Below are 97,446 nucleotides of genomic sequence, written 5' to 3'. Positions count from 1 at the left end.
TGCAATGGCAATGCGGCTGGATGTTCTTGTCAGTCCCCCAAACATCTCCATGTCCTTCCCCCGTTTCTTGGCCGTTCCGCATGACACGTGAAAATAGCGAGTCGCGGAAATCTCCCCGCCTTTATACGTCGTGAGGCCGCGACGATAAATCGCGAAACAGCCAGTTCGGGCCGATTTTGAATCTCTTGTGACATTTTAGTCCCGGTCTTACCAAGTCTCGGCTCGCGCGCGCGCGTCTCCTATCGGCCGCTTAGGAAAGCCTTAACCCTAATGCCCTGAAAAATAACGGCTTGGGCGCTCGAAAGCCCGTGGTGGATTGGGGGGACGATATGGCAATCAAGCTATCCGAAATTGGCAGATCACAGGGAGAACAGGCAAATTTGCCTGCCAAGGAGCCCGGTGTCGCCAATGTCTGCGGGCACGCCGCCGAGCACATGGCCAAGGCCCGCATGGCCCTGGATGGCGAGTCGTTCGACGCGGGCCGCGCCCTCGAACATCTCGACGAAGCCATTTCCTGTCTGCAGGGGCTCTCGCGCCGGGGAAAGGCGCCAAAAGCCAAGGACGGCAACACCGTCGTGGCCTTCCAGCCCGCCAAGGACCGGCGCTCGGCTTAAGCCCGTTCGCCCCAGAATGCCGGCTCGGCCTGGGACAGCCGGCCGCCAAGGCGCACTGGCGCGATGGCCCGGGCAAGCCCTGTCGCGTCATCCACATCGATCGCGACGCCGCAGACCGTGGCGTCGCCCTTGGACGGCGCAAAACGGCGCGAGGGTATTTTGCTCAGGAAGCGGCTGATCGGCTCGTCCTTGTCCATGCCGAGCACCGAGTCGAAATCCCCGCACATACCGGCATCGCTCATATAAGCGGTCCCGCCCGACAGAATCTGATGGTCCGCCGTCGGGACATGGGTGTGCGTGCCGACGACGGCCGTCGCCCGGCCATCCACGAAATGCCCGAGCGCCTCCTTCTCGGATGTGGCCTCCGCGTGAAAATCGATGAAGATCACATCGGCGCCCGTCTTGAGCGGGCAGGCCGCGAGCTGGTCGTCGATGGCGCGGAACGGGTCGTCCAGGTCGCCCATGAACACGCGGCCCATGGCGTTGACCACCAGGACATCGGCGCCGTTGGCGGCCTTGAAGAGGCCCGCGCCCTTACCGGGCGTGCCGGCCGGGAAGTTGAGCGGGCGCAGCAGGCGGTCGTACCGCTCGATGAACACGAGCGCCTCGCGCTGGTCCCAGACATGGTTGCCGGTGGTGACCACATCGGCCCCGGCATCCAGCAACTCGTTGAGGATCGTCTCCGAAATACCGAACCCGCCGGCTGAGTTCTCGCCATTGACGACGACGAAGTCCGCGGCGTAGCGCTCGCGCAATTTCGGCAGGGTCTCGAGGACCGCCACACGCCCGGCACGGCCGACGACATCGCCTAGAAAGAGAAAACGCATGAAGACGGGCGCATCCGAGCTGATTTCATCCTGCGGGGGTCAATACAGAATTGTCGTGCGGGCCGCCACCCCGAGGAAGCAAAACCCTCCCGGTCGAGGGAGGGCAGCGCCAGCGGGAAGTCCCGCCAGTGGTTGCGGGCGGGCCGATCGGGAAATGGGGGCCGCGGTGGCCGTCGGAGCGAAGATCCCGGGTGTCCCTACTTAAGTAGGTGGGCGCCGAGTGACAGAGACCACGATCTCCGTCAGGGTCAACTCCCATGGAATCTTATAGGGCCCTGGAATAAATGCTCCTAACGCGCCCCGCAGCCCGGACCCATTATAATAGGGAGTGCAACGGCCTGGGAACAGGTGTCGGATAGACGCTGTCTCACCAAGCCCCACCGGCCACAGAGAACTAGCCCCGGGACCTAGTGTCCGCCGCCGGGATTTTCCGTGAGCCGTGAATTGAGGCCCTCGAGCCGCACGGCCGCTTCGCCGATCTTGGCGAAGAGCTGGGACTCGATCGACCGGGCGTTCTCATCCGATTCCGACTTGTCGCGCCGCGCCTCGGCGAGCTGCGCGCGCAAGTTCTCCACATCGGCCCGCAGCGCCCACAGCTCGTCCGTGACGACGAGGGCAGCCATGAGAATGAGACGGTCGTCGCCCACTTGGCCGAAATTCCGCCGCATCTCCTCCACATGTGCACCGATATACTCGGCAAGTTCCGCAAGGTGGCCTTCTTCGCCCTCGTTGCATTCCAGCCGGTAGGTCCGGCTGTTCAACGTCACAACGACTTGCCCCATATGCTGCTCCTAGCCTCCTGCCAGCCCGTCGCGGACCTACCCCTGCATCGCAGGGGCCATGTCCTTCAAAGCGCCCACGACAGCGTCGAGCCGGTCGGACACTTCCTGGTTCGCCGCCTTGAGGCGCCGCACGCGGGTGCGCTCGACCTCCAGATCGGCCAGAAGCTGGTCGCGCTCGTCGGTCAAAAACTTGACCTGTTCGCGCAGTTCCAGGATCTCCGCCGACTGGACCTGGCCCTGGTCGTCCGCAAGAACGCGGGCCAGATTTCCCTCAAGCGCGTCCAGCGCTGCATCAAAACGCGCGAGGGGGTCGCTTGGGTCCAATTTCATCATGGTTTGCGCCATCACGTTCGCCCTCCCAGCCAAGCGCCGTCGATTCTCGCGAAAGCCAGCTGTCTTAAAAGCCATGTTCTGCATATGGAACAGTCGGCTGGCGAAATAAGTGGTGACGCCATGTTCAATCGGAAACGGCGCGCCGACAAGCCTCTTCTCACGCAACCCTGTGCAAAGTTTGACAGTCCGGCGAGGCCTATGATTTGAGACAAGCCTCGCGACCCTTCTCCCCGCAACAATCGACACCCCTGCGCAGACGCCGATCATGTCCAAATTGAAGCCCCGATGCCGCCTTTACCTTCAGGTTGCAGCACCGTTCACAGCCAGGCAGAGCGAGCAACTTTCCCAGGCTTTATCGGAGCTTTCGCCCGCTTGCGTTCTGATCTGCGGCAGCGGCGAACCGCTTGACCCGGCCGTCCTCGACGGGCTGATCGACAAGATCCAAGGGGCCGGCGCCGCCTGCCTGATCGAAAGCAGCATCACCGCGGCCGAGGACCTTGGAGCGGACGGCGTCCACATCGCCGCGGACGAAGAAATTTATGCCGAAGCCCGCAAGACCCTGGGTGAAAGCGCCAATATCGGCGTGGCATGCGGCCTTGGCCGGCACGAGGCCATGGCCCTGGCCGAATCGGGCGCGGACTATGTGGCCTTCGCCGCCCCGGACGCGGACGACTTCGACGCGCTGTCGGACACGGTCGCGTGGTGGTCGGAAATATTCGTGGTGCCGTGCGTCGCCTGGGACATTGCGGATGTGCGCGAGGCCGTGGCTCTGACCGAGCGCGGCGTCGACTTCATCGCGCCCCCGTCCTCGATCTGGGACGGCGACGATCCCCTCGCGGTCTTGCGCGAGATCGACGCAGCCATTGGCAGTATTCGGAGAGAGGCATGAGGAAATTCCGTACCGGACTGGTCGCGCTGACGCTCGCTGCCATGGCCCTTACCGGCCTGGCGGTCACGGCCCACGCCGAAGAGAGCGCGGCCTATGTGGCCTTCGCCGCCGGCAAGTATCAGAAGGCCCTCGAGCTTGCGAAGAAGGAGGCCGAAGCAGGCTCCAAGGAAGCCTACACGCTGATGGGCGAGATGTACGCGGGCGGGCTCGGTGTCCCTCAAGACTACACTGAGGCCGCGAACGCCTATGCCCAGGGCGCCGATCTCGGCGACACCAACGCACAGCTTTCGCTCGGCCTCCTGACGGCCAAGGGGCTCGGCACGCCGAAAAACGCCCGTATCGCGGCCAACCTCTTCGAACAAGCGGCCAACAGCGGCAACCCCGCCGCCCAGTACAATCTCGCGCTGATGTACCTGCAAGGCGAGGGCCGCGAGGCCAGCGAGGCCAAGGCCGCGGAGTGGATGGAGAAGGCGGCCGAGAGCGGCAACGCCCAGGCCCAGTACGATCTTGGCGCCTTCTACCAATTCGGCCGCGGGGTCCCGCTCGACGAGAAGAAGGCCGCCGAGTGGACCGGCAAGGCTGCCGACGCCGGGCTGTCCCCGGCCCAGGTGGAATACGCCACGATGCTGTTCAAAGGCCGGGGCGTGGAGAAGGACGAGGAGAAGGGAGCCGCCCTGTTCTCTCTCGCGGCCAAACAGGGCAACCCCGTCGCCCAGAATCGCCTGGCGCGCTTTATGCCAACGGCCTCGTCTTCCCGCTCGACCTGGTGGAGGCGGCCAAGTGGCATCTGATCGCACGTGACGCCGGCGCAGTGACTTCACCCTCGACATCATGCTGACCAAGCTGACCCCGGAGCAGCGGGCCCAAGCCGACCGTTTCGTCGACGCCTATGAGGGCGCCACGGTCAGCGAAGTGAAACCGCTCGGCGAGCCGCAGCCTGCCGCCGCCCTTGACAGCGGCCAGGAGCAAAGTCTTAAACCCAGTCCAAGTTCACAGACGGTGAGCCCCCAGAACGCGGCCCCGGAGGGCGCGGCCGGCACGACACAGCCCAAATCGCAGACCACGACACACCCGAAAGGGACCCAATAGGCACACCATGAAGATCAACGGCAACGAGATCAGGCCCGGCAACGTCATCACGCACAAGAACGGCCTGTGGGTCGCGGTGAAGACCCAGGCTGTCAAACCCGGCAAGGGTCCCGCCTACGCGCAGGTCGAACTCAAGAACTTGATCGACGGCTCCAAGCTCAACGAACGCTTCCGCGCCTCCGAAACGGTGGAGCGGGTCCGCCTTGAGCAGAAGGACCACCAGTTCCTCTTTGCCGAGGGCGACATGCTGACCTTCATGGACCTTGAATCCTACGATCAGATTCAGATCGCCCGGGACCTTCTCGAGGACCGCGCCGCCTTTTTGCAGGACGGCATGACGGTGATGGTGGAAAGCCATGAAGGACGCCCCATCGGCGTCGCGCTTCCCGACCAGGTCACGCTTGAAATCGTCGAAGCGGACCCGGTCGTGAAGGGGCAGACCGCGGCCTCGTCCTACAAGCCGGCCATGCTCGAAAACGGCGTCCGCGTGATGGTGCCGCCGTTCATCGAGGCGGGCGAGAAAATCGTGGTCGATACGAACGAAGTCGCCTACGTCCGACGCGCCGACGCGTAAACACGCAGGCCCCGCCCGGTAATCGGGCCAACATCGCACGCTCAATAAGAGGCTTAAGGAGCCCCATGCCCGCATCCGCGTTGATGAACGTCATGACCGGCGCTGCCCGCAAGGCAGGCCGCAGCCTCGCCCGCGACTTCGGCGAGGTGGAGCATTTGCAGGTCTCCGTGAAAGGACCGGCGAATTTCGTTACCGCCGCGGATCTGCGCGCCGAGGAGATCATCTTCGCCGAACTCTCCCGCGCCCGGCCCGGTTACGGCTTTCTGATGGAAGAGCGCGGCGAGATCAAAGGGCCCGACGGCACTCACCGCTGGATCGTCGACCCGCTCGACGGCACCACCAACTTTCTGCATTCCATCCCGATCTTCGCCATTTCCATCGCCCTCGAACGCGACGGCGAGCTCGTCGCCGGGCTGATCTATAACCCGGTCATGAACGAGACCTTCACCGCCGAGAAGGGCCAAGGCGCCTTTCTCAACGACAAGCGCATTCGCGTGGCCGCACGTTCCGAACTCGCCACCTCGGTGATCGGCACGGGCATTCCCCATAGCGGACGCCCCGGGCACGAGCGCTTCCTTGGCGAAGTCGAGACGGTCATGGGAACGAGTGCCGGCGTCCGCCGCACGGGCTCGGCGGCCCTCGACCTCGCCTGGACCGCCGCAGGGAGGTTCGACGGGTTCTGGGAGAACAACCTGCACGCTTGGGACATGGCGGCCGGCATCGTCATGGTGAAAGAGGCCGGCGGCTACGTCACCGACACGAACGGCAAGGACAAGATCTTCGAAACCGGCGGCGTCGTCGCGGGCAATGAGACGATCCACATGAAGCTCCTGAAGCTTCTGAAGGCCGCGAATGCCAAGGCCCCCTCGCCTGCGAAAGCCGGCTAGCGCGGCTTCAAGCCTGCCGGCATGTAGAATTGCTAGGTCTGCCGGGCGGAACTCCGCCTTTAGCTTGCCGTTTTGCCTGTCAAACTAATCGGGTACTCTCGGTTTTGAGTGAAACTTGCGCGAATCGCGCGAGCCCTTCGAGCACAGGATGCATGGCTGGACGCCATACAAGGACCCCAGCAAAGACCAATGGCACGCAAGACCTATCGGACTAAGCTCTCGCGCCCGCAGATCTTTCTATGGCGTATGTCGCTGTTTCTGGTTCTCGCCGTCCTGCTCGCGATCATCCTCGATGGTCAGACCGGCCAGCTCCGGATCAGCTTCATGGCCAATCCGGGCCTGAACGGGCTCATCATCGGCGTGCTGATCGTCGGCTGCGTCTATGCCTTCCGCCAGGTGCTGCGGCTCTATCGGGAAATCAACTGGGTCAATAATTTCAGCATCACGGATGCGAGCACGACCAAGACCAATCCGCCCGTGCTGCTCCTGCCCATGGCGACCATGCTGCGCGACACGACGGGGAATCTGAGCCTCGAAACCGGATCGGCACGGACATTGCTGGATTCGGTCGCCTCGCGCCTGGACGAACAGCGCGAGACCACGCGCTACCTCGTCGGGCTCCTCGTGTTTCTCGGACTGCTCGGCACGTTCTGGGGCCTTTTGACCACCGTCAGTTCCGTGGGCAATACGATCGGCGCGCTGGATACCAGCGGCGGCGAAAGCGTGATGCTGTTCGATCAGTTGAAAGAAGGCCTCGCCGGACCCCTCTCCGGCATGGGCATCGCCTTCTCGTCCTCACTGTTCGGCCTCGCCGGCTCGCTCATTCTCGGCTTCCTCGACCTGCAGGCCGGCCATGCCCAGAGCCGCTTCTACAACGAACTCGAAGACTGGCTCGCCAACGTCACCGAGCTCCAGACCACAGATCCCGGCGACAGTGTGCCGCCGCAGTTGCGCTACGCGCTGATGGATATGCAGCGCTCGATTTCGGACCTCGGCGACCGCGTCGGCCAGGGAGGCCAGACCGAAGCCGCCGTACACGACCTCGCCCAAGGGGTCGACAAGCTGATCCGCCAGATGCGCGCCGAGCAGAAGGTCGTGCGCGAATGGGCCGACGAGCAGGCCCAGCAGCAGCAGGAGATCGCCACCGTCCTGCGCCAGGTCGCGGCCAAGCCCAAGGCGCCTACCGGCCAATGAGCGCGACGGGGCAGATCATGCACGCGAGGAAACGATAGATGGCTCTCGCCCGCGGCCGCCGCAGCCAATATCAGACCAATCTCTGGCCGGGCTTCGTGGACATGCTCTCCACGCTGCTGCTCGTGGTGATCTTCCTGATGTCGCTCTTCATGGTGACGAACTACATCATCACCCAGGCGTCGAGCGGCAAGGACACGATGCTGTCGCGTCTCAACCGTCAGCTTGCCGAATTGACCGAGCTTCTCGCCCTTGAGCGGTCGCAAAAGGATTCCGCCGAAGACAATCTCGCCGCGCTGCAGGCGACGCTCCTCGATACCCAGGCCCAGAACAAGCGCCTGACCGGCCTGCTCGGCGATGCGAGCGGCGCCTCGGACGATGCGGAAGGACGCATCGCCGCGCTCGGGACGCAGCTCGACGAGCAGCGCAACATCACAAATGACGCGCTCGCCAAGGTGGAACTGCTCAATCAGCAACTGGCCGCCTTGCGCCTCCAGCTCGCCGCGCTGAACGAGGCGCTTGAAGCCTCCGAAGCCAAGGATCAGGAGAGCCAGGAGACGATCGCCAATCTTGGCGAACGCCTCAACGTGGCGCTCGCCAGGAAGGCGCGCGAACTGGCGCAATACCGTTCGAACTTCTTCGGCGAGTTGCGCAAGACGCTGGGACAGCGCAAGGACTTCAGGATCGTCGGCGACCGCTTCGTGTTCCCCTCGGACGTACTGTTCGATCCAGGCTCGGCGACGCTGAAAACGAGCGCCTACGGCCAGCTCAATAACCTCGCCACGGCATTGAAAGAGATCGAGGGCAACATTCCCACCAACATCCCCTGGGTCATGCGCGTGGACGGACATACGGACATCACGCCGATCTCCTCGTCCACCTTCCCTTCGAACTGGGAACTGTCGGCGGCGCGCGCCATCTCGGTGGTGCGCTATCTCATGGCGCGCGGTATCGCACCCGAGCATCTCGTCGCGGCCGGCTTCGGCGAATTTCAGCCCATCGACAGCGGCAACAGCCCGACGGCGCTGGCCCGCAACCGCCGCATCGAGCTCAAGCTGACGGAACGGTAGGCCCTACTCGGCTGCGTCGGGTGCGAATTGCAGCGAGGCGAGCCGCGCATACAGCCCGCTCTTCGCGATCAGCTGCTGATGCGTGCCCTCTTCCACGAGTTCGCCCCGGTCGAAGACCAGAATGCGATCCGCATTCACCACCGTGGAAAGACGGTGGGCGATAACGAGCGTCGTGCGTCCGTCCATCACCTTGTCCAGCGCCTTCTGCACCAGGGTCTCGTTGGTGGTATCGAGCGCGCTCGTGGCCTCGTCCAGCAGGAGGATCGGCGCATCGCGCAGCACCGCCCGCGCAATGGCGATGCGCTGACGCTGGCCGCCCGATAGCGTGACGCCGCCCTCCCCGAGCTGCGTCTGGTAGCCTTCCGGCAATTCGGCGATGAAGCCGTGCGCGAACGCGGCCCTAGCCGCCGCCTCGATCTGGGCCCGTGTCGCCGTCTCCGCCCCATAGGCGATATTGGCGGCGACCGTGTCGGCGAAGAGCGCCGTCTCCTGCGGCACCATGGCGAAGCGCGACCGCAGATCGTGCAAATCCGCCATGTCCACCGGCACGTCGTCCACGCGGACCGTGCCCGATTTCGGATCGTAGAAGCGCAAGAGCAGCGCGAAGATGGTGGTCTTGCCCGCGCCTGACGGTCCGACGAGAGCGACGCGCTCGCCTGGCCTTACCGTGAAGCTCACCCCGTCCAAGGCTGCAATGTCGGGCCGCAGCGGATAGGCGAAAGACACGTCGTCAAATGCGATCTCACCGCGCCCTGGTTCGGGCATCGGCGTCGGATGGGGCGGCGACTGGATCTCGGATTCCGCCTCGAGCAACTCGCCGAGCCGTTCGGCGGCGCCCGCGGCTTGCGCGACTTCGCCCCAGACGTCGCTGAGCCCGCCGACAGCGGCGGCGGCGAAGACCGCATACAGCACGAATTGGCCGAGCGTGCCCCCGGACATCGAGCCGGACAGCACGTCCTGCGCGCCGTACCACAGAACGCCCACGACGGACAGAAAGACCAAGAACATGGCGATCGCCGTCAACCCGGCCCGGGCCTTGGCCCGGTCGTTGGCGGCCTCGAAGGCCCGGTCCATGGCGCGGCGGAAGCGGCTCGTGGCGGCGCGCTCATTGGTGAAGGCCTGCAGCACTTTCACTTGGCCGAGGCTTTCGCTGGCATAGGCCGAGGCCTCAGCCAAAGTGTCCTGGGCGTAGCGCGAGCGGGCCCGCACGGACCGGCCATAAGCGACGAGGGGCAAAACGATCAGCGGAATGGCGATGAGAACCGCCAGCGACAGTTTGGGGCTCGTCACGATCATCATCGCGACGGATCCGACGACCAGCAGCAGGTTCCGCATCGCCTGGGACACGGCGGTCCCGGCGGCAGCTTTGACCTGGGTCGTGTCCGCCGTCAGCCGCGACATCACTTCGCCGGAGTGGGACACTTCATAGAAGGCGGGGCTGAGGCCCGTGAGATGCTTGAAGACATCGGTGCGGATGTCCGCCACCACCCGCTCGCCGAGCCAGTTCACGCAGTAGAACCGTGCCGCGCTTGCGATCGCGAGCAGCGCGCCGACGCCGACAAGCGTGCCGAAATAGACATCCACCAGCTCGGGCTCGATGCCCGAAAAGCCGAGGTCGATCATCCGGCGCAGCGCGAGCGGCAGCGCCAGCATCGCCCCCGCCGCCACGACCAGGGAGACGAGCGCGGCCAAGAGCATGCCTTTGTGGCGCAGGAGATAAGGCTTGAGCTGCCCTAGAGGCCGCAGGGACACGCGCTTTGGTTTCCCGGTCTCTTCAGGCTCCAAGGCGGCTTCCGCGGACGTCGGGGCGGAGGATGGCGCGGGCGTCCCCGCAGGCTTCAACGGAACAGGTTGCAACAGAAATACCCAGCAGAACTTTGGTCCGGCGTCCGAAATGGCGCCAGTTCGGGGCGACTTTAAGCGGCTTGTCACCGCGCGCAAAGCCCCAGATACACCCCAAATCTCCGGGACATAAGCGCAAAGTTAAGCTGCGCGCGGCGGCTGAGCAGTCAAACCGGCGGCGAAACCGCGCCTAGTCGGCGGCTGGCGCTGCAAAAACCACGTCCTGATCGGCATTGTCGATCAGGTCGATCGTCGCGGACGCGGCCCCCTTCGGCAGGCGGATTTCCGTCTTGGAACCGAGCCGCAGCCGCAGCACGCCGTCGGTCAGGACGCCGGACCGGGACCAGGGCTCGTAATAGCTCTTGAGGACGCCGATCTCCTCCGCGCTCTGGGTTACCGTCTCCCCGCTGTCGAGCTTGAAGGTGATGCTGCGCACATAGGCGCCGTTGGTCGAGGCGCCCGCGTTCACGTAGAGAATGGCCGCGTCCGGCTGCGGCGCCGGTTCCGCCACGATGCGGTAGGCCTCGACGCCGGTGCGCCGCTCCAGATGGGCGATCCCGAAATAGTAGTCGTAGAACCCGACCGTGAAGATCACGGACGCCACCGTCAGCGCGATGGCCACGCCCTTGGTGAAGACGCCCCGGAGCGGATCGATGCCGACCACGTTGTCGAGGGAGTAGAGGCCGGGCCCGTAGAGCATGACGCTGACCGAGATCGCGAAGCCCAGCGCCGCCATGGTCCATTCGTCGAGGCATTCGAAACCCTGCCAGCCGAAAATGAGCATGAGCGCGATATTCAGAAGGGCCGCACCGACCGCCGACAGGCGCGTCAGGAAGCCGAAAATGAGCCCCAGTCCCGCGAGCGCCTCGCCGATGGTCATGGCGTAGGTGGCGAACTCGGCCAGCCCCGGCCGCGCCAGCACGAAATGGACCAACCCCTCGATCGGCGAGCCCGGCGCCGCCGCCACGAGCTTGTTCGCCACGTCCTTGGCACTGTCGATGTCGAGCTTGGCGGGGACGTTGTAGAAGCGCCGCCAGGCGGCGGAAAGGAAGACAAACCCCATGGAAATCGCGGAGGCCCGCAAGGCGAGCTGCTTCACATCCGCGAAACGATCATCCGTCTGGTCCATCCTTGTCCCTCTGGTTCCCAAGTGCATCCCGGCAATTCGGTACTAGAGCCCGGTTTTCCCGAATTCCAGTCACGAACGCGCGATCTTCGACGATGCCGCAGATGCTTGCTCTACCGGCGGTTCCGCGCTATAGGCTGCGGCCAATTCCGCTAGGACAACGATGATGCGACGCGGAGCCGCCCGGCAAGCCGGGGTGGCCCGAACAGACAAGGTTTTGAGCCATGAAGAAGGATATTCACCCCGATTACCACCAGATCAAGGTGGTCATGACGGACGGCACGGAGTTCCTCACCTACTCGACCTATGGCGCCGAGGGTGACACGCTGAAGCTGGACATCGATCCCAAGACCCACCCGGCCTGGACCGGCGGCGGTCAGCACCTGATCGACCGTGGCGGCCGCCTCTCGCGCTTCAAGAAGAAGTACGAAGGCTTCATCAAGTAGGATCTGGGACCCAAATCCCACGAAGAAAAAGCCGGCCTCTCAAGGCCGGCTTTTTTGTTGCCTGCGCCCCGGCAGGTGCCGGCTGTTCGCCGCCGTCTCCCAAAATTCCGAGGTTTGCGCGCCACACTAGGTTGGCACGATCCGCGTAGAGTGTCGCGTTGTTCACCGCTATGGTTCGCTAAGTCCGCATGGTCCCTTAGAACAGGCCAAACACGGGAGGTATCAATGTTGAAGCGACTGGCAATCAGCATGGCTGTGGCCGCTCTGGCGTCGGCAAACGCGATGGCAGAAGAAACCATCGACACCCGAGTCGGACCGCTGACCTTCACCCACGACTTCGAGAACGGTTATCCGTCCAAGGAAACACAGCAGAAGCTGTTCGATGAGATGGATTTCCAGCGGGCGACCCAAGCCTATATCTGGGCCATCCCGATCGTCAGCTTCGCGCAGTGGCAGAAAGCACATGAGGAGACCTTCGGCGCGAGTTCGGGCGACATCGTCCTCTACCGCGACACGCAGGACAAATACGGACTTCTGACCGCCAACACGACGACTCCGTATGCGCTGAGCTTCATCAACCTCGAAGAGACCGGCCCGATCGTCATCGATATGCCCGACGCGGACGTCCGCGGGGCCACGCACTCCATGTGGCAGATCGGAATCACGCAGATGACGGAGCCGGGGCGCTATGTCTTTTATGCGCCCGGAACGGAAGCCCCGAAGGTCGAGGGCGCCAAGGTCTTTGAAACTCCCACGAACAGCATCTTTTTCGGTATCCGCCTTCTCGCCAAGGACAAGGATCAGCAGGCGAAGGACCTTGCCGGGATTCAGATCTACCCGCTCTCCGAAATCGACGACGAGCACGAGACCAAGGTCACCGAAGTCAATCACAAGAAATGGCAGGGCTGGCAGCCGCGCGGGATCGGCTATTTCGAAGTGCTAGCAGACATCCTTGGACGCGAGCCGGTGGCGGAGCGGGACCGCTTCTTCATGGCCATGCTGAAGCCGCTTGGCCTCGAAAAGGGCAAGCCATTCGCGCCCGACGAACGTCAAAAGAAAATTCTGACCGAGGCGGTTCTCGTCGGAGAGGCAATGGCCAAGGCCAATGACTTCTTCAATCCCCGGCTGGAGCAGTCGCACTATGCCGACGGGTCTGCTTGGGAGATCGCAACGACGTCGCCGGTGGACCAGCGCTGGGAGAACTACGACGCACTCGATGGGCGCGCCGCTTGGTTCTACGAGGCCGTGACCAACGACACGGCCATGCAGTCGAAGACGCCGGGCCAGGGGCAAATCTATCTCGGGACGTATCGCGACTCAGATGGGGAGTGGTTGGACGGCGGCGAGAACTACACGTTGACCGTTCCCGCCGACGTGCCGGCGGCCGAGTTCTGGTCTCTCACGGTCTACGACGTGTCGACGCGCGCGCGATCGTCAACGAGCAGGTCGTCGCCGACAAGTCGTCGCGCATGGATCTCGACGTGAACGACGACGGCTCGGTAACGCTCTACATGGGGCCGGATGAACCCGAGGCGGGCACGACGAATTGGATTCCCACCGTGCCGGGCAAGGCGTGGTTCCCGTACTTCCGCTTCTACTCGCCGACCGAAGCCTATTTCGACCGGTCGTGGTTGCTGCCCGACATCGAAAAAGTAGGTTAAGGGCACAGACACAGTCGTCAGCTGGCGTCCGCTTCAAGAAGAAGTACGAAGGCTTCATCCAGTAGGATCTGGGACCCGAATCCCACGCAAAAAGCCAGCCCTTCGGGAGCCGGCTTTTTTGTTGTCTGCGCTCGAGCGCCCCAGGAGCGGCGACACCCCGCTTCCCCCGATGAGACGCAAGCTGTTACGGGATCCGGCTGCCGCGCTCCGTCTTGATAGAAATTTCCGTCTGTAATTTGCGCGCCCACGGTGGTGTCCTTTTCACCAGACTGGCGGGCCCTATCCGACCTGATCCCTTCAAGAACCCGCTGCGCCGGTCATGGGAGGAAAGTGATGAGGCACTTCACGGCAATCGTGGGTCTGCTCGTGGCGACGTTCGCTGCGCCGGGAATAGCGTGGGCGCAGGACACGGAAGCGGCGAGCAAGAAACCCAATATTCTAGTGATTTGGGGAGACGACATCGGCTGGCAGAACGTGAGCGCCTACGGCATGGGCACCATGGGCTACACGACGCCGAACATCGACAGCATCGGCAACGAAGGCATCAAGTTCACCGACCACTACGCTCAGCCCTCCTGCACCGCCGGCCGCGCGGCGTTCATCACCGGTCAGTATCCAATTCGCTCCGGCATGACGACGGTGGGGCAACCCGGCGATGCGCTTGGCTTGCAAGCGGCTTCTCCCAGTCTCGCCGAGGTCCTCAAGTCGGCGGGCTACCGGACCGGCCATTTCGGCAAGAACCATCTCGGTGATCGCAACGAGCACCTGCCGACGGTCCACGGATTCGATGAGTTCTTCGGCAACCTCTACCACCTCAACACCCAGGAAGAGTCCGAGCAGCGCGACTACCAGCGTTTCGGTGAGGCCTATGCCGGCAGTCTCGAAGATTACGAGAAGAAATTCGGCACCCGCGGCGTCATCCACTCGTTTGCGAGCGACACGGACGACCCGACGGAAGATCCCCGCTTCGGCCGCGTTGGCAAACAGACCATCGAAGACACCGGACCTCTAACCCAGGAGCGCATGAAGAATTTCGACGAAGGGGAAGTCATTCCCAAGGCGCTCGACTTCATGACGAGTTCGAAAGAGGAAGGGAAACCGTTCTTCATCTGGCTGAACACAAGCCGGATGCATCTCTACACGCGGCTGAACGACAAATGGCGCTACGCGGCCGAGGAGTACACGAGCGAAGCCGACTATCACGGCAGCGGAATGCTCCAGCACGACCACGACATAGGCCTGGTGCTCGACTTCCTCAAGCAGCAGGGTCTCGATGACAACACCATCGTCTGGTACTCGACCGACAACGGCCCGGAACATTCCTCATGGCCGCACGGCGCGACAACGCCCTTCCGCGGCGAGAAGATGACGACCTACGAAGGCGGCGTCCGCGTGATCTCAATGCTGCGTTGGCCTGGCACCATCGCGCCCGGGCAGGTGCTCAATGGCATCCAGAGTCACCAGGACATGTTCACGAGCTTCGCGGCAGCCGCAGGGGTGCCCGACATCGTGGAGCAAATGGAAACGGAGAAGAAGCAATACATCGACGGGGTCGACAATCTCTCCTACTGGACAGGCAAGTCGCCCAAATCCGCGCGGACACATATCTTCTATTATTACGAGAGCAAGCTGATGGCCGTTCGCATGGGGCCGTGGAAGTTTCACTTCTCGACGAAGGAGGACTACTACGCAAACGTCATCCCTCGAACGGTTCCGCTTGTTTTCAACATCCGCATGGACCCGTTCGAATCCTATTTCAGTAAGGACTCCTACGGACACCTCATGCAGAAGGTCTCGTGGCTAATCCAGCCGATGGGCGAACTGATGGCCCAGCATCTGCAGACCCTTGCGGAATACCCGCCCGTGCAAGGCGGCAAATCCTTCGACATGTCGAATGTGGTGGAGGAGTTCGTCAACAAGGCTAAGCAATAGACGAGACGATGCGTCCACCTCGACGACTGGGTTTCGGCGCCCTGAGACGCGCTGCCCTGATCAATTTAGGCGTCCGAGGCAAGCCCGTGGACACTGCCACGCGATCAATCCTCGTCGTTGTCGGCCCCGTGGTGCTTTTCGCTGAGGATAAAAGCCAACTCATCGCGCATGATGCGATTCAGCTCGTCGATATGCTTGGCTGCTCTGGCAAGGACGTCCCGAGCCTCCTCGTTGGAGGGAACGCGATCCGGCGATGCCAACAGCTCCGTATACCGCCTATGAAGCGCGCTATTCACCATCATCATTTTGGCCAGCAATGTGGCCTGCAAGGTCACAAGCTCTTCGAAGCTCAGCATGTCGGGAGAGGAATGGGCGAGACGTTCGTCTCGAAGTAGATGTGTCCACCAGTTCAACTCGACTCTCCTTCAGAACGGCGCCATCGCGCATTTCGAGGCGATGTGGAGATGCGGTACGCGTTTGAGCCGCCTGCCGACACTTTACCAAGTGTGGAGCGTGAAGGCCCGGTTCCTCTGTAAACCGGGCCTTCCGCTTGCGTCAGCGCCGTCCGCCCCTCGCCCATTCCAGCATCGAGCCACGTGAAGCGTCCGGACCGAAAACGGCCCGCGGGACGCTTGGCAGGACAGGTCTTATGTTATAACGTCACGCACTATTGTTATGATATAACACAAAAATGCGTGGGGGCAGTTATGGTTCAGGGGCCAAACAGGGGCATCGCGCTCCTGTGCGTATTTCCGTGTGGATTGGCAGTCGGTATGGGCGCGGCCACCGCGCAAGAAGCCGGGGAGGTTCAAGATGTCTATGAACTCCCCGCGATCGAAATCACGACGGCGAGTCCGGTAGAGAAGCCGAAAAAAGCTTCGAGCGGCGCCTCGGGCGCCTCTAGAGCGCCAAGCCCTGCGCGCAGAAGCACGCGGCCCGCCAGCCCTTCGAGACCCAGCACGCAAACGTCGAGCCGTTCGCGCACACCGGCGCAGCCCGCGCCCGTACAGACCGACGAAGTCTCGACATCGATATCCCGGCCGGCATTTCGATCGTGAGCGGGGCGGACAGCTTCGTTCCCGTGACGGTCGCGACCGAGAGGGAGATCCTTGCGAACCCCGGCGCGACGATCACCGACAGCTTGCAGAACAAGCCCGGCATCTCCGGCACGACCTTTGCGCCGGGCGCCAACAGGCCCATCATCCGCGGCCTCGACAGCTATCGCGTCCGCATCCAGGAGAACGGCATCGGAAGCCACGACGTATCGGCCATCTCCGAAGATCACGCGATCCCGATCGACCCCTCGGACGCCGACAAGATCGAAGTCGTCCGCGGTCCCTCGACCTTGCGCTACGGCTCCCAAGCGATCGGCGGCGTGGTGTCCGTCGAGAACCAGCGCATTCCGACGTACCTTCCCGAACATGGCTTCTCGGGCATGATCAAGGGCGGCGGCAACACCGTGGACGCGGGCGGCGACGGCGCCTTCAGCGTGACCGGCGGCTCAAATGGCATCGTGCTTCATGCCGACGGCTTCATTCGCGACTACGAAGACTACGAGACGCCGCTCGGCGAAGAGCTGAACAGCTTCGTGAACAGCAAGGGCGGCTCGGCGGGTATCTCCCACGTCTGGGACGACGGCTTCATCGGCGTGTCCTACGCGCGCTTCGAGAGCCTGTACGGCATTCCCGGCGAAGAGGCGGAGGAAGGCTTCTTGCCGCGGATCGATCTCGTGCAGGACAAGGTTCTCGTGAAAGGCGAGTGGCGGCCGGAATCGTCCGGCATCGAGGCCGTCCGCTTCTGGTTCGGCGCGTCCGACTACGCTCATGACGAGCTCGAGCGGCATAGCGCGGCCGGTCACGATCACGAGGAGGAAGAGCACGGTCACGACGAACATGAAGAACACGAGGAGCACGAGGAAGAAGAGGCTGGCGATTTCGAGATCGGCTCGGTCTTCACCAACGAGCAGCAGGAAGCCCGCATGGAGATCCAGCATTCGCCCGTGATGAGCCGCTACGGCGAGGTGCGCGGGGCGGTCGGCGTTCATTGGGATCATGCCGATACGGCAGGCTTGAGCTACGAAGGCGATTCACTCCTCGAGCCTGCGGACACCGAGAGCATCGCCGGGTTCTGGTTCGAAGAACTCGAAGCGTCCGACCGGTGGCGTTTCCAAACCGCGCTGCGGGTCGAGAGTGCCAGCGTCGACGGCTTCGGCTATTCCAGCATCGCCGATCCCGAAGCACCCGTGACCTACAGAGGCGATCGCACGTTCGTACCCGTGAGCGGCGGACTTGGCGCGCTGTACGACCTTGGCAACAACACGGTCTTGCGGCTGAACGGTCAAGCCGTCGAGCGCGCACCGGCAGCGGCGGAGCTCTTTTCGAAAGGCGCGCACCACGCAAGCAACACGTTCGAGATCGGCAATCCCTTCCTCAACGAGGAAAAGGCCCAAACGATCGAGCTGGGCTTGAAGCGGCCGGTCGGCAAGTTCCGCTACGACGCCAGCGGCTACTACACCAACTACGATGGCTTCATTTACCGGGAGCTCACGGGCCTTACCTGTGGCGTCGATCTCGATTCATGCGAACGGGAAGATCACGACGAACACCACGAAGACGGCCACGAGGAAGAAGGCCACGGCCACAGCTTCGACCAAGTGCTGTTCAAACAGCGCAACGCCGTGTTCTACGGCGTCGAGCTGCTCGGCGAGTACGATGTCGGGTCGGTTTGGCGCGGTGTCTGGGGCATCGACGGTCAATACGACTTCGTTCATGCCCGGTTCGACGACGGCGAATATGTGCCGCGCATGCCGCCGCACCGCCTTGGGGGCGGCATCTACTATCGGGACAGCAACTGGTTCGCACGCGTCGGCCTGCTGCACGCCTTCGAGCAGAACCAAGTCGCCCCGGAAGAGCCGACGACCCCCGGCTACACGCTGCTCAACGCCGAATTGAGCTATGTGGTCGCGAGCGCAGGGCCGGGCGTTCTTGCCCCAACGATGCGGATCGGCGTGAAAGGCGATAACCTCCTGGACGAGAAGGTGCTGAACTCTGCCTCCTTCAAGCGGCGTGAGAACGTGCTGGAACCAGGCGCGAATGTCCGCTTTTTTGGAAGCATGCGGTTCTGACACTTCGGGAGGATCAGGAGGAACAATGTCATGACCGAGACCAATGTCGAAGCGCACAAGGACCATCTGCGCTACGAGCAGGACCATCTGAAATGGTCGGCGGACCACATGCGTGCGCTGGCAATTCTCAAGCGCGTGGAGGCTCACATCTTCACCCATGAGGCCGAAATCGCTGCGCACCGCGCGGAAATCGCATCCCACGAAGAGACCATCGAGCATGGCGATGCTCACGCGCCGACACCCTCGGAAGGGAAGCACAGGAAGATGGGCCATACCCACGCGGCGTCCGGTCAGAACCACGACCGCCTCCTGACCGCGATCGCCGACCTCGAAAAGTTTCTTTGAGGGCGCGAAGGCTTCATCGCGTAGAATTTGGGGCAACGTCCCAGGCAAAAAGCCGGCTCTTCGGGAGCCGGCTTTTTTGTTGGTGGCAACGCCAACGACTATGCTTGCCATGATCCCACCGAAGGATGATTCGACGGCGCGGCTCGTGGCCGCCCTCACAACGAGAGGAGGCCTCCGATGCGCCTGAAGAAAGTGCCGAACTTCGGCGTCTTGCTACTCATTTTGTGCCTCTTGATCGTCGTTGCGCCGATCGCCACGAGTCCCGCCACGGCCTTCGGCATCGAGCTGCTTTTCAATGTCGTCTTCATTGCCGGCGCCTATTGGTTGGCACGGGGAGACAGCACGCGGTGGGTCTATCTCTGCTTGACGCTGGCGGCTCTCATCACACGTTGGGGAGCCCTTCTGACAGGGGCCCAATGGCTGCAAGTGACGTCGGCCACGGTCACCCTGGCCTGGTTCGCTCTCAGCATCGCGCTGATCTTTGGCGAACTGGCCCGGCGGCGTGACGTCGACGCCAACACGATCATGGGTGCCGTTGTCGCGTATCTGCTCCTGGCCGTCGCGTTCGCGTATCTGTACGGCATCATCGAACACATCCAGCCCGGATCGTTCGCCGGGCTTCCGGCGAACACCGATCGCGCGCACTTGGGCGACGCGCTCATCTATTTCAGCCTCGTGACCCTGACCACCGTGGGATGTGGGGACATCGTGGCCGTGTCGGGCCCTGCCCGGCCGCTGGCGGGATTGGAAGCAGCCTGCGGGACGCTTTACGTCGCCGTCATGATCGCTCGGCTCGTCGCGATCGAGGTTGCCGCCAGGATTCGCGGCGAAGACGGGCGCTGAACAGGCGATACTGCGCCTGGACGAGGCCCTCTGGTGGCACCGTTGCCATACGTAGGACAAGCCCGCAGTGCTCACATGGCGCGCCGGCCAATTCCTTGACCGAAGGTCGCCAGCGGGAAACTTTGCATTGCATGGCGGCGCGAACGGACCAAGTACGTTAGACTAGCGTGCCACTGCATCGGCACGTTCCTCCAATTGGAAGAAAATCATGCGCCTGCGACTGGGTTGCCGCCTCAGCTACCGGCTAACTGCGCCTACCCCGATGATCCTGCTCTTGTGCGTGCACTACTCACGCACGAGCGACCTTGAGCGGCCTGATCTGCTGACCACCAGCCCCGCGGTGCCCATCGAAAGCTATCGGGACGGCTTCGGCAACTGGTGCAATCGGCTGACCGCGTCCGCAGGCGAATTCTGTGTGTCGACCGACGGCATTATTCGCGATGCGGGCCTGCCTGACGAAAAGGACCCAACCGCCGAGCAGCACGCTGTCGAGCGGTTGCCGAGTGAGGTGCTGACCTTCCTCCTCGCGAGCCGCTATTGTGAGACTGATATTCTGTCTGACTTCGCGTGGCAGCAATTTGGGCAGGAGCCTCTCGGCTGGATGCGAGTACAGGCGGTCTGCGACTTCGTGCACAACCGTATCCGGTTTGGGTACGAGTTTTCCCGAGCCACGCGCACCGCGGTGGAAACACTGAACGAAGGAGTCGGCGTCTGCCGCGACTTCACCCATCTGGCGATCACGCTTTGCCGCTGCCTCAATATACCGGCGCGATACTGCACTGGATATGTCAGCGATGCCGGACAACCGCCGCCCTATCCGCCGATGGACTTTGCGGCCTGGATGGAGGTCTACCTCGCGGGACGGTGGTGGGTATTCGACCCGCGCAATAACGACGTTCGCTTGGGCCGAGTCCTCATCGCAAGAGGCCGTGACGCGGCCGATGTGCCGTTGACACACAGCTTCGGCCAGCACGAGCTGGTTGACTTCAACGTCTGGATTGATCACGCAGACGGCAGTGCGATTTAGTAAGATCCGCCAATTTCAAGACAAAGCAGCCGTTGCCCGAGGCAGCCCCGCGCACGACATCTTGTGGTTTTCGCCAAATGCGCCTATATAAGGCGATCGACATTTGGCCGGACAATTGGCCGTAGCGCTCAGGCGCACGTTTCAGACCCTCCCAAACATCGACAATCTCGCTTCGAGACGCGCCTTTGCGCGTCTTCAGGCACGACTGCATACACTTGGACGAAAGGAACCCCGATGAATACGGGAACCGTTAAGTTTTACAACGCCACTCGTGGCTTCGGCTTTATCGCGCCCGCCGATGGCGGCAATGACGTGTTCGTACACGCCACTGCGCTGGAGCGCGCCGGCATCACGCACCTGACCGAAGGTCAGAGCGTCACATTCGACACTGAGGTCGATCGCCGCAGCGGTAAGACCGCTGTGAGCACCATTGAGGCCGCATAGTCTTTTCAGACTAACGCCTTAGTGAATTAGAGCCGTCCCTTCGGGGGCGGCTCGTTAGCTTTGCCCGAACCTGTCCATTGGACTCCGAACCGACACAAAGGTCCGATATGAGAACGTCACTGACCACGCGCATGACAGCTGCCAAGCGTAGTGCCGAGTTCGTTCGCAGCCAAAGCCAACAGCGCCATGACAACTTGATGCGCGATCAGGAACGGGAACGCGAAGCGACCGCCAATAAGACCGCCCGCCTGCGCGAGCTTCGACTAGCGAAGGAAGCTTCCGAGAAGGAAGAGGCGGCTCTGAAGCCTGCGCCGGCCAAGCGCCCCAGACCGCGCCGATCGAAGCAAACGTGATCGAGATTCAATAAAGACGCCGAGGTGCAGATGGCTAAGCCAAACTACAATTTTCAGAAAGCAGAGCGAGAGCGAGCGAAGACTCGGAAGAAGCAGGAAAAGCTCAAGCGGCTTGAGGAAGAGACGGCCAAGCGCCAAGCGGAGCGCGTCGGTGAGACCGATCCGGATACCTCTACCGATGCAGGTGAACCCTAACCCGAAACGGCAGGCCATCGCGTTTGTCCCAGCCTGAAAGGCGCCCAACGCTTCCTTTCGCCCTGGCAGCACAGTCCGTGAATGGCCGTTGCAGTTTCGATTCCAGTCTTGGAGGAACCGTGGAACACCCTGGCTTTTTTGACCGCGGGAACCCCGTCTCACTCAGATGCGTCGCCGACGCGGTCGGCGGTGAGTTGAATAGTGCCGACGATGGCCTAGCTGAAGTCGATGACTTGCGCGCCTTGAACGACGCGTCCGCCACGCACCTCACATTTTGTACCGGTCCCAAATACGCCAAGGATCTCTTCGCCACCAAGGCGCGGGCCTGTCTCATCAAACCCTCCGACGTCAGCCTCGTTCCCGCAGACGTCGTCCCGATTATCACCGACGCCCCCCATCGCGCCTTTGCCATGGCGATAGGGCTTCTCTATCCCTCGTCGCTCCACCCCGAGGAGGACTCGCCGCACGCGACCATCGGCGGCCCGCTGGTGCACCCGACCGCCAAGATTGGCGAGGGTGTCACGATCGGGCCCGGGGCCGTTATCGGGCGCGAGGCGAAAATCGGTGCCGGCACCACGATTGCAGCGGGGGCCGTGGTTGGCTACCGCGTGTTCATTGGAGCCGACTGCTTTGTGGGTCCTGGTGCGTCCGTAACACATGCCTTGGTCGGCAATAGAGTCACGCTTCATGCCGGTTCTCGCGTCGGCCAGGACGGTTTTGGCTACGTCATGAGCCCGGAAGGGCATTTCAAGATCCCGCAAATTGGACGGGTCGTCATTGGCGATGGCGTCGACCTTGGCGCCAACTCGACAGTCGATCGGGGCTTCCTCACGGACACGAAGATCGGTGAAGGAACCAAGATCGATAACCTCGTTCAGATCGCCCACAACGTGGTGATAGGACGCCACTGCATCATCATCTCCCAAACGGGAATTGCGGGATCGGCCCAACTTGGCGACTTCGTGATCCTGGGAGCCCAGTCCGGCGTGGTGGAACACGTCAAGATCGGCGATGGCGCGCTGATTGCCGGCATGGCCCATGTGAAGGACGATGTGCCGAGTGGGGCCCGGATGGGTGGAACGCCGGCCCGTCCGTTCAACGAATGGGCACGCGAGATTGCCGCCGTGAGACGGCTGGGCAAGAAGCGCCAACAGTTGGACGGATCGAGCCCCCTGTAGAGTGGGAGTGCGCTCACAGGTCGATTAGGTTTTGCGGGTGCCCGTCCGGCCAAAATCCCACAGACCCGCCGCGACGTCTCCGAGCGCACGGCCCCCAAAAGGCGGGCCGGCAGCAAGCACTCGCTCCCCCTGACAACTCAAGCTGGCATACTCGGAAGAGCCGATCGTTGTCATAGCTCTGTCATAAGCTTGTGAGTCCGCCGGAAACTTCTTATGACCTCGCTTAGGAAAGCGGGGGCACGCACCTTATGCCAGTGCAGAACGGCGATGAATCAGCGGTCGGCTTGGGCAGCACCAAGAAGCCTTCTCTCGACAAAGACCTCCAGAAAATCGAGCAGTTGGAAGAAGCGACCCGGGCGGTATCCCGCGCTTGGCCTTCCGTTGGAATTGCTGTCCTTTTTCTCGGTATTGCGGGCATTTTTGCCAGTTTCCAGGCAGGGGCCGCGCATAGCAGCGTACTGATTATCGCCGCCGCGATCATCGGTGGTTATATGGCGCTGACAATTGGCGCCAACGATGTCGCCAACAATGTCGGCCCGGCAGTGGGGGCGCGCGCCCTCACCATGACCGGAGCGCTTGTCATTGCTGCGATCTTTGAATTTGCAGGCGCCATGATCGCCGGCGGCAGCGTTGTCCAGACCATTTCCAAAGGCATCATCGATCCGAATCTCGTTCCGAGCGGCGAAGTGTTCGTATGGATCATGATGTCCGCCCTGTTGGCATCGGCGCTTTGGGTCCATCTCGCCACCTATCTTGGCGCCCCGGTATCGACGACGCATTCAATCGTCGGCGGTGTCCTCGGCGCGGGGTTAGCGGCCGTGGGCGCAGAGGCCGTCGACTGGTTCGTGATGGCGTCCATTGCCCTCAGCTGGCTCACCTCGCCCTTGATCGGCGGCGTGATCGCCGCCGCGTTCCTCGCCTTCATCAAAATCAACTTGATCTACCAAGAGGACAAAATCACTGCTGCGCGGCGATGGGTGCCGGTCCTGGTCGGGATCATGTCGGCGGTGTTTGGGGCCTATCTGGTCATCAAGGGTCTGAAGCACGTCTGGAAACCGGGCCTGCCGGCGATCACGGCTATCGCGATCCTCATCTACGCCGCGGCCTATCTCGCGGCCAGGCCCTGGGTCCGCAGACAGTCGGAGGGCATGGAGAACCGCAACCAGAGCCTGCGGAAACTCTTTCACCTGCCGCTGATCTGCTCCGCGGCGCTTCTGTCATTCGCACACGGCTCCAACGACGTCGCCAACGCCGTCGGCCCCTTGGCGGCGATCGTCAGCAGCGCCACGACGGGAACGCTGGTGAGCGCCGTCGGGGTACCCTTATGGGTCATGGTGATCGGCGGGGCTGGTATCAGTCTCGGCCTGTTCCTGTTCGGTCCCCGCATCGTCCGCATTGTGGGCGATCAGATCACCAAGATGAATCCGATGCGCGCGTTCTGCGTCGCGCTCTCGGCGGCCCTCACGGTGCTGGTCGCCTCGCAGCTCGGCCTGCCGGTATCGACCACGCACATCGTTGTCGGCGCCGTGTTCGGTGTCGGTTTCTTTCGCGAGCACTACACGGCGCGCAGCCGGCGACGGCGGAACTATGTGAGGACGCATCGAAGGCACGCCAAGGGCCGGAGCCGCGCCTTGCTGCCGGATGAATTGAAGCACCGAAAGCTAGTGCGGCGGTCCCACTTCTTTGGCATCGTCGCCGCCTGGGTCATTACCGTCCCGTCGGCCGCGGCGCTTGCCGCCGTAACCTTCCTCTGCGCCGATTGGCTGCGCTAGGCGACGGACGCGCCATAGAGGCAAGCAGACACTTGATAGGTGCTGGCGACGGCCCTATTCGCCGTCCCGGCCGAAAGCGGCCTGGAGCCGCGAGAAATGCGCGCCGACAGGATGATGGGCATCGGCATCCGGCTGCTTGAAATCCATCATCTGGTCGAGCCGGACCACCTGTTCCTGCAGCTTCACGCTCTCTTCGATGAGGGCGCGCAGCCGCTGCGGCAGCGATTCGAGGTCGCGCACGGGGCGTGAATCTTCCACTGGGAGCTTGATTTTGCGCTGTTCCTCGAGCGCCTGCTCGGGGGTCAGCTCGCCCTCGGTCACGGCCCGGCGGATCAGGAGCCAGGAGGCGAGCTGCATCAGCCGCGTGGTGAGACGCATGCTCTCCGTGGCATAGGCTAAGGAGTGCGGCGGCTTGAGCTGGCGCGCCTCTTTGCGGCCGTCGCCGTCGAGATAGGCCGCGGCCGCCTCGACCAGCGCCATGCCCTCGCGGAAGACGCTCTTGAATTGATCGGAGCGCGCGAATTTCGCGCCAAATGAGACGGTTACGCCGTCACCATAGCTCGTATTTTCGGTCTTCCCCGCCATGTCCCCCGGTACTCCATCGCCCCTCTTATTGAGCGGCATACTATGCCATGGGCCAGCGCTGTCGTTACCTTCCGTTAGGAAAGGTTAAAACGCAAGCTGTGGCGAGCGGAGGGCAAAAAAAAGGAGCCGCCGAAACGGCGGCTCAGGAAGTTAACAGGGAGGCGTCAAACAGAGTGGAACAGGCCACTCAGATCCAGAGGACTGGATAACGATGACTTTACGGGTGAGTCCCTAACAACCGGTTAAGACTAAGGCCCTCTTTACCTAAAGAAACTCTGTCCGGGCCGGTCTAGCTCTTGAACGCGGCCTCCGCGGCGCTGCGCGAGGATTGCTTCTCGGCGAGCAAGGCCTCGACGCGCGCGATCTCGCCTTGCAGCGTTTCGATCAGCGCCAGCAATTCGCCCTCCGACAGCGTGGATAGTCCTGGCCGATCTCGTGGCCCTTCGGCTTTTTCGGTGTGAGGTCGTTGAGGTCCATGGTCGAAATCTCCGCATCTCGCGCCGGTCGTCCCACTTGTGCGACAGCGCTCATCCTAGCATCGCGCAGCCGTCTTCTCTAAGAGTGAAGAAGCAACGCAGAATGGGGACGAGAATGCTGCCAGAGACCATGACCGTGATCGAAGTCCGCGAGCCGGGCGGCCGGAACAATTGACGCCGGGAACGCGGCCCATGCCGAAGCCTGCCGCGGACGAAGTCCTCATCGCTGTTGCCGCCGCGGGCATCAACCGGCCGGACGTGCTGCAGCGCCAAGGTCTCTATCCCGCGCCCAAAGGCGCCTCCGAACTCTTGGGGCTCGAAGTCTCGGGGCCGGTCGTCGCCATCGGCGAGAACGTGACCCGTTTCAAGCCCGGCGATTTCGTCTGCGCGCTGGTCAATGGCGGGGGTTATGCGGAATACGCCGTCGCGCCGGAAGCAACGACACTGCCCGCTCCGCACGGCCTGAGCACCGTGGAGACGGCTGCGCTGCCCGAGACCATTTTCACGGTCTGGCACAACGTTTTCGAACGTGGCTGCCTCAAAGAAGGCGACTGGCTGCTGGTCCATGGCGGGGCGAGCGGCATCGGCACCACGGCCATCCAGCTCGCAACAGCGTTCGGCGCAAGGATCGTCACGGTGGGTGACGATGCCAAGGCCAAGGCCTGCGAAGACCTGGGCGCCGTCCGCGCCATCAACTATCGCAAGGAAAACTTCGTCGACGTCGTGAAAGAGGTGACGAACAAGCACGGTGCCGACGTGATTCTCGACATGGTCGGCGGTGACTATGTCGAGAAGAACATCTATGCCGCCGCTCTCGAAGGTCACATCGTGCAGATTGCATTCCTGAAGGGATCGAAGGTCGAAGTGGATCTCATGCGGCTGATGATGCGCCGGCTGACGTTGACCGGCTCGACCCTGCGGGCTCAGAGCGATGCGGCCAAGGCGAAGATGGCGCAGGTAATTGAAGAGAAAATCTGGCCCTTGATCGCCGCCGGCAAATACAAGCCGGTGATCGACACCGTGTTTCACTTGTCCGAGGCGGTGGGCGCGCACAAGCGCATCGACGACCCATCCCATGTGGGCAAGATCGTCATGATCACCGCCTAGAGGCCACGCGTCACGCCAAGGTCGCGGATGAACGCATCGATCATACGGTCGTGCCACGCCTCGCGCTCGCCGCTCTCGTGAAAGCCGAGATGCCCGCCGCTCCGGGCAAGGCGTATCTCGACATTCGGATTGCCGCGGTCCCCAGCATGGAGATAGGGCTCGGCCGGGATCCACGGATCGTTCGCCGCGTGGATCATCAGGGTCGGAATCGCGATGTCCGGCACAAACTGCGCACCGGCCGTGCGCGTATAGTAATCCTCCGCGCCCGCGAACCCGTTGCGGGGCGCCACCCAGCGGTCGTCGAATTCGAAGACGGTATGGGTATCCGCGATGGTTCGGCGTTCTTCAGGCGATAGCGCGCACGAGGCCAGCACATCGCGCTTCATCCGCTGAATGAGGAAGTGATGATAGAGCGCGTTGCGGGGCTGCAGGATCCGTTCGCAGGCCTGCGCCGGCTCGATCGGCGCCGACACGGTGGCGGCACCGGTCACGAAGGGCGGGGCGTCCGCACGACCCAGCCAGTTCAGCAGGACGTTCCCCCCGAGCGAGTAGCCGATCAGGACAACGCCGTTTCCGGTTAGCGACGGATCGAGCCCCTCGAGCACGCTCTGAACGTCCGGCGCGGAGCCCGCATGGTAGAAGTTATTGGAGAGCGCCTGTCCGGGGCCGGCCCCGCGCAGGTTGAGCCGCAGAACGATGCGCCCGCGGGTCAGATGGAACCGCGCGGAGGCCCGCATGTAGTCGCTGTCTTCGCACCCGGTGAGACCGTGGATGAGCACGACGAGCGGGCTTTGCGTGTCCGGCGCCTCGGGCTCGGAAAGCGTGCCCTTGAGCCGGTCGCCGCTTCCGTCCCGCATCTCGAACTCGACGGACTTGGCCCGGCCCGGGAGCGGCTCCGTCCGCCGCATGACAATATTGCGCAACGTCTGAAGATCGCCGCCCCACCAGGGCGCACGGTCCTCGAATGCGCCGCCCTGCGCGGCATGTCTGATCGGTTCGTCCAGCACAACACAGCAGGTCGTGACCAGCGCGCCCGATTCAAGACCTTCTGCCTGCACGGCCTTTCGACGCGCCCAGCTCGGCCATGCGGCGAGGGGCGAACCGCCACCGGTCGATTGCAGAGTGTTCAATGCCGGCTGCGCCCAGTCTTCCTTGGCCGTAAGTAACTATTTCCCAGACATAATTGGCCAATCATGCCCGATGCTCTTGTGTTATACGGAGCAAGAGTCGACAAAAATTCAGGTGCAACCTCACGAATATTTTGAATGGGGAAATAATAAAGCACCTACAGCGCAGATCAGGCTGCCACCGACCTGTGCTGACATAACAGAACGGGGAGGCAACGCATGCCAAGGATTGCGACGATATTTGTCTGCGCGGCGGCCCTGCTGCTGTCGGGCTGCAACGATTCCCAAGCGCCGAAGGGCGACCCTGGCCCTCAGGGCGAGCAGGGCGCGGCCGGTCCCAAAGGCGACGCCGGACCGAAGGGCGAGTCGGGACCAGCGGGACCAAAGGGCGAGCCTGGACCGAAGGGTGAGCCAGGGCCTAAGGGCGACGCCGGGGAAGCCAACATTCGCGTGGTCGTGGCCGACGGCCCAGGCCAATTCGCCAAATGCGGCGCCGAAGAAGTCCTGATCGCGGCTTGGTGCCAGGGCGGCAGCGAGCCGAGCGCGGCGCTGGTCAGCGGTTCGAGCCAAGCCTGGTGCAGCACCGCTGCCGGTGGAAGCGCGGCCGTGTCCTGCCTGGCGAAGTGAGCACGCCGTAAACGCAAGCTAGCGGACACGAAATTCCGCGCGTCCCGGCCTCCGGGGCGCCCGCGCGCCGTCGTCTGGAACCGATTGCCTATTTGGGCCCGTGCGCCTATATAGAATGCATTCCCCTCACATTGGGACGTTTGGCTCTTTCGCTGAAAAACGCGAGGGACGCGACGAAACCCCTTTAAGCAAGGTTTGAATGTCACTATGAACCGCACCCCATTGATGCCGAAGGCGACGGCCGTCTGGCTTGTCGACAACACGTCGCTGACCTTCGAGCAGATCGCCGAGTTCTGCCAGCTGCACGTGCTGGAAGTGAAGGGCATCGCCGACGGCGACGTGGCGCAGGGCATCAAGGGCATGGACCCGATCTCGTCCAGCCAGCTCTCCCGCGAAGAGATCCACATCGCCGAGGAGGATCCCAAGCATCGCCTGAAGCTCTTGGAGCCCAAGGTCGAGGTGCCCGAAGTCAAGACGAAGCGCGGACCCCGCTATACGCCGGTGTCGCGCCGTCAGGATCGGCCCAACGCCATTCTATGGCTTCTGAAAAGCCATCCGGAGCTGAAGGACAGCCAGATCATGCGTCTCGTGGGCACCACGAAGCCGACGATCCAGGCCATCAAGGAACGCACCCACTGGAATTCGCCGAACCTCGTCGCGCAGGACCCGGTCACGCTCGGTCTGTGCTCGCAGATCGATCTCGACGCCGCCGTGAAGCGGGCTGCGGCGCGGCTTGAGCGCGAGCAGAAGAAGGCCGGAAAGGCGCCTGAGAAGGCCGGCTCCCTGATCCCGACCGAGGAGACGATCGGTCTGACGGACACCCAAGGCGCGAGACCGGCGGAAGCGAGGGCCCCAACCCGTTCGCTCCGCCCCAGCCGTCGGAGGACGACATGGCCTCTTCGCTGGCACAAGAGGCCCGTGACGCCATGGCGGCACCCGAGCAGGTCGAGGAGACGCCGGACGCGGAATCGGTCTTCGCCAAGCTCAAGGACCTGAAGGTCGAAGGCGAGAGCACCGAAGCCGAGAGCACGGAAGCCGAGAGCACCGAGGGTGAGACCACGGAAGCTGAGGGCACGGAGGACAAGGACTCGTCCGACGGCTGATTGCAACGATCCGGGCGGGCAGCGCGAACGCACAAGCCCGTCCGCCGTCTGACTGTCTGCGCGCTCCCGACCCAGGCTTGATCTCCCTCAAGGCCGCGATACCACTCTGACGCGAGCATGCCCTTCGTCGCTCTTGATGAAAGGGAGGTCTTCATGAGCCCGACCGAAATGGGCGTTCTGGCCCTGATCATCGTTGCGTTCTGCGCATTCGGGATCACGCTCGCCATCTACTCGCACCGCTCCAGCTAGCGCTGAGGCTACCGGGCTGCACCGCGTGGACCTCGCCGTCCACGGAGCGCATTTTTTTGCCGGCGGCCCATAACGAGGAATTGATTCATCCGGTCCCCGTGGCTAGGGTGCGGCAACCAAACGCACCCAATCCACGATGACCATGACAAATCCGTATGACGCCGGGCTCGGCAAGACGCCCGCGAACTATCAGCCGCTGACGCCGCTCGTATTCCTGGAGCGGGCCGCCGCCGTTTATCCCGACCATACCGCCATCATTCATGGCGACGCACACATCTCCTACGAGACCTTTTACGCCCGCGCGCGCCAGCTCGCCTCCGCGCTCGCGACGCGCGGCATCGGCGTTGGCGACACCGTCTCTGTGATGCTGTCCAACACGCCCTCGATGCTCGAAGCGCACTACGGCGTGCCGATGACGGGCGCAGTCCTGCACTCGGTCAACACACGGCTGGATGCGGCCAACATCGCCTTCATGCTCGATCACGCCGAGGCCAAGGTCATCATCTGCGACACGGAGTTCGGGGCCGTGATGAAAGAGGCCCTCAGTCTCGCAAAGGTAAAGCCGCTCCTGATCGACTACGAGGACAAGGAACTCGGCGAACCGGGAACGCGGCTCGGCGATCTCGACTACGAGGATTTCGTCTCGGAGGGCGATACCCACTACGCTTGGGCCATGCCGTCGGACGAGTGGAACGCCATCTCGCTGAACTATACCAGCGGCACCACCGGTAACCCGAAAGGCGTCGTCTATCATCATCGCGGCGCGGCCATGATGTGCTACGGCAACACCATCGCCACGGGCATGGGTCAGCACCCGGTCTATCTGTGGACATTGCCGATGTTCCACTGCAACGGCTGGTGCTTCCCCTGGTCGCTCAGCATGGTGGCGGGCACCCATGTGTGCCTGCGCGCGGTCCGGGCCAAGCCTATGTACGACGCCATCGCCGACCACAAGGTCACCCACCTGTCGGGCGCGCCTTTTGTCATGTCGGTTCTGCTGAATGCGACCGACGACGAGAGGCGCGACTTCGACCACCAGGTCGCCTTCAACCACGCCGCCGCGCCGCCGCCGGCCGCCGTCATGGCCGCCATGGAAGAGGCGGGCTTCGCCCTCACCCATCTCTATGGTCTGACGGAGACCTATGGCCCGGCCACGCTCAATGCCTGGCGCCCGGCCTGGGATGACTTGTCCTTCGATGACCGCTCCAAGAAGCGCATCCGCCAGGGCGTGCGTTATCACACGCTCGAGGATCTGACCGTGATGGACCCGGACACGATGGAGAAGACGCCTGCGGACGCCGAGACAATCGGCGAGGTCATGTTCCGCGGCAATATCGTCATGAAGGGCTATCTCAAGAACGAGCAGGCCACCAAGGAAGCCTTCGCCGGCGGCTGGTTCCATTCCGGCGACCTCGGCGTCATGCACCCGGACGGATACATCCAGCTGAAGGATCGCTCCAAGGACATCATCATCTCGGGCGGCGAGAACATCTCGTCCATCGAGGTCGAGGACACGCTCTACAAGCACCCCGACGTGGCAAGCGCCGCCGTGGTGGCCAAGCCCGATCCGAAATGGGGTGAGACGCCGTGCGCCTTCGTGGAACTCCGCGAGGGCTCGAAGGCGGAAGCCAAGGACATCGTCGACTGGTGCCGCGAGCATCTGGCCCACTTCAAATGCCCGCGCTACGTCGTCTTCGTGGACCTGCCCAAAACGTCCACCGGCAAGATCCAGAAATTCAAGCTGCGCGAACTCGCCAAGGACGTTTGACGCCATGCCCCTCCTCCGCTTTGACCTCATCGAGGCCGCACCGACGACGAAATCCAGACGCTGCTCGACGCGGCGCACCGGGCGATGCTGGCCGCCTTCAAGGTGCCGGAGCGCGACCGCTATCAGATCGTCCAGGAGCACAAGCGCGGCCGCATGATCGTCGAGGACACGGGCCTCGACATCGAGCGCACCGACAAGGTGGTCATGGTGCAGGTCATCTCCCGCCCGAGGACGCGCGAGAAGAAGGAAGCCTTCTACCGGCTCCTGTGCGAGGAGCTGGAGCGCTCTTGCGGCATTGCTCCCTCCGACGTGATGGTCTCGATCGTCGAGAACACGGACGAGGACTGGTCCTTCGGCCTCGGCCGCGCCCAGTTCCTGACCGGGGAGCTTTAGTCTCCCTCGTTGCTCCCCGCGCTGTAAGACGCAGCCCGAATCGGCTTAGTCTCCGTTGGAGACGGACCGGGAGGGCGCCATCATTCCGCTCGAGGAAAGCTTCAACGCAATCGCGAATTACGTGGCGCTCGGCGTCGAGTTCGGCGCGGTGTTCGTCGTGGCATTCGGATCGGCGCAAGCGGTCATCGGCCTGTTCCGGGCGATCGTCTCCGGCACGGCGGATAGCCTTCGCGGCCGGGAAATCTGGCTGAAGTTCGCCACCTGGATCCTGCTCGCGCTCGAATTCGCCCTCGCCGCTGACATCGTCCGCACGGCTGTCGCCCCCACCTGGGACGATATCTGGAAGCTTGCCGTGATCGCCGTGGTCCGGACCATGCTGAACTACTTTCTGGCCAAGGACATCGCCGCCTTTACCAAGCTGGAACGGGACCCGCAGGACAATTCGCCCCAGAATCAGACCCCTGGCCCCGCTTCCCCCTAATCCGTTGGACCACCGGGCCAATTTATGTTTGAGTGGCAGGGATTTTATCGCACCGCACGGTGATTGCGGCGTGCGGCTGCCCGATTGGCCAAATTTCGGGCGGAATTGGGGGATAGACGCGTCACAAGGCCAGGGCGCGAATTTCCGAAGTTGCCCAAAGACTTGAGTTCCCCGGTGCTTGGGGGACGGCGCTTCACGGGATTGAGGGATGACAGACTCAACACGGATGAGCAACGGCCGGCGTTTCCAATTCATCCTGATCAAACCGTCTCATTACGATGAGGACGGGTATGTGGTGCAGTGGCTCAAGTCCACGATGCCGTCCAACTCCCTTGCCGCCGTCTACAGCCTGGCTCAAGAAGCCGCCGAACGCGGTGTGCTCGGCCCCGATCTCCCCATTGACGTCACGGCCATCGACGAGACCAACAAGCGCGTCAGGTTCGACGAGCTCATCAAGTTGATCAAGGACAACGGCGGCGAAGGTCTTGTGGGCATCGTCGGCGTCCAGTCGAACGAATTCCCGCGCTCTGTCGACATCGCCCGGCCGTTCCTGGCCGAAGGCATTCAAGTCATGATCGGCGGCTTCCACGTTTCGGGCTGCCTCTCGATGCTGCCGGAACTGCCCGACGACATCAAAGCCGCGCAGGAGCTCGGCGTGTCCATCTTTGCCGGCGAAGCCGAAGAGCACATGGACACGGTGATCCGTGACGCGGCCGCACACAATCTGCAGCCCATCTACAACCACATGACCGAGGAATTGCCGTGCCTGGCCAACGTGCCGGCGCCGCCCTTTCTTCCTTACGAATTCGTGGAGCGTACGGTCGGGAACTTCACGAGCTTCGATGCTGGCCGGGGCTGCCCCTTCCAGTGCTCCTTCTGCACGATCATTAATGTGCAGGGACGCAAGTCACGCTACCGCACACCCGATTCTATCGAGAAGATTCTGCGCCTCAATTACGAGCAGGGCGTGAACCGGTTCTTCATCACCGACGATAATTTCGCGCGCAACAAGGACTGGGAAGCGATCTACGACCGCATCATCAAGCTGCGCGAAGAGGACGGCATGGACGTCCGCTTCATGATCCAGGTCGACACGCTGTGCCACAAGATTCCGAACTTCATCGAGAAGTCAAAGCGTGCCGGCGTAACCCGCGTCTTCATCGGGCTTGAGAACATCAACCCGGCAAACCTGCTGGCCGCCAAGAAGCGCCAGAACAAGATCACCGAGTACCGGAAGATGCTGCTCGACTGGAAGCGCGTCGGCATCATGACCTTCGCCGGCTATATTCTGGCTTCCCGAACGACACGCCGGAATCGATCAAGCAGGATCTGGAGATCATCAAGCAGGAGCTGCCGCTCGACATGCTGGAGTTCTTCATTCTGACGCCCCTGCCCGGCTCCGAAGACCACAAGGTGCTGACCGAAAAGGGGGTCTGGATGGACCCCGACATGAACAAGTACGAGCTGGAGCACGTGGTCACGGGTCACGAGAGGATGACGAAGGAGGAATGGCAGGGCGCTTACGAATCCGCGTGGCGGATTTTCTACGCCAACGATCACCTCGAGACGGTCCTGCGGCGCGCCTATGCCAGTGGCGTCAATATCCGTTCGTTGATGCCGGTGCTGTTCTGGTTCAAAAACTCCGTCCCAGTCGAGGGCTTGCACCCGCTGCAATGGGGCGTCTTCCGCATCAAGCACCGGAAGCATCGGCGCTCCGGCCTGCCGATCGAGAACCCGATTACGTTCTACGCCAAATACGGGGCCGAGATCGCCCGCAAAGCGACCATGCTCGGCAAGAGCTGGTGGGACCTGAAACGCATCGTCAAGATGATCGAGGCGGACCCGCATGCCGCGGACTATAAGGATCAGGCCCTGACGGCGGTCGCCGAAGAGGACTCCGAGCATATGGGCCTCTACAACCAGAACGAGGCCGCGCGGGTCGCGGTGGAACGCGAATTGCGCGTCGCCAACAAGGCCAGCGTCCAGGCCAACGGCGCCGCGAAGGGCAACGGTACCGCGAAGGCCAACGGCAAGGGTCAGCCGAAACTGACCATGAAGCAGAACGCGAGCTTCGCCGCGCCGGATGCGGCCAACGAGAGCAGCTCGGCAGGCGAGAAAGCGCCGGCGGCTTAAAGGTAGCCGGATGATCGGATGAGCGCGTCCGAAGGCTTCCAGGAATTCCTCAAGGATCAGCTCGCGGGCTTCGGACCCGTCGCCATTCGCCGCATGTTCGGCGGGGCCGGCGTGTATGCGGACAACGTGATGTTCGGACTCATCGCCGACGACACGCTCTATCTGAAAGCCGACGATACGACAGCACCCGCCTTCGAGGCCGAGGGCATGCAAGCCTTCACCTATACGGCCAAGGGCGGAAAACCGATCTCCATGTCCTATTGGGAGGTGCCGCCGCGCCTGCTGGAAGACCCGGACGAACTCACCACGTGGGCCCGCGCGGCTCATGCGATTGCCTGCGCGGCGAAGAAGCCCGCGCGCAAGAAGACAGCCCGGAAACGAGCGACATGACTCATCGGACAATGCCCCACCGGACCGAGACCGCCCATGGCTGAGACAAACGACGCCGAAAGTTCGTCTGTCCGGCGCATCGTGACGGGCGAGGGCCAAAACGGTGAGCCGGTGTTCGCGAGCGACGGCGATGTCCCCGCGATCGAGACGCCGCTCATGCCGGGCGCGAAGTTCTTCAGCCTGTGGGGCGCGGATGTGCTCCCCGCGCTTCCCGACAACGGAGACGAGCCGCCCTTCCGCACCTGGTTTCCGCCCGCCGGCGGCTTCCGCTTCGAGCTCATCGAACTACCGCCGGAGAATGAGAACGCAGCGCCGCCTCCGGATATGAAGCAGGCTCTGAAAGAGACCGAAACCCGCCTGCCCGGCCTCATCCAAACCATGGACCCGAAGAAACCCGGCATGCACCGGACGACACGATCGATCTGATCTATGTGACGGAAGGCGCGTGCCTGCTCACGCTCGATGGGGGCGAACCCGTCGCGGTCGGCACCGGCGACAGCGTGGTGCTCAACGGGCAGCGCCACGCATGGCGCAACCCGCATGCATCCCCATGCCGGTTGCTGACCGTCTCACTCGGCGTAAAGCGCGAAGCTAGATCAGTTGCCGAAGGCGCGGTTGATGATGTCCGCAAAGCCGCCGCGGCCGAGGGGACGGCGCGTCTGTTGCTGCGGTTGCTCCTCGTAGTAGCCGCCCGCCTGACCATATTGCTGCGGACCCGCAGACGGGCCCAGCGCGTAGGCCTGGATCCAGCCCTTGGCGTTGCTGTTGGGATCGGTCACCTCGACCCATTCCCCGTTGCGGGAAACAACCTTCAAGTCACGCCCATAGGGAAAAGCGAACAGCACGGGCGAGTCCTCGGATGCCGTCAGGCGCATGCCCGAACCCGACACGATGATCTTCGCCCACTCCTCTTGCGGCTGACCGTAGGGGCCCCCGCCGTAGCCAGGCTGCTGACCCTGTTGCGGGTTCTGGCCTTGAGGATACTGACCCTGAGGAGACTGCCCTTGGGGATACTGACCCTGAGGGTACTGGCCTTGCTGGTACTGCCCCGGCGGGATCTGACCTTGAGGGTACTGTCCTTGCGGGTACTGCCCTTGTTGCGGGTACTGGCCCTGCGGAGGCTGACCCTGTTGCGGGTACTGACCCTGAGGATATTGGGCCTGGGGATACTGGCCTTGGGCGCCCGGCTGAGCCTGCCCCGGATAGGCCGGATAAGCCTGCTGCTGGCCGCCGGATCCATAAGGGTCTTGCCCGCCATTCATATTGGGGTTGACCGATGCTGTCCGGTCATAGGGCTGGCCCTGACCATAGGGCTGCTCTTGCTGACCGTAGGGCTGGCTCTGACCGGAAGGCTGGTTCTGGCCGTAAGCCTGGCCCTGAGCATTGGGATCCTGTTGCGGCGCGTTGAAGAAATCCTGCGGCGGACCGTTGGGCCCGGCTCCGGGTCCCGGTGCCTCGACGACGCTTTCGCCTTGTTCGGTCAGCCAGGGCAATTGCTGCGGCGCAGGCTGATCCTGACCCGGCTGCGGCACGGCCGCGGCCTGCTGGTCGGGCGCCGGCGCATTTCCGCCGGTGTCCTTGGGCGCGGCGGCCTTCTTGGCGGCCCCATCGGACTTGGCGGCGTCTTTGGCCTTGGGCTGCGATTTGGTCTTGGAGGCCTCGGCCTCCTCTTCGATCTTGGCCGCGAGCGCCTGCTCATAGGCCAGCGCCCGCTTCTTGGGCGGGGGCGCCTTCGTCATCGTGTCGGCGATCGGCTCGTTGAACAGCATCATCCAAACCGCGCCGAGCGCGATGATGCTCATGCTAGCCGTGAAGAACAGTAGCTTCTTGATGGTCGTAACTCCCCTCTTCAACCGCATTTGGCTGAGAAAAGGCGGCAATTGCGTGTCTTAGGCCAGTATTCTGCCTTCGTTAACCCTAAAATTCCGTGAAGCGGCACGGGGCCGCAGCACCTACTTCTGGATAGTGTCCGAGCGGTTCTTGCATCGAAAACCGACCCGCCGGCGCTATAGTCTTACTTGCGATGACGTCCATGCCCGTTCCAACGCCCCTCACGCTCTCACGATCCATGACAGGCGACCGTTCCGTCTTTTGACGATCCGTCATTTTGACCAATCCGTCTTGGCAACTGCCGCCAATCGAGAGGTACACTCCGTAGATGTTGTCATATGTCGAACATGACAATGCCCAGGCCGTCGAAATCCACATCGGCGGCAAGGTGTCGACCGAGGAGTTCGACCGCGTCGCGGACAAGCTGGAAGCCTTCATTGCGCGCCATGGTCAGGTCCGCGTCTTGGAACAGATCTCCGACTTCGAGGGCATGGATGCCGCCGCGTTATGGCACGACGTGAAGTTCAGCCTCCGCCACCTCAAGGATTTCAACCGCATCGCCATCGTCTGCGACCCGCATATCCGCAATCTGTGGTCCAGCTTCGTAGCGCCCTTCATCACCTGCGAGGTCGAGCATTTCGCCCCGGACCAAATCGCCGAAGCCCGCGACTGGCTGATGTGGCCGGAAGGCGCCGCCGACATCTGAGCGCAGCATCCGCCCGCTGCGGGTCGGCTCGTATCTACCCTTGCGCGTCCGCCGGCTCCGGTGTGGACGGCACCGCGTCCGGCGTGATCTGGATGGACTGCAGATAGGCGATGATCGCATCCACCTCGTCGGGCTGGAAGACGAAGACGGGCATGTCCGGATGCCCGGACATGATGCCTTCGGCCAGCGATTCGGCCAGATCGTCGACGGGATAGTTTTCGGAAAGAACGCGGAACGGCGGCGCTTCCTTGTTGGGGCTCTCGCCTGTCACCCCGATCGCATGGCAGCGGCCGCAATGCTCGCTCACGATCGCCTCGCCCTTGGCCATCGCCTCGCCCTTGGCCGTCGGGTCTTCGTCGGCGCCGAGCGCTGGCAGAGTTGTGAAAACCAGCAGCGCCGTCAGCACGCCGCGTTCGAAAAAGCCGCCCAGTCCCAGCCGCATGGCCTCCGCCTCAAGTTTGATTCGAGCCCGGCATAGCTATAGCGCAGATTGCGCGGGCACCAGTGAGATACGTCAAGACGGGCCCGCGGTTCCACCCGCCAGACAATAAAAGGGGCCCGGACAATAAAAAACCACGCCGTAGCGCGGGGCTAGAGGGGCGTGGCAACAACAACTCCCAACCGTGCGGAGCACTGCGAGTTTTCCACAGGCCGGGCACGGCAATAATGCAATTCTCTCGATCAGGCCTCCGGGGACGGAGGCCGATGGCCTTGGGGCTGAAAAGCCTCGAGACCTCGTGAGGCTAACTGTGTCTCAGGCGTTCCATCTCGTCTTTGAGGTAGAGCTTCCGGCGCTTCAGTTCGGCGATTTTGAAGGCGTCCGCCGTGGGCCTTCCTTGTTCTTCATCGATCTTGCGATCCAAAGCGCGGTGTTTCTCTGCCAATTCATCGAGATGCGCTTCTAACGCCATACCGGACCTCCGAATTGAATTGTCGATGTAACTATTCTGACAAAGAGACCGGGCCTTGTCTAATCACGGCTGATTGGGCGGTCGTTTCGACGCAACCCTTAAGAATTGGACCGTCGGGACCTGCGATCCGGCGGACGGGCTCTTGCGCCAATTAAGGTTCGGAAAGATACTCCCGGCCACATGAACAAGGAGCGCCCGATGGAGAGCGAGGAGATCCGCGAGCTTCGGGCTGTACTGGGGAAGCTCAAACAAGAGCACCGCGACCTGGACAGTGCGATCAACGCGCTGGAGGAGTCGGGCCGCGCGGACGCATTGCAGCTCAAGCGACTAAAAAAGAAGAAGCTCTTTCTGAAAGACGAGATCATCCGGATCGAAGACGAACTGCTTCCCGATATTATCGCTTGAGCTTTCGGTCGGCCGCCGCCAGGACGGCAAGGCCCAGCAGCCCCGCAAAAATCTCGATACCCAGATAGATCAGCAGCAACAGGCTCGGCCGTCCATCGATCGCGAGGCTAATGAGCCGCCCGGCCGCGATGGACCAGGCGAAGCCGATCACCGTGATCACGGCGACGCGCTGCCATTCGGGCTTGAAGGCCGAGACGGCCCAAAACAGCCCCACGCCAAGATAGAGGCACATGACGCCCCGGTAGATATGGGTCTGATCCGTCCCGAGCTCCGGCATGGTCAGAAACATCGGCAGCGTCTTCGCCGGCGCGAGCCCGTAATTGAGCGCGATCGGCACGATCAGAAGCGCCGACCCACGCAGGAACAGCCGCATCAGCTTGTCTACTTTGGGCACAACAACGGGTTCGGACATTCGGCTCTCTCGCTCCGGATCGGAATCGCAGATCCCAATCATGCCGCCTTTTCCGGCGCTTGGCTTGTTTGTTTCTGCCTAGGCAAACATGGCGGGCTCGAAAAGCTTAAGCCTGATGCCAGAACCAGCCGAAACCCGCCTTGCCAACCCCCCTGGCCCGCCTATAATCGCGCGCTTTCCGCGATCCGCCTTCGGGCGGTTTTTTTGATGGGCGAAAGCATGAGCGAGGCGACCCCCTCCGTCGGCATCATCATGGGAAGCCGGTCGGACTGGCCCACCCTGAAAGCAGCCGCAAAAATCCTGGACGCGCTCAAGGTGCCGTACGAGACGAAAGTCGTCTCGGCCCACCGCACCCCGCAGCGGCTCTACGACTACGCCACGGGCGCGCGCGGCCGGGGCCTCAAAGTCATCATCGCCGGCGCCGGCGGCGCCGCGCATCTACCCGGCATGGCCGCCTCCATGACGACCCTGCCTGTGCTTGGTGTGCCGGTCGAAAGCAAATCCCTGAAAGGGCTAGACAGCCTCCTGTCCATCGCGCAAATGCCAGGCGGGGTCCCGGTCGGCACGCTTGCCATCGGCAAGGCTGGCGCCACCAATGCGGGACTTCTGGCCGCCAGCATCCTGGCCGTGTCGGACGCCCGCTTGGCGTCGCGACTGGAGGCGTGGCGCAGCGCCCAGTCCGACGCGGTCGCCGAGACCGTCGAGGATAATGACTGACGCGCCGCTGCCGCCCGGCAGCACCATCGGCATTCTGGGCGGCGGCCAGCTCGGCCGCATGCTGTCCGCTGCCGCCAGCCGGCTCGGCCTGAAGACACATATCTACAACGACACCCCGGACGCCCCCGCCTTCCACGTCGCAGCGAAGGGAAGCGTCGGACATTATGACGATCTGGACGCGGTCGCCCGGTTCGCCGGACAAGTGGACGTGGTGACGTGCGAGTTCGAGAACGTGCCCGCGGCCGCCTTGGAGGCGCCGGCGCGGCCACGCCCGGTCTTTCCGCCCGTGAAATCCTTCGAGGTCGCCCAGGACCGGCTGGCCGAAAAGGACTTCGTGAGCGGCCTCGGCATCGCCGTTGCACCCTATGCCGCCATCGACACGCTTGCGGACCTGAAGGAGTCGATCCTGCTTGTACCGCCGGCGGCCCTGCTCAAGACCCGCCGCTTCGGCTATGACGGCAAGGGACAGGCTTGGATCCATACGCTCTGCGAGGCCGAAAGTGCCTGGGAGTCCATCGGCGAGGCCCCGGCGATCCTGGAGGGCATGGTCCCGTTCGAGCGCGAGCTCTCGGTCGTGACGGTGCGCGGACGGGACGGAGCCTTGCGCTTCTACGATGTGGTCGAGAACGTCCACAAGGACGGCATCCTCGACACCAGCACGGTCCCGGCGAACATCCCGGCCGCGCTCGAGACGGAGGCGCAAGCAATCGCCGGCAAGATCGCCGAGGCGCTCGGCCATGTGGGCGTCCTTACCGTGGAGATGTTCCAGACCGGCGGCGAGAGCCCTGCCCTTGCCGTGAACGAGATCGCCCCCCGCGTCCATAATTCGGGGCACTGGACCCAGGATGCCTGCCTCGTCAGCCAGTTCGAGAACCACGTCCGGGCCATTTGCGGCTGGCCCCTTGGCGACGTGGCCCGCCACAGCGACGCCGTGATGACCAATCTGATCGGCAGCGACGCGGACAACTGGCGCCAATACGCCGCCGAACCCGGCACCGCAGTGCATCTCTACGGCAAGGCGGAACCCCGGCCGGGCGCAAGATGGGCCATATCAACCGAATTTCCCCTAAAACATAGACGCCGATGACACTCTCGCGGTCTGGACAACCCGCCGCAGGTTTGCTAGAGCACCCCCTGGATGCGTGATTCAGGCGATCCGCAAATGGGTTGCTGTGGCTTCGCTCCAATCCCAAAATCAACGCTAATTCGGAGATTAGAGACGCGTGCAAGTCGTCGTTCGCGATAACAATGTCGATCAGGCCCTCCGGGCGCTGAAGAAGAAAATGCAGCGCGAAGGCATCTTCCGCGAGATGAAGCTCCGTAACTATTACGAGAAGCCCTCCGAGAAGCGTGCCCGCGAGAAGGCCGAGGCCATCCGCCGGGCGCGGAAGCTGGCCCGTAAGAAGGCCCAGCGTGAGTCTGGCGTTGGCGGACGCCCCCGCGGCCGCCGCTAAGACCACTCTTCAGAAGTACAGCGCTGCCAAGAGCCGGGAAGATCCTTCCCGGCTTTGTCGTGTCTGCGCGCCTTGAGTTGCACGATACCGCCGAAGAACACGCGCTCAAGTAGCGCGAAGCGCGGTAGCGCCAAGAAAATGTCCCGAACCTAAACCGGCAGGCCATTTGCATCTGTCCCGCCTGGGCGCTGTTTGCGTCGGAAAACCAACAAACCGGGACACCACCATGACGACGATTGATCAAACGCCTTATGGCCGTTTGGAGAACGAGGGCCGCCTCTTCAATGCGGTCTTGAAAGCCCCCACCACCGACGGGGACCGCTTCGCCTATCGCGGCGATTTCGCTCTGAAGTTTCAGGAAAAACTCGCCGACGAGGCGCGGCCGCCGGAGTTCTGCATGGAGCAGATCCTGACCCTCTCCAACAAGGGCGATGAGCACATACCGGTCATGGCGGGTTACCTCCACAACTTCGAATATCTGCAGGACGTGGTCGACGTCATGGGCGACCTCCTGGGCCCCGACGGCAAGTACTTCATGTTCTGCAACAACGTGGACCTCAGCAAGACGTTCTCAGTCACCGTGGACGGCAAGAGCTTCTACGTCTTCCCGTGCGATGAATCGTCGGTTTGGAAGGAAATGCTCGAACTGCTCAGAATCGAAAAGAACGACGTGAAGAAGATGAGCACCGTGGACAAGACGGCCTATGTCTTGGACGCCGCCCTCAAATTCGACGACACGTTCGAGGAAATCAGCTTCGAAAAGGGCGTCGAGGAGATGGAGCCGGTCAAGAACCGCAACGAGAACCGCCCCGTCTAGCACCAGGCAGTCTCTGCCGGGTCCCCTAGACGCCTGCGTCCTCGCAGAGTGACACCTCGTCGTCTTCGTCGATGTCATCGCCGGCCAGTTCGACGCCGACGATGCACACATCGTCATCGAGCACGACGAGGTTCACCGGCTTCAGCGACTGCCCCACACAAGGACCGTCGATGCACTCGCCAGTGCCGGGGTTGAACAACGCGCCATGCTTGCCGCACATGAGGAGGCTGCCGTTGTCGTTGACGAAGCGCTCACCGCCGAAATCGAAGCCGACGCCCTCATGGGGACACTGGTTTTCGTAGCCGTAGACCTGCTGGCCCAGGCGGTAGATGACGATCGACCAGTGCTTCACCTCACCGTTTTCGATACGGCCCAGCCGAAAGTCCTTGGCGCGCTTGCTCGGGATCTCGTTGAGCCCGCATACGACATAGGGAACGAGCGGTTGGGTCGGCGCTATCTCGGTCATCGCGAAATCCTCATTTCTGACGGCTGTTGCGTGCTTCATCGCTGAGCCTTGCAAATTGGACGCCAGACGTCCCTCAGGTGGCGCGGTCCTCGGCCGGAAACCCGCGCACAAAAATGGCCGGCGCGGAGGTCCGTGCCGGCCATGGAGCCCACGAGGGATGATGAGAACCGAGCGCTAGCGCTCCGCTGCGGCGGCGGCCGGAATCTCCACCGGCCGGCCGGCGCGGGCCGCGTTTTGGGTTTCGACCGCGGGCACCGCTTCGGCGCCGAGACCGGCCAGGAAGTCGCGGACCCGTGCCCAAGCCCCCTGCTCGAACAGATCGTTGTGTCCGGCGCGCGGCACGACCGTGAGGGTCTTCGGATCGCTGGCCGCATGGAACACGCGGCGCGCCATATCGAGCGGGATAACCGCATCGCGGCCGCCATGGACGATGAAGAGCGGCACGTCCACGGAGCCGATGCGGTCGATGGTGCGATACTGATCGACCATGATCTGCTGCAGCGGCAGAAGCGGCCAGGCCAGCTTGCCCACGTCGACGACAGAGGTGAACGGCGATTCCAGCACCAGGGCCTCGGCCTCACGCTGCTGACAGACCTGGGTCGCGACGCCGGTGCCGAGCGACTCGCCGTAGAGCACGATGTCACGGGGCGGCACGCCGAGCCCGCGCAAGGCGTCGTAGGCGCTGACAGCGTCCCTCACGATACGTTTCTCCGAGGGACGGCCGGACGACCCGCCAAAGCCGCGATAGTTGACGATGAAGACGCCGTAGCCGTCTGCGGCGATGGCTTTGATCTTCCCCGCCCGGGCAGCGACGTTGCCGCTGTTGCCGGGGAAGTACAGGAGCGTGCGCTTACCCTGCGCAGCCGGGCGGTACCAGGCGATCAGCTTCTTGCCGTCGCCAGACTTGAAGACGATCTCGTCGACGCCCGTCAGGCCGGCTTCGCGCGGGTTGATGCGCGTGCGGTCCGGCACATAGAGGAAATAGCGATGAAGCAGCCGTGCCACGATGCAAAACAGCGCGAAAATCACGAAAAGAGCTAGAATAAGGTTCAACATGACCCTGTCTGCGCCTCTCTTATCTTTATTATTGGTCGGCCCGCAAAATACGGACCATGTATGAATGGCGCCTGAACGGGTCATTCATCCGATGGAACTCTCCAATGAGTTCCCAATACCAGAGTTTATGCTTGCCTAATGGCGTCTTTCGATCTCGGAGCTCCGCTTAACCTTTGGATAAGGGGCGCCTCGATCTCATGCTAGATGGTCCGGACGGTGGGGGAATCAATGGACGAAAGTCACACGCCGCACCGCACAGCCGCCAAGGCGCAGGTGGGTAAGGGACGATTGAAGCCGCAAAATGGGCGAATCCCGGCCGCACCTTGGCAGTTCTTCGTTGAATCCGAGACGGTTAACCGTATCGCACGGTCAAGGCAGAGCGGCCGCTGAGCGTTGGACTGCCGCGCTGTGACGGAATGCACAGCGCCTTTTCGCGCCATCACCTATCTTGTTGTCACTGACCAAGAGAGACGACCGGCGGCCTTCTGACCCTCTCCGCCCCCCGAGGTGGGCAGCAGCCGCCAAAAGCACTCGAACGGCCCCCGCGCTTAATCCCCCCGTAGCGCAAAGCCGTTTCGTCAGCAAAGGCCCGGAGTTTCCCCTCCGGGCCTTTGTCCTGTCCGGCCTCCAGAGTGGACCGCAACGCGGCCCCTGTTATCATCCGAATTCATGGGCGACATCGGCGACATAGAGCTCTTCGCCTCGCTCGGCGAGGAAAACGCCAAGCGCTTCGCCCCGGCGGTCACTTGGCGCACCTACCCGGCGAACGAACTGGTCATCGACATGGACGATGCGTCGAACGACGTGCTTTTCGTCGTCAGCGGCTCGGTGCGGGTCATCCACCGCGCCGACGACGGCAAGCAGGTCATTCTCGGCGAACTGGGAACCGGCTCCATGTTCGGGGAAATGGCGGCCATCGACGGTATCCCCCGCTCCGCAAGCGTCACCACGATGCAGACATCCCTTATCGGCTCCATGAAGGCGGCGGCATTCATGGACGTTTTGGCGCACGAACCGGAGGTGTGCCGCACGGTGCTCAACATGCTGGTGGGGCGCATCCGCTCCCTCAACCTGCAGCTTTACGAGCACGCCTACCTGACGGCCTCCGAGCGGCTCTACGCCGAGCTGTTGCGCCTGTCGCGCCCGCGCCCGGGCCATGATGGCCAGCGGAGCATCTCGCCCCCGCCGAACCAGCAGGACCTCGCCGAACGTATCGGCTCGCGCCGTGAGGTGGTCTCCCGCGCCCTGCGCGCGCTGGAGAAGGACGAACTCGTGGAAAAGACACGTGGGGCGCTGGTGTTGACCGATCCCGGCGCACTCAACCGGCGCATCTCCCTCGAGGCCTGTGGGTCAAATTCGACCAATAAGGCGCCGATGGCCGCGCGGCCATCGGCCTAGATCGCCTTGTTAGATCGCCTTGGCGATCTCTTCGGTCATCTTCTTGGCGTCGCCCAGCACCATCATCGTGTTGTCTTTGTAGAAGACCGGGTTGTCGATGCCGGCATATCCGGATGCGAGCGAGCGCTTGTTGAAGAGCACGGTCCCGGACTTCCAGACCTGCAGCACGGGCATGCCGTAGATCGGGGATGTGGGATCGTCTTCCGCGGCCGGATTGACCACGTCGTTGGCGCCGATGATATAGACCACGTCGGTCTGCGCGAACTCCGAGTTGATGTCCTCGAGTTCGAACACCTCGTCGTAGGGCACGTTTGCCTCGGCCAGCAGCACGTTCATGTGCCCCGGCATGCGACCGGCGACCGGGTGAATGGCGAACTTGACCTCCACCCCGGCCTCTTTGAGTTCGTCGGTCATTTCCCGCAAGGCATGCTGTGCCTGAGCGACGGCCATGCCGTAACCGGGGACGATGATGACCTTCTCCGCGTTCTTCATCAGGAAGGCCGCATCCTCGGCCGAGCCGAGCTTGACCGGCTTCTGCTCGCCGTCGCCGGCGGGGCCCGCGGTCTCGCCGCCGAAGCCGCCGAGAATGACGCTGATGAAGGAGCGGTTCATGCCCTTACACATGATGTAGGACAGGATCGCGCCCGAGGAGCCGACCAGCGCGCCTGTGACGATCAGCGCCGTGTTGCCCAGCGTGAAGCCGATGCCGGCGGCCGCCCAGCCCGAGTACGAGTTCAGCATCGAGATAACGACCGGCATGTCGGCACCGCCGATCGGGACGATGATGAGGATGCCAAGGAGCAGCGAGAGCGCCACGATCGCCCAGAAGAAGAGCGGCGTCTGCTGCTGGCAGAACAGCACGATGCAAGCGATCAGCGCGATCCCGAGCGCGATGTTGATGAGATGGCGGCGCGGCAGAATGATCGGCGCACCCGACATGCGGCCCGAGAGCTTGGCAAAAGCGATAACCGATCCGGTGAAGGTGACCGCGCCGATGGCCGCGCCCAGGGACATCTCCGACAAGCTCGCTACGCGAATACTGCCGGGCGACCCGATGCCGAAGGCTTCCGGTGCGTAATAGGCGGCAGCGGCGACGAGCACGGCGGCCATACCCACCAGTGAATGGAAGGCGGCGACGAGTTCGGGCATGGCCGTCATGGGAATGCGGCGCGCGATAACGGCGCCGATGGTCCCGCCGATGGCGATACCGGCGATGATCATGCCCCAGGACAGACCCGAGTCCGGGCGCGCCACGGCCAGCGTGGTGGCCACGGCGATGGCCATACCGGCCATGCCCATGTAGTTGCCCTGGCGCGAGGTCTCCGGCGACGACAGTCCCCGCAACGCGAGGATGAAGAGGACGCCCGAGACGAGATAGAGCAGTGCGACGAGTTCGGAGGACATGTTCTCAGATCCCCCCCTAGCGGTCTTTACGCCGGTACATGGCGAGCATGCGTTGCGTCACCAGGAACCCGCCGAAGATATTGACCGAGGCCAGGATCAGGCGGCGAAGCCCAGGATCTTCGCCAGCCAATGACCGGAGGACACGACCGCGTCTCCCGCTTCGACCGCGACCGCGAGCAGCGCGCCCACCACGATCACGGAGGACACCGCGTTGGTCACCGACATCAGCGGCGTATGCAGCGCCGGTGTCACGCTCCAGACCACGTAGTAGCCGACGAACACCGCCAGCACGAAAATCGAGAATTGCGACATGAAGTCGTGGCCGCCGCCTTCCGCGGCGTCCGCCGCGTAGGCCACGCCCGCCAGAAACGCATCGGAGGCAAGCGCCGCTACGGCAACGATGATCCCCGTTAGAAGGGTCTTTTTCGTCATGATGTCTTCCCTCCGGCAACCCGCTCGTTGACGATCGCACCGTCACGGGCAATCGCCGTACCGATGGCCAGTTCGTCTTCCCAATCGATGGCGAGCTCTTTGGTTTCCTTGTCGATGAACGGCTCGATGAAAGCCTGAAGGTTCCGCGCATAGAGGCTGGACGCGTTGACCGGCACCTGACCGGGCAGGTTCAACTGGCCGAAAATGCGCACGCCCTTGTGTTCGGCGGTCTCGCCGGGCTTGGTCAGCTCCGCGTTCCCGCCCCGCTCCGCCGCAAGATCCACGATGATGGAGCCCGGCTTCATGCTTTCGATCATCGCTTTCGAGATCAGCTTCGGCGCCGGGCGCCCCGGGATAAGCGCGGTGGTGATGACGATGTCCTGGTTCTTGACATGCTCGGCGACGAGCTCGGCCTGCTTCTTCTTGTAGTCGTCGGACATTTCCTTGGCATAGCCGCCGGACGTCTCGGCCTGTTTGAATTCCTCGTCTTCGACGGCAATGAATTTCGCGCCGAGCGAAGCCACCTGCTCCTTCACAGCGGGCCGCACATCGGTCGCGGTCACGATAGCGCCGAGGCGGCGCGCGGTGGCGATCGCCTGGAGCCCGGCCACGCCGACACCCATGACGAAGACGCGTGCGGCCGGCACCGTACCCGCCGCGGTCATCATCATCGGCAGCGCCCGCTCGAATGCGGCGGATGCATTGACCACCGCCTTGTAGCCCGCGAGGTTCGATTGCGAGGACAGGACGTCCATGCTTTGAGCGCGCGTGATGCGCGGCATCAACTCCATGGAGAAGAGCGACACGCCGGTCTTGGCAAGGGCCTCGAGACCGGCCCTGTCCGAGAACGGATCCAGCATGCCGATCAGGGCCGCGCCCTTCTTCATCGCCTTGGCAAGGTCGACGGACGGTCGCCGGACGGTGAACACCACGTCCGCATCGGAAACCGCGTCCTCGTCGGACTTGGCGATGGACGCGCCGGCCTCTTTGTAGTCGTCGTCGCTGAAATGGGATCGAAGACCCGCGCCAGACCGCACCGTGACCTTGGCGCCGGCTTTCACCAGCTTCTTGACGGTCTCGGGGGTAAGGCCGATCCGAGGCTCCTCGGAGCCTTCCGCGGGTACGCCAATTGCAATCATCTTGGCTCCCTTTGCTACGGGCGCACCCATCCACTATTGACGGTGCGCCGAGCGCTGTCGGGTTCTAGAAGAGCGGGAGGCCAGGCGCCTCCCATCCGTGGTTGGCCTTAAGCCTAGGTGAGGAAGAGGCCCATGGCCGCAACGATTGCCACACAGGCAAGCGTGCCCCAAAGGAACAGCCCACAGAAGAGCTTGTACGTGCCGAGATGCTCGGCGTAATCCATTTCCGGGTGGCCCTCTTTGGGATCAATGTGCATTCGGCTATCCCCCTAGATCTTTATCTTTGCTTGGCGACTGTTTCGCGCCACGTCGCGACATCGTCGCATCACCGGGAAATAGCAGACTAGAGGGCCTGCCGCAATAATCCTCAGGTGAGCAGGGCCCCTCGGGAACTAGTCCAATAGTACGATCATGTGCCCGTCCGGATCCCGGACGGCGGCCCCGTTTCCACCATCCGCGAGCCTGACGAGACCGTACGAAGAGGGTACACCGGTCGATTTCAGGGCCTGTACGAGCGCGTCCAGCCCCTCCACCCGGTGGACCTGCCGGACCGAGGCCACGTCATTCGCTTGCGGCGGCGGCAGGGGCGCGGGCCCCGGCGGCTCCCGGTAATGCAGCAGCTCCACATGGGGCGTCGGCTGATCTTGGGGCTGGAGCGCCACCACATCGACAAGGCAACCGGGAAGACCGTCGAGGAGATCCTGCCCTGCCCCCTGATTCAAGGAATGCCCCCCGATCCGCATCCCGAGCAGCCCGGTGTAGAATGCGAGGCTACGGTCGAGGTCGGTCACGACGATAGCGGTGTGGTCGAAGCCGCGAATGCGGGCGCGCCCGTCTGCCAGCGGGCATCGCCGACCCCATCCGGAAACGAGATCAACTCAAGCGGATGTCCCTCCGGATCGCGGAACTTGAACGCGGTCACGCTGCCGGTATTGGGCGGCAACAGCACGGGGGCACCCGCCGTCACGACTTCCGGCTTTAGATTCTCGAGCCGCGACCACACGGCCTGAATATCGCCCGCGACCAGGGCTACGTGCTCGAACCACGGATCTTCGACGCGCGCGGGGCCGGATACGGCGCCCCGGGCGGATCGAACGCCGCGAGCCTCAGCGTTTCCCGGTCGAAGCAGATATCGGCTGTCCGCATATGGGTACCGGCCTTGAGTCCCAGGAGCGCATTCCACCGCGCGTCCTGAGAGCTTTGGACGGGACCTGCGTCGAGCCCGAGCCCATCGCGAAAGAAGCCTATCGCCCGGTCGAGATCGGCAACCGTGATGTCGACATGGACAAGCTGCGTGACAGGCATGCGGCAACGTCCTTATCCAAAAATTCCCGGCCGGGCCGCCACGAAACGGGGGTCGTCCAACTGCACGAGCATGAGCGTCGCGGGCTCCTTGCCCACGGTGCCCGACTTGTGACCGTAATGCCCTTCCGCATCGGGCTTGGTGTGCTGATCGGCGCCGAAGGAAATCTCGCCCGGCCCCATCTCGACCCGCGTGCCGTCCGTAGTTTCCACGTACCAAGTCCCCGACAGCGGAATGATCCATTGCGGTTTGGGGTTCTCGTGCCAATCGCCCACCCACCCGACCGGCAGCACGCACACCATCACGTTCGCCTTCGACTCGCAGACCTCCGCGTTCCATTGCGGCGCGGCGTTCCCGCCCATGCTCTGCATCGCGAAATTCGTGAGCGCGCATCGGGTCTGCCGGGTCGTCCCATCGTCGCCCGTCCAAACATGCCAATACGAGAGGGTCGGTGCCGTCATGGAGTCAACGGCCCTCCGGCGCTCCGGCAACGGTCAAAACCTCCGGTGTCAGCATCGTCACCTCCTCGATCTCCTTTTCCGCGCTCTGGAAGAACCCGCTCGCGAGCATCACGAAGATCAGTCCGCCGACGAGACCGAAATTCTTGAAGAAGTCCCAGACATGCGGATTGCCCTCGCTGTCGGACGACCAGAACCGCGGATAGCTCCAGAAGTTGTGGAACAGGAGCGCGGTGATGGCGCAGTAGCCGGCAAGGACGAATGCGGCGATGCCGTCGTAGAAGCCGAACACGATCATCGGCGGCGTCAGCAATTCGACGGCCATAGCCGGATAAAGCAGCGCCGCGCCGCCCGGAAGCCAGCTCGAGGACGCCTGCTTCACCGCCGCCTCGTGATTGATGATCTTGTCGATAAAGCTGAACGGAAAAATCCAGACAATGAAGATGCGCGCCAGCACCGGCAGCGCATCGTTGATCAGCCACTCCATCGCCAGCCCCTCCTTCCGATGAATATCGGTTCCGGTGAATGTCGGGTCGTTGGCGAATCCTCGGGCATGTGGCGTGCGATCACAACCCTTGTCGCGTATTTGTCAGGAAACTGTCTCAGACGCATCGGCGCCGGGAAGCGGCACGCCCGCCAACGAGAAGGCCTCCGACTGGCGCTGCGTAACGGTACCCACATCGACGCCCGCGATGGCTTCGTCGAAGAGGTCGTGGAAATTCAGCGCCGCATTCAGATGCAGGAACACGCCGCCGAGTCCGATCGCGGCACGATCCATGAACACGAATTCGCGGGGTATGGTGACGGGCCCCTTGTCGCGTAGGGCCTGATGTACCTGAAAGGCTTCTCTTCGCCCGTACATACCCGGATCCACGTCGTCCGCGATCGTGCGCACACGATCGTCCAGCATCGGGCCATAGATAAATCGGGCCCAGATGTTCAGTATGTCGATGAGCTCGTTCGACAGGCCGGCGAAGCCCCATGTCTCGTAGGCATGCACGACCAAGGCCCGGTCTTCGCGCAGCAGCCCGTTGTACAGGTCGATCACACCCTGGATGAACTTGGGCGCGAACGTCCGCATACAGCCGTAGTCGAGCAGGTTGATCCCGGCAGCCCTGCCACCACCGTCCTCGAACACCGTGTAATTGCCGAGATGCGGATCGCCGTGAATGACCCCGTAATGGCTGAACGGATACCACCAGGCGCGGAACATGGCCTGCGCGATCGCATTGCGGTCTTCGAGCGGGCTGTCTTTGTAGTCGAGGAGCTTTCCCCCCTCGAGCCACGTCATCGTCAGCACACGGTCCGTTGATAGCGCCGGCAGCACCTCCGGCACCCGCACCGCGGCGTCGCTCGCGAAGATCTCGCCATAGAGGCGGGTCATCCCGGCCTCGCGCCGATAATCGAGCTCCTCGCGCAACCGATCCGACAGTTCCTTTAGCACTTCGGACGTCTCGACCGCGGGCCGCATGCGCCTGTGCACCGAGAACAGCATGCCGAGTTGCACCAGGTCCGCCTCGACGGCCGAGCGCATGTCCGGATATTGCAGCTTGACCGCCAGGTCCCGTCCGTCGTGAGCCACCGCCCGATGAACCTGGCCGAGAGAGGCCGACGCCGCTGCCTCGTACTCGAAGTTGGCGAACTTGCTTTCCCAGCCCGGGCCGAGCTCGGCGGCCATACGCCGCTTGACGAACCCGCGGCCCATGGGCGGCGCATGGCTCTGCAGCTTGCCCAGGGCCTCGGCATATTCGGGAGGTAATGCGTCGGGGATGGTCGCGAGCAGCTGCGCCACTTTCATGATGGGGCCTTTGAGACCGCCCAGCGCCATTGCGAGCGCGGCGGCCTCCTTCTCGGTCTCCGAATCCAGTCCGAACAAGCGCCGCCCTGCCATGCGCGCGGCCACGCCGCCCACATTCGCGCCGACACGGCCGTAGCGCATAGCCCGCGCGCTGAAGCGGTTCTTTTCGCGATCCGTGGTCTCCGGGTCGTCCTTCGGCGCATCACCCGAACGGTCGGACAAGTCGTTCATGAATTCCGTAACCCTTCCCCTATCAATGGGATACACCACATATAGGATCGCGAATCCCGACACACGATAGCCGATCCCAAGAACGTCACTTCCAGAACAAGATTTTCATGCCGTACTCAAAAATGCTCACGCCGCCATCATTGCCGGCTGTCTCTTCGCGGCAGCGGCCCTCGTTACCGGCGGGCTGGCGGAGAACTATCCGGCGCTCGACATCGTGAACAACGGTCTGCTTCTGCTTGCGGTTGGCCTTGCCGTGCTCTTTCTCCTGAGCCTCGCCTTGCGCAGCCGCATGCTGATCGTCACGACCGGCGCGCTTCTGGCCATCGCACTCGCCACGTTGATCCCGAACCTTTCCGGAACAGCTGCAAACGCGCCGGAGAATGCCGAGCGGTTCTTGCGCGTGGCGACGTTCAACATGTGGGGCAAGGGCGATCTGCATCTGCAAAAGGTCGAAGCGTTTCTCGCGAAGACCGAGCCGGACGCGTGGTGCTGGAAGAGATCCGCTGGAAGCACGAGGGGTTCCTTCGCGACATGCAGGACGTCTACCCCAACCAAGCGGGCAAGCACGGCCTCGTGATCCTGTCCAAATATCCCATCGTGGACAAAAGCCGCCTGGATCGTCCGGGCCAACCCTATTGGCAATCGTTGATCGTGGCGTGGGCAAAGCTCGATGTGGATGGCCGCGAGGTCAACATTGTCGGCGCCCACATGTCGCGGCCATTCTACGCGTCGCAACAGAAAAACGATTACGACCACCTGACGAAGTTTGTGCAGTCCCTGACCGGCCCGGTCATCGTCGCGGGCGACTTCAACGCAGCGCCGTGGACGCACAAGGCCCACAAATTTTCCGCGACGACCGGTTTGGGCAGATTCAACACGTTCGTGCCCACGTGGCCCGCGCGTTGGAAGGCTCTGCCCCTGGTGCCGGTGCTGCCCATCGACAATGTGTTCGTTTCGCCGCAACTGACGAAGATCGATCTGTCGGTGGGGAACCGGCTCGAATCCGACCACCTGCCCGTGGTCGCCGATATCGCTTTCGTGGACTAGGATGTGGACCGTTCGGCCCCGTTGCACTTGAAGGAGCCCATGATGCTTTCGATGCGTCCTCTCATCGTTGCCGCAACGTTGGTCATGAGCGGGTTTGCCGCCGGCATGCCCGCCCATGCGGCCCCGGACGCGAGCCCTGCGATCGAGATCTGGAAGTCGCCCACCTGCGGCTGTTGCCAGAAATGGGCCGACTATCTCACCGAGAACGGATTCGACGTCTCGGCGAAGAACACGACCCAGGGGATGCTCAATCGCATCAAAGCCCAAGCCGGCATCGGACCGAAGCTCTCCTCGTGCCACACGGCGCGGATCGACGGCTACACGATCGAGGGTCACGTCCCCGCCGACGACATCAAGCGGCTTCTCGAGGAGCGCCCCGACGCCATCGGCCTCACCGTCCCCGACATGCCGCTGGGTTCGCCCGGCATGGAGCACCTGACGGCAAGACGGAGCCCTACGAGGTTCTTCTCGTGAAGAAGGACGGCAGCACGGAAATCTTCGCGCAGCACTGACGGCCTGCCGTGCCGGGCTGAGCTGCCGAGCCCCTAGCTCTTGACGAATCTATCGAGCGCTTCGCGATAGGAGCGCATGGCATCGCGCGCCACTTCGATCTCGGCCTCCAGCGCCTCGGAATCCGGCGACCGGGGCCGCTGCTTCGGGCGCGCGCGGAAGCGATCAGCAGCGCCAGCACCACCATCGGCGTCAGGAAATCCGTCACAAGGATCGGACCCGCGTTGCCTGGTGTCAGGTTGTGTAGGCCATGATGTCGTGCACATGGCCGATGCCCGCGCCAACCAGGAAGCACGAAGCGGCAATCGCCACGGCGACCCGCGCATAGAACGTCGTGAACGCCGCATAGAGGCTCGCAAGGCCAAGCCCGAGATTGGCGTAGCCCACCTCGAACTGGAACGGGCTCGGCGGCCAGCCGATCGCGGCGGCGGACTGGGCGGGAAACATGACGTGACCGATGAAGGCCCAAATCCCGAGCAGCCCGAGCGGGAAGATGAAGACGTAGCGCAGGGCCCGGTCGAGCACGAACCAACGCAGCAGGGGCCGGGGAGCGCGCCACAGCGCGATACCCCAGCAGGCTAACGCGGCAACCCAAGCAAGAAGGGGAACCAGCGCAACCTGACTCATGTCTTCTAGGCCTCCGCGACCACCGCCCGGTCCATCTCTTCGAGCTCGTCGATAAAGCCCTCGATCACCTTGAGACCCATGGACCAGAAATGGGGCTCCGATGCATCAAGACCGAAAGGCTTCAAAAGTTCCCTGTGATGCTTCGTGCCGCCCGCGGAAAGCATTTCGAGATACCGCTCGGCGAAGCCCGCATCGGCTTTTTCGTACACAGCGTAAAGCGAATTCACCAGGCAATCGCCGAAGGCATAGGCGTAGACGTAGAACGGCGCGTGGATGAAGTGCGGGATGTAGGACCAGAAGGTCTCGTATTCCGGCTTGAGCTCGATGGCCGAGCCCAGGCTCTCGCGCTGGACGTCCATCCAGATCTCGCCGAGGCGGTCGCTGGTCAGCTCGCCCTCGCGGCGCTCGGCGTGCACCTGCCGCTCGAAGCTGTAGAACGCGATCTGCCGCACAACCGTGTTGAGCATGTCCTCGACCTTCGCGGCGAGCAGCGCCTTGCGCTCGCGGGGGCTCGGCGCCTGATCGAGCAGCTTCCGGAAGGTCAGCATTTCGCCGAACACGCTTGCCGTTTCCGCGAGCGTCAGCGGCGTCGGCGCCATGAGTGCGCCCTGCTTCCCTGCCAGCACCTGGTGCACGCCATGGCCCAGCTCATGGGCCAGCGTCATCACGTCCCGCGGCTTGCCCTGGTAGTTGAGCAGAACGTATGGGTGTGCGCTCGGCACGGTGGGATGCGAGAAGGCACCCTGCTGCTTGCCCTCGCGGACTGGCGCGTCGATCCAGCCATCGGCGAAGAAGCGCCCGGCGATCTCCGCCATGCGCGGCGAGAAATCGCCATAGGCGGTGAGCACCGTCTCCCGTGCATCGTTCCAGCCGATGACCTGTTTGGGCTCTTCGGGCAGCGGCGCATTGCGGTCCCAATATTTCAGCGTATCCATGCCGAGCCATTTGGCTTTCATGGCGTAGTAGCGATGCGACAGCTTCGGGTAGGCGTCGCGCACGGCGGCCACCAGCGCATCGACCACGTCCCGCTCCACGCGGTTGGACAGGTGGCGGCTATCGGCCACGTCCTCGAAGCCGCGCCAGCGATCCGAGATCTCCTTGTCCTTGGCGAGCGTATTGGTGATCAGCGTGAAGAGCCGGATGTTGTCCTTGAACACCTTCGCGAGCGCCTTGGCGGCGTGCTTGCGGTTCTTCTCTTTCGGATCGAGAAGCAGGTTGAGGGTCGGCTCCAGGCTCAGATCCTGACCGTCCACGTCGAAGCGCAAATTGGCCATGGTCTCGTTGAAGAGCCGGTCCCACGCCCCGCGCCCGCTCACCGCCTTTTCGTGGAAGAGCTGCTCCAGCTTGTCCTCGAGCTGATAGGGCTTCTCTTTCCGCAAATCCTCGACCCAGGGCCGGTAGTGGCCGAAAGACGGCGTGGCGAGCGCCTTTTCGATCGCCGCATCGTCGAGACGGTTCAGCTCCAAGGGGAAGAACAGAAGCTGCGAGGAGATCGCCGTGATCGTCTCCTGGATATCGCCGTAGAATTTCTGCCGCCGGGGATCGGTCGTGTCGGCGGCGTAGAGCAGGCTGGCATAGGACGCGACCCGTCCGAGCACGTCGTTCAGAGCCTCGAAGCTGCGCACGGCCTCGGCAAGCGCTTCGCCGCCCGCGCCGCCGTCGAGGAGCCCTTCGAGCTTGCCCGCATAGCGCTCGTGCATGGCCTCGGCGTCTGCCGGGCCTTTTCCAGATCGGCCTTGAGCGCGGGGGCCTCAGGGGCATCGTAGAGATCGCCAAGGTTCCATTCCGGCAGATCGCCCAGCGCGGCGCCCTCGCCCGGCTTGGCGCCGGCCTTTTCGAGCGCCTTGGGCGAGAACGTTGCTGAGAAATGGGGAAACAGGCCAGGGGCAAAGCAGGGGGGCAGCATCGGTCTTGAAAATCCTCTTTGGCGGGGTGCGAGTGGTGCCGGAGGCGATTCGCTATCACCCGAATGCGTCGATTCCTTACGCCTAGTTTGGGTAGCGTCCGCGCCGCCCGCAAGGGCTTAAGAACGCTTTGTTGTGGGACGCAAACTTACGCATTCGCAACAGTTTCCCCAAAATCGAACTGCGATAAAGAACATGTTTACCCTTCGAGTGCACTGTTTTGGCACAGCAGGGGTCACGTTGCCTCAAGTGTATCGGCCTCATCGGCGCCTGCTCCAGTAGTTGTTTGCGTAACCAGTGAGTTTTGCGTCATGCCCAAGTGCGTCTTGGTCGTCGATGACGACCCTACACATCGCCGTATTCTTGAAGAGATTACGAGGCGGTTCGGCTACGAGGTTCAATCCGCCGATGGCGGCGAGGCCGCACTCGCTGCACTGCAGGCCGGTAATGCCGGCGATATCTCCCTGGTCCTTCTCGACCTGGTCATGCCCGGAACGGACGGCATGGCCGTCCTGAGCGCCATGCGTTCCCTCCCAAAAAAACCGCCGGTCATCGTACAGACGGCCAATGGCAGCATCGACGCGGCGATCGCGGCCATGCGCGCCGGCGCGGTCGACTTCGTCGTCAAGCCCGTGAGCCCGGAGCGGCTCGAAGTCTCCATCAAGAACGCGCTCAAGATCGAAGCGCTCGCCGGCGAGATCAATCGCATGAAGGCGTCTGCTGACGGCAAGCTCGGCTTTTCCGATCTGATCGCTGGCAGCGAGACCATGGAGCGTGTCATCGAGATCGGACAGCGCGCCGCCTCATCGAACATCCCGGTCCTGATCGAAGGCGAGTCGGGCGTGGGTAAGGAACTGATTGCCCGCGCGATCCAGGGCGAAAGCGCCCGGAAGACAAAGCCGTTCGTCACCGTGAACTGCGGCGCCATTCCGGAGAACCTCGTCGAAAGCATTCTCTTCGGCCATGAGCGGGGCGCGTTCACCGGCGCCACCGACAAGCGGGTCGGCAAGTTCGTCGAGGCCGACGGCGGCACCCTGTTCCTCGACGAAATCGGCGAACTGCCTCTCGATGCACAGGTGAAGCTGCTGCGCGCGCTTCAGGACGGGGAGATCGATCCCGTCGGCGGCAAGCAATCGGTGAAAGTCGACATCCGGCTCATCTCCGCCACCAATCAGAACCTGATCAAGCTGGTGCAGGAGGGCCGCTTCCGCGAGGACCTCTACTACCGCCTCAACGTCTTCCCCATCTGGGTGCCGCCCCTGCGCGAGCGGCTGGATGACGTTCCCGAGCTCATTCGCCACTTCACCGCGCGCTTCGCCGCCGAGGAAGGCAAGAGCATCGACGGCACGGATGCGGAGACGGAAGCGATGCTCCAGCGGTACAGCTGGCCAGGCAATATCCGCCAGCTCGAGAACGCGGTGTTCCGCGCCGTGGTGCTCGCGGACTCACCCACGCTGACGGTCAGCGAGTTCCCGCAGATCGCCGCGCACGTGGAAGGCTACGCGGTGACCGTGCCGCCGGCCCCAGCGCCGAAGGACCTGACGCCTCACATCGACGGACCGGTCGTGCTCGGCCAGTCCGCCGACACGCCGAAGACAATTCATGTCCCGACGCGGAACGGCAAGGATTCGGTCGGCATCCCCGCTCTCAGCGCCAACGGCGACATCCGATCGCTCGAGGATGTCGAGGCGGACATGATCCGGCTGGCCTTCGGACGCTATCGCGGCCGCATGACGGAGATCGCCAAGAGGCTCGGCATCGGACGATCCACGCTCTACCGCAAGATGCGGGAGATCGGACTCGAAGCGCGGCCGAACTAGGACAGAAAGGGGGACAAGCGCCATGAAGGCTACTTACGCAACCGCACTGACGCTTCTTTGCGCGACTCTGCCGGGTCTGCCCGCTACCGCCGCGCAAGACGAGACGACCAGCACTGCAATGCTGGGCGCCGATCCGCGCAGCACCGAGTTCCTCCGTATGCAGATGTTCGACTCGGGCGAGAGCACCGTCACGCCCGACTCCGTGATGGACGCGCCTGCCGTCGATACGGTCCAGCGCGCCGAACCGGCCAAGCCCGCCGATCCTCTTCGCAAGGCGGTACAGGCACAGCTGTCCGAAGGCGGTCCGGCTACGGACAACCTCAGAGCCGACGAGAAGACCGCGCTCGTGGACTACTACGCCGACCCGGACCTTCCGCTGCTGTGGGTCGACGGACGCGGGCTGACTGCCCGTGGCAAGTCCGCGATTGCCGAGATCGAACGCGCGGACGAGTACGGCCTGGACGCGGTGGACTACAAGCTGCCGCGCCTGAGCGAACTCGATAAGACATCACCGGACGCGCTCGCGGTGGCGGAAATTCAGATCAGCCATGCCGTGCTCGCTTACGCGCGCGACGCACGCGGCGGCCGCGTCGACCCCCGGCGTATCTCGCGCAATCTCGATCCGACCCTTGCGTTGCCGAAGCCCTCCGAGGTCATCCAGTCGATCGCCTACCGGTCGGATGCAGGCGCGTATTTGCGCAGCTTCCAGCCGCAGCATCCGCAATTCGAAGCCTTGCGCCGGAAGCTCGTCGACTTGCGCGGCGGCAAAACCGATACGGCTACCAAGGAACCCGCGATTCAGATCCCGAGCGGACCGCTGCTCCGGTTCGGCGACCCGACCCGCAAGTCGCTCTGCTGAGAAGGCGGCTCGGCGTGCCCCAAGGAAGCGACCCCGAGCTCTATGACGAGACGGTCGGCAAGGCGGTGAAGCGCTTCCAGACGGCGCACAACACCGCGGCCGACGGCGTGGTCGGCCCGGGCACACGGCGGCTCTTGAACAATCCGCATCTGCGCAACGCCGGCAACCCGGCGGACATCGAGAAGATTCTCCTGAACATGGAGCGCTGGCGTTGGCTACCCCAGGACCAGGGCCGGTTCTACGTCACCGTGAACGTGCCCGAGTTCATGCTGCGCGTGGTGAAGGACGACGAGGCCGTCTACACGACCCGCGTCGTGGTCGGCAAAACCAAGACGCCGACGCCAATCTTCTCCAACGACATGAAGTCCGTGGTGTTCGGTCCCTATTGGAATGTGCCGAACTCCATCAAGACCGGCGAGATCCGGCCCTATATCCGCCCCTATGGCGGAGGCTGGTATGGGCGCCGCTGGGACACCCGCGTGCTGGCGCAGCACGAACTGCGCATCAAGTATAACGGTCAGGAAATCGACCCGCAGAGCATCGACTGGAGCCGCGTCGACATCCGCAAGCTGCACTTTTACCAGCCGCCGAGCCCCACGAACGTGCTGGGTCGCGTCAAGTTCGTGTTTCCGAACAAGCATGACGTCTACATGCACGACACCCAGGAGAAGCACTACTTCAACAAGACCGTCCGCGCGGAGAGCCATGGCTGCATGCGCGTGCAGAATCCGGACGAGTTCGCTGCTGTCCTTTTGAAGTACGACCGCAACTGGAGCGCCGAGAAGACGAGAGACGCCTTTAACACCGGCTACGACAAGCACGTGCCGCTGAACAACGCGATCCCCGTCTACGTCACCTACTTCACGCTGTGGGTGAACGAGGATGGGTCTATCAAGACCTATGGCGACCTGTATGGGCACGACCGCCGCATGCGCACGGCCCTGCTCAAGAACGGCCGGGACTACGCCGCGGTGAAGCGCCCTGCCGAAACGGCCAAGAAAGAGCGGCAGGCGGAGATGGCGCCGAAACGCGCCGGCACGCGCTTCGCGCGGACCGGGTACTAGCCAATCGCGCCTGACCTTAAAGATTGTCTTCGCCCATCCGGGCGGAGTACGCCTAGCCGCCAGCACCGGCGGCCACGCAACCTTCCGAAAAACCGCGCTATTCGGGCGATCAGAAATCGTTAACTACGCTCGGAAGTGCGTGTTTACGGTTAAGGGCTTTGCCTTGTTTTTCGCTCATTTTATTTGTTTACTGTTGCTTATAGGTCGCAGTGGGGCACACGCGACCCTGGCACAGGACGGCCTTAAGGGCTTGGTGTCATTGGGGAAAGTCGCTGATAACGCCGACGAGGGTATACGGAAAGACGGGGATGCGTTTTCGGGGGAGTCTTGTACGCCGCGCCATGCTGCGCGCTGCAATCGCGACGATGGGCGCCGCTGGCCTCATCGGTCACGCGACGGTTGCCTCCGCCGAAGACCGTACCCTTTCCATGTATGAGATCCATACCCACGAGACGATCACCGTCACGTACAAGCGCGACGGCGTGTGGGACGAAGAAGCGCTTAAGAAGCTCAACTGGTTCATGCGCGATTGGCGCGCCAAAGAGCCCACCAAGATGGACCGGGAACTGATCGATCTGATCTGGACCCTCCACACTAGGCTCGGCTCGAAGGAGCCCATCCACCTGATTTCGGCCTATCGCAGCTCGAAGACCAACGAAAAGCTCCGCCGCGCAGGTGGCGGCCAGGCACGGCGCAGCCAGCACACGCTCGGCAAGGCTCCGACATTCATTTCCCGGACATTCCGGTGGCGAAGCTTCGGGCTTCCGCCCTCATCCAAGAGATCGGTGGCGTGGGCTATTACCCGAAGTCCGGCATCCCCTTCGTCCATGTGGACGTCGGCAACGTCCGCATGTGGCCGCGCATGCCACGCCTTGAGCTCGCAGCTCTGTTTCCGGACGGCAAGACCGACTATGTGCCGTCCGACGGACGGCGGATCACCAAGCAGACTATGACCGCGCCGAGTCCAAGGGCATGGTCGACCACGTCTTGATTGCGCAGGCGCAAGGCCTGACCGGGACAGCGGTCGCCTCCTTCACACCACCGCCCACACCGAACCCGGTCCGGGTCTTGGCGCAGCTTTCCGAACCGCCGGTGGCCATGCCGGTCGTTGCCTCCGCGTCGGACACCCAATTCAAGCCGATGGCGCTCGCACCGGCGGATGCGGAGATTCCCGAGCAAGACAAGCCGTCTAACGGCGTGGTGCTGGCAAGCCTTGGCGGGACCCTGCCCTGGGCGCGCGAGCCTCTCCGTCCGACCGAGGCCAGCCAGCCCATTCCGTCTCAGAGCCAGCAGCCGGACGCTGCCTCCATCACGGCCCGGGCAAAGGTGCCGAGCTATCAGGAAGCCAAGCCAGTCGATGCCCCCGCGTTCGACGACGACCATCCGGACGAGCTGACCTATGTCGCGGTCGAGACCGCGCGACTGATGGCTGTCCCCTCGATGGCGCACGACCGCGAGGTCGCCCCGATGTCCCATCCCGAACAGGGCAATATCGACTACATGTTCCGTGACATGGAAGGATCAAGCCGCTTCGGGCTGCGCCCCAGCTCAGGCTATCTCGGCCTCGCAAGCATTCGGACTCTGACAGGCCCGGCCGTGCCGAGCCTCTATGCCTCCGCCCCGAAGGAAGGCCCCACGCGCCTCGCCGCCCGCTAGCCGAGGCCGCATGAAGGGCTGACGCACGCCAGCCCCGCACGCTTCGGATTACGCCGCCTCGGACTCCTCTTCATCCATGCCGAGCGCATGGAGATAGGTCGTAAGGATCATTTCCTCCTCGCGGCGCTTATTATCATCCTGCTTCCTGATGCTGATGAGCTTGCGCAGCGCCTTGACGTCGAATCCATTGCCCTTGGCCTCCGCGTAGACCTCTTTCAGATCCGCGGACAGCGCCGCCTTTTCTTCCTCCAGCCGCTCGATACGGGATACGAAGGCACGAAGCTGATCTTTGGCCGATGTCTGAAGCTGCACGGTTTGTTCCTCAAGGCTTTTATGATGGTTCGATGAAGTCGCGAGCTTGGGGCCGAATCGGAATGAGCGGCAAGGCACAAGACGCGGCTTTTCCCGCTTATCCAAAGCCGTGCGCGGCGCGAAGCACTGCCGCCGCGCTAAGTCATTAATCTTGCTGTTGATTTCGTCGGAGACGGGAGGCGCTAGGTCTGGTACTTCGCCTTCCACTCGTCATAGGGCATGCCGTAGACCATCTCCCGGGCTTCGTCCTTGCTGACCGGTACGCCCCGCTCGTCCGCCGCCTCCAGATACCAGCCGGACACGCAGTTCCGGCAAAAGCCCGCAAGGTTCATCAGATCGATATTCTGGACATCGGTCCGCTCCTGCAGGTGCTCCACCAGCCGCCGGAAGGCCGCGGCCTCGATTTCTGTTTTCGTCTTCTCGTCCATCACGCACCTGCCTCTCAGTCGCCTGTGTGGGAGCCGTGGGTCTCGATCCGATGCAGCCCCTCCGCGGACTGGAGCACGTCCGAAACCGCGCGCGCAAGATGCGCCGCCCATTCTGCCTGGCCCTCTTCGCCGAGAATCAGGTCCTGGCGAACCTCGATCAGCGCATGGGCGAGCCCCCGGGAGGTGGCATGCCGGTAGAGCGTGTCGCCCTTGAGCTGCCCGGAATACGGCTCGTTGTCGCCGATGACCGCGTCGGGAATGGTCCCCAGCTTCTCGAGCAGCGGCAGCGGTACCCGCGGGTCCTTATCCCACAGGACCGAGGCGTGCCAGGGCCTCGGGTGCCCTTTCCAGGCCTGGGTGAAACTATGGAGCGACAGGATGACCGGCGGCTTGCCCGCCTCGATCCCGGCGTCGACGGCCCGGCCGATGGCGGCGTCGTAGGGGCGGTAGAAGCGGTCGAGCCGCTCTTCGCGCGCTTCCGCACTCAGCCTCACATTGCCGGGCACCACGAGCCCGTCGGCGACCTCCATGATGAGGGTCGGATCGTCGAGACCACGGTTCGGGTCTATGAGGAGCCGGGAGAACTGGCTGATGACCGCAGGTGCCCCCAGCATCTCGGCCAGGAAGCGGGTGACGCCCTCCGCGCCAAGGTCGAAGGCGATATGCCGGTGGAGGTCCTCGGGCCGCAGTCCAAGGGTGTGTAAGTCCTCGGGCACGCGATTCTGGGCATGATCACAAAGGAGCAAAAGACCAAGCTTTACATCCCCTTCGATGGTCCGGTATGGCTTCTCGCTCAAATCTTCTTGTATCAAAGTATCCAGACTGAACTCCTGAAAGCGGTAGGGCCCAACGACACGACGACAGGGCCGCGACACATTTACCTCAAAGTTGGGCGGTGTTTTATGGGCGAGGCCTCAGCTTTATAATCGAGCCCTGCCAGTCAGAGAAATGCAACCTATTCGACGCTACTGTCCGGCGTTGGTCAAACGCCACTTCAGACCCCGAGATTTCGATGTTTACCTCTAACGTGATCCGAAACGCCATGCCCGTTTGGGCCACCCTACGCCGCTGGTCCGCCGCGGGCACGATGGCGGCCGGCCTCACGGCGCTCGGCATCCTGACGGGGACCGGCGTCTCGCCCGCTAACGCGGACCTGAAGTTGTGCAACACGACCGCCAGCCGTGTCGGCGTCGCGATCGGCTACAAGGATACCGAGGGCTGGGCCAGCGAGGGCTGGTGGAATATCGCCTCCCACACCTGCGAGACTTTGCTCAAGGGTGTGCTGATAGGCCGCTACTACTACATCCACGCGGTGGACTATGACCGGGGCGGTGAATGGGCGGGCGGCCTCTACATGTGCACGGACGACAAGTCCTTCACCATCCGCAATACAACGGACTGCGAAAAGCGCGGGCATAAACGCACCGGCTTCTTCGAGGTCGATACGGGCGAAGAGAGGGATTGGACAGTGCGTCTGACGGACCCAGAAGGCGAAGCAAAGAACCAAGGCGCAACCGACGAGTCAAGATCGTCGCCACGCTCGGTCCTGCCTCCACCAACGAAGATACGATGCGGCGCCTGTTCGAAGCGGGCGCCGATGTCTTTCGCGTGAACATGAGCCACGCGACCCATGACGGCTTGCGCGAAGTCCACGGGATTGTCCGCAAGCTGGAGTCGGAGTTCTCGCGCCCTATCGGGATCCTCGTGGATCTTCAGGGGCCGAAGCTTCGCATCGGCAAGATCGAATCCGGGACGATGCGCCTGACCCAAGGCGATGTCGTGAGCTTCGTCCGCCGCGAGGATGTCGGCGGTCTGGGCCGCATCCACCTGCCCCATCCGGAGATCTTCGAATCCGTCGAAGCCGGCCACACGATGCTGCTCGACGACGGCAAGCTCAGGCTGCGCGTGGTGGAAGCGTCCGACGTCCGCATCGACGCCGAGGTCTTGAACTCGGGTCTTCTCGGTAGCCGCAAGGGCATCAGCATGCCCGATACGGTCCTGCCGTTCGGTGCGCTGACCGACAAGGACCGGTCCGACATCGAATGCGCCAATGCCATCGGCGTCTCCTGGCTCGCACTTTCGTTCGTGCAGCGCCCCGCCGACATCGAAGAAGCGCGCAAGCTGAGCCGCGGACGCACCGCCATCATGGCGAAGATCGAGAAGCCCACGGCGATCCACTACCTGAAGGAAATCGTCGATCTGGCCGACGGGATCATGGTGGCGCGCGGCGATCTCGGTGTTGAGATGCCCGTCGAGAAGGTCCCCGGTCTCCAGAAGCAGATCAGCCGGGCCGCGCGCAACGCGGGCAAGCCGGTGGTGGTCGCAACGCAAATGCTGGAATCGATGATCTACGCCCCCGTTCCGACGCGGGCCGAAGTCTCCGATGTCGCGACCGCTGTGTTCGAAGGCGCCGACGCCGTTATGCTGTCGGCGGAATCGGCTGTCGGCAAATATCCGGTGGATGCCGTGGCCACCATGAACCGGATCGCCATCGAGGTGGAACACGATCCGCTTCATGCGGCGATCATCCATGCGCAACGTATCGACCCGAAAGCGACGGGCGCGGACGCGATTTCAGCGGCCTCCCGGACTGTGGCCGAGACCCTCAATCTCGCGGCCATCGTCTGTTACACCGCCACGGGCGCCACGGCGCTACGCGCCGCGCGCGAGCGGCCGCAACAGCCGATCCTGGCCTTGACGCCGATCCCTCGAACGGCGCGGAAGCTGACCATTGTGTGGGGCCAGCACTGCGTTCTTGCAGACGACCCGATCAGTCTCGACGACATGGTCGCCAAGGCCTGCCGCATTGCGTATCAGGAACTTCGCCAAAGCCGGCGAGCAAGTGATCGTCACCGCCGGCGTCCCGCTTGGGAAGTCGGGCGCGACGAATCTCTTGCGCATCGCCGAGGTCGATCCCACCGACGATATCGAGATCCCGTAGGACCGCTTGCTGGCTAGAGAGCTCGTCTAGAGGACGTGGCTAGGTATCTTGTCAGATATCCTGGCCTTCGACTTCGCGCGAGAGCGCATCGACCCCGGCCTGGGCGTCGTCCATATAGGGATTGACCGCTAGCGCCTGGCGGTAGGCCTTCAGCGCTTCCTTCTTCGCCCCGAGCTGCTCCAGGACCAGCCCGAGATCCGTGATCGCCCGGTAGTGCTTGTCATCCAGATTCAGGGCCTGCCGCAGATCGGCCAGCGCCCGCTCCGGCTTGCCCGCGAGGACGTTGACCTTGGCGCGCAGATACCAGGCTTCTGCCTCCTCCGGCGCGATGTCCACGACGGCGTCCAGAACCGCGAGAGATAGATCCACATCCGACTCGTTGGCGAATAGTGTGGCGCGGCTCATCAGAAGATCGACCGTGTCGCTGCCGCTCATGGACCACAGCTCCTCGATCGCCTCGGTGATCGGTGCGGCCTCGGTCGGGCTCTTGGCCTGAGCGAGGCGCTCATAGAGCCCTTCCAGCAATAGGGGCCGCTCGGCGGGATCGAACGCAGGCGGGACGGCACCCGCGATGGCTCCTTCCCCGTCGCCCGGCGCTTCGCCCGACGCCCAGCCCGGGACGCGTTCCGGCCCGGCGCCGAGATCGTTCTCCTCCAAGTCCTCGAAATCGAGGCCCCCGAGCCCCGGATCCTCCCCGGGCGGACGCTGGGCCTCGCCGTCGAATTCCTCGAAGAACTGCGCGAGCACGGTGGGCGGACCGGCGCGAACCGGCGCCGGCACGAGGAACGCCACGCCCAGCAAACATAGACCTAGTTTTTGGCCCGGAAGTCTCATAGGCAAAAAATTACGGGGCCCAATAGGGCCCCGTCAAAGCTTTTCCGCATCGGCGCCCCCAAACCGTCTGGAAAGGGGGCAAATCCATGGAGAACGCAGCCTGGGGTTAGCCTCGAAGGCTAACCTTGGCGCGCCTTGAAGCGGCGGTTGGTCTTGTTGATCACATAGAGCCGGCCACGGCGGCGAACCACCCGGTTGTCCCGGTGGCGCTTGACCAGGGCCTTCAAAGAATTCTTGATTTTCATCTCACGCCATCCATTTCGGCTGAAAAAACAGTCCGGGCGGCCCTTGGATAAGAGCCGCCCGAAATTTGAGCCGGACCATAAGAAGACACCGTCCTGCTGTCAACTTGCCGGCGGCGCTTGGACCGAGACACAGAAAACCCCGGCGCACGTGTCGCCGGGGCATCTGCTTCCAAACGGGTCCGGATATTACTCCGCGACCTTCTTCGTGACCTTGAAGTCCTTGTCGAGGTAGACGTCGAACTGCTTGTCGTCCTCGCAGACAACATCGTCGGCCTCGTAGCCGCCGTTCTCCATCTCGATATTGGTATCTTCGACGGTACATCCCATCGCCTTGATCGCCATCTCGACGCCCTCGACCTGCTCCTCGGTCAGCGCCTCGTCGGCAGCGTATGACGTCGTCGCACTGGCAAACATGAGAGCAAATGCCGTAATCAAAATTCGCATAGGTCGTTCCTCCTTTTGGCCAGTCCCCAATATGGGGTTCGCACCTGAGTAGTAGAAGTCTTTCCTAAAACAACGCTGAATATTTCCCGAACAACATGTATGCATTAACGTAATTGGCAGCGCTGTGTTCCGGCATAGTGGGAATACTTTTTGGTACGGCATTGGAGAATATCGAGGTCATGACGGCGCACTACCGCCGCAAGAATTGATCTAGCGCCTCTCGCGGCCGAAGAGGCCCTCGCGGGCGGGCGGCCTTTCGCGGCTCTCTTCGCGCGCGCGGCCCGCCTCCCCTTCGCGTCCGAATAGTCCCAGTCCGAGCGGGCCGCGGGCGCCTTCGCGCTGCTCCCTCCCGCGCTCCTCGGGCATCGCCGTATGAATCACTTGGCAAGGCCGGTGGCGCACCTCCCCGAGCTTGGGCTGGATGATGTGGTCGAGTGCATTGAACGGAAAGGCGAGCGATCCGGCGAGCGCGTTCAGCACCGGCGCGCCTTCGAGATGGAGCGTGGGATGATAGAGGTTGCCCTGGATGGCGAAAGGCTGCGTGACCTTGATGAGCTCCTGCCGCAAGGGCTGGGGCTTGAAACGCAGATCGACGGTTTCACGCCGCAGGTTCACGTAACCAACACCGGCGATCTGAACCTCGCGGGTCTCGAAGACAAGGCCGCGGGTGGTGCCCCGCCCCTCGGCGAACGCAAACGGAGCCACGACGCAAACGAGCTCGGCACCGCCGCCGTCGTGCCCCCGCGACAGAAGCCAGGCCGGAAGGCTCATCCCCGTCAGATTGATCAGGTCCGTTCCCACCCAGCCGTCGCGCAGCGAGAACTCACCGACCCGCCAAGCGTGTGGGGAATCTCGGCGACGCTATCGCCCGCGCCTGTTAGGTCGTAGTCGACGAAGAGCGTCCCGCGAACCGGGAAGTTCACCTTCATCTCTTTCAGGATCGTGCCGATGGCCAAGCTGTCCACGTTGCCCTTCAGCGCAAAGCTGGTCGGCTTCTTGATCGTGTCGATCTTGCCCGACGCCGTCGCCCGGCCGCCGAGATAGGTGAGAGCCAGCGGGTCGAGCCCCACCACCCCCGAGAGATACGTCACCTGGCCCTTGATGTTGCTCGCATCGGTTCCGCCGCCCGCGATCTTGGCGACATCGATCTCGACGTCGACCGGCAGATCGTTCCACATGTCGGAGTAGTCGACGACGTCGAGGTCCTTGTCGTCGATCTTCTGCAGGTAGGTCGTGCCGACCGCATGAAGCTTCTTCATGTCCGACAGATGCAGGAGCGGCGAAGACAGACTGCCAGACAGCGACGGCTTTCCATCGGTGACGACGCCGCTGAGCACACCTTTGATCGTGGTGTCGCCCGCCAGCGCCGTCCCGGCGAGGTCTAGCCTATTCTTGCCGCCCGACACGGTGCCGTCGAATTTGACTTGGCCCACATCGGCGACCTTCGAGTCGAGAGCCTCAGCCAAGCTTCGAAGCTTGGAATGTCCAGTTGCGTGGCAAGGTCGAAGTCGTCTCCCGCCTTCACGTCGTCGTAGGAGAGATCGACCGACAGCGCCAGCAGCTTGCTGTCCGTCACTTTCGCCGATAGGGCCTCCAGACCGAGCGATCCATCGGCGTCGGAGACCTCGAAGTCTCCGGCAAAATGGCCGAGCCCGGCCACCTCCTTCTTCACAGCGAGATCAAGAAACTCCGTCGTCGGAATATCGACAACGCCCTTCAGGTGCACGCCCTTGAAGTCGATGATGTCCTTCACGTCGCCAGTGATGCGCAGACCCGGATGGTCCGTGTCGCCGGCGAGAATGACAAGGTCGTAGAGCCCAAGCCGACCCTCTTTGTCCTTGTATAGCCTCTCGGCGGTAATCGGACCCAAACTGCTCAGCGTGGTATCGATGGCGGTGGTGTCGATGGTGAGGTCGCGCACCAGGACACCGTCGACCGAACCCTTCAGCTTCCCCGAGAAACCCGCGATGCCGATTTTGAGGAAGGGCCAAACCTGGCTGTCCGGTGGATCGTGCTGCTTGATCTTGCCGTTCAAGGCCAGATCGAGACCGGTCATGGCGGTCAGATCGTTGATTCCACCGGAGAGCGTATAGACGTCCCCCGACTCGAAATTGGTCGTGAACTCAAGATCGGAAAGCTTCAGGGCCTCGAGCGGCCCGGATATCCGGCCGGAGATATCGCTGGAGCCATTCAGTTCACCCTTGATCCCGTAGATCTTGAGGGATTGCGCCAGCGACGGCACCTCGGCCGTCACCTTGAGATCGATCGCGTCGCCGGCAGAACCGAAGGCATAGTCGCCGGACAAGGCCGCCACGAGGCCGGGATGCTCGACGGAGAAGTCGAACGTCCGTTTCTGTCCATCCACCCGCGGCTTCACGTCGCCGCCGAACTTCCAGGGCTCTCCGTTCATGCGCCCCTTCGCATCGACACCGATCGACCCGTCATCCCTTGCCTTGCTCACCACCGCATCGAAGGCGTAGTCGACCGTAAATCCGGTTTCCTGATCGGTGATATCGAGCGTGGCGTCGTGCAGCTCGAAATTGCTGGAGGTGCCCGAGTGCACGACGTTTCCGACGAACTCAGCAATCGCTTTGATGCCTTGCACTTCGGTACCGCGCCTTGCGGCATATCGATCGCAACCTTGAGACCGTCGACGGTCAACCCGCTCAGGTCCAGCCGGCCCGTTAACAGCGGCAGCAGCGGGATCTCCACATCGACGGCCTTGACCGACAGGTCCTTCATGTCCGAGGGCAGCCGGCTCTCGACGGCGACGATGTCTTGCAGGGACACCTTGGGCTCGAGGCTGAAGCCGATCTCGACGGGCCCTTTGACCTCGACCGGCACTTCGATGGCTTCGCTGATGAAGTACTCGGCCGCCTTACGCCGCACCTCTTCGAACGGTCCGGCCGAAATCAGCAAAAGCCCCGCCAGCGGAACGGCGAGGATCAGAAGCAAAATAAAGCCGACTTGGAGGATCGTCCGAAGAAACGATTGAAGGCTCATGGGGAAACAAACTGCCACGGTTGGAGTGCCGCGAGCCTACCCCAAGGCCACAAACGTTCAAAGCCGACATCCGCCCTCGCCTGGGCCGCGCGCGGCCAATTCGCCGCCCGGACGAATGCCGTGGACGAACGCTCCGCGTTAACACCTCGTTAAGAATTGGGAGGCTAGCGTTCTAGGGCTCAAAACCGAACGGGAAGTTAACAAATAAAGGCGTTTCGGCCCGGACAGGAATGGGCTCCTGGCCGGGCCACTTCCCGCCATCACACTACAAGAAACGCGCGGCCAGCGTCACGGCGGCCGCGATGATCGCTGTTCCGAACAAATTGAGCAGCGCGCCTGCCCGCATCATCTGCGGCAGGGTCACGTAACCTGTGCCGAAGACAAGCGTGTTCGGCGGCGTCGCGACCGGCAGCATGAAGGCCGACGATGCCGCAAGCGCAATCGGCATCACGAACAGAAGCGGCGCCACGTCGGTCCCGAGTGCAAGACTGCCCGCGATGGGCAGGAAGGCGGCGACCGTGGCCGTGTTGCTCATCAGCTCCGTCAGCAAGACCACGAGCAGCGTCACGCCGAAGATCACCACAAGCAGCGGCATCGCATTCAAGAACGACAGGCCGTTGCCGATCCAGACGGCAAGACCGGTCGTGTCGATCGCTGCGAGGCTCAGCCCGCCACCGAAGAGGATCAGAACCTCCCAGGGAATCCGGCGCACCGCCGTTACATCCAACAGGAACGTCCGGTCCGGCCAGTGCGCAGGAATGGCGAAGAGAGCGATGGCGCCGATGAGCGCAATGCCCGTGTCGGAGATGTCGAAGCCGAGCCGGTCTTCCACCAACGGCGAAAAGATCCAGCAAAGCGCAACCGCGGTGAACACGGCGCAGACGCGCTTTTCAGGACCCGTCATCGGACCCATTTCGCGTAGCATGTTTTCGACAAGGCTAGGATCGACTTTGCCGAGTCTGTTGGACACGGGAAACGCGACCCGGGTCAGGATGAGATACGCGCATCCCAGAAGCATGGCGGAGATCGGCAGGGCGAACAGCATCCAGTCGAGGAACGTCATCTCGATACTGAAGACCTCCTCCAGATAGCTGGCCGCCAGCAAGTTTGTCGGCGACCCGACGAGCGAGGCCATCCCGCCGATGGAGGCCGCATAGGCGATGCCGAGCATCATGGCGGTGCCGAAATTAGCCGCTTCGCCATGACCGCGCTTCCTGTCCGGCGTGACGACGGCGATGAGCGACATCGCGATCGGCAGCACCATGATGGTCGTCGCCGTGTTCGTGATCCACATGCTCAGGAACGCGGTCGCCAGCATCTTGCCCGCGATGAGACTGAGTGGACGGCTGCCGACGGCCAGGATGATGTGGAAGGCGATCCGCCGGTGCAGATTCCATTTTTCGAGCGCGAGCCCGATGAGAAACCCGCCCAGCAGCAGGAACACGACGGGATGGGCGAACGGCGCGGCGGCGCCGTCGATGCCCTCGACGCCGAGAAGCGGCAAGACCGCCAGGGGCAGCAGCGCCGTGACGAAGAGTGGGACCGCCTCCGTGGCCCACCATATGGCCATCCATATGGCGAGTGCCGCAACAGACCAGCCCGTGGCCGACAATCCCTCCGGCGCGGGGCTGAGGACACAGGCTGCGAAAGCCGCCGGCCCGAGGACAAGGCCCACCAGTTGGTGCAGCTTGCGTCCGCCACCGCCTTCGTCGGGCTCAAGCATGTTGCGCGACCGCCTTTCGCTCAGGTGCCGCGAAGCGTTTTCGGGCCACCGCAGAGATCGTCCGTACCCGCTTTGGGCATGGATCGTGGCCGCATGTCAATTTGAGGGGGGGGGGAAAGGCCTAGGACGTCCCGTCCATCACCTTTTGCTTGTAGTCGTCCTCGGTGATCGTGCCGCCACTCTCGGCGACCCGGCCGGCATCGGCCTCAGGGAGCGCCTCCTGAATCATGTCGATCCGCTTCCAAGCCGGCAGAGGCGCCTCACCGTCCGCATCCGGCACGTATCGGTTCGTGGCCTCGACCCGTTCGTGCTTATGGATGTACCGGGCGCAATTGATGAAGGCCTTGTCGACCGTGACCTCGATCAAGAACTCCGCGCCGGGAAAGAGCTTCATGTGCTCTTCGTTCTGAGAGAGCGCCGCGGTGCCCTGTACCCGCACGCGATGGGGCGTGCACATATCGATGAACAGCATACCGACCTTGCCCGTGGCGGAGATATTGCCGGCCGAAAAATACATGCCGTTGCCGTTGTAGCTGGGGAACACGATGGTCTTGGTGTCCGCCACATGCGCCACGCCCACATTGCCGCCCTTGTAGGACACCGTGGGTTCGCCGTCCCCGTTCACCGTGGACAGGAAGAAATAGTCGCGGCTGGAGATAAAGCCCGCCATCTCGGGATCGAGCTCGTCGCGCACCACGGCGAAGACCACCGCGTTGGCGAGCGGCCGGGTCTGCAACTCGTCCTGGAGCGCGCGCTGCTGCGGCGAGTAGAACTCGTCCGGATTGGGTATGGATACTTCTTCTTCCGTCGCCATGATGTCCCTCCCGTGTGCCGTTCTTTGTCCCGGTCTCTGCGCCAGCCTTTGCCGGCCTCTTTTTCGGCAAGGCACGAATCTTTAGCAGAGCGGACCGCCGGTCAACTTGAAGTTTCGTGCTGCAGGAGGGAACGGCTTAGGAGTTGAGCGCGACGCGCCAACCGAAAAGAAAACGGCGGCAGAGAACCTCTCCGCCGCCGCAAAACCGTCTGCGATCAGATGCGCGCCCTAGGTCTTATCCTTGTCGTAGACATCGCCGGCCTCGACACGCTTGGAAAACTCGGTCGTCCGTCCTTCCGCCAGCAGCTTGGCCTGCGCAACCCAGTCGTCGCGCGTGACCCGCCCCTTGAAGCCTTCGAGATTGGCGTCGACCCAGGCCACTTCAGCGTCGGTCCAATTGGCGATCTGGTCGAAATGCCAAAAGCCCAAACGGTTGCAGAGCTTTTCGAGTTTCGGACCTACGCCTTTGATTTTCTTTAGGTTATCGGGCTTGCCCTCCAGCGGGGCATCGAGTGTCTTGGGTTTGACGCCCTCGTTGGCGCTCTCGACGGCCGGCGCACTCACGGCGGCAAGATTGGCAGGCGCCGCGGCCGTCGCCGGGGTGGCTGGCCTGGCTTCCTTGGCTTCCCCGCGGCCTTCGAGCCGACCCTCGAGACGGCCGATCAAATCGTCCTTTTCCCTGCAGCTTGCCCGGCAGTCCTCGAGCTGGGTGCGCAACGTCCCGATCTCTTCGCCCGAGGCCTTGTAGACGGTCTTGCGGCGGCCGCCCCAGATAAGCCATCCCACGAACAGTCCCAGAAGCGCTGCGAGCAGGATCAGGAACCAGATTTCTCCGAGCAGGAAGCCCCAATTCTTGAACATCGAACAATCCCCTTTGTGTGCCGTCTGGGCCGGTTACTGAGTGAATGCCAAGGTCACGCGTCGGTTCGCCGCCCGGCCCTCTTCCGTGTCGTTGTCGGCCAGCGGCTCCGTGTCGCCGTAGCCCGCCGCCGTAATCGCATCTGCCGGTATGCCGCGCTTCTTGAGGGCGTCCGCCACCGCGTCGGCCCGCTTCTGGCTCAGGTCCATGTTGAAGTCACTGTCGCCCTGGCTGTCCGTATGGCCGCCAACCTCCACGCGCAGATCGCCGGACTGGACGCATTTCATAACAAGCGCCGTCATCGCGTTGATGACCTGCAAGGAGCGCGCGTCGAGCCGCGCGGAGCCGGTCACGAAATTCACGTCACGCTTGGACAAGAGGGCGTTGGCCTTGTCGCTGCACTGGTCGCGGCTCGCCACGAAGTCCATCTGCGGCAGCCAATATCCGGCCGTCATCACCTCGGTCTCTCCCGTCGCCACGTTCTTGCGGCTGGTGCCGTCGGGCGGCAAGTCGGCTGCTGCCTCGACACTCACGGCGACCGTGTCGCCGAGATCCTTGGACAGGCCCGTCTCCAGGAGTTCGACATCCGCTCCCGGGGAGGCGCTTCCGGTCAGGCCGAAATCGTTGTCGCCGCCGAACGCCAGTTTCAGCGTCTCGAATTCCGGAAGCCAGGAGCCAAGCTTCTTCATGATGCCGAGCGAAGGGCCGGAGTCGCCCGACACTGAATTGGTGGGTTCGCCGGAGACCCAATCGAGACCCAGCGCGCTGGCGATTTCATGGGTTGTCAGTCCGGCCGGAAGCTTGCCGCTCGCGGAAGCCCCGTCCGAAGCGGAATAGACGAGCTCGAATGCCGCTGGTTTGCCGTCGTCGAGATAAGTGAGCGACGTGTCCACCATGTACCTGGCGGCACGTCCTTGAGTTCGGCCAGCGCCGCCTCCCCGGCGCGGTGTCGTCGCCTCACCCGAAAGGGTCAGCGACTTGTCCGACATGGTGAGCTTGCCCTTGTTGAGCTTGGCGAGAGCGCTGAGCCCGTCCTGCGCGACCATCGTCCAGCCCCCCGGCGCGCCCGAGGCCAACTTCAGCGAGGACGCATCGCGGTCGAGAATGACGGCAATACCTGCGCGCGCGGCTTCGGTCGGCACATGGCCGGAAACCGTGACGCCCTTGTCCGTTTTCACCGCCGAGAATGTGTAGGGAACAACCGACTCCAACACCTTCATCTTGTCGCGAACGACGCGGCGCCCTTGCACAATGTCGAGCGTCTCGAGAATGCGTTTGCGTTCCGCGTTGCTGTCGGCGAGACCGCTCACCTCGATGTCGCGGCCCGCGACGGACGTCTTGAGGCCATGCACTGACGCGGCGACCGCGCCGTTGGCACCATCAGCAACGGTCTGCTCGATTCGCTTGGCATGATGCTTGGCGCCAAACCAGCACAGCGCCGCGACGCCCAAGACGAGCGCCAAGATTCCCAAGACCTTCCGCACCGGCATACTCCCTCGTTGGCCCCAAATCGCTGCGAGGGGAACAATGCGCCAATAGGCTTGGCGGGACCTCACACAACGCCCGACACCATGCCGCCTACACCCCGTGCGGTGCAACCTCAGAATGGTGTGACTTTGTGCGCGCTGCCGTTCGTCGCAATTCGAAGCTCTTGACCAGGCTGTAGATGGCCGGGATCACCACCAAGGTGAGAAGCGTCGACGAGGCCATGCCGCCGATCATCGGCACGGCGATGCGCTGCATGACTTCGCTGCCGGCACCATGCGCCCAGAGTATAGGGAGCAGACCGGCCATGATCGCGGCCACGGTCATGATCTTAGGACGCACGCGCCCCGCCGCGCCGGAAACGATCGCTGCATGAAGATCTCTGGGTTCCAGCGTGCGGCCTTCTTGCGCGCAGGCCGCGATTCGCTCCTTCAACGCGTTGTCGAGATAGATCAGCATCACGACACCCGTCTCGGCGGCGACGCCCGCCAGAGCGATGAAGCCCGTGACGGCGGCCACCGAGAAATTGAAATCGAGCCACCACATGAGCCAAACGCCGCCAACCAGGGCGAACGGTACGGACAACATCACGATGAGTGTCTCGGTCAGACGCCCGAAATTGAGATAGAGCAGCACGAAGATGACGAGCGCGGTGAGCGGCACGACGATCTGCAGGCGCTTCTCGGCGCGCTGCAGATACTCGAACTGACCGCTCCAGGTGACGTAATAGCCCGGCGGGAAGTCCACGCTCTCGGCCACGGCCTTCTGCGCGTCCGCAACATAGCTGCCGATATCCCGGTCGCGGAAGTCGACGAAGATGTAGAGCGCAAGCTGCGCGTTCTCGGTGCGGATCATCGACGGGCCTTGCGCAACCGTGACCGTCGCCACCTCGCTCAAGGGCACGGTACCGCCCGCCGGCGTCGGGATCAGCACTTCGTTCGCGATGGCTTGCGGATCGTTGCGATAGTCGCGCGGGTAGCGGACGGCGACCTTGTAGCGCTCGCGCCCTTCCACCGTGGTGGTGACCGCATTGGCGCCCAGCGCCGTCGCGATAACGGCCTGCACATCGCCGACCATGAGCCCGTAGCGGGCAAGCCGAGCACGGTCGGGGTCGATGTTGATGTAGTAACCGCCAGTCGCCCGTTCCGCATAGGCACTCGTCGTGCCCGGCACGTCCCGGACCGCCGCCTCGATCTTACGGGCTAGGCTTTCCATCTCACCGAGGTCGCGGCCGATTACCTTGATGCCGACCGGCGTGCGGATACCGGTCGAGAGCATGTCGGTGCGCGCCTTGATCGGCATGGTCCAGGAATTCGACACGCCCGGAAACTGCAGCGCCTTGTCCATCTCGGCCGTCAGCGCATCGATAGTCATGCCGTCCCGCCATTCGCTTTCCGGCTTCAGGTTGATGACCGTCTCGAACATGCTCATGGGCGCCGGGTCCGTGGCCGTCGCCGCGCGCCCTGCCTTGCCCCACACGGACTCCACTTCCGGAAAGCTCTTGATAATCTTGTTCTGGGTCTGCAGCAACTTGCTCGCCTCCGTGACGGAGACGCCTGGCAATGTCGTCGGCATGTAGAACAGCGTGCCCTCGTTGAGGGTCGGCATGAACTCGCTGCCGATCTTCGACGCGGGCCAAAGCGTGGCCCCGAACACGGCGACAGCGACCAGGACGGTAAGGACCCGGAAGCGCAGAACGAAGGCGATGACGGGCCGGTAGATCCAGGTCAGGGCCCGGTTCAGCGGGTTCTTGTGCTCGGGCAGAATCCGGCCGCGCACGAACAAGATCATCAGCGCCGGCACCACGAAGATGGAGAGAAGCGCTGCGGCCGCCATGGAGAACGTCTTCGTATAGGCGAGCGGCTTGAACAGACGCCCTTCTTGCGCCTCCAGAGCAAAGATCGGCAGAAATGAAACGGTGATGATCAGAAGGCTGAAGAACAGCGCAGGCCCGACCTCGACCGCCGCCTCGACGATGGTCTCAGTGCGGGTCTTGCCGGGCGGCGCGTGCTCGAGCCGCTTGTGCGCATTCTCGATCATGACGATCGAGGCATCCACCATGGCGCCGATAGCGATGGCGATGCCGCCGAGGCTCATGATGTTCGAGGACACGCCCAAGGCCCACATGCAGATATAGGCCATGAGCACGCCCAGCGGCAGCGTGATGACCGCGACGAGCGCGCTCCGCGCATGCATGAGGAAGATCACGCAGACCACGGCCACGATGAGGCTCTCCTCGATCAGCGTGCGCTTCAGCGTATCGATGGCCCGATAGATGAGCGCCGACCGGTCGTAGACGGTCTCGACGGTCACCCCCTCCGGCAGGCTGGGGGCGATCTCTGCGAGACGTTCCTTCACACCGTCGATAACCGAAAGCGCGTTTTCGCCATAGCGCTGCAACACGATCCCCGAAACGGCTTCTCCGTTGCCGTTCACTTCGGAAAGCCCCCGGCGTTCGTCCGGGACAAGTTCGACGCGCGCGACATCCTTGAGCAGGACGGGAACGCCCGTATCGTTCTTGAGCACGATCGTCTCGATATCCTCGAGGCTCGTGATGTAGCCGCGCCCGCGCACCATGTATTCGCGCTCGGACAGTTCGAGCGTGCGCCCACCGACATCGGTGTTGCTTTCGCGGATGGCGCCCGTGACCTTGGTCAACGGGATACCGAGAGCCTGCAGACGCCGGGGGTCGACCACGACGCTGTATTGCTTGACGAAGCCGCCGACGCTCGCGACCTCAGCGACACCAGGTGCCTGAGACAGGCCATAGCGCACATACCAGTCCTGCAGCGTTCGCAGATCGGCGAGACTTTGATCGCCGCCTCTCAAGACATACTGGTAGACCCAGCCCACGCCGGTCGCGTCGGGCCCCAGTTCGGGCGTCACCTCGGCGGGGAGATCTCCGGCGGCGGCGCTCAGCGATTCCATCACCCGCGAGCGCGCCCAGTAGACGTCGGTGCCGTCGTCGAAGATCACGTAGACGAACGACACGCCGAAGAAGGAGAAGCCGCGCACGGTGCGCGCCTTCGGCACCGTCAACATGGCAGTGGTCAGCGGATAGGTGACCTGATCCTCGACGACCTGCGGCGCCTGCCCCGGATATTCGGTGTAGACGATGACCTGCACGTCGGACAGATCGGGGATCGCATCCAGCGGCACCTTCTGAACCGCATAGAGTCCGAGCAGCGTGACGAACACCGTGGCGATGCTCACCAGGACGACGTTCCGCGCCGACCAGCGGATAATGCCCGCGATCATCGTCCCGCCTCCTGAGGTTCGAGGTTCCGAAGCGCGGCTTTGAGATTGCTTTCGGAGTCGATCAGGAAGGTTGCCGACGTGACGACTTCGTCGCCGTCCGCGACGCCGTCGAGAACCTCCACATAGCCGTCGCCACGCCGCCCAATCTTCACCGCGCGCGGCTCGAATTTCCCGTCACCCTTGGCAATGAGGACCGTCTTTCTGGTCCCGCTGTCGATCACGGCGCTTGCGGGAACAGACGTGACAGGACCCGTCTTCTCGCCGGGGTGAAACACAACGTCAGCGTACATGCCGGGCCTGATGCGGCCGTCTTCGTTGGGCAATACGATGCGAACGGGAATCGTGCGCGTCTCGAGTTTACGCATCTCCGGGTAAATGAAGCCGACTTCCGCTTCGATGGGATCGTTGGGAAAGGCGCGCAAGGTGACGGTCACAGGAGTCCCGACTGCGATGTCGCCGATATCCGCTTCCGCGACCTCCGCGATCACCCACATGCGCGTGTGATCGGCAATGCGGAACAACTCTTTGCCCGCCTCGACGAACTGGCCGTCGATGGCGCTCTTGGACGTCACGTCCCCGGTCGTGGGCGAGGGCCAATCCAGGGTGCGCGGATTCTCCTTCGTCTGTTGCACCTCGTCGATGCGGTTCTGGGGCACGCCGAGATTGCGCATCTTCTGGATCGCGCCGTCGAGATCGCGGCGGCCGCGTCCTTGCGCACGCAAAGCGACGAGAAGGTCCGCCTGGGCAAGCTGAATCTGGGAGCTGTAGAAGCGGAAGAGAGCCTGCCCCTTCTCCACCTCTTGTCCGGTCTTGTCGACAAAGAGATCTTCGATATAGCCGTCCGACCGGACGGTCACGATGGTCAGCAGAGACTCGTCGTGCTCCACGGTTCCGGCGGCGCGAACGTCGCGCGAGACAACGCGCTTTTCCGCCTTTGCCGTGCGCACACCACTTCGCTGCACCTTGCCCGGGCTGATTGAGACGGTGCCGTCATCGGCGCCTTCGTCCGCGTAAACCGGAATGTAGTCCATGCCCATGGAGTCCTTCTTCGGCACCGGCGAGGTGTCGGGAAGGCCCATCGGGTTGCGGTAGTAGAGCACTTTGCGCTCGGCGCTCTCGCCCACGTCGGCAGACATCGCCATCTCGGCCGGCGCGGTGCGCTCTCCGGCCGTTGCGTGAAAGTACCAATAGGCGCCCCCGGCTCCCGCCAGGAGTCCCGCCGCAAGCATCGCGGCGCTCGTCAGACGCGTCATGATGCGCCTCTCCAATGATCGTTGCGTCGCCCCTACTAGTCAGTTGCAGGGGACCTCGGTGCACGGGCTCACGCGCATACGGAGTCCGGGCGCGGAGCGGGCGTGCGGTTGAAGCTGTGGAGAGTTAGACGCGCGGAGGCGGAGACGGCAGGCGAATGGACGGTGCCTGCAGGCTGGGCGTCGCCCAGTCTGTGGGGATAGCGGCAAAGGCGAAGGACGGCGTGTCCGGTCCGATCGCCAGCACCCCGGTCATGGCAAGGCCGAGACACAGGCATTTGGAGCAGCCACTATCGGGGCACTGACCGCTATCACCGGAAGACGGCACGGAGGCGGTGCCTTTTTTACTGGATGCCATGTTCGCATGGCTCTCGCAGTCGCCATGCATCGAAGGCTGCTCACCCCCGCTGTGTTCGACGGATAGCGCCGAACCCATCGTGCCGGCCATACGCATGGCCGCGCTGGCGCTTGTCGCCGGCAAGACTGCGAGCGCGCACACGATGAGAGCCGTAACGATGGTTCTGAGCTTGGCCATATGCACCTGAATTTCGTCCTGGCCGCCCATTCCGTCAAGTGACGAGGCCGTGAGGTTGGTTAAGGAGACCTCCGGAGCTGTCGATGCCTCCCGGCGCCAGCCCGCGCCGTTCAGCCCGAATTTTCCGGTACGGCGCGCCTGACGGGCCATTCGGCCCTCAGATATTTGCGGAACCAGGCGGTGTATCGCTCGGGCGCCGCCAGCGCATCGGCCTGGACATCCTCCACGGCCGCCCAGCGAAAGGCCTGCGCCTCGTCCGGGTTCGGCACGATCGCGCCGTCATGAACGCCATGAAAGACGTGGACAATCTCGTGCTCGATCATGTCGTGGTCGAGTTCCGCCCGGTAGCGGATCGTACCCAGCGCCTCCAACGGGCAGACAAATCCCATTTCCTGTTGCAGGCGGCGCCGCGCGGCCGCATCGCACGCCTCGCCGGGGCGCGGGTGCCCGCAGCAGGCATTCGTCCACAGACCGCCGGAATGGTACTTACCGGAACTTCGCTGCTGCAGCAGCATCCGGTCCGCGTCGTCCCAGATGATCACCGAGAATGCGCGATGGAGCGAGCCCTGTCTGTGCACCTCGTGCTTCTCGCCGGTGCCGATCTCGCGATCGCAATCGTCGACGAGAATGACTTTCTCCAAAGTCTGCATGGCGCAAAACTCTTGAATTGCCCTGGCACTGTCAAGGTCCCGAGAAATCGATAGCGGGGCTGCCTCCGATCGGTCAGGGCTGACGAATGGCGTTCGCCTCGCACAAGCTCGCCATGCCGGCCATGGTCCAGCGCGTCAGCGAGTCGCTTCGGCAGATCACCGGCGCCGCAAGCATCACGCTCTTGACCGTCGAACGTGAGATCTTCGGCCGATAATCCGAGGAAAACTGCGACACCTGCACAACCCGATTGAGGGTGGCGTAGGCCATGCCGATCGCGAGCAAGCAGAATTGCCGAATGCCGGTGTGCCGCCGCGGGATCGTCAGCGTGTACTCGACGGCATTGCCCAAATGACCGAGCGCAATCCGTGCGAGCTGGTGGATCGTCGGCCGGAAAGCGGGCTTCCGGGCAGCGCCGTCGAGATCGCGCAGATCGAGGCTCGCGGAACAGAAGAGGCTTTGCGGCAGGTAGCACCGCCCTTGCCGCCGGTCGTCCCAGATGTCCTTCAGAATATTCGTCATCTGCAGACCTTGGCCGAAACTCGCCGAGAGCTTCTCGAGCTTTTCTCGGTGCTCGTCGATATCCGCGGCATGATCGCAGAAAAGCTCGGTAAGCATCTCACCGACGACTCCCGCCACCACGTAGCAATAGTTGTCGAGTTCGGCCATGTCGGCCAATCCTGTCGGACGGTTGACGAAGGACTTCATGCCCGATGCCATCTTCTTGAGACAGGTGCGGACCGCCTCCTGCTGTCTTACAGGACGGGTATTCAAGATATCGATCAGGCCCGGCAAACTATCGATGAGCTCGAGCTCCTCCGGGCCGATTTCTCCCGAGAGCTCGGCCGCAAGGCGCCTGGAAACCTCGTCCCAAGACTCCGTCCGTTCGACCCCGGCAAGGAACATGTCGAGTTGAGCGATCTTCCTGTCGCGATCCGGGAGTTGCGAATCCTCGATCGTGTCCGCGGCGCGGCACAGCAGGTAGGCCGTACCCACCGTTGACCGCAAATCAGACGGCAGCCTTGGAATGGTCAGCGCGAAGGTGCGCGACAGCTGGGGGACCAGCAGTAGCGGAAGCTCTTCGTTGCCGACGGTCCTATCCAACACGGTCTTGCTCTTAGCCCCCACAGTTTTGGCGCGTTTGACGCGCAACACAGAAGATCGGTCATCCGTTCTGCTCGACCCAGGATCGCCGCCCTAAGTCGTAGGCGCCAAACTAGGAATCACGCGGCGCCATCGACAGCATAGCCGCCAATCCCTGGCCGATTATGGCTGCTGCCTGATTTCATGCACAGAAAGCCCGCGCAAAACGCCTGGAAGCAGCCGATAGCGGGTCTGAAATCCCTCTGATCACGTCCACTAAACTACGAGCGGCTGGACGCCGCCTGATCCTAACACACAGCCACCCAGCCGGTTCACGACTTTGTCAGGGTGACGCTCCCATTGGCCCGCGAACTCTTGAACGACATGGTTTGGACGTCTCCGTCGATCACGACCCGCACCCGTCCGGAGATGTCGTAGGACGCGACGTGAAATTCCCCGACATACACCCCTGGATTAACCTTCAGGAGCTGCCCCGTCTGGTTGATGGCGGTCGAGATGGTCACGCATTTCGCGGCGAGTTTGAACACCTTCTCGGTCTCGCGCTTGTAGTTGATGCGGCAGGTCAGCTTCTGGGGCGGGTTGTCCATGGCTTGCATCGTGCCGCTGCCGTTCCACGTCCCTTCAAGCGCCAGTGGTTCCGCCTGAAGCGGCGAGATCGTCGCCACGAACAGAACGGCGCATAGCGAAATCAGGCTTCTCATAGATATCCTCCCTGGCAGCTCCTTGCCTAGCTGCCCTTGACCGTCGGCCTCGGCGCGCCCGTCCGCCAGGCCCGCCCTTCAACAAACGCGATCAACGCCGGCAGCACCAAAAGGTTCGCCAGCAACGCCGTCGCCAAGAGCATTATCACGACTTGCCCGAACAGGCGCAGGCTGGGAAGCTCGCTGAGAATCGTGCCACCGAACCCGACGATCAGCACCAGGCACCCGACAGAAAGCGCCGGGCCGATAGTGGCGATGGTCTCTTCGAGAGCCGGCTTCACAGCTTCGCCGTTGGACCGCATCAAACGATAGTAGTTGAGGATGTGAATAGCATTGTCCACCGCGATGCCAAACCCGATGGTGAACGCGACCACGCAGGTGAATTGCAGCCCGGCACCCGTGAGATGAAGGATCGCGCCTGCGACAGCGATGGGCAGGACGTTGGTCACCATGCTGTAGAACCCGGCTCTCAACGACCAGAAGACGAGGCCGATCAGCAAGATATTGAGCCCGATTGCGATCAACAGGCTGCGGTTCAGCTCGATGATCATGTCGTAGCTGGCCCGGGCGGAATGGGGGGCGATCCCGGTCGCGATGAAACGCACACCCGGATGCGCCGCCCGCAAGGCTTCGAGATCCGTTTCGAGCGCGTCCAGCACGGGCACGAGCTCGGAGGCGTCCACCGCGGGGAAGTAGCCGGACACGAGCGCGGAATGGTCGTCCACCGACATCATGCGCTCGACGAACGGCGACTGCGACTCCTCCAGAAAGCTCAGTATTTGCTCCTGTTCGAGCCCACCCTCCAACATCCAGGTCTCGATGCTGTGCAGGGACACCGCCCGCGTCACGAGCGGCAGTGTCTCCAGGGTCTTGTGCGCGTCCGCGACCACGGCGAGAACCTGCGCAGAATCGAGCGGCTTGTCTTTCGGCCATTGGATATGGAGGAGGATGGCCTCGGTGCCGCCGAACTCCTTGTCGACCACGTCCATGACCCGTGAGGACTGACTGTTCCCCGGCAGATAGTCCCTATACTGATAGCTTGGGCTGATCGTGGCGTAGAGAATGCCGGCACCGATCGCGACGATGAGCCCGGCGGCAAGAAAAGCCGTGGGATTGCCGAGGATGGCGCGGCCCAGCCGTCGGCAAGCTGTACTCGTCGCGGTGAAGATGCGGTCGAGGGTGTGGTCCGCGTTTTCTTTTCGGCCACGCCGCCCCAGCAGGAGCGTCCCCAGCGCCGGTAGAACAGTGATCGTCGCCACAAAGGCGACAGCCGTGCCGATGGCCGCGGTGAGCCCGAACCCGGACACGAGCGTATGCGGCACCAGCGTGAGAGACAGCAGCGCGATCGCGGTCGTCATGGCCGCGAGGACGCAAGCGGGGCCGATGTCCCGCACCGACGACACGATCGCCTCGCGCGCACCCTCCCCCGCAACCACTTTGCGTTTGATGCCGAACATCAGATGCAGCGAGCTTGCGAAAACCAGCACCGTGACCAGCCCCGGCACCACGCCCGTGAGTACGGTGATCTCCTGACCGCGCAACTCGGTAATCCCTAAGGTCCACAGAACCGCGATGCCTGCCGGGACACCGGCGAGCAAGGCGTAGATGGGGCTCCGGAAGAACAGTAGGCAGATGATCAGCGACACGGTGAAGCCCGCCCCGATCAGGAGACGCTGATCGCGGATCAGGGCGCCGACGATCTCGAGCCGGAAGAACGCCACGCCGCTGAGTTCGGCCTGCATGTCCGTGCCCGCCAGCGCTTCGTCCGTCACCTGCCGCAAATCATCCGCGACAATGCGAAGATCGTCGATCTTGGGCCGCGGCTCGATCGCGACAACGAACAACGCGGTCGCGGCGTCCGCCGACAAGAGTTTTTCTGACACAAAGGGATGCGCCAGCAGCGTGTCACGCAGCTCGGAAGGTCCACGCCATCGAGCTCCATCGGGAAGACGGCCTCGGCATTGCCCGAAGCGTCCGGCGCGTCGTGGGCCGAGAACATCGACGTGACGTGCTTCACGCCCTCGACGAAATGCAGGTTCAGATGCAGATCGCGTAAGTGTTCGAGATTTTCGCGGCTGAAGAGATCAGGCGCCTGCACGAGCAGCAGCACATCCTCGCCGGTCTGCGGGTACTGCTTCTCCACCATCTGAAGATTGCGGAAGTCCTCCGTCCCCGAGCGGAATATCTCGCGAATGTCGCTGGAGAACTCGACCTTTGCCGCAGCGAATGCCAGCGGAATTGTCAGCGCGGCGACGATCAGCAGGGTGATCCGCGGGAAGCGCTGCGCCAGCAGTCCCAGCTTTTCGAGGCCGAACCCCGCCGTCATCGCGGCAATCCCTCGACAGTTGCGTTCGCGTTGAGGCGCGCTTCCGCGGCGCCCAGCGCCCACAGCCCGAAAATCTTGCGGTAATTGTCGTAGGTGATTGCGCAAGTCCGGTTGAACACGCCGGCAATAGTCTCCTCCGGCCAGCTGCCATCCGCATGCTGCCGATCCTGCAGGAAGCGCAGCCCAGCGCGAACCGGCTCGCTGTCGGCCATCTCGCTCTGAAGCAGGCTGAGCAACGCCCAGGATGTCATCACGACCTGGCCCTCCGGGGTGCTCGCATAGGTCCCGCGCCGGCAGCTCTCGATGGTTTCGCCCCAGCCTCCATCGGGAAGTTGATGGGAGACGAGGAATGCCGCGGCCCGGCGAATGGGGCCGCTGTCGGCAGCAAGACCCGCCGCCCGCAGAGCCGAAACCGCGAACCAAGTCCCGTAGGTGAAGCAGATGCCCCAAGCGCCCATCCAGGCGCCGTCGGCACGTTGCCGAGCCAACAGAAAATCGCGGCCGCGCTCGATCGCCTTGTCGATGCGCTGGGCCCGCGCGGGATCGGCACCCTGCGCACGATAGCGGATGAGGGCCTGCACGCAGGCCGACGTGCACTCCACATAGGAATGGTCCACCATGATGTCGGCGAAGACGAGCGACGGGTTCAGCGCTTCCATCCAGGAAGGTGTCCGCGCCTTCTCGTAGGTCGGCCAGCCGCCGTCGGCGTTCTGCCAGCCGAGGATCAACTCGGCGGCATCGCCGAGGCGCTCGTCGGGGATGGGCTCGTCGACAATAGCGCGCAACGCGATCGCGCTTTTCAATCCCTCCGCGGTGCAGTCCGAAATCGGCCAGCCGTGCTTCCGGTTCGAGAACGGCCAGCCGCCCTTGGAGGGATCGCGGAAATAGCGCTCCCGCTCCGGCGTATCTTCGAGCACCTGATTGGCTTCGATGTAGCATGGGCCGCCTCCAGCATGGGTTTCGCGGTCCCCGCGCGGCCTGACGCACAGATGGCCTGGACGGTGAAGGCGGTATCCCAAAGCCGCGAGGAATTGTAGCCCTGCATATGCGTGCCGTGCTCGCCCTTCCACAAATACTCAGGCAACTGCCGCCGGTGCGCGGCGACGCGCGCTCCTTGAGGTTCGGCATAGTGCCAGCACAGCATGTTGAGCACCTTGTTGATTGGCCCGATGCAGATGTTGTTCGTGTTCTCGTCTTCCTGGCGGACTTGATCCAGCACGAAAGCGGTCGCCCGGGTGCGCAAGCTCTTGCTGGCGACGGCTTCGTAGCCGTTCAGAAGACCGTTCAGGAGGCGGTAGCCCCGCGACAGCGGCGCGTAGATATCATCGGGCGCGCACTGCATCTGGCTGGCGCGGAAGTCCAACGCTTCATAGGGCTCGCAGAAGATCTCGTCGCGCAACGCGCGCACGACCGGCGTCAACGGCGCCTGGGCCCTGATCCCATAGAGATAGCTCATGGGTAGGAAGATCATGCGGCTGTGGCACCAGAAGCGGGACGGATGAGCCGGCAGCGATGTCGGGAGAAGCCAGAGCTCCGGCGGGACCGGCATGACGCCGTCGTAGTCGTACAGATTGAGGAGCGCGAGCAGGAACTTGCCCCACGGCGGCAGGTTGGCCGCACCTCCGCGTCGAGCAGCCAAGTCCGCCCCCGCTTCAGATCGGGATCGTCCGCAGGGAGCCCCAGCAGCCGCTGCGCCACGTAGCACAGCGCCGTGGCATAGGCGTAGCTCTCGCCTTGGATATGGAGCGGCCAGCCGCCATCTTCGTTCTGGTGATGCTTGAAGAAGCGGATGAAGTCCTGCTCGGTCTCGCGATCGAAGGGCACGCCGACAATGTGCGTCGCGACGATCAAGGTCGGCAGCAGAAACACAGGCCCGCCGTAATCGCCGTGCCAGCTTCCGTCAGGCGCTTGGGTGTCCTGAACGTGCCGCAGCGCCAGATCGACAGCCTGCGACAGGTCCTTCTGCGCCGCCCAGTGGTTCAATGTCCTGCGGCCTTGAGATGGGCCGGTATCTTCCGGTAGCCCGGAACAAGACCGGCGATCGGCCAGGTGCTCCACGACGCGAACCGCGCCAGCGTTTGCCGCGTCCGGCTCCAGTGTCCCTCGCGCATTTCCGCACCGACAGTCTTTCGCGCAGCCCGGAATCCGATGCGGAAGAACGACGTCGCAAATGTGCTCCCGCGCACGTCCGTCGCGGCGAGCAGTGCCATCGTGCGGCGCCTCTCCGCGGCGCTCGTGCGCCACGTATCGAACATCGACTGCCGGATGGCGCGGGCATCGTAGCGGGGATCGGAAAAGACCTGATAGAGCGCGTTCGAAAGCATCTCCGGCACCCGCGCGCGCGCCCTCTGCCGGCGCGCGTAGTCCGCCGCGTCGGTGCTGTCGACCAGGGCCTCCACGTCCTTCAATCCCAGCGAGATGCCGACAGCCGTCAGCGGATGCGTGCAGCCGACCGCATCGCCAACCAAGGCCACATTGCCGCGCCCGTAGACTGTCCGGGTCTGGAACCGCGTCTCCATCCAGGCGGGCTTTCGGGTCTTCAGGGAGACAGCAAGCGCCTTCGCCATCGGTGCTGGCAGAGCCGGGGCGACCGCCGCGTAGAGCGCGTCCGTGTCGCGCCGGAGCTCCGTGGCCGACGCCGGCACGTCGAGACACAGACGCACCTGGTCGGCGCCAATCCGGTACGACAGGATGGGACCGGCCAGACCGCTCAACACATGGCCATAGCCTTCAACAGGCAGTTCCACATCGTCGAGAACGATACCGGCCATGAACGAAATACCGACGGAGCCGTCGGGCAGACCGAGAAGGCGGCGCGTTCCTGACCGGCGGCCGTCCGCTGCCACGATCCGCTTCGCGTTGATCGCGACCTCGGCGCCCGTGTCGCCGTCCACATAGGCCGGCACCGGCTCGAGCTTGCTCAGCTTTGCCGGCGCGACATAGTCGATCTCGGGCATCGAGACGGCGCGGCGGCGCAATTCGTCGACGAGCCTGTGATGCTCGAAGCTGACGCCCGTCATGCCGTCCGGATAGGACAAGACGATCGGGTCGGCGCCGTCGCCGGGATGGGCGACGAAGCCCCGCCGCGGGCCGTTCTCCGTAAAGGCCGCGAGATCGCCCAATCCGAGCTTCTGTAGAATCCTGACGCCGGACGGGTGGATCCACTCGCCCGCGAACCGCTCAGCGGCGCGCGGATTGGCCTCGAGCAGCAGGACGGTCTCCCCGCGCTGGGCAAAGGCGATCGCCGCGGCACATCCAATCGGACCCGCACCAATCACCGCAACGTCATGTTCCGTTCGCACCAGGGTCCCACCGGCTGTCAAAGGCGCGCAAAGAGGGGCGGCAAGGCCCCCTGTCCCGTCCGGCGCCAACCAGATCGCCGAGCCGGACTCTCGTTTGAATCGTAACGGGTTGGGGCGGATTTGACCATCCCGCGAACCCGGGCCGGAGCCGCTTGGCCCACCATCGGACAAACCGCCCGCGATGTAGGAAGTTCCGGCTTTGACGCGTATCAATGAGGCTATGGGCGGCAGCGCCTATGGACACTTGCATGCAAGTCCGAACACCCCTCGTCGCCGTAACCATTCTCCTCGCCATGACGGGCGCGGCGGCGGCGCAAATGAAATGTACGGTCAACGATCCGACCGGCACGCCTCTGAATGTGCGCAGCAAGCCGAACGGGCGCATCGTGGGCACGCTAAAGAACGGCACGCCGGTGAATGCGTGGGCAATCCACAGTGTGCAGGGAAAGCTCTGGGCGCGGATTACGCCTCCGGGCTCGGAGAAGAGCCGCTGGGTGTTCCGGCAATATTTGAGCTGCCAGGAACTCTACGACTAAGCCCCCTCAAGGGAGCCCGTTCGCACGCGCAAGGCTGCCCCGAAAGGCGGCTCCCACGTCCCGAAACACGGGCACACTCAAGTCGCTTGGAATGGTGGGCGGCACTGGGATCGAACCAGTGACCCCTACGATGTCAACGTAGTGCTCTACCGCTGAGCTAGCCGCCCGGTCTGTGTGGCAAGGCGCCTTCTATATGGGTGGCGGCGCCAGAACGCAAGCGGCGGATTCCGGTGCTTTTCCTCAAGCCGCCAGCATGCGCTCCACCTGATCGACCAAATCGCGCAGGTGGAAGGGCTTCGACAGAATCTTGGCGTCTTTCGGCGCGTTGTTGTCCGGATTGAGCGCCACGGCCGCGAAACCGGTGATGAACATGATCCGGAGGTCCGGATCGAGTTCGGCGGCTTTGCGCGCCAGTTCGATTCCGTCCATCTCGGGCATCACGATATCGGTCAGAAGCAGCATGAAGGGCTCTTCCTGAAGCCGTTCATAAGCCTCCATGCCGTTGCCGAACGAAACCACGTCGTAACCGGCCTTTTCCAGCGCCTTCACCAGGAACCGGCGCATATCGTCATCGTCTTCGGCAAGAAGAATACGCTGAACGCTGCGCACGCGCGGGTCGTTCGCCTCCATTATCCTCGTCCCCCTCAACACTCACCCTGTAACGCCTACACGAATATGGTAAACGACCGCTTGCCTTATTCTTGAACGATTGGCGCGGCCCCATCGGGTAGGCCATGTGATAATTGCCGCAATTGAGCCACGGCACAAGCCGGAACACGCCTGGACAGCACCCCCTGTCGTTGGCAGAGTTAATGCCGGTGGGCCGCCGCACGGCCGGCGCCGCTACCGGAACCGAAGAACCCAGGTTTGGCGTATGAAGCAAAGAGAGGCTGAGGCGATCGAGCGGGAACTGTCACCGCCCTTCACCGTGGTGCGGCCTGCGAAACTGGCGCTTCCCCTCGTCTTCAACTCGCCCCACTCGGGCCGGGTCTATCCCAGCACATTCCTGGCCGCCTCAAAGCTCGACGCGCTGACGTTGCGGCGGTCGGAAGACGCCTATGTGGATGAACTCTTCAGCTTCGCCGCCGCGCTCGGGGCCCCGCTCCTTCATGCGCACTTTCCACGCGCTTATCTCGACGTGAACCGCGAGCCCTATGAGCTGGACCCGATCCTGTTCCGCGACGGGCTGCCCCACTATGCCAACACCCAATCGGTCAGGGTCGTCGGCGGCCTCGGAACGATCGCGCGGATCGTCTCGGAGTCCGAGGAGATCTACCGGGAGCCCCTTTCGGTCGAAACGGCGCTGGAACGGATCAACCGCCTCTACATTCCCTATCACGAGACCCTCGCGGCGCTCCTTACGGAAGCGAAGCGGGAATTCGGCTTCGCCGTGCTGATCGACTGCCATTCCATGCCCTCGAGCCCGAGTGCCGACAAACGGTCGACCCGCGCCGACTTCGTACTGGGCGACCGCTTCGGAACCTCTTGCAGCAGCGAGCTGACACGCATGGCCGCCCGGTCCCTGGAGGCGCTGGGCTTTGGCGTCGCGCTCAACAAGCCTTATGCGGGCGGTTACATCACCGAGCATTATGGACGCCCGCACAAGGCACAGCATGTCCTGCAGATGGAGATCAACCGGGCGCTGTATATGGATGAGACGACGTTCGAACGAACCGAGCGTTTCGACATCTTGAGGCACAAGCTGGAGACGGTGACCCGGGGACTGATGCCCGGCATTTCCGATCTCATCGTCCCCCGCGCCGCGGCCGAATAGGCCTCGCCGATCCAAAAAAAAGGGCCGTCCGATTGAACGAACGGCCCAAGTCTAGGGAGGAAACGCCCAAGGAGGGCAGCGATATGGCCTGGAGAGCCATACCGCATTGCAACAATATGTCATTGCAATGCACAAAAATCAAGGTGTAGCCGGAAATTGACGACAGAACTGAAACAGTGGTGCCGCAAAGTCACGTTACTGAGGCTTGTCCGCCATACCCGCATACGCCGGACAATCCCAGGACCAGGAGGTAAGCCTCGTCCTTAAGGCTCGGAAGCCTTGACTCTCAACGGCAAACACCGCCAAGCCTTGTATCGTGACCAAAACCGTTCAACTCGATTTCCAGAGCTATATAGCGACAGCGCACGCTCTCGCCGAGAGGGCTGGCGAGGTCATATTGCCGCATTTTCGAACGGACCTGGCCGTCGACGACAAGGGCGCTCCGGGTTCGATCCCGTTACTGCGGCGGACCGGGACGCGGAAACCGCCATTCGCACCATCCTGTCTGAGACCCATCCCGGGCACGGCATCGTGGGCGAGGAATTCGACGACACCCAACCCGACGCCGAAATCTGCTGGATCATCGACCCGATCGACGGCACACGCGCCTTCATCATGGGACAGCCTCTCTGGGGCACGCTCATCGGCCTGACCGCACACGGCGCACCGGTGCTCGGCATGATGAACCAGCCGTACACGGGCGAACGCTTCTGGTGCGGCGAAACGGAAAGCTACTTCACACGCGCCGGCGAGACGCGGCCCATCCGGGTCCGGCCATGCCCCGTGCTCGACAACGCCATCCTTGCGAGCACGGCGCCGGAACTTTTCGACGCGTCCGAAATCATCCGGTTCGAGGCGCTGTCACGCGCGGTGCGCCTACGGCGCTTCGGCGGCGATTGCTACAACTACTGTCTGCTCGCAATGGGCCAGATCGACCTCGTCGTCGAGGCGGGGCTCAAGCCGTTCGACATCATGCCGCTCGTGCCGATCATCGAACGCGCCGGCGGTATCGTGACGACCTGGGAGGGTGGCGACCCGAGCCACGGCGGACGCATCGTAGCCGCCGGCGATCGCGCCCTGCACGCAGCGGCTTTGGAGATCCTCTCCGCTTAAGCCGCAGTGCCGCTAAGCCGTCTTGCGAATGGCGACGCCGGGCGCGAAGGCATCGAACGCCGCCCAGAACTGCTCACGGATCGAATCCCGTTCCTGCAGAATTTCGTGCCGGGCGCCGCGCAGCACGATCTGCGTTCCCGCCCGCAGTCGTGACGACAACGCCTCGATCGCCTTGTTGGAAACGATCTTGTCGTCACCGGCGACGACCAGCAGCGAGGGCACGCGAATCTTCGGCGCGTATTTCTCGCCTTCCAAGCGCGACATGGCATCGAACGCCGCATGCAGCCAGCCGATGGTCGGGGGGCCGGCCGCAAGACCCGGCGCCGCGTTCAACACTTCGACGTTCCGATAGAAGCGTTCCCGGTCCGAGGTGAGCGGATTGCCTTCGAAGACATCGCTCGTCCACACGGACTGATCGCCGGGCACCGCCTGCTTGCCGAGCCCGGCCCAAGAAAGCGCCGTCGCGAACCCGGCGCAAACGTCCTGGGGCAGCGGCAGCCCGGCCAGCTCGACCATCGGCGAGGTCGTGATCAGACGATGGAACCAGCACCCGCGCTTGGTCGCGGCGTCAAGAGGATAGGCGCGGACATGGAATGGGCCAGCGCGTAATAGGGCATGGGACAGTCGGGAAGCACGACACCCTTCATGAAGTGATAGATGTCCTGCTCGTAGTCGATGAAGCTCCGGATGTGTCCGCGCGAGGAGCCGCGCACCAACCGGGTCGACCCGCCCTGCCCGCGCCAATCGATGATGGCAACGGCGAACCCGCGGCGGCGCAACTCGCCGACCACCTCGAAGTATTTCTCGATGTACTCGTTCCGGCCCGGAAAGATGCAGACGGTGCCGCCACGCTGCTGCAAGGCCGACTGCCAGCTCGCATAGCGGACTTTGACCCCCTTGCGCACATCGAGATAGCCCGCGTTGGCGCCGAGAGGGACAGGGTTCTTGGGTGTCGAAACGAGAGTCATCGAGATTCAGGATATTCCGCAATCCCGCAACGCGGGAGGATTGGTCCGCCGCTCTTTCTTACAGCCGCTATGGCGCCGCCGACAACAGACCATGCAACTTCGCGGGCGCCGCAAGCGGGACACAGCGCTGACAGATTGTTGAATTTACTGTTTGAATTCAGCGCTCTACAGCTCTTGAAGCGCCCCGGAGCCGATCCTATATGCGATTTTGCGCAAAGGCCTTCGGGCTTTGCGTCTCAGAGCCTGGCTCCGCATGAGGAGCGGGCCACCCACCATATCGCTTCATCAGGAGGATGTGACATGAGGCATTTCGATTTGACCCCGCTTTATCGCTCCACTGTCGGCTTCGACCGGCTCGGCTCGTTGCTCGATACGTTGAACACGTACGAAGGCGACGCCCCCGCATATCCGCCCTACAACATCGAGCGGGTGAGCGAGAACGACTATCGCATCAGCATGGCTGTCGCCGGCTTCAGCGACGCCGATCTCGAAATCGAGGTCAAGGAGCATACGTTGTCCGTTCGCGGGGAGAAGCGCGTCGAGCAGGAGAACTCGACCTACCTGCATCGCGGCATCGCCGCCCGCAGCTTCGAGCGCCGCTTCCAGCTCGCGGACCATGTTGTCGTGAAGGGCGCGAGCCTCGAGAACGGATTGCTGCACGTCGATCTCGAGCGCGTGCTGCCCGAGGCCATGAAGCCGCGGACCATCGAGATCACGACCAAGTCGGACGCCCCCAAGACGATCGACGACATGACGATCGACAGTCAGGCGGCGTAAGCCCGACAAGGGGCCGAAATCGGTCCCGCTAGAGCAGACGAAAGCAAAGAAGGGCGCTCCTCATACGAGGGGCGCCCTTCCCTGTTTCGCACTCGGTCACGCCGGTTGGGAGAGTCGTGGCGCGGGAGTCTTGCGAAGTGCGCAGTCTACACCGATAACAACTTAAAGTAGGTTTACCGCGTTCCGACAAATGCGCCGCTTCGCATGAGGCCCCCGAGGTTGGCGGCAAGGTCGAAGGACGGTTCGAGGTCAAGAGCGGTGCGCGCCGCAGCCGCTAACTTCTCCCCCGCCATGAGCGCCTCGGCGAATGCTGCCCCGCCAGCCGGCAACCGGCGAACCGTGACTTGAAGCGCGGGACGCAGCACGAGCGCATCCTCCCCGCCGGCAGGCAGGCGTCCCGGTTCGTCTTCGCCGTCCCGCAGCGTGAGCTCCCAGATGGTGATCACCGGATAGGCGGATCGGACGAGATGGGCCGAGGGATGAAACACGAAGCCGATATCCTCGGCGCGTTCACCGAGCGCCGTCAGCGCCTCTTGCGACAACGGCTCGGCATCGGCGGCGTGATAGGCCTGGTGCCAGGCCCATTCGAGCCGCGCCACGTCGGCGAGATAGGGAACCGCCGAGGCGGGCGGGAAGGCGCCGATGAAGTCGGGGAAGTCACCGCCATACCACAGCAGAACGGCCGACCGCGGCCGCGTCTTCTCCACGTACTCCCGTGCCATCGCCCGGAAGAACTCTTCTCCCACGAGCTTCGCCGTTGCCGGGAAGCGGCCCGCAAGCGCGTCGATGAGGCTGGCGTAGACATTGTTGCGGTAGACCGCGAAGCGTCGCGTGGGACCGCTACCGTCGCGCCCCTTCACAGCATCCGGAACGCCCGCGTGCGGATCGAGAAGCGCCTTCGCGAAGGCAGCCTCGCGCTGGGCAGCGTCCGTCGTCATGTAACGGCCGCGAGCTCGGGAGCGGCGGGCTCCGTGCACGAGGCCAGCAGGTCATCGGCTCGCTTGGCCTCGGCAAACAGCACGGGCCAGTCGGGAACGTCGTTGTCCCATTCGATCAGCGTCGGCACCGGCCCCGTGCGCGCGAGCGCTCGCGCGTAAAGCGTCCAGACGGGACCGGCTACCCGACGCCCGTGATCGTCGATGAGCAGGAGCGAACCGTCCTCGTCCGCATCCTCCGCGTGCCCGCCGAGATGAATCTCGCCCACATGGTCCATCGGAAAAATGTCGAGATAGTCGGCGGGCTTAAATCCGTGATTGGCGGCCTGCACGAAAACGTTGTTCACATCGAGCAAGAGCCCGCAGCCGGTCCGCCGTACAACTTCGCGCAGGAAGTCGACCTCGCGCATCGTGGTCTCGGCATAGGCGACATAGGTGGAGGGATTCTCAAGCAGCATTTGCCGGTTCATGGCGGTCTGCACTTGATCGATGTGGTCGCAAACCCGGGCGAGCGTGTCTTTCGTGTACGGCAGCGGCAGGAGATCGTTCAGGTAGACCGTGTCGTGGCTGGACCAAGCCAAATGCTCGGAAAACAGGGCGGGCTGATAGCGGTCGGCGAGCGCGCGCAGACGCGCGAGATGATCGGCATCGAGCGGCCCCGCGCCGCCAATGGAAAGACCCACGCCGTGCAGCGACAGGGGATAGCGCTCCCGGATGGCGGTCAGATAGGCATGGGGTGGCCCGCCCGCCCCCATGTAATTCTCGGCGTGGATTTCGAACCAGCCGATCTCGGGATCGCCGTCGAGAATGTCGCGATAGTGCTCAGGCTTGAGCCCGACCCCGCCCTTTCGCGGAATCGGGCTTGTCCCAAAATTCGCCGGACGCGCCATCGCCTTACGCAGGTGGCATGTCGCGCTCGAGCGCCGTGAGGCTGCCCTCGCGGTCGCCCGGCAGTTTCATGGTGGTGCAGGACCCCTTGGGTACGAGCTTCCAGGCATTCCCCTGATAATCGATCGTCGCCGTGCCGGCGCAGGTCGTGCCGGCGCCCGCGGCGCAGTCGTTCTCGCCGGCCTTGGCGACGCCGAAACATTTCTCTTGCTCATCCTCGGCGGCAGCGGCGTGGTGGTTGCGGCAATGCCAAGCGCGGCAGCAAAGGCACTGGCCACGGCGACGCCGGAGAGTGACTTGGAGTGATGGGTCATATTTGGTCCTTCTAAGGGCTCAAGTGGATCAGGGGTTCAAGTGGTTCTTGGTCATGACGGCCGGCGAAACGCCCACCCGCCGCCGGATTTGCGGGGCCAAGTGGGACGCGATTTTCCGCTCCGGTCAAATCACGCCTCCGCCAGCCTTTTGTGATCCGGCGACCGCCTAGCGGAAGGCCTGTATCCATTGCAACAACCCCCGGATGCACACCCTGTGGGGCCGCGTCGGATCGTGAATCTTGCGCTTGTGTACGCCTCGGAAATCTGGCATTTTGGGGCGAAATAGGACAGGCTTGCTGACCTTTGTACTAGAGTCTGCGGCGCGGAGCTCTTCACACCGCCTTACTTGAGGTGGTCTGCTGCCATAAATCGCCGCGTACGCTAGCGTAGAGGCACGCTAGCCTACCAGGGCCCGATCTTCACTATTGCCTTGACGGTCACATTGGTGAGGTAGAGGCTTTTGGCCCAACCCCAACATGCTCGCCCAGGCGGCGAGGCCGAGAATTCATGCAGAAGATTGCACCCCGTGCGCTCCTACCTGGACCTTTCAACGTGACTGCGACTGGCATGCCGCGCGCGGAAGGACTCTACGATCCGGCCAACGAACACGATGCCTGTGGCGTCGGCTTTATCGCGGACCTGAAAGGCAACAAGAGCCACAAGATCATCGAGCATGGCCTCGAGATCTTGGTGAACCTGACCCATCGCGGGGCGGCGGGCGCGGACCCGCGCGACGGCGATGGCGCCGGCATGCTCATTCAGATTCCCCACGACTTCTTAGTGGAGGTCTGCGCCCCGCTCGGGTTTACGCTGCCGGAGCCCGGAGAGTACGCCGTCGGCCAGATTTTCATGCCCTCCAATCAGGCTCAGCGCATCTATTGCGAATCCGCGATCGAGCGCGTGGTCGAATCCGAAGGCCTGACCCTGCTGGGCTGGCGCACCGTGCCGACCGATAATTCGACGCTGTCGCCGGAGGTCATCGAGACCGAGCCGGTTCACAGGCAGGTCTTCATCGGACGCGGTCCCGGCATCAAGGACGAGACCGACTTCGAGCGGAAGCTCTATCTCCTGCGCAAAGTGATCTCCAACACGATCAACGGCGAGACCGGCGGTCACGACATCGGCTTCTACATCGTGTCCCTGTCCTGCCGGACGGTGATCTACAAAGGCATGTTCCTGGCCTATCAGCTGGGCGCCTACTACCAGGATCTCCACCACCCGAAATTCAGTTCGGCGCTGGCCCTCGTCCATCAGAGATTTTCGACGAACACCTTCCCGTCGTGGAAGCTGTCGCATCCCTTCCGCATGGTTGCGCATAACGGCGAGATCAACACGCTGCGGGGCAATGTGAACTGGATGGCCGCGCGCCAGGCGAGCGTGTCATCGCCCCTCTTCGGCGACAACATCTCGAAGCTCTGGCCGATCTCCTATGAAGGCCAGTCCGACACGGCCTGCTTCGACAACGCCCTCGAGTTCCTGGTGCAAGGCGGCTACAGCCTCGCCCATGCAGCGATGATGCTTATCCCCGAAGCGTGGGCGGGCAACCCGCTGATGGATGCCAAGCGCCGCGCCTTCTACGAATACCATGCGTGCCTGATGGAGCCGTGGGACGGCCCGGCCGCCATGGCCTTTACCGATGGACGGCAGATCGGCGCCACACTCGACCGGAACGGACTGCGTCCGGCCCGGTATTTCGTGACGGACGACGGCCTCGTCGTGATGGCGTCGGAAACCGGCGTCCTGCCCTTCCCGGAAGACAAGATCGTCGAGAAGTGGCGGCTCCAGCCCGGCAGGATGCTGCTCATCGATCTCGAGAAGGGCTGCATCATCTCCGACGAAGAGGTCAAAGCGGAGATGACCGACTCGCATCCTTATCAGGAGTGGCTCGACCGGACGCAGATCCAGGTGCATGAGCTGCCGGGCGCGAACGTGGCGCCGACGCGCCCCAATGTCAGCCTGTTGGATCGCCAGCAAGCCTTCGGCTATTCGCAAGAGAGCCTGAAGTTCCTGATGCTGCCCATGGCCCAGACCGGCCAGGAGGCCATCGGGTCCATGGGAACCGACACGCCCATCTCGGCTCTGTCGAACCGGCCGAAGCTGCTGCACACCTATTTCAAGCAGAACTTCGCGCAAGTGACGAACCCGCCGATCGATCCGATCCGCGAGGAACTCGTGATGTCGCTGGTGACGTTCATCGGCCCGCGGCCGAACCTGCTCGACCTCGAAGGCACGTCGAAGGACAAGCGCCTGGAAGCCGCCCAGCCCATTCTCTCAAATGAGAATCTGGAACGCATCCGGGCCATCGGCGCGGTCGCAGATAATCAGTTCCTGACGGTCACGCTCGACATGACCTACCCCGCCAAGGACGGCGAAAAGGGCATGGCAGGCGCGCTCGACCAGCTCTGCAAAAAGGCGGAAGCCGCTGTCCTGGAAGGCGACAATATCATCATCCTGTCGGACCGGGCGACGGACAGCGACCGCATTCCTCTGCCGTCGCTTTTGGCGACGAGCGCGGTGCATCA

102 protein-coding genes, 1 tRNA gene, 1 other RNA gene and 11 pseudogenes (1 of these 115 cut by a window edge) are annotated in these 97,446 nt (G+C 63.2%); 54 read left to right on the top strand and 61 right to left on the bottom strand.

The genetic code is table 11. The features are described from left to right. Positions 1 to 329: 329 nt before the first annotated feature. A complete protein-coding gene (locus tag AUC70_RS17025) occupies positions 330 to 614 on the top strand; it encodes a hypothetical protein (RefSeq protein WP_069443562.1) in 285 nt (94 codons plus the stop codon). Here the strand turns inward: AUC70_RS17025 and AUC70_RS03200 are convergent. The 4 genes from AUC70_RS03200 to AUC70_RS17020 form a co-directional block, all read right to left on the bottom strand. Continuing rightward, positions 611 to 1,441, bottom strand: a complete 831-nt coding sequence (locus AUC70_RS03200) for a TIGR00282 family metallophosphoesterase (RefSeq protein WP_069443561.1) — start codon at positions 1,439 to 1,441, stop codon at positions 611 to 613. The two genes, AUC70_RS17025 and AUC70_RS03200, sit on opposite strands and share 4 nt — an antisense overlap. A gap of 154 nt (positions 1,442 to 1,595) precedes the next feature. After that, positions 1,596 to 1,753, bottom strand: a non-coding RNA gene (ssrS, locus tag AUC70_RS03195) — 6S RNA. 95 nt (positions 1,754 to 1,848) lie between these two features. Further along, entirely contained in the window at positions 1,849 to 2,223 is a 375-nt protein-coding gene (locus AUC70_RS03190; RefSeq protein WP_069443560.1) for a cell division protein ZapA, read from the bottom strand. Between the two features lie 36 nt (positions 2,224 to 2,259). Continuing rightward, positions 2,260 to 2,556, bottom strand: coding sequence for a DUF4164 family protein (locus AUC70_RS17020; RefSeq protein WP_158007346.1), 297 nt, complete (start codon positions 2,554 to 2,556; stop codon positions 2,260 to 2,262). A 265-nt stretch (positions 2,557 to 2,821) separates the two neighbouring features. On the opposite strand from AUC70_RS17020, the gene AUC70_RS03180 reads away from it, so the two are divergent. The 7 genes from AUC70_RS03180 (at position 2,822) to AUC70_RS03150 (ending at position 8,256) form a co-directional block, all read left to right on the top strand. Beyond that, positions 2,822 to 3,445: a thiamine phosphate synthase gene (locus tag AUC70_RS03180; RefSeq protein WP_069443558.1), complete on the top strand. Its 624-nt coding sequence runs from the start codon at positions 2,822 to 2,824 to the stop codon at positions 3,443 to 3,445. Next, complete coding sequence (locus tag AUC70_RS03175) at positions 3,442 to 4,236, top strand: tetratricopeptide repeat protein (protein ID WP_069443557.1); 795 nt, start codon at positions 3,442 to 3,444, stop codon at positions 4,234 to 4,236. The genes AUC70_RS03180 and AUC70_RS03175 overlap by 4 nt, the downstream gene beginning before the upstream one ends. Positions 4,237 to 4,276: 40 nt before the next feature. Further along, on the top strand, positions 4,277 to 4,534 hold the full coding sequence (locus AUC70_RS03170; RefSeq protein WP_069443556.1) for a hypothetical protein: 258 nt from the start codon (positions 4,277 to 4,279) through the stop codon (positions 4,532 to 4,534). A 7-nt stretch (positions 4,535 to 4,541) separates the two neighbouring features. Then, positions 4,542 to 5,108, top strand: a complete 567-nt coding sequence (gene efp, locus AUC70_RS03165) for an elongation factor P (protein ID WP_069443555.1) — start codon at positions 4,542 to 4,544, stop codon at positions 5,106 to 5,108. Between the two features lie 65 nt (positions 5,109 to 5,173). Continuing rightward, a complete protein-coding gene (locus tag AUC70_RS03160) occupies positions 5,174 to 5,995 on the top strand; it encodes an inositol monophosphatase family protein (protein ID WP_069443554.1) in 822 nt (273 codons plus the stop codon). Positions 5,996 to 6,184: 189 nt separating this feature from the next. After that, positions 6,185 to 7,189, top strand: a complete 1,005-nt coding sequence (locus AUC70_RS03155; RefSeq protein ID WP_069443553.1) for a flagellar motor protein MotA — start codon at positions 6,185 to 6,187, stop codon at positions 7,187 to 7,189. A 38-nt stretch (positions 7,190 to 7,227) separates the two neighbouring features. Continuing rightward, positions 7,228 to 8,256: a peptidoglycan -binding protein gene (locus AUC70_RS03150; RefSeq protein ID WP_069443552.1), complete on the top strand. Its 1,029-nt coding sequence runs from the start codon at positions 7,228 to 7,230 to the stop codon at positions 8,254 to 8,256. A gap of 3 nt (positions 8,257 to 8,259) precedes the next feature. On the opposite strand, the gene AUC70_RS03145 is transcribed toward AUC70_RS03150, so the two are convergent. Both AUC70_RS03145 and AUC70_RS03140 read right to left on the bottom strand, forming a co-directional pair. Next, positions 8,260 to 10,041, bottom strand: a complete 1,782-nt coding sequence (locus tag AUC70_RS03145) for an ABC transporter transmembrane domain-containing protein (protein ID WP_141701923.1) — start codon at positions 10,039 to 10,041, stop codon at positions 8,260 to 8,262. 247 nt (positions 10,042 to 10,288) lie between these two features. Next, positions 10,289 to 11,227 (bottom strand): TQO small subunit DoxD, encoded by a 939-nt coding sequence (locus tag AUC70_RS03140; RefSeq protein WP_069443550.1) that lies wholly within the window; start codon positions 11,225 to 11,227, stop codon positions 10,289 to 10,291. 221 nt (positions 11,228 to 11,448) lie between these two features. On the opposite strand from AUC70_RS03140, the gene rpmE reads away from it, so the two are divergent. The 4 genes from rpmE to AUC70_RS03120 all read left to right on the top strand — a co-directional run bounded on the left by rpmE (position 11,449) and on the right by AUC70_RS03120 (position 15,263). Continuing rightward, the gene (gene rpmE, locus AUC70_RS03135) at positions 11,449 to 11,670 is read left to right on the top strand and encodes a 50S ribosomal protein L31 (protein ID WP_069443549.1); all 222 of its coding nucleotides are present in this window, start codon (positions 11,449 to 11,451) and stop codon (positions 11,668 to 11,670) included. A 225-nt stretch (positions 11,671 to 11,895) separates the two neighbouring features. Next, positions 11,896 to 13,155, top strand: a complete 1,260-nt coding sequence (locus AUC70_RS03130; protein WP_083241212.1) for a DUF1254 domain-containing protein — start codon at positions 11,896 to 11,898, stop codon at positions 13,153 to 13,155. Further along, positions 13,140 to 13,331: a DUF1214 domain-containing protein gene (locus tag AUC70_RS03125; RefSeq protein ID WP_069443547.1), complete on the top strand. Its 192-nt coding sequence runs from the start codon at positions 13,140 to 13,142 to the stop codon at positions 13,329 to 13,331. The genes AUC70_RS03130 and AUC70_RS03125 overlap by 16 nt, the downstream gene beginning before the upstream one ends. Before the next feature lie 333 nt (positions 13,332 to 13,664). After that, positions 13,665 to 15,263 (top strand): arylsulfatase, encoded by a 1,599-nt coding sequence (locus AUC70_RS03120; RefSeq protein WP_083241211.1) that lies wholly within the window; start codon positions 13,665 to 13,667, stop codon positions 15,261 to 15,263. Positions 15,264 to 15,367: 104 nt separating this feature from the next. On the opposite strand, the gene AUC70_RS03115 is transcribed toward AUC70_RS03120, so the two are convergent. After that, positions 15,368 to 15,676: a hypothetical protein gene (locus tag AUC70_RS03115; RefSeq protein WP_141701922.1), complete on the bottom strand. Its 309-nt coding sequence runs from the start codon at positions 15,674 to 15,676 to the stop codon at positions 15,368 to 15,370. A gap of 404 nt (positions 15,677 to 16,080) precedes the next feature. Further along, positions 16,081 to 16,248: a hypothetical protein gene (locus tag AUC70_RS17015; protein ID WP_158007345.1), complete on the bottom strand. Its 168-nt coding sequence runs from the start codon at positions 16,246 to 16,248 to the stop codon at positions 16,081 to 16,083. A 69-nt stretch (positions 16,249 to 16,317) separates the two neighbouring features. Between AUC70_RS17015 and AUC70_RS03110 the strand changes: the two genes are divergently transcribed. The 9 genes from AUC70_RS03110 to AUC70_RS03075 all read left to right on the top strand — a co-directional run bounded on the left by AUC70_RS03110 (position 16,318) and on the right by AUC70_RS03075 (position 24,544). Next, complete coding sequence (locus tag AUC70_RS03110) at positions 16,318 to 18,387, top strand: TonB-dependent receptor (RefSeq protein WP_069443545.1); 2,070 nt, start codon at positions 16,318 to 16,320, stop codon at positions 18,385 to 18,387. A 30-nt stretch (positions 18,388 to 18,417) separates the two neighbouring features. Next, positions 18,418 to 18,732: a hypothetical protein gene (locus AUC70_RS03105; protein WP_069443544.1), complete on the top strand. Its 315-nt coding sequence runs from the start codon at positions 18,418 to 18,420 to the stop codon at positions 18,730 to 18,732. 177 nt (positions 18,733 to 18,909) lie between these two features. After that, the gene (locus tag AUC70_RS03100) at positions 18,910 to 19,575 is read left to right on the top strand and encodes an ion channel (protein ID WP_069443543.1); all 666 of its coding nucleotides are present in this window, start codon (positions 18,910 to 18,912) and stop codon (positions 19,573 to 19,575) included. Between the two features lie 208 nt (positions 19,576 to 19,783). Further along, the gene (locus AUC70_RS03095) at positions 19,784 to 20,602 is read left to right on the top strand and encodes a transglutaminase-like domain-containing protein (RefSeq protein ID WP_069443542.1); all 819 of its coding nucleotides are present in this window, start codon (positions 19,784 to 19,786) and stop codon (positions 20,600 to 20,602) included. A gap of 234 nt (positions 20,603 to 20,836) precedes the next feature. Further along, entirely contained in the window at positions 20,837 to 21,046 is a 210-nt protein-coding gene (locus AUC70_RS03090) for a cold-shock protein (RefSeq protein WP_069443541.1), read from the top strand. Between the two features lie 107 nt (positions 21,047 to 21,153). Beyond that, positions 21,154 to 21,399, top strand: a complete 246-nt coding sequence (locus AUC70_RS03085) for a hypothetical protein (RefSeq protein ID WP_069443540.1) — start codon at positions 21,154 to 21,156, stop codon at positions 21,397 to 21,399. 30 nt (positions 21,400 to 21,429) lie between these two features. Continuing rightward, positions 21,430 to 21,594 carry a hypothetical protein gene (locus tag AUC70_RS17345; RefSeq protein WP_193427301.1) on the top strand — a complete coding sequence of 55 codons (165 nt, stop codon included), beginning with the start codon at positions 21,430 to 21,432 and terminating at the stop codon, positions 21,592 to 21,594. A 77-nt stretch (positions 21,595 to 21,671) separates the two neighbouring features. After that, positions 21,672 to 22,772 carry a UDP-3-O-(3-hydroxymyristoyl)glucosamine N-acyltransferase gene (lpxD, locus tag AUC70_RS03080; protein ID WP_342021947.1) on the top strand — a complete coding sequence of 367 codons (1,101 nt, stop codon included), beginning with the start codon at positions 21,672 to 21,674 and terminating at the stop codon, positions 22,770 to 22,772. A gap of 248 nt (positions 22,773 to 23,020) precedes the next feature. After that, positions 23,021 to 24,544, top strand: a complete 1,524-nt coding sequence (locus tag AUC70_RS03075; RefSeq protein ID WP_069443538.1) for an inorganic phosphate transporter — start codon at positions 23,021 to 23,023, stop codon at positions 24,542 to 24,544. Between the two features lie 54 nt (positions 24,545 to 24,598). On the opposite strand, the gene rcdA is transcribed toward AUC70_RS03075, so the two are convergent. Both rcdA and AUC70_RS16045 read right to left on the bottom strand, forming a co-directional pair. Further along, a complete protein-coding gene (rcdA, locus tag AUC70_RS03070) occupies positions 24,599 to 25,129 on the bottom strand; it encodes a protease adaptor protein RcdA (protein WP_069443537.1) in 531 nt (176 codons plus the stop codon). Positions 25,130 to 25,418: 289 nt separating this feature from the next. Continuing rightward, positions 25,419 to 25,556: pseudogene (locus AUC70_RS16045) on the bottom strand (DUF1192 family protein); the annotation flags it as partial. 241 nt (positions 25,557 to 25,797) lie between these two features. Here AUC70_RS16045 and AUC70_RS03065 point away from each other — a divergent pair. Beyond that, positions 25,798 to 26,712, top strand: a complete 915-nt coding sequence (locus tag AUC70_RS03065; protein WP_083241209.1) for a zinc-binding dehydrogenase — start codon at positions 25,798 to 25,800, stop codon at positions 26,710 to 26,712. On the opposite strand, the gene AUC70_RS03060 is transcribed toward AUC70_RS03065, so the two are convergent. Then, positions 26,709 to 27,842, bottom strand: coding sequence for a YheT family hydrolase (locus tag AUC70_RS03060; RefSeq protein ID WP_206599301.1), 1,134 nt, complete (start codon positions 27,840 to 27,842; stop codon positions 26,709 to 26,711). The two genes, AUC70_RS03065 and AUC70_RS03060, sit on opposite strands and share 4 nt — an antisense overlap. A gap of 216 nt (positions 27,843 to 28,058) precedes the next feature. On the opposite strand from AUC70_RS03060, the gene AUC70_RS03055 reads away from it, so the two are divergent. The 10 genes and pseudogenes from AUC70_RS03055 to AUC70_RS18725 all read left to right on the top strand — a co-directional run. Further along, positions 28,059 to 28,466 (top strand): collagen-like protein, encoded by a 408-nt coding sequence (locus AUC70_RS03055; RefSeq protein ID WP_069443536.1) that lies wholly within the window; start codon positions 28,059 to 28,061, stop codon positions 28,464 to 28,466. Positions 28,467 to 28,673: 207 nt separating this feature from the next. Beyond that, positions 28,674 to 29,462: a DUF1013 domain-containing protein gene (locus tag AUC70_RS03050; protein WP_083241208.1), complete on the top strand. Its 789-nt coding sequence runs from the start codon at positions 28,674 to 28,676 to the stop codon at positions 29,460 to 29,462. Continuing rightward, positions 29,393 to 29,569, top strand: a complete 177-nt coding sequence (locus AUC70_RS17010; protein ID WP_158007344.1) for a hypothetical protein — start codon at positions 29,393 to 29,395, stop codon at positions 29,567 to 29,569. Before AUC70_RS03050 ends, AUC70_RS17010 begins: the two co-directional genes overlap by 70 nt. Positions 29,570 to 29,960: 391 nt before the next feature. Next, positions 29,961 to 31,586 carry an acyl-CoA synthetase gene (locus tag AUC70_RS03045; protein ID WP_069443573.1) on the top strand — a complete coding sequence of 542 codons (1,626 nt, stop codon included), beginning with the start codon at positions 29,961 to 29,963 and terminating at the stop codon, positions 31,584 to 31,586. A gap of 4 nt (positions 31,587 to 31,590) precedes the next feature. Next, positions 31,591 to 31,979 (top strand): annotated as a pseudogene (locus tag AUC70_RS03040) (tautomerase family protein). A gap of 55 nt (positions 31,980 to 32,034) precedes the next feature. After that, entirely contained in the window at positions 32,035 to 32,460 is a 426-nt protein-coding gene (locus tag AUC70_RS03035; protein ID WP_206599300.1) for a DUF1622 domain-containing protein, read from the top strand. 208 nt (positions 32,461 to 32,668) lie between these two features. Beyond that, positions 32,669 to 34,428: pseudogene (locus AUC70_RS16040) on the top strand (B12-binding domain-containing radical SAM protein); the annotation flags it as partial. Positions 34,429 to 34,611: 183 nt separating this feature from the next. Then, the gene (locus AUC70_RS03020) at positions 34,612 to 34,983 is read left to right on the top strand and encodes a TfoX/Sxy family protein (protein WP_069443533.1); all 372 of its coding nucleotides are present in this window, start codon (positions 34,612 to 34,614) and stop codon (positions 34,981 to 34,983) included. 36 nt (positions 34,984 to 35,019) lie between these two features. Beyond that, positions 35,020 to 35,409, top strand: coding sequence for a cupin domain-containing protein (locus tag AUC70_RS03015; protein WP_069443532.1), 390 nt, complete (start codon positions 35,020 to 35,022; stop codon positions 35,407 to 35,409). 5 nt (positions 35,410 to 35,414) lie between these two features. Then, positions 35,415 to 35,492, top strand: a pseudogene (locus AUC70_RS18725) (hypothetical protein); the annotation flags it as partial. Between the two features lie 87 nt (positions 35,493 to 35,579). On the opposite strand, the gene AUC70_RS17740 reads toward AUC70_RS18725, so the two are convergent. Then, a complete protein-coding gene (locus AUC70_RS17740) occupies positions 35,580 to 36,836 on the bottom strand; it encodes an SH3 domain-containing protein (protein ID WP_158007343.1) in 1,257 nt (418 codons plus the stop codon). Between the two features lie 305 nt (positions 36,837 to 37,141). On the opposite strand from AUC70_RS17740, the gene AUC70_RS03005 reads away from it, so the two are divergent. Further along, positions 37,142 to 37,519, top strand: coding sequence for a SpoIIAA family protein (locus AUC70_RS03005; RefSeq protein ID WP_069443530.1), 378 nt, complete (start codon positions 37,142 to 37,144; stop codon positions 37,517 to 37,519). 34 nt (positions 37,520 to 37,553) lie between these two features. On the opposite strand, the gene AUC70_RS03000 is transcribed toward AUC70_RS03005, so the two are convergent. After that, complete coding sequence (locus AUC70_RS03000) at positions 37,554 to 37,961, bottom strand: c-type cytochrome (RefSeq protein ID WP_069443529.1); 408 nt, start codon at positions 37,959 to 37,961, stop codon at positions 37,554 to 37,556. Positions 37,962 to 38,262: 301 nt separating this feature from the next. Next, positions 38,263 to 38,430: a YdcH family protein gene (locus AUC70_RS16030; RefSeq protein WP_083241206.1), complete on the bottom strand. Its 168-nt coding sequence runs from the start codon at positions 38,428 to 38,430 to the stop codon at positions 38,263 to 38,265. A 180-nt stretch (positions 38,431 to 38,610) separates the two neighbouring features. Here AUC70_RS16030 and AUC70_RS02995 point away from each other — a divergent pair, with 180 nt between their 5' ends. Then, positions 38,611 to 38,835, top strand: coding sequence for a YdcH family protein (locus tag AUC70_RS02995; RefSeq protein WP_083241205.1), 225 nt, complete (start codon positions 38,611 to 38,613; stop codon positions 38,833 to 38,835). Here AUC70_RS02995 and AUC70_RS02990 read toward each other — a convergent pair. After that, a complete protein-coding gene (locus tag AUC70_RS02990; RefSeq protein WP_069443528.1) occupies positions 38,825 to 39,247 on the bottom strand; it encodes a DUF4345 domain-containing protein in 423 nt (140 codons plus the stop codon). The two genes, AUC70_RS02995 and AUC70_RS02990, sit on opposite strands and share 11 nt — an antisense overlap. 219 nt (positions 39,248 to 39,466) lie before the next feature. Here AUC70_RS02990 and purE point away from each other — a divergent pair, with 219 nt between their 5' ends. From purE to AUC70_RS02970, 4 genes are all read left to right on the top strand, one after another. Further along, on the top strand, positions 39,467 to 39,964 hold the full coding sequence (purE, locus tag AUC70_RS02985) for a 5-(carboxyamino)imidazole ribonucleotide mutase (RefSeq protein WP_069443570.1): 498 nt from the start codon (positions 39,467 to 39,469) through the stop codon (positions 39,962 to 39,964). Then, positions 39,957 to 41,051, top strand: coding sequence for a 5-(carboxyamino)imidazole ribonucleotide synthase (locus AUC70_RS02980; protein ID WP_083241203.1), 1,095 nt, complete (start codon positions 39,957 to 39,959; stop codon positions 41,049 to 41,051). Before purE ends, AUC70_RS02980 begins: the two co-directional genes overlap by 8 nt. 136 nt (positions 41,052 to 41,187) lie before the next feature. Beyond that, complete coding sequence (rpsU, locus tag AUC70_RS02975) at positions 41,188 to 41,418, top strand: 30S ribosomal protein S21 (RefSeq protein ID WP_045368671.1); 231 nt, start codon at positions 41,188 to 41,190, stop codon at positions 41,416 to 41,418. Positions 41,419 to 41,644: 226 nt separating this feature from the next. Then, on the top strand, positions 41,645 to 42,235 hold the full coding sequence (locus tag AUC70_RS02970; protein WP_069443527.1) for a hypothetical protein: 591 nt from the start codon (positions 41,645 to 41,647) through the stop codon (positions 42,233 to 42,235). Positions 42,236 to 42,260: 25 nt separating this feature from the next. Here the strand turns inward: AUC70_RS02970 and AUC70_RS02965 are convergent, their stop codons facing one another. After that, on the bottom strand, positions 42,261 to 42,701 hold the full coding sequence (locus AUC70_RS02965; RefSeq protein ID WP_069443569.1) for a Rieske (2Fe-2S) protein: 441 nt from the start codon (positions 42,699 to 42,701) through the stop codon (positions 42,261 to 42,263). Between the two features lie 174 nt (positions 42,702 to 42,875). Next, a complete protein-coding gene (locus tag AUC70_RS02960) occupies positions 42,876 to 43,757 on the bottom strand; it encodes an alpha/beta hydrolase (RefSeq protein ID WP_158007342.1) in 882 nt (293 codons plus the stop codon). 669 nt (positions 43,758 to 44,426) lie between these two features. On the opposite strand from AUC70_RS02960, the gene AUC70_RS02955 reads away from it, so the two are divergent. Beyond that, positions 44,427 to 45,155, top strand: a complete 729-nt coding sequence (locus tag AUC70_RS02955) for a Crp/Fnr family transcriptional regulator (RefSeq protein ID WP_069443525.1) — start codon at positions 44,427 to 44,429, stop codon at positions 45,153 to 45,155. Positions 45,156 to 45,164: 9 nt separating this feature from the next. Here AUC70_RS02955 and AUC70_RS02950 read toward each other — a convergent pair whose 3' ends face one another. The 10 genes and pseudogenes from AUC70_RS02950 to AUC70_RS02905 form a co-directional block, all read right to left on the bottom strand. After that, positions 45,165 to 46,559: an NAD(P)(+) transhydrogenase (Re/Si-specific) subunit beta gene (locus AUC70_RS02950; RefSeq protein WP_069443524.1), complete on the bottom strand. Its 1,395-nt coding sequence runs from the start codon at positions 46,557 to 46,559 to the stop codon at positions 45,165 to 45,167. Between the two features lie 16 nt (positions 46,560 to 46,575). After that, positions 46,576 to 46,991 (bottom strand): annotated as a pseudogene (locus tag AUC70_RS02945) (proton-translocating transhydrogenase family protein). After that, positions 46,988 to 48,127, bottom strand: a complete 1,140-nt coding sequence (locus AUC70_RS02940; RefSeq protein ID WP_069443568.1) for a Re/Si-specific NAD(P)(+) transhydrogenase subunit alpha — start codon at positions 48,125 to 48,127, stop codon at positions 46,988 to 46,990. Before AUC70_RS02940 ends, AUC70_RS02945 begins: the two are co-directional and overlap by 4 nt. A 116-nt stretch (positions 48,128 to 48,243) precedes the next feature. Further along, positions 48,244 to 48,387, bottom strand: a complete 144-nt coding sequence (locus tag AUC70_RS02935; protein ID WP_083241200.1) for an aa3-type cytochrome c oxidase subunit IV — start codon at positions 48,385 to 48,387, stop codon at positions 48,244 to 48,246. A gap of 135 nt (positions 48,388 to 48,522) precedes the next feature. Next, entirely contained in the window at positions 48,523 to 48,921 is a 399-nt protein-coding gene (locus tag AUC70_RS02930; RefSeq protein WP_069443522.1) for a VOC family protein, read from the bottom strand. Further along, entirely contained in the window at positions 48,918 to 49,133 is a 216-nt protein-coding gene (locus AUC70_RS02925; RefSeq protein ID WP_069443521.1) for a VOC family protein, read from the bottom strand. Before AUC70_RS02925 ends, AUC70_RS02930 begins: the two co-directional genes overlap by 4 nt. 26 nt (positions 49,134 to 49,159) lie before the next feature. Beyond that, a complete protein-coding gene (locus AUC70_RS02920; RefSeq protein ID WP_069443520.1) occupies positions 49,160 to 49,435 on the bottom strand; it encodes a VOC family protein in 276 nt (91 codons plus the stop codon). Between the two features lie 12 nt (positions 49,436 to 49,447). Then, positions 49,448 to 49,894: a cupin domain-containing protein gene (locus tag AUC70_RS02915; RefSeq protein WP_069443519.1), complete on the bottom strand. Its 447-nt coding sequence runs from the start codon at positions 49,892 to 49,894 to the stop codon at positions 49,448 to 49,450. 4 nt (positions 49,895 to 49,898) lie between these two features. Then, the gene (locus AUC70_RS02910) at positions 49,899 to 50,378 is read right to left on the bottom strand and encodes a DoxX family protein (protein ID WP_069443518.1); all 480 of its coding nucleotides are present in this window, start codon (positions 50,376 to 50,378) and stop codon (positions 49,899 to 49,901) included. A gap of 102 nt (positions 50,379 to 50,480) precedes the next feature. Continuing rightward, positions 50,481 to 51,920, bottom strand: coding sequence for an ABC1 kinase family protein (locus tag AUC70_RS02905; protein ID WP_069443517.1), 1,440 nt, complete (start codon positions 51,918 to 51,920; stop codon positions 50,481 to 50,483). A gap of 214 nt (positions 51,921 to 52,134) precedes the next feature. Here AUC70_RS02905 and AUC70_RS17005 point away from each other — a divergent pair, with 214 nt between their 5' ends. Genes AUC70_RS17005 through AUC70_RS02890 form a run of 3 tightly spaced genes read left to right on the top strand, consistent with a single transcriptional unit; the run spans position 52,135 to position 53,441 of the window. Further along, entirely contained in the window at positions 52,135 to 52,497 is a 363-nt protein-coding gene (locus AUC70_RS17005) for a hypothetical protein (protein ID WP_158007341.1), read from the top strand. Beyond that, on the top strand, positions 52,452 to 52,967 hold the full coding sequence (locus AUC70_RS17000) for an endonuclease/exonuclease/phosphatase family protein (RefSeq protein ID WP_244505471.1): 516 nt from the start codon (positions 52,452 to 52,454) through the stop codon (positions 52,965 to 52,967). The genes AUC70_RS17005 and AUC70_RS17000 overlap by 46 nt, the downstream gene beginning before the upstream one ends. Before the next feature lie 39 nt (positions 52,968 to 53,006). Then, positions 53,007 to 53,441 (top strand): DUF411 domain-containing protein, encoded by a 435-nt coding sequence (locus tag AUC70_RS02890; RefSeq protein WP_244505470.1) that lies wholly within the window; start codon positions 53,007 to 53,009, stop codon positions 53,439 to 53,441. Between the two features lie 270 nt (positions 53,442 to 53,711). On the opposite strand, the gene AUC70_RS02885 is transcribed toward AUC70_RS02890, so the two are convergent. Both AUC70_RS02885 and AUC70_RS02880 read right to left on the bottom strand, forming a co-directional pair. After that, positions 53,712 to 54,104, bottom strand: coding sequence for a DUF6790 family protein (locus tag AUC70_RS02885; protein WP_069443514.1), 393 nt, complete (start codon positions 54,102 to 54,104; stop codon positions 53,712 to 53,714). A 5-nt stretch (positions 54,105 to 54,109) separates the two neighbouring features. Further along, positions 54,110 to 56,010, bottom strand: a pseudogene (locus AUC70_RS02880) (M3 family oligoendopeptidase). Positions 56,011 to 56,319: 309 nt separating this feature from the next. Here AUC70_RS02880 and AUC70_RS02875 point away from each other — a divergent pair. The 5 genes and pseudogenes from AUC70_RS02875 to AUC70_RS02855 all read left to right on the top strand — a co-directional run bounded on the left by AUC70_RS02875 (position 56,320) and on the right by AUC70_RS02855 (position 61,407). Then, a complete protein-coding gene (locus AUC70_RS02875) occupies positions 56,320 to 57,828 on the top strand; it encodes a sigma-54-dependent transcriptional regulator (protein ID WP_069443513.1) in 1,509 nt (502 codons plus the stop codon). A 22-nt stretch (positions 57,829 to 57,850) separates the two neighbouring features. Further along, entirely contained in the window at positions 57,851 to 58,687 is an 837-nt protein-coding gene (locus AUC70_RS02870) for a L,D-transpeptidase scaffold domain-containing protein (protein WP_141701920.1), read from the top strand. 14 nt (positions 58,688 to 58,701) lie between these two features. Beyond that, entirely contained in the window at positions 58,702 to 59,751 is a 1,050-nt protein-coding gene (locus AUC70_RS02865) for a L,D-transpeptidase family protein (RefSeq protein WP_069443511.1), read from the top strand. A 308-nt stretch (positions 59,752 to 60,059) separates the two neighbouring features. After that, positions 60,060 to 60,742: pseudogene (locus AUC70_RS16020) on the top strand (peptidoglycan L,D-endopeptidase MepK). Next, complete coding sequence (locus AUC70_RS02855) at positions 60,724 to 61,407, top strand: hypothetical protein (RefSeq protein WP_069443509.1); 684 nt, start codon at positions 60,724 to 60,726, stop codon at positions 61,405 to 61,407. Before AUC70_RS16020 ends, AUC70_RS02855 begins: the two are co-directional and overlap by 19 nt. Positions 61,408 to 61,455: 48 nt before the next feature. Here AUC70_RS02855 and AUC70_RS02850 read toward each other — a convergent pair whose 3' ends face one another. The 3 genes from AUC70_RS02850 to AUC70_RS02840 all read right to left on the bottom strand — a co-directional run bounded on the left by AUC70_RS02850 (position 61,456) and on the right by AUC70_RS02840 (position 62,944). Continuing rightward, a complete protein-coding gene (locus AUC70_RS02850; protein WP_069443508.1) occupies positions 61,456 to 61,719 on the bottom strand; it encodes a DUF2312 domain-containing protein in 264 nt (87 codons plus the stop codon). A 182-nt stretch (positions 61,720 to 61,901) separates the two neighbouring features. Further along, positions 61,902 to 62,147: a DUF1244 domain-containing protein gene (locus AUC70_RS02845; protein ID WP_069443507.1), complete on the bottom strand. Its 246-nt coding sequence runs from the start codon at positions 62,145 to 62,147 to the stop codon at positions 61,902 to 61,904. Positions 62,148 to 62,161: 14 nt separating this feature from the next. Further along, positions 62,162 to 62,944, bottom strand: coding sequence for an N-formylglutamate amidohydrolase (locus tag AUC70_RS02840; RefSeq protein ID WP_244505469.1), 783 nt, complete (start codon positions 62,942 to 62,944; stop codon positions 62,162 to 62,164). Positions 62,945 to 63,234: 290 nt separating this feature from the next. Between AUC70_RS02840 and AUC70_RS02835 the strand changes: the two genes are divergently transcribed. Together AUC70_RS02835 and pyk are read left to right on the top strand one after the other, a co-directional pair. Further along, positions 63,235 to 63,759, top strand: a complete 525-nt coding sequence (locus AUC70_RS02835; protein WP_141701928.1) for a DUF1036 domain-containing protein — start codon at positions 63,235 to 63,237, stop codon at positions 63,757 to 63,759. After that, positions 63,675 to 65,088: pseudogene (pyk, locus tag AUC70_RS02830) on the top strand (pyruvate kinase). The gene AUC70_RS02835 and the pseudogene pyk overlap by 85 nt, the downstream one beginning before the upstream one ends. A 51-nt stretch (positions 65,089 to 65,139) precedes the next feature. Here the strand turns inward: pyk and AUC70_RS02825 are convergent. The 22 genes and pseudogenes from AUC70_RS02825 to AUC70_RS02725 all read right to left on the bottom strand — a co-directional run bounded on the left by AUC70_RS02825 (position 65,140) and on the right by AUC70_RS02725 (position 87,619). Next, positions 65,140 to 65,868, bottom strand: a complete 729-nt coding sequence (locus AUC70_RS02825) for a tetratricopeptide repeat protein (RefSeq protein WP_158007339.1) — start codon at positions 65,866 to 65,868, stop codon at positions 65,140 to 65,142. A gap of 173 nt (positions 65,869 to 66,041) precedes the next feature. Continuing rightward, positions 66,042 to 66,167, bottom strand: a complete 126-nt coding sequence (gene ykgO / locus AUC70_RS02820; protein ID WP_045368701.1) for a type B 50S ribosomal protein L36 — start codon at positions 66,165 to 66,167, stop codon at positions 66,042 to 66,044. A gap of 186 nt (positions 66,168 to 66,353) precedes the next feature. Next, a complete protein-coding gene (locus AUC70_RS16995) occupies positions 66,354 to 66,611 on the bottom strand; it encodes a PepSY domain-containing protein (RefSeq protein ID WP_069443505.1) in 258 nt (85 codons plus the stop codon). Positions 66,612 to 66,821: 210 nt separating this feature from the next. Next, positions 66,822 to 67,412, bottom strand: coding sequence for a hypothetical protein (locus AUC70_RS02810; RefSeq protein WP_069443504.1), 591 nt, complete (start codon positions 67,410 to 67,412; stop codon positions 66,822 to 66,824). Then, entirely contained in the window at positions 67,397 to 68,044 is a 648-nt protein-coding gene (locus AUC70_RS02805; protein WP_069443503.1) for an AsmA family protein, read from the bottom strand. The genes AUC70_RS02810 and AUC70_RS02805 overlap by 16 nt, the downstream gene beginning before the upstream one ends. Further along, positions 67,993 to 69,174 (bottom strand): AsmA family protein, encoded by a 1,182-nt coding sequence (locus tag AUC70_RS16990; RefSeq protein WP_158007338.1) that lies wholly within the window; start codon positions 69,172 to 69,174, stop codon positions 67,993 to 67,995. The genes AUC70_RS02805 and AUC70_RS16990 overlap by 52 nt, the downstream gene beginning before the upstream one ends. Continuing rightward, positions 69,069 to 69,614, bottom strand: coding sequence for an AsmA family protein (locus AUC70_RS02795; RefSeq protein WP_069443501.1), 546 nt, complete (start codon positions 69,612 to 69,614; stop codon positions 69,069 to 69,071). The genes AUC70_RS16990 and AUC70_RS02795 overlap by 106 nt, the downstream gene beginning before the upstream one ends. A 265-nt stretch (positions 69,615 to 69,879) precedes the next feature. Beyond that, entirely contained in the window at positions 69,880 to 71,337 is a 1,458-nt protein-coding gene (locus AUC70_RS02790) for an SLC13 family permease (RefSeq protein WP_069443500.1), read from the bottom strand. A 121-nt stretch (positions 71,338 to 71,458) separates the two neighbouring features. After that, positions 71,459 to 72,151, bottom strand: a complete 693-nt coding sequence (locus AUC70_RS02785; RefSeq protein ID WP_069443499.1) for a pyridoxamine 5'-phosphate oxidase family protein — start codon at positions 72,149 to 72,151, stop codon at positions 71,459 to 71,461. A 228-nt stretch (positions 72,152 to 72,379) separates the two neighbouring features. After that, positions 72,380 to 73,012: a hypothetical protein gene (locus AUC70_RS02780; protein ID WP_069443498.1), complete on the bottom strand. Its 633-nt coding sequence runs from the start codon at positions 73,010 to 73,012 to the stop codon at positions 72,380 to 72,382. Between the two features lie 33 nt (positions 73,013 to 73,045). After that, positions 73,046 to 74,494: an OmpA family protein gene (locus AUC70_RS02775; protein ID WP_158007337.1), complete on the bottom strand. Its 1,449-nt coding sequence runs from the start codon at positions 74,492 to 74,494 to the stop codon at positions 73,046 to 73,048. A 94-nt stretch (positions 74,495 to 74,588) separates the two neighbouring features. Then, on the bottom strand, positions 74,589 to 77,753 hold the full coding sequence (locus AUC70_RS02770; protein WP_069443496.1) for an efflux RND transporter permease subunit: 3,165 nt from the start codon (positions 77,751 to 77,753) through the stop codon (positions 74,589 to 74,591). Next, complete coding sequence (locus AUC70_RS02765) at positions 77,750 to 79,006, bottom strand: efflux RND transporter periplasmic adaptor subunit (RefSeq protein WP_069443495.1); 1,257 nt, start codon at positions 79,004 to 79,006, stop codon at positions 77,750 to 77,752. The genes AUC70_RS02770 and AUC70_RS02765 overlap by 4 nt, the downstream gene beginning before the upstream one ends. Before the next feature lie 124 nt (positions 79,007 to 79,130). Beyond that, positions 79,131 to 79,688, bottom strand: a complete 558-nt coding sequence (locus tag AUC70_RS02760; RefSeq protein ID WP_141701916.1) for a hypothetical protein — start codon at positions 79,686 to 79,688, stop codon at positions 79,131 to 79,133. Further along, entirely contained in the window at positions 79,649 to 80,188 is a 540-nt protein-coding gene (idi, locus tag AUC70_RS02755; protein WP_069443493.1) for an isopentenyl-diphosphate Delta-isomerase, read from the bottom strand. The genes AUC70_RS02760 and idi overlap by 40 nt, the downstream gene beginning before the upstream one ends. Positions 80,189 to 80,261: 73 nt before the next feature. Beyond that, entirely contained in the window at positions 80,262 to 81,293 is a 1,032-nt protein-coding gene (locus AUC70_RS02750; RefSeq protein WP_158007336.1) for a phytoene/squalene synthase family protein, read from the bottom strand. 308 nt (positions 81,294 to 81,601) lie between these two features. Beyond that, positions 81,602 to 81,991, bottom strand: a complete 390-nt coding sequence (locus AUC70_RS02745; RefSeq protein ID WP_069443492.1) for a hypothetical protein — start codon at positions 81,989 to 81,991, stop codon at positions 81,602 to 81,604. 26 nt (positions 81,992 to 82,017) lie between these two features. Beyond that, positions 82,018 to 83,874 (bottom strand): efflux RND transporter permease subunit, encoded by a 1,857-nt coding sequence (locus AUC70_RS02740; RefSeq protein WP_083241193.1) that lies wholly within the window; start codon positions 83,872 to 83,874, stop codon positions 82,018 to 82,020. Further along, positions 83,760 to 84,317, bottom strand: a complete 558-nt coding sequence (locus tag AUC70_RS16620; protein ID WP_069443490.1) for a hypothetical protein — start codon at positions 84,315 to 84,317, stop codon at positions 83,760 to 83,762. Before AUC70_RS16620 ends, AUC70_RS02740 begins: the two co-directional genes overlap by 115 nt. Beyond that, positions 84,314 to 85,234 carry a prenyltransferase/squalene oxidase repeat-containing protein gene (locus tag AUC70_RS17470; RefSeq protein WP_206599299.1) on the bottom strand — a complete coding sequence of 307 codons (921 nt, stop codon included), beginning with the start codon at positions 85,232 to 85,234 and terminating at the stop codon, positions 84,314 to 84,316. Before AUC70_RS17470 ends, AUC70_RS16620 begins: the two co-directional genes overlap by 4 nt. Further along, positions 85,117 to 86,375: pseudogene (locus AUC70_RS17735) on the bottom strand (prenyltransferase/squalene oxidase repeat-containing protein). Before AUC70_RS17735 ends, AUC70_RS17470 begins: the two are co-directional and overlap by 118 nt. Then, entirely contained in the window at positions 86,297 to 87,619 is a 1,323-nt protein-coding gene (locus AUC70_RS02725) for an FAD-dependent oxidoreductase (RefSeq protein ID WP_069443489.1), read from the bottom strand. Before AUC70_RS02725 ends, AUC70_RS17735 begins: the two are co-directional and overlap by 79 nt. A gap of 248 nt (positions 87,620 to 87,867) precedes the next feature. Here AUC70_RS02725 and AUC70_RS02720 point away from each other — a divergent pair, with 248 nt between their 5' ends. Then, the gene (locus AUC70_RS02720) at positions 87,868 to 88,155 is read left to right on the top strand and encodes an SH3 domain-containing protein (protein WP_141701915.1); all 288 of its coding nucleotides are present in this window, start codon (positions 87,868 to 87,870) and stop codon (positions 88,153 to 88,155) included. A gap of 92 nt (positions 88,156 to 88,247) precedes the next feature. Here the strand turns inward: AUC70_RS02720 and AUC70_RS02715 are convergent. Both AUC70_RS02715 and cpdR read right to left on the bottom strand, forming a co-directional pair. Then, positions 88,248 to 88,322, bottom strand: a tRNA-Val gene (locus tag AUC70_RS02715). A gap of 73 nt (positions 88,323 to 88,395) precedes the next feature. Next, positions 88,396 to 88,785 carry a cell cycle two-component system response regulator CpdR gene (cpdR, locus tag AUC70_RS02710; protein ID WP_069443487.1) on the bottom strand — a complete coding sequence of 130 codons (390 nt, stop codon included), beginning with the start codon at positions 88,783 to 88,785 and terminating at the stop codon, positions 88,396 to 88,398. Positions 88,786 to 89,029: 244 nt separating this feature from the next. Between cpdR and AUC70_RS02705 the strand changes: the two genes are divergently transcribed. Together AUC70_RS02705 and hisN are read left to right on the top strand one after the other, a co-directional pair. Continuing rightward, complete coding sequence (locus tag AUC70_RS02705) at positions 89,030 to 89,929, top strand: N-formylglutamate amidohydrolase (protein ID WP_069443486.1); 900 nt, start codon at positions 89,030 to 89,032, stop codon at positions 89,927 to 89,929. A 352-nt stretch (positions 89,930 to 90,281) separates the two neighbouring features. Beyond that, positions 90,282 to 91,042, top strand: a pseudogene (gene hisN / locus AUC70_RS02700) (histidinol-phosphatase). Positions 91,043 to 91,054: 12 nt separating this feature from the next. Here the strand turns inward: hisN and AUC70_RS18275 are convergent. Together AUC70_RS18275 and AUC70_RS18270 are read right to left on the bottom strand one after the other, a co-directional pair. Continuing rightward, a complete protein-coding gene (locus tag AUC70_RS18275) occupies positions 91,055 to 91,558 on the bottom strand; it encodes a serine aminopeptidase domain-containing protein (protein ID WP_280138204.1) in 504 nt (167 codons plus the stop codon). A gap of 14 nt (positions 91,559 to 91,572) precedes the next feature. Then, positions 91,573 to 92,010, bottom strand: a complete 438-nt coding sequence (locus tag AUC70_RS18270) for a serine aminopeptidase domain-containing protein (RefSeq protein WP_280138203.1) — start codon at positions 92,008 to 92,010, stop codon at positions 91,573 to 91,575. A 300-nt stretch (positions 92,011 to 92,310) separates the two neighbouring features. Here AUC70_RS18270 and AUC70_RS02690 point away from each other — a divergent pair, with 300 nt between their 5' ends. Beyond that, on the top strand, positions 92,311 to 92,787 hold the full coding sequence (locus AUC70_RS02690) for an Hsp20 family protein (protein ID WP_069443485.1): 477 nt from the start codon (positions 92,311 to 92,313) through the stop codon (positions 92,785 to 92,787). Positions 92,788 to 92,960: 173 nt separating this feature from the next. Here the strand turns inward: AUC70_RS02690 and AUC70_RS02685 are convergent, their stop codons facing one another. From AUC70_RS02685 to bufA1, 3 genes and pseudogenes are all read right to left on the bottom strand, one after another. Then, positions 92,961 to 93,725 carry an HvfC/BufC N-terminal domain-containing protein gene (locus tag AUC70_RS02685; protein ID WP_069443484.1) on the bottom strand — a complete coding sequence of 255 codons (765 nt, stop codon included), beginning with the start codon at positions 93,723 to 93,725 and terminating at the stop codon, positions 92,961 to 92,963. Then, positions 93,722 to 94,612 (bottom strand): MNIO family bufferin maturase, encoded by an 891-nt coding sequence (bufB, locus tag AUC70_RS02680; RefSeq protein WP_069443483.1) that lies wholly within the window; start codon positions 94,610 to 94,612, stop codon positions 93,722 to 93,724. The genes AUC70_RS02685 and bufB overlap by 4 nt, the downstream gene beginning before the upstream one ends. 4 nt (positions 94,613 to 94,616) lie before the next feature. Beyond that, positions 94,617 to 94,757, bottom strand: a pseudogene (bufA1, locus tag AUC70_RS18510) (BufA1 family periplasmic bufferin-type metallophore); the annotation flags it as partial. 674 nt (positions 94,758 to 95,431) lie between these two features. Here bufA1 and gltB point away from each other — a divergent pair. Beyond that, positions 95,432 to 97,446 carry the start of a glutamate synthase large subunit gene (gene gltB, locus AUC70_RS02675; RefSeq protein WP_069443482.1) on the top strand. Its footprint extends 2,704 nt past the window's final position, so only the first 2,015 of its 4,719 coding nucleotides appear in the window; its start codon is at positions 95,432 to 95,434; the stop codon falls past the right edge of the window.

The sequence above is a fragment of the Methyloceanibacter stevinii genome (assembly GCF_001723355.1).
Lineage (GTDB): Bacteria > Pseudomonadota > Alphaproteobacteria > Rhizobiales > Methyloligellaceae > Methyloceanibacter > Methyloceanibacter stevinii.
The sequence above is the reverse complement of the archived record's forward strand: the minus strand, read 5'-3'. Positions and strand labels throughout refer to the sequence as shown.

Bases quoted from the DNA above. Each gene is read 5' to 3' on its own strand.
- AUC70_RS17025 (WP_069443562.1), top strand. From the start codon at position 330: ATGGCAATCAAGCTATCCGAAATTGGCAGATCACAGGGAGAACAGGCA.
- AUC70_RS03200 (WP_069443561.1), bottom strand. From the start codon at position 1,441: ATGCGTTTTCTCTTTCTAGGCGATGTCGTCGGCCGTGCCGGGCGTGTG.
- AUC70_RS03190 (WP_069443560.1), bottom strand. From the start codon at position 2,223: ATGGGGCAAGTCGTTGTGACGTTGAACAGCCGGACCTACCGGCTGGAA.
- AUC70_RS17020 (WP_158007346.1), bottom strand. From the start codon at position 2,556: ATGATGAAATTGGACCCAAGCGACCCCCTCGCGCGTTTTGATGCAGCG.
- AUC70_RS03180 (WP_069443558.1), top strand. From the start codon at position 2,822: ATGTCCAAATTGAAGCCCCGATGCCGCCTTTACCTTCAGGTTGCAGCA.
- AUC70_RS03175 (WP_069443557.1), top strand. From the start codon at position 3,442: ATGAGGAAATTCCGTACCGGACTGGTCGCGCTGACGCTCGCTGCCATG.
- AUC70_RS03170 (WP_069443556.1), top strand. From the start codon at position 4,277: ATGCTGACCAAGCTGACCCCGGAGCAGCGGGCCCAAGCCGACCGTTTC.
- efp (WP_069443555.1), top strand. From the start codon at position 4,542: ATGAAGATCAACGGCAACGAGATCAGGCCCGGCAACGTCATCACGCAC.
- AUC70_RS03160 (WP_069443554.1), top strand. From the start codon at position 5,174: ATGCCCGCATCCGCGTTGATGAACGTCATGACCGGCGCTGCCCGCAAG.
- AUC70_RS03155 (WP_069443553.1), top strand. From the start codon at position 6,185: ATGGCACGCAAGACCTATCGGACTAAGCTCTCGCGCCCGCAGATCTTT.
- AUC70_RS03150 (WP_069443552.1), top strand. From the start codon at position 7,228: ATGGCTCTCGCCCGCGGCCGCCGCAGCCAATATCAGACCAATCTCTGG.
- AUC70_RS03140 (WP_069443550.1), bottom strand. From the start codon at position 11,227: ATGGACCAGACGGATGATCGTTTCGCGGATGTGAAGCAGCTCGCCTTG.
- rpmE (WP_069443549.1), top strand. From the start codon at position 11,449: ATGAAGAAGGATATTCACCCCGATTACCACCAGATCAAGGTGGTCATG.
- AUC70_RS03130 (WP_083241212.1), top strand. From the start codon at position 11,896: ATGTTGAAGCGACTGGCAATCAGCATGGCTGTGGCCGCTCTGGCGTCG.
- AUC70_RS03125 (WP_069443547.1), top strand. From the start codon at position 13,140: ATGGATCTCGACGTGAACGACGACGGCTCGGTAACGCTCTACATGGGG.
- AUC70_RS03120 (WP_083241211.1), top strand. From the start codon at position 13,665: ATGAGGCACTTCACGGCAATCGTGGGTCTGCTCGTGGCGACGTTCGCT.
- AUC70_RS03105 (WP_069443544.1), top strand. From the start codon at position 18,418: ATGACCGAGACCAATGTCGAAGCGCACAAGGACCATCTGCGCTACGAG.
- AUC70_RS03100 (WP_069443543.1), top strand. From the start codon at position 18,910: ATGCGCCTGAAGAAAGTGCCGAACTTCGGCGTCTTGCTACTCATTTTG.
- AUC70_RS03095 (WP_069443542.1), top strand. From the start codon at position 19,784: ATGCGCCTGCGACTGGGTTGCCGCCTCAGCTACCGGCTAACTGCGCCT.
- AUC70_RS03090 (WP_069443541.1), top strand. From the start codon at position 20,837: ATGAATACGGGAACCGTTAAGTTTTACAACGCCACTCGTGGCTTCGGC.
- AUC70_RS03085 (WP_069443540.1), top strand. From the start codon at position 21,154: ATGAGAACGTCACTGACCACGCGCATGACAGCTGCCAAGCGTAGTGCC.
- AUC70_RS17345 (WP_193427301.1), top strand. From the start codon at position 21,430: ATGGCTAAGCCAAACTACAATTTTCAGAAAGCAGAGCGAGAGCGAGCG.
- AUC70_RS03075 (WP_069443538.1), top strand. From the start codon at position 23,021: ATGCCAGTGCAGAACGGCGATGAATCAGCGGTCGGCTTGGGCAGCACC.
- rcdA (WP_069443537.1), bottom strand. From the start codon at position 25,129: ATGGCGGGGAAGACCGAAAATACGAGCTATGGTGACGGCGTAACCGTC.
- AUC70_RS03065 (WP_083241209.1), top strand. From the start codon at position 25,798: ATGCCGAAGCCTGCCGCGGACGAAGTCCTCATCGCTGTTGCCGCCGCG.
- AUC70_RS03055 (WP_069443536.1), top strand. From the start codon at position 28,059: ATGCCAAGGATTGCGACGATATTTGTCTGCGCGGCGGCCCTGCTGCTG.
- AUC70_RS03050 (WP_083241208.1), top strand. From the start codon at position 28,674: ATGAACCGCACCCCATTGATGCCGAAGGCGACGGCCGTCTGGCTTGTC.
- AUC70_RS17010 (WP_158007344.1), top strand. From the start codon at position 29,393: ATGGCGGCACCCGAGCAGGTCGAGGAGACGCCGGACGCGGAATCGGTC.
- AUC70_RS03045 (WP_069443573.1), top strand. From the start codon at position 29,961: ATGACAAATCCGTATGACGCCGGGCTCGGCAAGACGCCCGCGAACTAT.
- AUC70_RS03020 (WP_069443533.1), top strand. From the start codon at position 34,612: ATGAGCGCGTCCGAAGGCTTCCAGGAATTCCTCAAGGATCAGCTCGCG.
- AUC70_RS03015 (WP_069443532.1), top strand. From the start codon at position 35,020: ATGGCTGAGACAAACGACGCCGAAAGTTCGTCTGTCCGGCGCATCGTG.
- AUC70_RS03005 (WP_069443530.1), top strand. From the start codon at position 37,142: ATGTTGTCATATGTCGAACATGACAATGCCCAGGCCGTCGAAATCCAC.
- AUC70_RS03000 (WP_069443529.1), bottom strand. From the start codon at position 37,961: ATGCGGCTGGGACTGGGCGGCTTTTTCGAACGCGGCGTGCTGACGGCG.
- AUC70_RS16030 (WP_083241206.1), bottom strand. From the start codon at position 38,430: ATGGCGTTAGAAGCGCATCTCGATGAATTGGCAGAGAAACACCGCGCT.
- AUC70_RS02995 (WP_083241205.1), top strand. From the start codon at position 38,611: ATGAACAAGGAGCGCCCGATGGAGAGCGAGGAGATCCGCGAGCTTCGG.
- AUC70_RS02990 (WP_069443528.1), bottom strand. From the start codon at position 39,247: ATGTCCGAACCCGTTGTTGTGCCCAAAGTAGACAAGCTGATGCGGCTG.
- purE (WP_069443570.1), top strand. From the start codon at position 39,467: ATGAGCGAGGCGACCCCCTCCGTCGGCATCATCATGGGAAGCCGGTCG.
- AUC70_RS02980 (WP_083241203.1), top strand. From the start codon at position 39,957: ATGACTGACGCGCCGCTGCCGCCCGGCAGCACCATCGGCATTCTGGGC.
- AUC70_RS02970 (WP_069443527.1), top strand. From the start codon at position 41,645: ATGACGACGATTGATCAAACGCCTTATGGCCGTTTGGAGAACGAGGGC.
- AUC70_RS02965 (WP_069443569.1), bottom strand. From the start codon at position 42,701: ATGACCGAGATAGCGCCGACCCAACCGCTCGTTCCCTATGTCGTATGC.
- AUC70_RS02960 (WP_158007342.1), bottom strand. From the start codon at position 43,757: ATGTTGAACCTTATTCTAGCTCTTTTCGTGATTTTCGCGCTGTTTTGC.
- AUC70_RS02955 (WP_069443525.1), top strand. From the start codon at position 44,427: ATGGGCGACATCGGCGACATAGAGCTCTTCGCCTCGCTCGGCGAGGAA.
- AUC70_RS02950 (WP_069443524.1), bottom strand. From the start codon at position 46,559: ATGTCCTCCGAACTCGTCGCACTGCTCTATCTCGTCTCGGGCGTCCTC.
- AUC70_RS02935 (WP_083241200.1), bottom strand. From the start codon at position 48,387: ATGCACATTGATCCCAAAGAGGGCCACCCGGAAATGGATTACGCCGAG.
- AUC70_RS02920 (WP_069443520.1), bottom strand. From the start codon at position 49,435: ATGCCTGTCACGCAGCTTGTCCATGTCGACATCACGGTTGCCGATCTC.
- AUC70_RS02915 (WP_069443519.1), bottom strand. From the start codon at position 49,894: ATGACGGCACCGACCCTCTCGTATTGGCATGTTTGGACGGGCGACGAT.
- AUC70_RS02910 (WP_069443518.1), bottom strand. From the start codon at position 50,378: ATGGAGTGGCTGATCAACGATGCGCTGCCGGTGCTGGCGCGCATCTTC.
- AUC70_RS02905 (WP_069443517.1), bottom strand. From the start codon at position 51,920: ATGAACGACTTGTCCGACCGTTCGGGTGATGCGCCGAAGGACGACCCG.
- AUC70_RS17000 (WP_244505471.1), top strand. From the start codon at position 52,452: ATGCAGGACGTCTACCCCAACCAAGCGGGCAAGCACGGCCTCGTGATC.
- AUC70_RS02890 (WP_244505470.1), top strand. From the start codon at position 53,007: ATGATGCTTTCGATGCGTCCTCTCATCGTTGCCGCAACGTTGGTCATG.
- AUC70_RS02885 (WP_069443514.1), bottom strand. From the start codon at position 54,104: ATGAGTCAGGTTGCGCTGGTTCCCCTTCTTGCTTGGGTTGCCGCGTTA.
- AUC70_RS02875 (WP_069443513.1), top strand. From the start codon at position 56,320: ATGCCCAAGTGCGTCTTGGTCGTCGATGACGACCCTACACATCGCCGT.
- AUC70_RS02870 (WP_141701920.1), top strand. From the start codon at position 57,851: ATGAAGGCTACTTACGCAACCGCACTGACGCTTCTTTGCGCGACTCTG.
- AUC70_RS02855 (WP_069443509.1), top strand. From the start codon at position 60,724: ATGGTCGACCACGTCTTGATTGCGCAGGCGCAAGGCCTGACCGGGACA.
- AUC70_RS02845 (WP_069443507.1), bottom strand. From the start codon at position 62,147: ATGGACGAGAAGACGAAAACAGAAATCGAGGCCGCGGCCTTCCGGCGG.
- AUC70_RS02835 (WP_141701928.1), top strand. From the start codon at position 63,235: ATGGCGGCCGGCCTCACGGCGCTCGGCATCCTGACGGGGACCGGCGTC.
- ykgO (WP_045368701.1), bottom strand. From the start codon at position 66,167: ATGAAAATCAAGAATTCTTTGAAGGCCCTGGTCAAGCGCCACCGGGAC.
- AUC70_RS16995 (WP_069443505.1), bottom strand. From the start codon at position 66,611: ATGCGAATTTTGATTACGGCATTTGCTCTCATGTTTGCCAGTGCGACG.
- AUC70_RS02795 (WP_069443501.1), bottom strand. From the start codon at position 69,614: ATGAGCCTTCAATCGTTTCTTCGGACGATCCTCCAAGTCGGCTTTATT.
- AUC70_RS02790 (WP_069443500.1), bottom strand. From the start codon at position 71,337: ATGCTTGAGCCCGACGAAGGCGGTGGCGGACGCAAGCTGCACCAACTG.
- AUC70_RS02785 (WP_069443499.1), bottom strand. From the start codon at position 72,151: ATGGCGACGGAAGAAGAAGTATCCATACCCAATCCGGACGAGTTCTAC.
- AUC70_RS02780 (WP_069443498.1), bottom strand. From the start codon at position 73,012: ATGTTCAAGAATTGGGGCTTCCTGCTCGGAGAAATCTGGTTCCTGATC.
- AUC70_RS02770 (WP_069443496.1), bottom strand. From the start codon at position 77,753: ATGATCGCGGGCATTATCCGCTGGTCGGCGCGGAACGTCGTCCTGGTG.
- AUC70_RS02765 (WP_069443495.1), bottom strand. From the start codon at position 79,006: ATGACGCGTCTGACGAGCGCCGCGATGCTTGCGGCGGGACTCCTGGCG.
- AUC70_RS02760 (WP_141701916.1), bottom strand. From the start codon at position 79,688: ATGGCCCGTCAGGCGCGCCGTACCGGAAAATTCGGGCTGAACGGCGCG.
- idi (WP_069443493.1), bottom strand. From the start codon at position 80,188: ATGCAGACTTTGGAGAAAGTCATTCTCGTCGACGATTGCGATCGCGAG.
- AUC70_RS02745 (WP_069443492.1), bottom strand. From the start codon at position 81,991: ATGAGAAGCCTGATTTCGCTATGCGCCGTTCTGTTCGTGGCGACGATC.
- AUC70_RS16620 (WP_069443490.1), bottom strand. From the start codon at position 84,317: ATGACGGCGGGGTTCGGCCTCGAAAAGCTGGGACTGCTGGCGCAGCGC.
- AUC70_RS02720 (WP_141701915.1), top strand. From the start codon at position 87,868: ATGCAAGTCCGAACACCCCTCGTCGCCGTAACCATTCTCCTCGCCATG.
- cpdR (WP_069443487.1), bottom strand. From the start codon at position 88,785: ATGGAGGCGAACGACCCGCGCGTGCGCAGCGTTCAGCGTATTCTTCTT.
- AUC70_RS02705 (WP_069443486.1), top strand. From the start codon at position 89,030: ATGAAGCAAAGAGAGGCTGAGGCGATCGAGCGGGAACTGTCACCGCCC.
- AUC70_RS18275 (WP_280138204.1), bottom strand. From the start codon at position 91,558: ATGGTCGAGCTGGCCGGGCTGCCGCTGCCCCAGGACGTTTGCGCCGGG.
- AUC70_RS18270 (WP_280138203.1), bottom strand. From the start codon at position 92,010: ATGACTCTCGTTTCGACACCCAAGAACCCTGTCCCTCTCGGCGCCAAC.
- AUC70_RS02690 (WP_069443485.1), top strand. From the start codon at position 92,311: ATGAGGCATTTCGATTTGACCCCGCTTTATCGCTCCACTGTCGGCTTC.
- AUC70_RS02685 (WP_069443484.1), bottom strand. From the start codon at position 93,725: ATGACGACGGACGCTGCCCAGCGCGAGGCTGCCTTCGCGAAGGCGCTT.
- bufB (WP_069443483.1), bottom strand. From the start codon at position 94,612: ATGGCGCGTCCGGCGAATTTTGGGACAAGCCCGATTCCGCGAAAGGGC.